Source organism: Pseudomonas sp. S2_E02 (assembly GCF_054668355.1).
The window spans coordinates 285560-400902 of sequence record NZ_CP162761.1; the positions used below are offsets into that span (position 1 = coordinate 285560).

A 115343-nucleotide genomic window follows, 5' to 3' on the forward strand; every position below is an offset into this window, starting at 1 on the left:
TTTCGGCCCCTTCGCCTTCCACCTGCGCCAACGGCTGATACTCGACGGAGATCGGCCTTTACGCATGGGCGGTCGTGCGCTGGACATTTTGCAGGTGCTGGTCGAGCGTGCCGGGCGAGTGGTCAGGAAGGAGCAATTGATTGCCCTGGTTTGGCCAACGTCGGTGGTCGAGGAGATCAACCTGCGCGTGCACATCGCCGCGCTCAGGCGCGCCTTGGGTGACGGCGAAAACGGTCAGCGCTACATCGTTAACGTGCCGCAATGCGGTTACAGTTTTATCGCCCCGGTGCGTTGCGACAGCGTCGCGCAAGTGGTCTTTGAGGGGCTGCGAACGCCCGAGCATAATCTGCCGGCGCGACTGACCCCGGTCGCCGGGCGCGACTCGCTGGTCGGCGGGCTGGTGCGGCAAATGCCGCTGTGTCGGCTGATGACCGTCACGGGGGCGGCTGGTGTGGGTAAATCCACTGTCGCGTTGCGGGTCGCGGAACTGCTGTTGCAGTACTACAGAGACGGCGTGTGGCAGATCGATCTGAGCTTGATCGACGACGACACACCGCTGCTCGATCAGGTGCTACGCACTCTTGAAAGCGATTTGCCCGGACTGTCCACTCGCCATGCGTTGCTGCTGCTGGATAACTGTGACCACCGTCTCGGCGCTTGCCGGGCAGCAGTTGAAACGTTGCTCGAGGCCGCTCCCCGCCTGTCGGTTCTCGCCACCAGCCGCGAGGCCTTGCAGGTCGGTCTGGAAACCCTTCAGGGCGTGCCACCGCTGACCCTGCCGAAACGTTCCGCAGGCGATTGCATCACTGAAGCCATGGGCCATTCTGCGGTGCAGTTATTTGTCAGCCGCGCTCGCGCACGACAGCATGATTTCTGCTTGCGTGAACAGGATGTCAAAGCCGTCCTGGAGATCTGTCGCCAACTCGACGGTTTGCCGCTGGCGATCGAACTGGCGGCGGCGCAGATCGATGCCTTGGCATTGGTCGGCTTACAGGCGCAAATGAGCAATGGTCTGCAAGTGCTCAGCCATGGCCGGCGCACCGCGGTACCGCGGCATCAATCGATGCAGGCGGCACTCGACTGGAGCTATCAACGCTTGAGCGAGCAGGAACAACGCGCGCTACAGCGGTTATCGGTGTTCAAAATGGCGTTTACCCTGGAGGCGGCGCTGGCGGTGATCAGTTGCCCGCAACTCGCGTCGTCGCGGCTTGCCGCGATCATTGAAGGCCTGGCGTGCAAGTCATTGCTGGTGGCGGAGCGGGGCGGCAGCACAGGCCGATACCGAATGCTCCACACCACTCGCTGCTATGCGCGCAAGCAACTGGAGCGTTGCGGTGAAGGGATTGATCTTGAGCGCCGGCATACGCTCTATATCAACCGGATACGCCGGGCCTCAGGCGTGCCTGTGCTCGCGTAAATCGTCGATCAGCAGGCGCACGTTGCGCAAATCCGGAGTCGCGTAGCCCTCGGTGAAGCGCTGATAGATCGGCGTGAGCAAATCCAGCGCCTCTTGGCAGCGCGATTGGCGCTGCCAGAGTTGCGCCAGTGAGGTGGCACTGCGCAGTTCCCATGCGAGCGCACCTTGGCTGCGGGCGATGGTCAGCGATTGTTGCAGGAGTGCTTCGGCTTCCTTGAGGGTCTCTTCGCGAGCAAGCTCGCTCTCACATGGGTTCCGAGTACACCCAAAATCCCTGTGGGAGCGAGCTTGCTCGCGAAGGGCCCCGTCCAGGCAATCCGGATCGTCTTTCAATAACGCAGCAGCCCGAGCCCGCAAAATCTCCGCCGTGCTCCATCCCGCATCACCACTCAGCGCTCGCTCAAACAGTGCGTCATCCACAAAGCGGTCATCCAGCGTCACCATGATTTCCCGAATCAGCCCACTGCTGTTCTTCGGCACGGGCGTGCTGGTTTGCGTGTCGATCACCTGCGCGTAATGTCGCGCCCACGTGTTGAACAGCAGCACCGAATGCTTCTGCGATTGTTCCAGCAGCAGTTGCAACAGCGCCCGGGCGTTCTGCTGATCGCCGTTGTAATGAGCGATCAGGCAACTGGCCAGTGCCAGGGTGTAACAAATCGAGGTGCCATGGTCGATCTGCACGGCAATATCCAGGGCCAGTCGCGCCGAATGCCACGCTTGCTCCGGCAATCCCTGCATCCATAGCACCCGCGCCAGCACCGTCAGCGACGCGACGCTCTGGTCGTATTGCACGCCAAAACCGTGGGTGAAGCGGTTGACGTGGCCGCTGTGTGCCATGCGCTGCAGCACCTGCTCGGCATGAATGCGCGCCTGCGGCTGGTCGCCGGCATAGTGCAGGGCCAGCACGCGTAAACGGTGGGTGCTCAATGACAACAACGGGTCGCCGTGCACGCCGAGGCGATCGAAGTGCTCACTCTGCGCCAGCGCCATGCGGTAGTGCCCGCAACTGAGGTTGACCGCCATGTGTCCGGACACCGCGCGCAATTGCCCGGCGACGTCGTCGTGTTCGAGGGCCAACTGCCGAGCCTCGACGAACGCCTGGATGGTTTCCGGGGTGCCTCCCCACGTGTGATAACAGGCACTGCCGAGGGCCAGTTTCAGGGAGATTTTCAGACGCGGGCAGGGGGCACCGAGTTCATCGAGCAGGCTCAGCGCCCGCCGCACATAGCCGCCATACTCCTTGAGCAGCGACAACTCTTGCCACAGGGGCGCCGACGCTGCTGTCAGGCGAATCCCCAGACTATCCGGGCCGACACCGTTCAGGCTCCAGTCCAGCGCCGCGCGCAGGTCTTCCAGCCCTCGGGCGTAACGCTCGATCCACAAAGCCGTCGGCGTCATTTCCCAATCGCTTTGCGCCTGTTGCATCAATGCCAGGCAGCGTTCGGCGTGGCGTTCGCGGGTTTCTTCGCATTCGGCGGCGTGCTCGAGTTTTTCCAGTGCATAGCGGCGGGTCGTGTCGAGCAGACGATAGAACACCTCTTCGTCACCGACTTCGACGCTGAGCAGGGATTTCGCCACCAGTTGGGTGATCGATACACACACCACACCCGGATCGATCTGTTGGCCGACGATGACGGCCGCCGCCGACTCCAGGGTAAACCCTCCGCAAAACACGCTCAGACGACGCAGGCAGGTTTGTTCGCACCGGTCGAGCAGGTTGAAGCTCCAGTCCAGCGTGGCGCGCAGGGTGAGATGGCGCTCAAGACTGCTTTGATTACCCGCTGCCAGCGGTGGCAAACGGCCCTGTAGCTGGCTCAGCAAACCTTCCAGGCCCAGTTCGGCGACCTGCGCTGCCGCCAGCTCCAGCGCCAGAGGAATACCGTCGAGTCGGTGGCAGATTTCGATTGCTTGCGGCAACTGCGCATCGCTCAGTTCAAAGCTTTCCTGCGCGGCCGTGGCCCGTTCGATGAACAGTTGCAGCGCCGAATAATCCAGCGCTTGCTGACGATTCAATGTCGCGTTCATCAATGGGTATTCGAGCGAATCGAGACGCTGCACGAATTCGCCTTCCGCCCGCAGGCTCTCGCGGCTGGTGGCGAGGATATGCACCTTCGGCGCGCCGCGCAGAATGCTTTCGCTGAGCATCGCGACGGCATCGATCAGGTGTTCGCAGTTGTCGAGCAATAACAGCATCTGTCGCTGTTGCAGGCCATTGACCAGCGCCGCCAGCGGATCGCCTTCGGGGAGTGCCAGATCGAGCAGGGCGGCCAGGTGTGAGCAAATCAGCCGCGGATCGTTGAGCGGTGCCAGGTCCACCAGCCGAATACCGTCGCGGTAATGCCCGATCAACTGCTCGGCCACGCGCAAGGCCACCGTGGTCTTGCCGATCCCGCCGGGGCCGACCAGGGTGATGCAGCGTTGGCGCGGCAACTGCGTCATCAAGCTGTCGACCAGCGCTTGGCGGCCGAGCATCCGCGTGCGCCGCAAGGGCAAATTGTGCCGACCGCCAGCATCGCCCACAGGACGCTCCTCCATGGATTGCGGTAGAACCGGGGCGACGAAACTGTAACCGCGTTGCGCCACGGTGATGATGTAACGCTGGCCGGCCTGACCGTCACCGAGGGCTTTGCGCAGTGCCGCCATGTGCACCCGCAGGTTGATGTCCTCGACCACGCTGTCCGGCCAGACCCCGGCCATCAGTTGCTGCTTGCTCACCACTTCGCCGGCATGGGCCAGCAGAATCAGGAGGATGTCCATCGCCCGTCGGCCCAGGCGCAATGGCTGCTCGCCTTCGAGCACCAGGCGTTGGCCGGGATGAATCCGATAGGGGCCAAAACCGAGGGCCTGATTCGGGGAAAGACTCAACAGCTCACTCCTGCGGTGCTGCGGCGGACAGAGCGGAGTAGGGCCGGGCGCGTGCGCAGGCCTTCTATTCCGGGGTGTCCCGGCATAATCCTCAGGTTTGAGCGTCAGTGCAACGGGTGCCGCGATCAAAACATGGCGGGTTGTGAACGCTGGGCTTTGGGTTCACGCATGATCTGGCAGCGCCAGGCAAACGGATTAATGCCCTCGCTGCGGGTAAACATATGGCAGAAATGCGCCTGATCGCAGAACCCGCATTCCAGGCTGATTTGCGTCAGGCTCAGGTCGGTGTGCTGGATCAGCAGCTTGGCTCGCGCGAGACGCTGGGTGCGAATCCAGTCCTGCGGCGACACCCCGGTGCTGCATTTGAATGCGCGGGAAAAATGGCTGCGTGACAGTGAGCAGGCGCGGGCCAGTTCGGTCACTTCCAGGCTTTCGCCGAGGCGTTCGAGGATCAGTTGTTTGACCTGTCGTTCGCGTTGCGGACTGAGTCCGCCGACCCCGGTCTTGCGTGGTTCGTTGGCAGGGGCAAGGGCGACGCTGTGCTGTAAGTGAGCCATGGCCAAAGTCCGTGTTGATGGGGAATGCACGGTCGGCGCATCCCCTCAGGTCAAAAAAACAACGCTGCGCAGAGGATTTCATTGTTGGCCGAGGGCGGGAGACTGACGAGTTAATCGTTGTTAATTCCAGCGCATTGGCCTGAACTCAGCACATCCCTGCAAGTCTGCGCCCCGCGGTTTGCGGCACGATGACTGCAAGCGTGGCGAACCGAGGGGGCGCCGCAATCGGCAGGTCCAAGGGGAATCAAATGAAAGGCATCTTTAACGCAGCGACGGCGCTGACGTGCGCGCTGGTGATTTCCGGTGCCATGGCTCAGGCACCACAGCAGGGCACTCAGGCGCCGGGCTATTTCCGCCTGGCCGTGGGGGATTACGAGGTCACCGCGTTGTTCGATGGCTACAACGACCTGTCGCCCAAGCTGTTGCAGGGCATGAGTCAGAGTCAGATCCGCGCACTGCTGGCACGCCGTTCGATTGAAACCCCGGGTGTCCAGACGGCGTTCAATGCCTTTCTGGTCAACACCGGCAAGCAACTGATTCTGGTCGACAGTGGCGCCGGGCAATGCATCGGCGCCACCGCCGGGCAGCTCGTGGCGAATATGCAGGCGGCCGGCTACCGGCCAGAGCAGGTCGATACGGTTTTGCTGACGCACCTGCACCTTGATCATGTCTGTGGTCTGGTCGATGCCCAGAAACAACCGTTGTTCAGCCATGCCACGGTGTATGCCGCCAAGGCTGAAGCGGATTACTGGCTCGATCCGGCCGCGCTGGCCAAAGCTCCGGCCGGCGCCCGAGAGTTTTTCAAGATTGCCCAGGACTCAACCGCGCCCTACGTCGCCGCCGGGCGTTTCAAGACCTTCGCCGCGGGCCAGTCGCCGTTGCCGGGGTTAGTCGAAGCGACACTGGAAGCCGGACATACGCCGGGCAGCACCACCTACCGGTTCACCTCGCAGACTCAGAGCATCGTCTTCATGGGGGATCTGGTGCATAACCTCGCTGTGCAGTTTGAGCATCCGGAAGTGTCGATCGGCTTTGACGTCAACAGTGCGCAAGCGATCAACGCGCGTCAGGCGGTCTTCAGCGCGGCGGTCGCCAGCAAGACGTGGGTGACGGCGGCGCACCTGCCGTTCCCGGGCATCGGTCACATTACCGCGCAGGGCAAACATTTTCAGTGGGTGCCCGTGGAATACGGTCCGTACAAGCGCGCGGCCAAGGTGCCGTTAATCGAGTAAAGTGCGCAGCGCCCACCCGCAAAAGCAGCTGACACCGAAAAGGAAAACATGCCCATGAACCGTAACGATCTGCGTCGAGTTGACATGAACCTGCTGGTGATTTTCGAAGCGCTGATGTTCGAAAAGAACCTGACCCGCGTCGCCGAAAAGCTGTTCATGGGGCAACCGGCCGTCAGCGCTGCGTTGGGGCGTTTGCGTGATCTGTTCGACGATCCGTTACTGCTGCGCAACGGTCGCGGCATGGAGCCGACCGCGCGGGCGCTGGCGATTCTCAAAGAGCTGCAACCGGCGATGGACGTCATCTCTGGTGCGGTCAGCCGGGCCAAGGAGTTCGAACCGGCGAGCAGTTGCGACGTGTTCCGCATCGGTTTGTCGGACGACGCCGAGTTTGGTCTGTTTCCGCCGCTGTTACGTCAGCTTCAGCAAGAGGCGCCGGGGATTGTCGTGGTCGTGCGCCGCGCCAATTACTTGTTGATGCCGGCACTGTTGGCCTCTGGGGAAATCTCAGTGGGCGTCAGCTACACCACCGATCTGCCGGCCAACGCCAAGCGCAAGACATTGCGCGACATTCCCTGCAAAGTCCTGCGCGGCGACGACCGTCCCGGGCCGCTGACCCTCGACGAATACTGCGAGCGCCCGCACGCGATGGTGTCGTTCTCCGGCGACCTGAGCGGCAATATCGACATGGACCTGGCCAAGGTCGGTCGTACCCGCCGCGTGGTGTTGGGCGTGCCGCAATTCAGCGGCCTGCGCGCCTTGCTCGCCGGCACCGAGATGATCGCCACTGTGCCGGATTACGCCGCCTGCGCGTTGGTGGAAGGGTGTGCGCTGCGCGCCGAAGATCCACCGTTTCCGATCGATGCGGCGCAATTGTCGATGGCCTGGAGCGGGGTGCATGACAACGATCCGGCGGAGAAATGGCTGCGCTCGCGGATCAGTCAGTTCATGGCGGCGCCGCTGAATATCCCGGCTAGCTGAATCCCTACGCCAATCTCAAATACAGCACTGATCCCTGTGGGAGCGAGCTTGCTCGCGAAGGCGTCGTATCAGTCGATAAATATTTCGAATGACACACCGCTTTCGCGAGCAAGCTCGCTCCCACATTGGGACGGCGTGATCCCTGAGTTGTTGGTGGTTTAAACATCGCCGTTTAAGCAACACCATCAGACACTCTTTCAGGCTACGCAACCTTGCGCCTTTGCCTACAGCTACGCCAGAATCCGCCGGCTTGTGCGCTTGCGGTCGGGTCTCTATCGTTTGGTGGTCGCTGAAAACTCAGCGATCGGGTTTAGCGACTCGGACCAAAAAAAGTGCATCAGCGCTCCATACTTCGTAGCAGGCTATCGTCTGCACTTCGCTATGGCGGCTGTATGCGGGAGACCTTCGGGTCTACCGGGTTGCCTTTTACCGGTTCGCTAACCTGCATACGGTCGCCACCTCGACCACTACCTCCTTCCACCCGGCTCCACGCCACCGCCACGCAGAACTCGCGGAACCGCCGACACCAAAGCCGAAGAACTGCTGACTGACGCCAGCGAAACACTTGCATCGGCCAAAACCATCGCCCAGGACGTCGCCCACCTGTTGCCCGCGCCGCAGCGTCGGGCGTTGTTGGGGATTGCGCAGTTGATCATGCTCGGTGAACTGGCGGTGAATCGGGTGCTGGATAACCTCGAACCACCGGCCTGAACCCATTCCCTGTGGGAGCGAGCTTGCTCGCGAAGGCGTCGGGTCAGTTATAAATACTTTGAATGGCACGCCGCTTTCGCGAGCAAGCTCGCTCCCACAGGGATTTGCGGTGCTCCAAGAATTTTGGAATGTCGCAGAACTGAGCACATCTATCCAATTTCCTCCCGACCATCATTGGCATGATTCCAGTCAATGACATTTCAAGGGTCGGGTCATGAATGCCTCAACAGATGAACAGGCACGCGACATCGGTTTGCTGTTCCTGCGCGTCAGCGGCGGGTTGTTTCTGCTCTGGGTCCACGGCTTGCCCAAGCTGCTCGACTTCACTGCGCAACTGCAACTGATCGAAGACCCGTTCCACCTCGGATCTCACCTCACGTTGATTCTGGCGATCTTCGCCGAAGTCCTCTGTCCACTACTGATCGTCGCCGGGGTGCTGGCGCGATTGGCGTGCTTGCCTATTCTCTTTGTGCTGCTGGTGGCACTGCTGGTCGTGCATCCGCAATGGAGTGTGGCCGAAGGGCAGTTCGGCTGGTTGCTGTTGATCCTGTTTACCACTGTGTTGATCGCCGGGCCGGGACGGCTGGTGATTCCTGTTCGTTTGCCCGGAGTGCTGCGTTATGCCTGAAGTCCTCGATCCACAAACGCCGGGGGCCGATGAGACGGTCACGCTGATCATCAAGCACCGGGTCAAGGCCGGTTTCGAGTCAGCGTATGAGGCCTGGCTGCGCAATATCGTCCGCGTCGCGAGCCAGCGTGAAGGCCATTTGGGCGTGGACGTGGTGCGCGGCAAGCGCGGGCGTCTCGATTTCTACACTTGCGTGCTGCGTTTCAGCTCCACTGAAGCGATGCAGGGGTGGCTGGAGTCGCCGCAGCGTCAGGCACTGGTCGCCGAAGCGGCGCCGATGCTGGCTGACGGCGATCAGACTGAAGTCGCGCCGATCAAGGAGTTCTGGTTTACACCACTGGCCGATGCCGCTTCGCCGCCGCCGCGCTGGAAGCAAGCGGTCGTCACGCTGCTGGTGATTCTGCCGCACACCTTGCTCGTGCCGCTGATCTGGGGACCGCTGCTGGCACTGCATCCGATTCTTTCCAACTACGTGGTGGCCACGTTCCTGATCACCCTGACCATCGTTCTGTCGGTGGTGTACGTGGTGATGCCGCCGGTCACCCGTTTGTTTACGCCGTGGCTCGAAGCCAGCCAAGCCCATGAACACCTCGATTCCCAAGAGACCTCGCCACGCTGAGCGCGCGGGGTTTGCTCCTTTTCACTTTGCTTGAGGAACTGCGATGAGCGCCGATCTGATTTTATTCAATGGCCAGTTTCATACCGTAGACCGCACCAAACCGCTGGCCAGTGCCGTGGCGATCACCGACGGCCGCTTCGTGGTCGTTGGCAACGACAACCAGGCCATGGCCCTGCGCGGGCCGAACACGCAAGTGGTCGATATGCATGGCCGCTGCGTCATTCCCGGCCTCAACGACTCGCACTTGCACTTGATCCGTGGCGGTTTGAACTACAACCTCGAACTGCGCTGGGAAGGCGTGCCGTCGCTGGCCGACGCGCTGCGCATGCTCAAGGATCAGGCCGATCGCACACCGACGCCACAATGGGTGCGCGTGGTCGGTGGCTGGAATGAATTCCAGTTTGCTGAAAAACGCATGCCGACCCTCGAAGAAATCAACCAGGCCGCGCCGGACACACCAGTGTTCATCCTGCACCTGTATGACCGTGCGCTACTCAATCGCGCCGCCCTGCGCGTGGCCGGCTACACCCGCGATACGCCGAACCCGCCGGGTGGCGAGATCGTTCGCGATGCCAACGGCAACCCGACCGGCATGCTGGTCGCGCGGCCTAACGCGATGATCCTCTACTCGACGCTGGCCAAGGGGCCGAAGCTGCCGCTGGAATATCAGGTCAACTCGACCCGCCAGTTCATGCGCGAACTCAATCGCCTCGGCCTGACCAGTGCGATCGATGCCGGCGGTGGTTTCCAGAACTACCCGGACGATTATCAGGTGATCGAGCAACTGGCCAAAGACGACCAGTTGACCGTGCGCATCGCCTACAACCTGTTCACCCAGAAACCGAAAGAAGAGCTGAGCGATTTCCAGAACTGGACCGGCAGCGTCAAGTTGCATCAGGGCGATGACTTCCTGCGCCACAACGGCGCCGGGGAAATGCTGGTGTTCTCGGCAGCCGATTTCGAAGACTTCCTCGAACCACGCCCCGATCTGCCGCAGACAATGGAGGAGGAGCTGGAGCCGGTGGTGCGCCACTTGGTCGAGCAGCGCTGGCCGTTCCGTTTGCACGCGACCTACAACGAGTCGATCAGCCGCATGCTCGACGTGTTCGAGAAGGTCAATCGCGACATTCCGTTCAACGGTCTGCCGTGGTTCTTCGACCACGCTGAAACCATCACCCCGCAAAACATCGAACGGGTGAAAGCACTGGGCGGCGGCATTGCGATTCAGGATCGCATGGCGTTCCAGGGCGAATACTTTGTCGACCGCTACGGCAAGCAAGCCGCCGAAGCGACGCCACCGATCAAGCGCATGCTCGCCGAAGGCGTACCGGTCGGCGCCGGCACCGACGCCACGCGGGTGTCCAGCTACAACCCGTGGACGTCGCTGTACTGGATGGTCAGCGGTCGCACCGTCGGCGGTCTGGCCTTGTACGAAGAAGGTTTGCCGCGCGCCACCGCGCTGGAACTGTTCACCCACGGCAGCGCCTGGTTCTCCTCGGAGCAGGGCAAGAAGGGCCAGATCAAGGTCGGCCAACTGGCGGATCTGGCGGCGCTGAGCGCGGACTTCTTCCATGTCGAGGAAGAAGCGATCAAGTGGATCGAATCGGTCATGACCGTGGTCGGCGGCAAGATTGTCTACGCGGCCGGCGACTTCGAAGACCTCGGCCCACGCTCGATTCCAGTGCTGCCGGACTGGTCGCCGGTGGTCAAAGTCCCGGGCCACTGGCGGCCAAATTCGCCATTGCAGGCGCAGGTTCACCAGTGCAGCGGGCCGTGTGCAGTGCACACCCACAGCCATGAAAAGGCGCGGATGTCGAACGCACCGGTCAGCGATTTCGCCGGTTTCTGGGGCGCGTTTGGCTGTTCCTGCTTCGCTTTCTGATTTTCCCTGAAGCGCCGGCCATCCGGTCGGCGCTTCACGCTTCATCCATCCATCCGTCCATCAGGAGTTTTCCCATGAGCGTTCCTTACACACGTCTGAACAAAGATGACGCGGTTGTATTGCTGGTCGATCACCAGACCGGTCTGATCTCGCTGGTCCAGGATTTCACTCCGAACGAATTCAAGAACAACGTGCTGGCGCTAGGCGACATCGCCAAGTTCTTCAAGCTGCCGACCATCCTCACCACCAGTTTCGATGCCGGCCCCAACGGCCCGATCGTGCCTGAGCTGCGCGAGCAGTTCCCGGATGCGCCATTCATTCAGCGCCCGGGCCAGATCAATGCGTGGGACAACGAAGATTTCGTCAAAGCGATCAAGGCCACCGGTCGCAAGCAACTGATCATCGCCGGTGTGGTGACGGACGTTTGCGTGGCGTTCCCGACCCTGTCGGCGATTGCTGAAGGCTACGAAGTGTTTGTGGTGACTGACTCGTCCGGCACCTTCAACACCACCGTGCAGCAGGCGGCGTGGGCGCGGATGTCGGCGGCGGGTGCCCACCTGCTGAACTGGTTCTCGGTGGCGTGCGAGCTGCAGGGTGACTGGCGCAACGACATGGAAGGTTTGGCGCATTTGCTGTCGGAGCGTCTGCCTAACTATCGCAATTTGATCAACAGCTATACCAAGTTCACTGCCAAGTAATCGGCTGATCTTGAAGAACCCCTCATCGGAACGCCGCCCGCCTAACCCTCTCCCGGAGGGAGAGGGGACTGACCGAGGGGTTCTTGCGAGGTACACCGACCTGCGAAACCGAGCCGAACTCAGGTCTTGAAATGCCCGGAGATCGACTCCTTTCGTGGTACGTCGACCTGCAATACCGAGTCGAACTTCAATCTTGAAATACATGGAGATCGGCTCCCTTTCCCCCTGGCCCCCCTGGGGGAGAGGGCTGGGGTGAGGGGGTAGGCTCTTGATCTTGATCTTGCCGCTTCAACGCTTCTGCAACCAACCGAGAAACCCACCTTTCCTCACCGCCACCGGTTTAGTCATCAACGCGAGGCGACTGTTCTGCTGACGCACCGCCTGCAATTTATTCAACGCCTGACCCACCTCCGTGCGGTGCTCCATGCAATGACGGGTGAGGCTCTTGTCGAGTCGATAAATGATGCTCGACGTCAACGCCGTGAACGTCGCCTGCGACGGCGTATCCGCCAGAATGCTCTGTTCACCCATGACCTCACTCGGCCCCATCCGCCCAGCCTCGACCTGGCTGTCGCCGTCCGGCACCGTCGCACTGACCACCCCGGTGGCAATCACGAACAGACTGTCCGGAACCTCGTCCAGATCCAGCACCACCTGGCCCGCCGTGTACTGCTGGGCAATCATCGATTCCGCCAGACGATCGCGCTCATCACTGCTCAGCGAGCGGAAGATTTTCACTTCATCGAGCAACGCACGGGCGCGGGTCGAGGGTTCGATCACGCCATCCGGATGCCGCGAAATCCCTGCCGCTTCCAGATGCCGGTGGGCGAGGTCGAACAGTTGATTGCGTACTTCGCTTTTCTTGCCGAGCTCGGCGATGAACCCGCTGGCGACGTACTCCGACATGGTTTCGCCGGCCTCTTTCAGCACGGCTTTCGGCGCTGGCGTCAGCAACAGCGAACTGCTGCCCTGCAAAGTGCGATCAAGCGCATCGAGTACCCGCCGCGGGCGGATGTGATTCGGCACCTGAATGCTGATCGACACGCCATGCATGTTGTTCGGGCGGCTGAGATTGACGATCTTCGCCTTGGCCGCGACCGAGTTCGGCACCACCGCCATGGTCCCGGCGCTGGTCAGCAAGTGCGTGGCGCGCCAGTCGATGTCGAAGACCTTGCCTTCGACGCCGTCGATCACCACGAAATCATCCACCTGATACGGCTTGGTGGTGTTGAGCACGATCCCGGAAAACACATCGGCCAAGGTGCTTTGCAGCGCCAGACCGACAACGATGGCCACCACGCCCGAGGTTGCCAGCAGTCCTTTTACCGGCAATTCCAACACGTAACCGGCTGCGGCGACGGTGGCGACCAGAAACACCAGGGCGCCGATCACGTCCTGCAGCAAACGACCGCTGTGGCCGATGCGGCGCATCAGCGCCAGGCCGATGACTTCGGTCAGCACCCGCGCGGCGTACAGCCACCAGAGAATTCCCAGTGCCGTCGCACCCAGTTGCGCCACGCGGTCATCGGTGAATTGTGGTGCTTGCAACGGACTGACGCCGGCGTTGATCACCAGCGCCGTGAACGCCAGAAACAACACCAGGCGCACTCCGACTCTCGGGGCGCGATGGGTGAAGGGCGAGAAGTGCCAGAGCACCGCGTCGAGCAGCAGCAGGGCAGCGCTCCAGGACAGCAGGTGAGTGTAGAAAAAGGTCATGGCCGATGCTCCGCAGTGTCTGCCAATCAAAAGATCGCAGCCTGCGGCAGCGCCTACAGAAGAACGTATTCCAATGTAGGCGCTGCCGCAGGCTGCGATCTTTTGCTGTTAAGGATTCAGATGAGTTTTCAGTTCAGCCGCCGCCTGACGCACCGCCGCTTTCACTTCCGCAATCTGACTCAGCGGATTGAGCAAACCAAAGTCATGAATCATTCCGTTGTAACGCACCGAGGTCACCGCTACACCCGCCGCATCCAGGTGCCGCGCATAGCCTTCGCCTTCGTCACGCAGCACATCGAACTCGGCAGTCTGCACCAGTGCCGCAGGCAAGCCCTTGAGCTGTTCGGCGCTGGCATTCAGCGGCGAGGCATGGATCTGCGCACGCTCGGCCGGGTTGGTGGTGTAGTTGTCCCAGAACCACTGCATCATGCCTTTGGTGAGGAAGTGGCCCTCAGCAAATTGCTGGTACGAACCGTCGTCGAACTGCGCGTTGGTCACCGGCCACATCAGCAGTTGGAAGCGCAGCGCCGGGGCTTTCTGCTCCTTGGCCATCAACGCCACGACCGCCGCCATGTTGCCGCCGACGCTGTTGCCGGCCACGGCCAGGCGCTTACCGTCGACACCGATCTCCTTGCCGTGCTCAGCCACCCATTTCGTCGCGGCGTAGGCCTGGTTGATCGCGGTCGGGTACTGGGCTTCCGGCGACGGCGTGTAGTCGACGTACACCGCAACCGCGCCAGAACCCACCACCAAGTCACGAATCAAGCGTTGGTGGGTCGGGAAATCGCCGAGCACCCAGCCGCCACCGTGGAAGAACATGAACACCGGCAACTCGCCTTTGACTTTGGCCGGCCGCACCACTTTCAGGTTGAGGGTCTGGCCATCGACCTTGATCGCTTTGTCACTGACTTCAACACCGGACAAGTCCACCTTCACCGAAGCCTGCGCGCCGGTCAGCACCGCACGGGCGTCTTTCGGGCTCAGTTGCTCCAGCGGTTTGCCACCACCGGCGGCGAGGGCGTTGAGGAAGGCTTGGGTGTTGTGTTCGACACCGCTGGTTTCGGCGGCGAAAGCGTTGCCGATGGACAGGGCGAGGAGGGAAGCGGTGAGGGTTTTCTTGACGATGTTCATGGTGGAAATCCTTTTGAATGTTTTTGATTTTTTATGCCTGGGTTGCGGGCTGCTGTGGCGCTGGGCTTCAGGGCCTCAGCAACACCGTGAGCACAGATTAATGGGCTGCTCAAAAGTGAAAAAGCGGCTATAAAGCGTTTAACTGTCTACCAGAGAGTGACAATGAACCCGTTCGAAGACATGCGTATTTTTTGCCAGGTCATGGACTCCGGCAGCTTCACCTCTGCGGCCGATCAACTGGGCCTGTCCAAGCAGTTCGTCAGCCGACGCTTGATGCAGTTGGAAGAGCGTCTCGGCGTGCGGTTGTTGAACCGCTCGACTCGGCGTCTGGACGTGACGCCGCTGGGGCAGAGTTATTACGAGTCGGCGTTGCGCCTGTTGGGTGAAGTCGAGCAAGTGGAGCAGGGCATCGCCGGGCAAACCGCCGAACCACGCGGGACGATTCGCTTGAGCGCGCCGCTGTCGTTTGCCGTGGCACATCTGGGCTGTCTGCTGCCGCTGTTCTTGCAGCGCTATCGTGAGGTTACGGTAGAGGTCGATCTGAGTGATCGGCCGGTGGATTTGCTCGGTGAGGGCTACGATCTGGCGCTGCGCATTGGCGTGCTCGAAGACTCGACGCTGATTGCCCGGCGCATCGCGTCGATCGAACGCGTGTACTGCGCCAGCCCGGCATACCTCGCCGAGCGCGGCACACCGCTCAAGCCTGAAGACCTGCACAGCCATGACTGCCTGCCTTATGGCCATGGGCGTTCGGTGCAATGGCGCTTTAACGCGGGGCAGGGTAAGCCGTTGTTGGTGAATGTCACCGGGCGCATGCGCGTTAACAACGGCGAGTTGCTCAGGGATGCCGCAGTGCAGGGGATGGGCATTACCTATTTGCCGACGTTCATTGTCGGCGCGGCGCTGAAGGATGGCCGGTTGGTGCCGGTGCTGGATGACTTGCGCCCCGAGCCGCTGACGTTATCGGCGGTGTATCCGCAGCATCGTCAGGCCTCAAGGCCGGTGCAGGCGCTGGTCGAGTTTTTGCGTGAACGCCTGAACGAGAGCCACGTCGACCTCTGATTTATACGCAGATCAAACTGTAGGAGTGAGCCTGCTCGCGATGGCGGTGTGTCAGTTAAAACATCATTGGCTGACCCTCAGCATTCGCGAGCAAGCTCGCTCCCACATTTGATAAAGGTCGTCTGTGAAATCTGCGCACGCCACAAAACCCTGTAGAAGTGAGCCTGCTCGCGATAGCGTTCTGTCTGTCACAGTTTCAGTGTCTGAACAACCGCTATCCGAGCAGGCTCATTCCTACAATTGATGGTGTTTGTCTGTGAAATCTGCGCACGCCACAAAACCCTGTGGGAGCGAGCCTGCTCGCGAAAGCGTTTCGTCTGTCACAGCTTCAGTGTCTGAATGACCGCTATCGCGAGCAGGCTCACTCCTACAATTGATGGTGGTTGTCTGTGAAATCTGCGCACGCCACAAAACCCTGTGGGAGCGAGCTTGCTCGCGAAAGCGGTGTGTCAGTTAAAACATCATTGGCTGACCCTCAGCATTCGCGAGCAAGCTCGCTCCCACAGTTGATAAAGGTCGTCTGCGTAATCTGTAAACGCCGCAAAACCCTGTAGGAGTGAGCCTGCTCGCGATAGCGTTCTGTCTGTCACAGCTTCAGTGTTTGAATGACTGCTATCGCGAGCAGGCTCACTCCTACAATTGATGGTGGTTGTCTGCGTAATCTGCGTATGCCACAAAACCCTGTGGGAGCGAGCTTGCTCGCGAAAACGGTGTGTCAGGCAAAACATCATTGGCTGACCCACAGCATTCGCGAGCAGGCTCGCTCCCACAGGTTTTGCGGTGTGTCTAATGATCAGTTGGCGCGCTTGTCATCGCCCGGCTCGCCGCCGACATGTACGCCGCGATCATCGCCGGCTTCAGCCGCAGCGTGGACGCCACGATCATCACCGACTTCACCAGCGCGGTGGACCCCGTGGTCATCGCCGACTTCACCGGCGCGGTGGACGCCATGATCATCTCCCGCTTCAGCATGGGCGCCGTTGCGGCCGGATGAGGCGCTGTCGCCCGAGTGTCCCGAGCCGTGGTCGCTGCCGCTGTGGCCACTGTTGCCACCGCCACCGCCACCACCACTGCCACTGTTGCCGCCACCGCCGTGACTGCCTCCGCCGCCACTTCCGCCCCCACCATTTCCACCGCTGCCACCACCGTTGCCACCGTGACCGCCCCCGCCCCCGCCACTTCCTCCACCTCCGCCTCCACTTCCGCCGCCCCCTCCGCTACCGCCACCACTCCCACCATCCTTGGCATGAGCACTGGATACCCCGGACAAACTGTCCGGAATCAGCACCGTAGACGCTGACAGAACTGCGCCGATGGCCATTGCGAGCACGAGCTTTTGAATGTGCATATCGTTCTCCGTCTTTGTGGTTTTGTTGGGAACGTAAAAGTGCATTGTTGCAGGGACCGGACCCGTTCCCAGGGGTCAGTGAATACTCGAAGCCAGTTCGAAAATCGGGATGTACATCAGGATCACAATGACCCCGATCAGCAGGCCGATGAAGGTCATCAGCAGCGGCTCGAACAATTTAACGAACCACTCCAGCCAGCGGCTGATTTCCTCGTCGTAGAAGTCGGCGCTGCGTTCCATCATCTGCCCGAGGTTGCCGGACTGTTCGCCGGCGCGCAGTAGGCGCAGGGACACCGGTGTCACCAGGTGATTGAGCTCCAGCGCGGTGGACAATGACTGCCCCTCGCGCACCCGCTCGCAGGCCTGATCCAGGCGCACCCGCGAGGCAACGGTGAGCAAGCCACGCACCATGCTCATGGCGGTCACCAGCGGAATTCCGCCTTGCAGCAGAATCCCCAGCGAACGATAAAACCGCGCCAGCTCATACATGAAAATCCGTTGATGCACGGCTGGCAGTTTCTCCACCAGCCGATCCAGCCCACGGCGAAACGCCGGTTGCTTCTGCAGGACGGCGAGGGCAATGACCAGCGCCGCCAGCCCGCCAAAAAACTCAGCCTGATGCGCATGCAAAAACATGCCGCTGCTCATCAGCACCTGCGACAGCCACGGCAGGTTATTGCCCAAGCCTTCAAACACCAGACTGAAGCGTGGCACCACGTAACCCATCAAGAACAACACCACGCCACCACCGACGATCAGCAGCAGCATTGGGTAGATCGAGGCACTGATGATCTTCTGCCGTACCTCGTCCATGCGCTGCCGGTAACTGACGTAACGGCCCAATGCATCGCCGACCGCGCCGGTCTTCTCGCTGGACTGTACCAGCGCCACGTACAGCGGCGGGAACACCGCCGACAACTGGCCCAACGCCTGCGAGAAGGATTTGCCCTCATAAAGCAGGCGCACCAGCTCACTCAAGGTTTTCCGGGCAGCGGGGGCGGTTTCTTTTTCGGCGAGGCTTTCCAGCGCATCGATCAACGGTAGGCCGGCATTGAGCAGGGTGGTCAATTCCTGGCTGAATAACACCAGGTTGAAGGTCTCGCGCTGGCGCAGTTTCAGTGAGCGCCAATGCTTTTCGGCGTGCGAGCTGAGCACACGCAAGCCCTGATCCTCGGCGATCCGCCGTGCGTCGCTGTCACCCGCCGCTTCGACGCTCAAGGACACCACGCCCGCCTTGCCGACCGCTTTCAAATGAAATCGCATGGGCCGCGCTCCGTTTACTGCCAGTTGGTCACTTCAGCGTTTTCACCTTCACCGCCGGGCTGGCCGTCCTTGCCCATCGAGAGCAAGTCGTACTCGCTGTTTTCGCCGGGATAGCGGTAGGTGTAATTACGTCCCCACGGATCCTGCGGGAGCTTTTTCTGCAAGTACGGGCCGGTCCATTTCGCTTCGTCACTCGGTGCAGTGACCAAGGCCTGCAAGCCCTGTTCGGTGGACGGGTAGTGGCCGACTTCCAGTCGATAGATATCCAGCGCTTTGCTCAGCCCTTCGATCTGCGCCTTGGCCACTTTCACTTCCGAGCGACCGAGTTGGGCGAAGTATTTCGGCGCGACGATCCCGGCCAACAGGCCGAGTACCACCAGCACCACGAGCAATTCGAGCAGGGTAAAACCGCGTTGGCCACGCGGACGAAATTGCAGCTTCATGATGACCTCCCGTAAGTGGCAGCCGTGTCGCCTGAAGGGCCTATGCAATTGCCATGCTCAGCCTCACTGAAAACCGGCTGATTGGCTGAAGCCCTTGTAAATCGGGCATTTCAAGAGTCGGCACAGTGCTTGCGTATGGCTCAAACGTGATCGGCCATTGGGGCATTTCCCCCAATTTATCGGGGTCGATCCGGGGAGGCCCGACATGAAATTTCTCGCCAGCGGATTGCTCGGATGTGTGCTGCTCAGCGGCGCCGCGCAAGCCGACGTATTCATCTCCGTGGACGCCAAGGGCAGCTATGTCCTGTCCAACGTTCACCGGCCCGGACGCACCTACGAACGGGTGATCCACGAGGCTGAAATGCCTGTGGCCAGCCTCGATCAACAGCCACAAATGATCGCCAACCAGCCCTACGCGGAACTGGTCTCGGCAGCCGCCAAAGTCAATCAATTACCCGAAGCGCTGCTGCACGCGGTGATCAACGCCGAATCCCACTACAACCCCGGTGCGACCTCAGCCAAAGGCGCAGGCGGACTCATGCAGTTGATGCCCGACACCGCGCGCGAACTCGGTGTGACCGACGTCTACGACCCCAAGGCCAACATCCAGGGCGGGGCGAAATATCTCAAACGCCTGATGACCTTGTTCGACAACGACATTGCTCTCGCCGTGGCGGCCTACAACGCCGGGCCCGACGCGGTGCTCAGCCGTGGCCGGGTGATTCCGCCGTTCGCCGAAACCCAGCGTTATGTACCGAACGTATTGCGTCAGTACCGGCGTCTGCAGGGCCTGGCCATGGATGCGCCGTTGTGACCCAACCCGGTTTTCCCCACATTCGGGGGCAAACCGCAGAGGCCCGAAAAGTGGGGAAAACCGGTGGGGAATATCCCCCGGATCCTCAAATGGTTGCGGTAACTGATTGAACGGTAATGAAATTTTTTGTGGCACGCGGATTGCTCCGAGGCATTTGTCGAGAAGTGTTCCCAAGAGCACCCACTACGAGGTTACTGATCATGGTTGGCATTCATCACGCTCCGTCTCTGTTGAATTGGCTGGTGATTCTGGCCTCGATGCTCAGCGTCGAGCTGGCCGGTGCAGCCGTGCGTTGCGAGCGCAACCTGGTGGCCAACGTCGTCGCCTTCGATCAACCACTGATGTTCAACCGCCTCGGTGCGCAGAACATCAACGGCATGATGTTCGCCCTGCGCCGCGACGTGGTCGATGAACATGAGCAGTCGCTGGCTTACGGCGGCGCCGCAGTGCCGGGCAAAGTCTCGCTGCGTCCGGACAAGCGCCCTCGGCCATTGGTATTGCGTGTGGCCGCCGGCGATTGCCTGACGATCAATCTGCAGAACCTGCTCGACTATCAGGCCAACCCGAACAAGCACTTTGAAAACCAGGGCGAAGAAGAGGGCGCGGAAAACGCCAACGGCGCCGAAGCCTTCAAAGTCGATGAGCAGGTGGCGGATCGTCACGTCGGTTTCCAGGTCAACGGCCTGCAAGCGGTGAACAGCATTGATGACATCTCTTCGTTCACCGGGCGTAACGCCAACAGCCTGGTGCCACCGGGGGCGAGCCGCTCCTACACGCTGTACGCCGAACGCGAGGGCGCGTTTGCCGTCAGCAGCCGAGGCGCGACGTTTGGTGGCGAGGGCGCGGCCGGCAACGTTGCCAATGGTCTGTTCGGCCAGGTCGTCGTGCTGCCCAAGGGCGGTCGCACTTATCGCAATACCCTCACCGAAGAAGAAATGCGCCTGGCCACCACCGGCCGCGCACCCACCGGCCAACCGATCGTCGATTACCAGGCGCGCTACCCGCAGCGCGAACCGTGGTTGCGCGAAGGCAAGGCCGGTACGCCGATCATCGGCATGGTCGACGGCAATGAAATCATCTCCAGCGAAAGCGATGCGATTGTCATGGGCAGCAACGCCGACGGCAGTTTCCCATCCAGCACCTACCCGCTGGAGTCGATGGGCAAACGCAACCCGGCGATTCCCAATCGCCTCGAAGCGTTCCGCGATTTCGCTTCGCAATTCCAGGACGAAACCGCCGCCACCCAAGCGTTCCCAGCGTACTGGGCCGACCCGGTGATGGCCCATGTGCTGGAGCCGACCCGCGACTCGTTCATGATCAACTACGGCTCCGGCGGCATGGGCGCCGAAGTGGTCGCCAACCGCTTGGGCGTGGGGCCGATGCACGACTGCCTGTCGTGCGCTTACGAAGAGTTCTTCCTCAGCTCGCACACCGTCGGCGATGTAGCGATGCTGGTGGATGTGCCGGCCAACACCGGGCTGGAGAACATCGCCCCCGGCCAGACACCGCGCGCCGATCAGATCGGGGTGAAAGCCACCATGGCCCTGTATCCGTCGGAGCCGTCGAACGTCAACCACAGCTACATCGGTGACTTCGTCAAATTCCGCAACACCCACAATGGCCACGAGCAGCACATCTTCCACCTGCACGGCCATCAGTGGCTGTTCAATCCCAACGACGACAACTCCGATTACGTCGACGCCCAGGGTATCGGCCCGGGTGCCGGTTATACCTATGAAATTGCCAACGGTGGCTCGGGCAACCGCAACCGCGTGGCCGGTGATGCGATCTATCACTGCCATTTCTATCCGCACTTCGCCCAAGGCATGTGGGCCATGTGGCGGGTGCACGACGTGTTCGAAGAAGGCACGCGACTCGATGTTTCGCAGCAGGGCGCCGACGGCTATCACAGCGAACCGTTTGCCTTGCGCAGTGGCAAACCGGCGGCGGGTGCACGGGCCTTGCCCGATGGCGAAATCGTCGCCGGTACGCCGATTCCGGCCATCGTGCCGCTTCCAGGCAAAGCCATGGCGCCAATGCCGGGCAAAGTCGTGGTCGTGCCGAAGATCGGCGAAACCCTGGTCGCCGGCAATGATGACGACGATGACGAAGAAGAGGGCGATGACGACGGTGAGCACCATGGCGGCAATGCCGCTGGTCAAGCCATCGGTTCGCTGGCGCTGGTCGATCGCAGCGAAGCCAATCGCAATGCCGACGGCAGCCTGAAAAACCCTGGCTATCCGTTCTGGATCGGCGGCATGGAAAGCTCGGTCGGCCAACGTCCGCCAACGCCGCCGCTGGACATGCTCGACGCGGCCACCGCGCAGTCTTTGAAGGCCAGCGGCAAGGCACTGTGGGCCAATCTCGACCCGGCGCAGTCCGGCGGTTGGAATGGCGGCTTGCAGCGTCACGCACTGGATGGCGTCGCGGCCGGTGGCGAAGCGCACACCGTGACCACTTCGCTGGACTTCTCCAAGGAAGTCAGCCGTGCCAAGCCGATTTACCTGCCGGAAGAAGGCACCGAAGTCGAACAAGCGGCGATGGCCTTCCACGCGAAGAAAGATCACCCAAGCTATGCCTTGCTGCCCGGTAATCAAGTGGTCGCCAAGGCGTTCCGCACCAACGGTGCCTTGCCGATGGCCGGAGCGCCGTACTACGAGCCGTGCATGGACGATCGGCAAAAACGCCTGACCAGCAACGCCGGCAGCGGCGAGTTCGCCAGCGGTGAGCGCATCGACGGTATGTCCTTTGTCGGCGCCTCGAGCTTCACCGCCGACCGGCCACGGATCTACAAAGCCGCCAACATTCAGTTCGACGCGGTGTACAACAAAGTCGGTTATCACTTTCCGCAGGCGCGCATTCTCGCGCTGTGGGAAGACGCCTGGCCGGTGATCACCAAGCAACGTCCACCAGAGCCGCTGGTGATGCGCATGAACTCTTTCGATTGCGTGCAATACCAGCAAACCAACCTGGTCCCGGCCACCTATGAGATGGACGACTATCAGGTGCGCACGCCGACCGACGTAATCGGCCAGCACATTCACTTGCCGAAGTGGGATCTGACCTCGGCGGACGGCTCCTCCAACGGCTGGAACTACGAGGACGGCGTGCTCTCACCCGGCGCCGTGCAGGAACGCATTCATGCGATCCGCGAGTTCAACCAGTGCGCCGGCACCGATCCACGTGACGGCACCCAGGCCTGCCCGATAGCCAGGAACCACCCATTCTTCGGCCAGTATGGTCGCGCCGACTGGCTGGGTGCGCGCACGGCGATGCAGCGCTGGTTCGTCGATCCGGTGGTCAACGCCAAAGGCGTCGATCGCGGCCTCGGCACCATCTTCACCCACGACCACTTAGGCCCATCGACGCATCAGCAGATTGGACTGTACGCGACTGTGCTTGCCGAGCCGGCCGGTTCCACCTGGTTCCACGCCGAAACCGGCGAGCCGTTGTACAGCGGCGCGCGCCAGGATGGTGGGCCGACCTCATGGCAGGCGGTGATCAACACCGGCGACCTCGATGGCGACGGCAAGAACGACAGCTTCCGCGAGTTCTTCCTCGAATACAGCGACTTCCAGCACGCCTATGAAGCTGGCGTTTACGTCGGTGCCGGCCCTAACGGTGTGCCGAATGCGCAGGCGTTCCCGGCCACCGCCGACAGCTTCCGTTACGCGATCAACCCGCCAGTGCGCAACAACGCCAGCAACTTGCTAGAAGGCGTGCTGGAAGTGCAGGGCGGTCAGGTGCCGGGCTGCCCGAGCCGGCCATGTCCGCAGGCGATCTCGGTGGATGATCCGGGCATGTTCGTCGTCAACTATCGCAACGAACCGCTGGCCCTGCGCGTGTACGACCCGAACAAGGTCGGCCCGGATGGCAAACGCGGCATGCAGGCTGACGGCCTCGGCGGTGATCTGTCGTTCGCCATGCAAAGCCGTACCGACCGCGCCATTCCGGCGATGAATCTGGCGCCGAATCTGCTCACTTCGGCGACCGGACCCACCGGCGGTACCACGCTGTTTCCACCGCACATCAACAAGGGCGGCGCCGAGCCGGGCGATCCGTTCACGCCGATGCTGCGCACCTATACCGGCGACAACGTGCGGTTGCGGGTGCATGCCGGCGGCCATGAGGAAGAGCACAACGTCACCCTGCACGGTGTGAAATGGCTGCAGAGCGGTTCCGGTTTCGGCAACAGCTCCAACTCCGGCTGGCGCGCGTCGCAGATGATCGGCATCTCCGAGCAGATGGGCTTCATTGCGCCGGTGTCGATGCTCTCCAGTTCGGCGGCGACCACGGGTGATTATCTGTACTCGATGGACGCTTCGATCGAAGGCTACTGGAGCGGTATCTGGGGCGTGATGCGCAACTACACCGCCAAACGCGCCGACCTGTTCGCCATCCCCAACAACCCGAATCCGGCGGGCATGCGTAACACCGTGGCGTTCGAGGGCAGTTGCCCGCGCTATGGCGCCAACCCTAACGGCATTGGCACCCGGCCTACGGTGCAGCGCAACTATGAAGTGGTCGCGGCGCTGGCCAATGACATCCTCGGCAATGCGCTGGGCCTGACCATCGGCGATCCCGAAGGGCTTGGTCAGCATGTCGGCGGGCCGCTCAATCCAGCGGGCGGCACCCTGGTGCTGAACTCGCGCACGGTGAGCATTCCGCAGGTCACGGTGACCGATCCGGAGGATGGCGAAACCATCACCATCGGCGGGCAGAGCGGGCCGCTGCATGACCCGACCGCGATTCTCTATGTGCGTAAATCCGATCTCGATCCGGTGAGTGGCAAGCTGAAACCCGGCATTCCGGTCGAGCCGTTGGTGCTGCGTGCAGCCGCGGGGGATTGCATCAACATCACGCTGGAAAACCGTCTGCCGAGCGTGATGCCGGACCTGACCCAAACTGCGGTGATGCAAGGCATGGTCAAGCGTGATCGCAACAGTGGTCTGGGCTCGACCACCTTCAGCAATAACCTGATGCGGCCGTCCAGCCATGTCGGCCTGCACGCGCAGTTGCTGGCGTACGACATCACCAAATCCGACGGCGCCAATGTCGGCGCCAACCCGATTCAGACCGTGCCACCGCGTGTCGGCAACAGCGGCGCGTACCCGACCCGTACCTATCAGTACTACGCCGGGCACCTGGAGCGTGAAGGCAAACCGGTAACTCAACTGGGCCGCAGCGTCGACAACATCAACGCCACGGCGGTGGAGTTCGGCGGCTTGAACATCACCCCGGCGGACGTGATCAAGCAACCGCAAAAAGGCCTCGGTGGTGCGATGAGCATCCTGCCGATCGGCGCGACCTGGGTCGACGATGCGCGCAAGGTCAACGCCACGGTCACCGCGCCTGGGCAAACCAGCTACCGCGACTTTGCGATGGTCTGGCACAAGGCGTTGAACACCCGTTGGGCCAATGGCCGGCCAGTGGAAGGGATTGCTGCTGAGGGTTTCGGCGTGCCGACCGATCCGCAGGACAACTCGAGCATGGCGATCAACTACAAGACCGAACCGCTGTGGTACCGCTTCGGCCTCGCCCCGGATGCACCGTTCGGGCATGCCGATGGCGCGGGTTATGGCGACATGACCAACGCGCACATGGCCTACAGCAATGCGCTGGTGGGTGGCGATCCGCAGACGCCGGTGTTGTATGCCAAACCGGGGCAACCGTTCCGCACGCATATTTTGATGCCGAGCGGTGGCAGTCGCGGCACCACGTTCCAGCTCGACGGGCACGTCTGGTCAGTGAACCCGTTCCAGGCCGAGAAGAGCGATGTCGGTGGCTATCCGATGGGCTCGCCGGGCGTCGGCTCAGTGCGCTTCGGCTACAACCCGATGTCGATGTACATCGGCGCCCACGAAAGCGTCCTGCCGGCCGCGCACTTCAGCTTCATGATCCCGAGCGCTGGTGGCAGCAATGCGATCCCGGGGGATTATCTGTTCCGCGATTACGCCGCCTACGGCAACACCTCCGGGTTATGGGGCTTGCTGCGGGTAACCAACGAACCGGAACCGGCGCCGCAGGGGCAGTAGCAGAGCGGCAATGCCCCGGTGGATGCAAATCCCTGTGGGAGCGAGCCTGCTCGCGAAGAGGGCGGCACATGCAACAGGTGTGTTGGCTGACAGACCGCTTTCGCGAGCAAGCTCGCTCCCACAGGGGACAGTGGTTGGCTGTGAGGAAGTGGATGTACGCAAATCCCTTGTGGGAGCGAGCTTGCTCGCGAATGGGGGCAACTCGGTTTGTGAGGGTGAGGCTGAAGACGCTTTCGCGAGCAGGCTCGCTCCCACATGGGGGGCGGTGTTTTGCCAGGTGAAGAGGTAGGGGAGAGTTAGATGAACAGGATCATCAACATCATCGGTATTTGCACGCTGGCCATGGCCGGTGCGTTGCTGACGCTGAGTGAGATTGCGCTGGCACAAACCGGTGCGGGTCAGACGCTGAACCGCGACGGCGTGGCGGTGGATTTCAACCTCAAGCCATTGGCCGCTGACGGCAAACTGCGTGAAGGTGAATTCGCCGATGTGCAGTTTCGGGTCACTGACAGCGCCTCCGGCCAGCCGTTGTCCGGGGTAGCGCCGGGGGCCTGGGTCGATCCGCAAACCCTCGCCGCCGATCAGGCCCAGGGCCGCGGCCAGAGCTGCAAGGCCCGGGTCGGGGTGTTTCTCAAATCCAACATCGGTGCGCGGCCGTTGCTCGACCTCAACAGCTATTTCCTGCTGGTGATGAACCGCGACGCGAGCATCGCTGTGGTCGATCCGTCGGTGTCGGTCGGCGGCATCACCAGCACGCTCGCGCGAATCGAACTCAAGCAACCGCCGATGGACTGGGTCACGCCCAAAGACAACAAACGCGTGTTCGTTTCCATGCCGACGGCCGGCGAAGTGGCCGTCATCGACAGCGAACAATTCAAGGTTCTCGATTCGATTAAAGCCGGCAGCCAACCGGTGCGCCTGGCGCTGCAACCGGATGAACGTCTGCTCTGGGTCGGCAACAACGCCAGCAAAGCCGAAGACTCCGGCGTCACAGTGATCGACAGCCAAAGCCTCAAACCCCTCAAATACTTGCAGACCGGGCGCGGCCACCACGAACTCAGCTTCAGCAAGGACAGCCGCTTCGCCTTCGTCAGCAACCGTGACGACGGCACCGTCAGCGTGGTCGACATCGCCAGCCTGAACATCGTCGAGCAAATCAAAACCGGCTCGCATCCGTTATCAGTTGCCTATTCGCCATTGTCCGGCGCGGTGTATGTGGCCGATGGCAACGACGGCACCGTGACCGTGATCGACGCCAACACGCACGCCATCCGCCGGGTGATCAAACTGCAACAAGGCCTCGGCCCCATGGGTTTCAGCGCCGACGGCCGCTTCGGCGTGGTGCTCAACACCGTGGAAAACCGCGCCAGCATCATCGACGCCGCGACCAACGGCGCCATTCACGACCTCGACGTCAGCGCCGAACCCTACCAGGTGGTGTTCACCCAGGCCTACGCCTACATCCGCGGACTCGCTTCACCGAAAGTCACCATGATCAACCTGTCTTCTTTAGGCGAAGGCCGCCAGCCGATCAGCCAGAGTTTCGAAGCCGGCCCGCAAGCGCCGCGTCTGGCTGGGGATTTGCCGCTGGCCTCAAGCCTGGCGGTGTCGCGCGACGACAACGCGGTGTTCGTGGTCAACCCGGTCGACAACACCACCTACTTCTACGCCGAAGGCATGAACGCGCCGATGTCCGGCTACCCCAACCGTGGCCAGATCGCCCGCGCCGCCATGGTCATCGATCGCAGCTTGCGCGAAATCTCGCCGGGACTGTACAGCGCGCGGGTGAAGCTGCCGGCGGCGGGGCGCTTTGACGTGGCGTTCCTGCTCAATCAACCGAACATCATTCACTGCTTTACCGCGCAGATCGAAACCAATGGCGCCCTGGTAAAACACTTCGGCGCACCGAAAGTCGAGTTCCTCCTCGACAAGACTGCCGTGGCGCTCAACGACCCCTACGTCGTGCGTTTCCGCATCGTGCAGGGCAAAGACAAAACCCAGCGCAGCGGCGTGAAAGACGTGCAATTGCGCTACTACCTCGCGCCCACCTCGCATCCCCGCGAAGTGGCGGCGCTGGAAGTCGCCGACGGCGTGTACGAAGCGCCGATCACCCTCGACCGCAGCGGCGCTTGGTATCTGCATGTGCGTGCGGCCTCTTTGGGCGCCGGTTTCGATGACAAGACCTTTGCCAGTGTTCGGGTAGCCCCCGGCCAGGCCCGTTGAAGAGGAGTTTCGACATGAACCGATTTGCATCCACTGGCCTGCTGACCCTGTGCCTGTTGAGCCTCGGCATCCAACAAGCCCAGGCCCATTCGGCGGACGAACACGCCGGGCACAACGCCCCGGCCAGCAATACCCAGGAACACGCCCAGGTGAAGTTCGCTAACGTGCCACTGCTTGATCAGAACGGCAAAACCGTACGCCTGGAACAAGACCTGGTGCAGGGCAAAATCGTCGTCATGAGCTTCATCTACACCAGTTGCACCACGGTGTGTCCGGTGGTCTCGTCGATCATGGGCAAGGTGCAGAAACAGCTTGGTGCGCGGGTCGGCAACGAAGTGCAACTGGTGTCGATCAGCATCGACCCGCAGCGCGACGACCCGAAACGCCTGCAGGATTATGCGCGCACCTTCCAGCGCGGGCCGGGCTGGAGCTGGTTGACCGGCTCGCCACAGTCGATCAATGAAACCCTCAAGGGCCTCGGCAGTTTCAGTGGCGATCTGAAGAGTCATCAACCGCTGATCCTCGTCGGCGACGGCGACAGCCGCCACTGGATGCGCTACTACGGCTTCACTGATCCGGCGCTGCTGGCCAAGGAAGTGGAAAAACTCAGCGGCCTGCGCACCCACGCCAAACACACCGCCATCGCCATGGAGCAGCAACCATGAGAACGCTCGACTGGATCGCCCTGACCGTGTGCTTCTGGATTCTCGGTAACGTCGCGTTCGCTCACGAGGGCCACGTCTCTGAGCCGCAAACCGCTGTGGCCGCCGCCCCGGCCAAAGGCACTCACGATGCGAAAACCTGGTTCACCGACACGCCGTTGCAGGATCAGAACGGCGACACCTTGCGCTTCTACAGCGATGCGCTGCAAAACCGCATCGTCCTGCTTAACGTGATCTTCACCAGTTGCAATGACGCGTGTCCGCTGATCACGCAAAAGCTCAAGGAAGTTCGCGAGCTGCTGGGTGACAAGGCGCAGGACATCACCTTCATTTCCCTTACCAGTGACCCGCTGCGCGACACGCCGGCGGTGCTCAAGGCTTACACCTTGAAGCAGGGTTCCGATGACCCTCATTGGCTTTTTCTTACTGGCGACAAAGCGCAGATGGACCTGGTATTGAGCCGCATCGGCCAGATCGTGCCGACGCCCGAGCAGCATTCCACGCAGTTGATCGTCGGCGATGTCGCGAATAAACGCTGGAGCAAGATCCGTCCCGACGCACCTGCCGCCGCCATTGCCCAGCGCTTGCAGTTGCTGATAATGCCCGTGGCCGGCCGCTGAGTCCGCGCCATGAAACGCTACCGCGTCCTCGCCATGGTCCTGCTCGCCGGCGTCAGCCTTGGCACGAGCGCTGCGCCGCTGACACCCGAAGAGGCGGCGGGAAAACGCTTGTACCGCCAAGGCTTGTCGGCCAGTGGCGAAGCGATCATGGCGCGGGTCGGCGCGGCGGATGTGTTGCTGCCGGCGACCAGCCTGCCGTGCGCCAATTGCCATGGCGCCGATGGCCTCGGCCGACCTGAAGGTGGCGTGCGTCCCCCCGAATTGAACTGGGCGCGACTGACCAGCACCTACGGCCAGCAACAGGTCAACGGCCGCAGCTATCCGGCCTACAGCGAAAGCACGCTGGCCACGGCCATTGAGCAGGGCCGCGACCCCGGCCACAACCGTCTCGACCCGAGCATGCCGCGCTTTCTGCTGTCGATGAAGGATCAGCGCAACCTCACCGCATACCTCAAGCGCCTCGCCGATGAGCGTGATCCCGGCCTCGATGCCGAGACCTTGCACCTTGGCACCTTGCTGCCCAGCCAAGGGCCGCTGGCCGAGGAGGGCATGACCGTTGCGGCGGTGCTCAACGGCAGTGTCGCGCGGATCAATCAGGCCGGTGGCATTCACGGCCGGCAGTTGCGCTTGACGGTGATCGATCCCGGCCCGGACCGCGCCAGTGCCGAGCAAGCCTTGCAGCAGTTGATCGAGCAGGAGCAGGTGTTCGCCCTGATCGCACCGCTGGCCCCGGCTCTCGACAGCGAACTGGGGACACGCCTGGAACAGGCCGGTATGCCGCTGATCGGGCCGATGTCGATCCTCGGCACCCTGCAGGCCAGTCCGCAGATATTCGAGCCATTGCCAGGGCTGCGTGAGCAGTTGATCGCGCTGGTCGATTACGCCACGGCCAGTTTGCGCGTGCTGCAAGGGCCGACACTGATTGCTTATCCCGATGACCCGATCCAGACGCAAGCCGCGCAAAACCTCGGCCAGTACTTGCAGGATCACGGCTGGCAGAAAGTCCATCTGCAAGCCTACGACCCGGCGGCGGATGCGCTGCCGCTGGGTTCGCGTTCGGTGTTTTATCTGGGCACTGGCGGCGGCTTCAGTCGTCTGGCGACGCGGCTGCAAAGCGCCGGGCAAGTGCCTTACCTGTTTGCCGCCTCTAGTCAGGTGGCGGGTGATCTGCTGCAAGTCCCGGACGGATTCACCCGACGGGTGTTTCTTGCCTATCCGTTCGTGCCCAGCGACTGGACCCAGGCTGGGCGCATGGCCCTGACGTTACTGCGTGAAGGCCAAGGCCTCGGCGCCCAGCACGCGGTGCTGCAAGTCGGCGCCTACGCCTCGATGCTGCTGCTCAGCGAGGGCATGAAACAGGCTGGCCGCGACGCCAGCCGCGAGAAACTGGTGGCGGCGCTGGAAGGCCTGCACGACTTCGACACCGGCCTGACCCCGCGCCTGAGTTTCGGTCCCGGTCGACGGCTGGGCTTGAGCGGCGCGCATGTGGTTACCGTGGATTTGCCCGATCAACGTTTCTATCTGGTCGCACCCTATAAACCGATGGTTGCCAGCCCCTGAACGGAGGGCCCGATCATGAAACTCACAACGCTGATCTTGCTGCTGACTTGCTGGCTGCCGCTGGCGTGGGCGAATAACGAGCCGGCCGTGGCACGGGTCAACGGCACGGAGATTTCCGGGTTTCGCTTCGAGCGCTTCTTCGCCGAATACCTGGAAGATCAGGGCCGCGCGGTGACGAGTATTCGCAGCCCCACGGCCTACAAGGAACTGCGCCAGGCCGCGTTGCAAATGCTGATCGACAAAGAATTGCTGTGGCAGGAATCGCAGAAACGTGGCCGGCAGATCGACGAGCAAGCGCTGCGTCAGCAGATCGAGCAAACCCGCATGGCCATCGGCGGCGCGGAAAAATTCGTCCGGCGCTTGCAGGACGCCGGTTTCGATGAGGCCTCCTTCACCGAGTACACCCGCCGCGAACTGGCGGCGCAGCAGATGTTCGCCGAACTGATCCGCGCCAATACCTTGCAACCCCGGCACCTGTTGATTCGCGTGCCCGCGCAAGCCGATGCAGCCACAGTGGCTCAAGCGCGTCTACGCTTGATGCAAATGCGCGCCTCGATTGTCAGCGGGGCGAGTTTTGCCAGCCAACCACTGCGTTCACCGTTTGGCTGGCATGTGATTTATTTGCCGAACCACTTGGAGGCCGCCGATGTCCCAGATTTACAGGGGCTGGATACAGTCAGGGCAGAGCTCGCCCGACAGCAACAGACCCAGGCTCGTCGTCAGGTGCTCGCGCAATTACGGGTGCAGAACAGGATCGAACGAATTGACGACGACTGAAGGTTCCCCCCAATAGTGGGGAATGGCTTCGATGCCCATTCAGGTGCTTCCCCGTTTCTGGGGAACGGGGTACCAGGACGAGCGGGCATTGTCATTAAATTCAAGGACATGAACAGATAAAATTACCGGCGCTCAGCCTGGCATGAAGTGTGCGTTACCCCTGGTAAGGCGCACTCTCAGGGCGGGGTCATCGGACCTGCTGTTTCAAGGAGTCGACCTTGGTTAACAAAGTACTGGTTGTCGAAGACGAACAGCTGCTTGCACAGAACCTTCAGGATTATCTGTCGGCGCAAGGGCTGGACGTCGCGATTGCACATGACGGAGCGACGGCTATCGGTTTGGCCGGAACCTTTGCCCCCGACGTGCTGGTGTTCGATTACCGCTTGCCTGATATGGAAGGCTTTGAGGTGCTCGACGCGGTCCGCCAGAACAGGACGTGCCATTTTGTGCTGATAACGGGTCACCCGACCGCTGAAGTCTGTGAGCGGGCGCGGCAACTGGGGGTCAGCCACATCCTGTTCAAACCGTTTCCCTTGGCGGAACTGGCGCGGGCGGTCTGCGACCTTCTGGGCATCAAGCGCGAAGCGAAACCCGGTGCGAGCCCTTCCGAGGGGTTTGTCGAACGACGCCAGAGCAGGACCGAGAGCTTCCCGTTGCAGTTGTACGATGGCAGTTGGGTGTTGGCGGATCGGCGACGACAGTTGCACGCCATGGCACCGGACGACGATCAAATGCTCACCGGGGAGTAATGGCGCGAACAGACGTTCCGGCACTTGCCGCCAAGGTTTGCCGCGCCGACAGGGCTCTAAGCCCCGGTTGGAGAGCAAGCCATGGAACGTCTGTCCGTTGTCGTCGAACCGCTGTTGGCCACAAGTGCCCGCGCGCGCTTTCCCAGTGAATACTTTTCCAGCGAGCAGTTGTCCCAGGCCCGGGCGCGGGCCGCCACCTCCGGCGAACGCGTCCTAGAAGCCCTCGCCGTACTCTGTGAACTGGCGCCGATGCCGTTCATTCACACCCTCGGCGCCACCCTGCATTACCCGGTGCTCGACACGGACAGCCTGTTTGCCGCGACGCCGGTGTTCGACCGGGTCACCCTCGCACAATGCCTGAAACGTGAATTCATCCTGCTGCGCCACAGCGACGAAGTCATCGGCGTATTTGCCGACCCCTTCGACCCGGCGCGGCTGGCCTGGATCGACGATTGCCTGCACGGCGCGCCGCTGTATCTGGTGCACGCCGATGACCTCAAGGCCTATCTGGCCCGCCACGAAGAAAGCTTTCATGCCGTCGAATCGCTGAACGCTCAGGGCGACACTCACCACGAAATCGACACCCTGCAAAGCCTGTCGCTGACCAGCATCAGCGAAGACGCCAGCAGCGTGGTGAAACTGGTCAACTCGACCCTCTACGACGCGCTGAAAATGCACGCCAGCGACATCCACCTCGGCACCACCGGCCACGGTCTGGTGATCAAGTACCGCATCGACGGCGTGCTCAACAACATCAGCAAAGTCCAGGGCAACGAATTCGCCGAGCAGGTGATTTCGCGGGTCAAGGTCATGGCCGAACTGGACATCGGCGAAAAACGCGTGCCGCAAGACGGTCGCTTCAAGATCGGCATCAGTGGCCGCCAGATCGACTTTCGCGTGTCGATCATGCCGAGCATCTTCGGCGAAGACGCGGTGCTGCGGGTGCTCGACAAACAGGATCTGGCCGACAAGGTCTGCGGCGTGCAATTGCAGGCGTTGGGCTTTGAAGACGAAACACTGCGCCAGTTGCGCCGCCTCGCCGCCGAGCCCTACGGCATGGTGCTGGTGACTGGCCCGACCGGCAGCGGCAAAACCACCACGCTGTACGCGATGATCACCGAGATCAACCACGGCGTGGACAAGATCATTACCATCGAAGACCCGGTTGAATATCAATTGCCGGGGGTGCTGCAAATCCCGGTCAACGAGAAAAAAGGCCTGACCTTCGCCCGTGGCCTGCGCTCGATCCTGCGCCACGACCCGGACAAAATCATGGTCGGTGAGATCCGCGACCCCGACACCGCGCAGATCGCCGTTCAGTCGGCGCTCACCGGCCACCTGGTGTTCACCACCATCCACGCCAACAACGTCTTCGACGTGATTGGCCGCTTCACGCAAATGGAAATCGACCCCTACAGCCTGGTCTCGGCGCTCAACGCGATTCTCGCCCAGCGCCTGATCCGGCTGGTGTGCGCCAGTTGCAGCGCGCCGGTCAATCCAAGCGATGAAGAACTGCGCGCCTCGGGCCTCGATCCGCAGAAAGTCGACCACTACCACTTCGTCCACGGCAAGGGCTGCGGACACTGCCGGGGCAGCGGTTATCGCGGGCGCACGGCGATTGCCGAACTGCTGCACCTCGACGACGAACTGCGCCAGATGATCGTCGAGCGCCAACCGATCACCCAAATCAAAGCCCTGGCCTGTGCCCGTGGTTTGCGCCTGCTGCGCGAATCGGCGCTGGAGTTGGTGGAACAAGGTCGCACCACGCTGGAGGAGATCAATCGTGTCACATTTATCTCGTGAGCGTTTTGTCGCCGTGCTCGGCGCCAGCGGTGTTGGCCTCGGCCAGCGGCGTGGCAGCGACACCCTGTGGCTGGGCAGCGTCGGTTACATCGACGAAGGCTTCCAGAGCTACGCGGTGGCGCTGGACACCCTCGATCGCCTGCTCGGTGAACACGCCCGCGCCGGTGCCGAATTGAGCGTGGTCATCTCCGGGCATTTCAGCCGCTTCTGCCTGGTGCCATGGAGCGCGCAGATCAGCAGCCCGGAAGAACTGCGCGGCTTCGCCCAACTGTGTTTCGAAGACCTGTTCGGTGCGCCAACCCAACCGTGGAGTCTGGTGTTGTCCGCCGAACCGGCCGGTTACGACCGCATCGCCAGCGCCTTGCCGCAAGACTTGCTCGAACGCCTGCGCACGCTGGTCAGTGGTCGCGGTTTGCGCCTGCGCTCGGTGCAGCCGTACCTGATGGCGGCGTTCAACCGCTTCGACAAAAGTCTCGATGCCGGCGACTTCCTCTTCGTCGTCGCCGAGCCGCAGCGCAGCGTGTTGTTGCTGGCGAGGGAAGGGCGCTGGGCTGGCGTGCGTTCGGTGGGCGGCAGCGACAGCGATGCCGCGTTGAATGCCCTGATCGGTCGCGAACGGCAGTTGCAAGCCTCGACCAGCGAACGCGCCTTCAATGTATATCTGCATGCGCCGGCGCGGCTCGATGCGCATCCGGACGTGGCGGGGGTGCAACTGCGCACCCTTGAAGACGACGCGATGACCGTGCGTGACGGCTTGTACGTCATGTCCCGGGCGGTGGCCTGACATGCGCGCGCTTAATCTCGATTTTCAGCCACGGCCACGTTCCGGCCCGTTGGGCTGGAGCCTGCTCGGCGGCGGCGTGCTGCTGGCGCTGCTGTGCTTCGGCGTCCAACAGCACCTCGACGCGCACACCGAACAGCAACAAGGTCATCTGCAAACCACGCAGCGTCAGCTCACCGGTGACAGCGGCGCCAAGTCCACCCTGAGCCCGGCGCAAATCCGCGAGCAAGCGGCGAACCTCGCCGAAATGCGCAAGGTCTCGCAACAACTGCGCCGGCCGTGGGAACGCCTGTTCGCCATGCTCGAAGCCATGCCGCGCGATGACGTCGCGCTGCTGAGCCTGACCCCGGATGCCCGTAAAGGCCAGGTCCGCATCAGCGCTGAAGCGCGGGATCTGCAAGCGATGCTCGATTTCCACAAACGACTGGAAGCCAGCGACGAGCTGTCCGACGTGTCGCTGCTGAGCCACGAAATTGTCGTCAAATCGCCGGAACAACCGGTGCAATTCAACCTGTCGGCGACCTGGGAGATGGGCGATGCGAATCCCTAGACTGATCGTCCACGAATACCTGCAAGGCCTCGGCATTCCGGGCCTGGCCGGGTTGGCGCTGCTGCTGGTCGCCGTGGCTTGGGCACTCGGTGGCTTGCTGCCGGGCTGGCAATCGTTGCAGCACTTGAGCCAGCAGACTCAGGAAGCCAGCGCGTACCTGGCCAAGGTTGAAGACGGCAGCATCGCGCCGCCGGTGGTGCCGCAGCGTCAGCTCGACGACTTCCGCAACAAACTGCCGGCGCAGCCGCAAGCCACGGTCGCCATCGACCGCATTTACGCCCTCGCAGCCCAGGAGCACATTACCCTGGCGCGCGGTGAGTACGCCCTCGGTGTCGACCCGAAAACCCATCTGGCGCGCTATCAGATCCTCTTGCCAGTGCGCGGCAGCTACCCGCAACTGCGCCGCTTCGTGCACGCCTTGCTCGGTCAGTTGCCGGCGGTGGTGGTGGAAGACCTCGAGTTGCAACGCAAGAAGATTGGCGACACCGACCTCAATGGCCGGATCCGTATGACCCTTTACCTGTCGAGGTCGTGATGAATACCAAGCGCGTGACAGGTTGGTTAGCGTTCTTCGGCGTAGCGGCGGCGCTGGCGTGGTTGCCGGCGTATTTCTCGCCGAGCGAAGACGCCGATTCCAGCGAAGTAGCGGTCGCCACACCGGGGAAAACCCGGGGCGCGCTGCCGGCCAGCACCGCCAAGGCCAAAGACGCGCCGATCAGGGACCTGAGCCCGGCCGGCGATCTGTTCGCGGCGAAATCCTGGAAGGCCGCGCCGACCCTGGCCACGGTCACCGAACAAGCGATCAACCCGGCCACAGTGGTGCAAGCCCCGAGCCTGCCACCGGTGCCGTTTCAGTTCGTCGGTCGGCTGCATGACCGCAGCGACCTGCAAGTGTTTTTGCAGAACGGCGAAAAGATCTACGTCGTGCGCAACGGGGATGTGATCGACGACACCTGGAAGATCACCGGCATTTCCGATCTGGAATTGAGCCTGGTTTACCTGCCTTTGCATTTGTCGCAGACCTTGTCTGTGGGGAGTACGCAATGAACCGTTCCCGTTTGCTGATGAGCCTGGGCCTGTGTGCCGGGCTGGCCGCGTGCAGCACTGCGCAGGTGGCCAACAAGGAAGCCGCCGACCTGATTGAACAGGGTCAGTACGAGGCGGGGCTGGCGCGGATCGAAGAAGGCCTGCGTGAAAACCCTCGCGACACCGAATTGCACCTGCTGCTCAACACCGGCCGGGCCAAGGCGATCACGGCGTTGCTGACGGCCGGCGACACCGACCGCGCGCGTCGCGATTTCACCTCGGCGCGCACCGCTTACATGCGCGTGCTGACCATCGAGCCGAACAACCGCCGCGCCCAGGATGCCCTGAAGCAGATGGAGTACCTGCGCAGCATGGACGAAAAACTCGAGCTGGCCCGTGGCGATCTGCGTCGCGGCGACATCTACGGCGCTGATCGTCAGGTCAAACAGATCCTCGAACTCGACCCGGCCAATGAAGGTGCGTTGGAGCTGCAAGGCAACATTCGCCTGGTGCAGAGCCGCAACGTGATTGCTTATCCGCAACTGCGCACCAAGCTCGATCGTCCGGTGACTCTGGAATTTCGTGACGCCAACCTGAAGACCATTTTCGAAGTGCTGTCGCAGGTCGCCGGACTGAATTTCATCTTCGACAAAGACCTGCGCCCGGACATGAAAGCGACGATCTTCGTGCGTGACGTGCGCATCGAAGACGCCGTGACCTTGCTGCTGCAACAGAACCAGTTGCACCAGAAAGTGGTGAACGAAAACACCTTGCTGATCTACCCCGATTCGCCGCAGAAAGTGAAGGATTACCAGGAACTGGTGATGCGCACCTTCTACCTGACCAGCATCGACGCCAACACCGCGCTGAACATGGTGAAAACCATGCTCAAGACCCGCGACGTGTTTGTCGACGAACGCCTCAATACCCTGACCATGCGCGACACCGAAGATGCCGTGCGCATGGCCGAGAAACTCCTGCAATCGCAAGACCAGTCCAACCCGGAAGTGGTGCTCGAAGTGGAGGTGATGGAAGTCGCCACCCAGCGCATTCTCGACCTTGGCCTGCAATGGCCGAGCACCTTCGGCGTGGTCAACTCCGATGGTTCGCCGGTCACGCTGCTCGGGCAACTCAAAGGCATCAACTCCGACCGCATCTCCATCGGCCCGTCGCCGCAAGCCAAGATCAACGCGCAGGACAACGACATCAACACCCTCGCCAGCCCGGTGATTCGCGTCAGCAACCGTGAGCAGGCGCGCATCCACATCGGCCAGCGTGTGCCGATCATCAGCGCCACCTCGGTGCCGTCGACACAGGGGCCGGTGATCACCGAAAGCGTGACCTATCTGGATGTCGGTCTGAAGCTCGAAGTGACCCCCACCGTACACCTGAACAACGAAGTGGCGATCAAGATCGCCCTGGAAGTGAGTAATGCCACGCCGCTGGAGCCGACCCGCCAAGGCACGATCCCGGTGCAGGTCGATACCCGCAACGCGCAGACCTCGCTGCGTCTGCACGACGGCGAAACGCAGATCCTCGCCGGGCTGGTGCGCAACGACCACGGCGCCACCGGCAACAAGATTCCCGGCCTCGGTGACATTCCCGGACTCGGCCGCTTGTTCGGCAGCAACAAAGACACCATCGGCAAATCCGAACTGGTGCTGTCGATCACCCCACGGATCGTGCGCAACCTGCCGTACCAGAGCCCGTCGGACATGGAGTTCTCCACCGGTACCGAAACCAGCATGCACATCCAGGCCCCGGATCGTTCGCAGAGTTACGTGATGCCATCGCCTGCCGCGCAGCCGCGTGCCGTCGGTGAATCGGCCGTGGCGACCACCCGCGTCACTGTCGAGAAGCCTTGATCATGAACGCCTCCCAACGCGGTTTCACCCTGATCGAAGTCGTGGTGACGCTGGCCTTGATCGGCCTGTTGGCGAGCATGGCCGCGCCGCTGACCGAGACCCTGGTGCGGCGTGGCAAGGAGCAGGAATTGCGCAACGCGCTGTACCAGATTCGCGATGCCATCGACGCCTACAAACGCGCCTTCGATGCCGGTTACATCGAGAAGTCGCTGAACAGCAGCGGCTACCCGCCGAACCTGAAAGTGCTGGTCGAAGGCGTGCGCGATGTGCGCAGCGCCAAAGGTGCCAAGTTCTACTTTTTACGCCGCATCCCGCGCGATCCGCTGGTGCCGGCGAAACGGGATGACGAAGGGGGTTGGGGCGTGCGCGCCTACGACAGTTCGGCTCAGAACCCGCGCGATGGCGAGGACGTCTTTGACGTCTACTCCCACGCCCGGGGCAAGGGCCTCAACGGCATCGCCTATCGCGAGTGGTGAACCTCATGCGCCGGGAAAAAGGTTTTACCTTGCTGGAGCTGATGGTGGTGATGGCGATCATCGCCACGCTGATGACCATCGCGCTGCCGCGCTACTTCAACAGCCTCGAAGCGTCGAAGGAAACCACCTTGCGCCAGAGCCTGTCGGCGATGCGCGAGGCGCTGGATCACTTTTACGGCGACACCGGGCGGTATCCGGATTCCATCGAGCAACTGATCGAACAACGTTACCTGCGCAACGCACCACTCGATCCGATCACCGAACGCAAAGACCAGTGGGTGCTGATCGCGCCACCGGACGGCGTCGCCGGTGGTGTGGCCGACATCAAAAGCGGTGCTACCGGGAGGGCGCGTGATGGCAGCCAGTATTCCGAGTGGTAACCGTGCGCAGCAGGGTGGTTTCACTTACCTGGGCGTGCTGTTTCTGATTGTGGTGATGGGCATGGGCCTGGCCAGTGCCGGCGAGTTGTGGTCGACCGCTTCGCGCCGCGACCGTGAACGCCAGTTGCTCTGGGTCGGCACTCAGTACGCCCAGGCGCTGCGCAGCTACTACCGCAGTTCGCCGGGGTTGGCGCAGTACCCGAAAGAGTTGGTCGATCTGCTCGACGATCAGCGTTTTCCAGAAGCGAAACATCATTTGCGTCAGCTTTATCCAGATCCGATCGGTCAGGGTGAATGGGCCGTACAACGCGGTTTCGATGGACGCATCACCGGCCTCAACAGCCCGTCGACCGAGCTGCCGTTGAAGCAGGCGGGCTTCCCGTCGCAGTGGTCGGATTTCGAAGGCATGCAGCGTTATTCGGACTGGCAGTTCGTGGCTGAAAAAGCCTTTCTTGAGGGCACTGGCACTAGTAGCGGGGGCCCGGCCAAAGGCCAGTCAAATTTGCCGCAGGCGTTGCAGCCATGACTCGCCAATGGTGGTGCGCGCTGATCCTCACCGCTGTGGCGTGCTGCGCCCACGCCGGTGAAGAAGACGAAATGATGGGCTTCATCGTCGACGACACGATCTCGCACATCGGCCACGACTTTTACTACTCGTTCAGTGAACGCCTGCGCGACACCAGCCCGATGGATTTCAACCTGGTGGTGCGCGAGCGCCCCGACGCGCGCTGGGGCAGCCTGGTGACCGTGGAATATCAGCAACGCCTGGTTTATCGGCGCTTCCTGCCGCCGAACACCGTGGAACTGAAGGACGAGGCCTACGCGGCCGCCGACTGGGTTCGACGCCAGGTTGTCCAGCGCAAGCTGGAGGCTCTGTTGCAGGACACCACCGACCTTGAGAAGGACGAATTATGAACAGCACAACGTTCTCACGGCGCAGCGGATTCTGGATCTCGGGGTTGTTGATCGGGCTCGCCAGCGTTGCGGCTGTCCAGGCCACTGAACTGGTCTACACGCCGGTCAACCCGTCGTTCGGCGGCAACCCGCTCAACGGCACCTGGCTGCTCAACAACGCGCAGGCGCAAAACGATTACGACGACCCTGATCTCAAGAGCCGTTCGACCGTGGCCGGCACCTCGGCGCTGGAGCGCTTCACCAGTCAATTGCAATCGCGGCTGCTAGGGCAGTTGCTGGACAACATCTCCACCGGCAACACGGGGAGCCTGTCCACCGACTCTTTTATCGTCAACGTCATCGACGACTCCGGGGCACTGAGCATTGAAGTGACCGATCGAGCGACCGGTGAGGTTTCGGAAATTCAGGTGAACGGCCTCAACCCATGACGGGCTGACGGTTCCGGGGAGTGATGGACATGAAAAAATTAATCGCGCTAGGGCTGCTGTTGGCGACATTACAAGGGTGCAGTCTGCGTGAGCCGATGTCGGCCGAGCAGGACACCGAAACCCCGACCCTGACTCCAAGGGCTTCGACTTATTACGACTTGCTGAAGATGCCGCGGCCCAAGGGGCGATTGATGGCGGTGGTGTACGGGTTCCGTGACCAAACCGGGCAGTACAAGCCGACGCCGGCGAGTTCGTTTTCCACCAGCGTGACTCAGGGTGCGGCGTCGATGTTGATGGACGCGATGCAGGCCAGTGGCTGGTTTGTGGTGCTGGAAAGGGAAGGGCTGCAGAACCTGTTGACCGAGCGCAAGATTATTCGCGCGTCGCAGAAGAAGCCGAATACGCCGGTGAATATTCAGGGTGAGCTGCCACCGTTGCAGGCGGCGAACATGATGCTCGAGGGTGGGATCATCGCTTATGACACTAACGTGCGTAGCGGTGGGGAAGGGGCGCGGTATCTGGGGATTGATTTGCAGCGTGAGTATCGGGTGGATCAGGTGACCGTGAATTTGCGCGCGGTGGATGTGCGCAGCGGGCAGGTGTTGGCGAATGTGATGACCAGCAAGACGATTTATTCGGTGGCGCGTAGCGCGGGGATTTTCAAGTTTATCGAGTTCAAGAAGTTGCTTGAGGCTGAGGTCGGGTATACGACGAATGAGCCGGCGCAATTGTGTGTGTTGTCGGCGATTGAGGCGGCGGTGGGGCATATGGTGGCGCAGGGGATTGAGAGGCATTTGTGGCAGGTGGCGGGGGACGCTTCTGTGCCTGGGCAGGATGATGTGTTGAATCGGTATTTGACTCAGAACAAGGTTGATCCTGAGGCGGAGTGAGCTGTTGGATCTTTGAGCTTGGCGGCCTGACAGCCGACCAGGCTCTCTCGGTCGAAACCGGTTTAAACCTGTAGGAGTGAGCCTGCTCGCGATAGCTATCTCACAGACACAGTTGCCATTGCGGATGTACCCAAATCCTTGTGGGAGCTGGCTTGCCAGCGATGGCGGCCTTACAGCCGACCAACCTCTGGCAGATGTACCCAGTTCCAACTGTGGGAGCGAGCTTGCTCGCGAAGGCTTTCTGTCAGGCGGTGGGGTTCTTTCTGATTGAGTACATATCCATTCCTGCGGCAATGGCCACCTAGGGTTTCGCCCTTACGGCGACTCACTTTTTTTCAAACGCCAAAAAAAGTAAGCAAAAAACGCTTGCTCCTACGTACGGCCCGCTCGCTGGGGCTCGGGGTTCCTTCGCTCCGGGATCGATCCGGGCGCAGCGCCTACGGTTTGCTTCGCTGCACCTCCTCTCGCTGTGTTTGGCTGCGCCAAACGGTCGCTGCGCTCCCACCCCCGGATCAATCCCTCCACTCAGCCTTCCGACGTCGCCCGTGGATCAAGATCAAGAGCAGGCGAGCTGACACTCGGCCTATTGAGTGGTGGGAAGCACTGCGGGCTTTTGATCTTCGTAGGAGCCGAGCTTGCTCGCGAAGGCGGCCTGAAAGCCGACCAATCTCTGTCGGAATACACTGAACCAAACTGTGGCTTTCCCAGAGTCACGATTGGGCTTTTTCGGAGGGGTGACGTTAGAATGCCATCACTTTCGCAATTCAAAAGGAATGAATAAGTGCTGATATTGTTCGGGCTGGTGTTTGTGCTGACTGTCGTGTTTGCCGTTTATGGGGTGGTTGGCCTGATAGCGCCGAAGGTATACAGGAACAAAAAAACCGGCAACGTTCCCGGCCGGTTGAGCAGTTTTCTGACGGGGATAATCCTGACGTCGCTGTCCTTCGCTCTTCTGACCTATCTCTCTACCCAGATTCAGCATGCCGGTAGATCTGAGGTGGTGTCCGCCAGCGCCAACCGCAACGCTGCACCTTCAGCGACCTCGTTGGGGCTGACCGCTTCCGAATTCCATGACGCGTTCAACGCTGCCATTGGCCGATACAATAAAAATTATAAAATCGCCGACTTTGAAGTTCGGACAGGCGGAGCCCAGCCGACGTTTTTGTATCAATTGAGCAAGGATCTGCTGATGCAGGGAACCATTGATACGAATGATGCCAACGTAGATGGCGTGACCCTGATGGTTTTTTCGCCGAGCGGCAGCGAGGAAGAACAACGGCAGATATTGACTGTTTTGCTTGCGACGACTGAGGCGCTCAACCCCGACATCCCGGTGGAGGAAAACAAGAAAATCGTCATGGACGTGTTCCATGAGTCTATTGTGAATTTCAACTCCAAGGTGGGCGTCCAGCGGATAGTCGGCGACCTGACTTACTCATCGATCACGCTTGAATACACGGGATTGTGGTTCGTTATCACAAAGAGCAACAAGAGCTGAGTGTTCACCAGCACATAAACATCCGCGACCTCTTCATCAGGAAGTCGCGGGTTACCCATATCCAATTCCCCGCTATCGCAAAGCGTTTGCCTGGCACCGCCCATCCTTTCTGAATGCATCCAATCGGTGTGGGTTTTGATTTTGCTTTTCTGTCGCAGCTGCGGTGCGACGATTCGACTTGCCAGCGATGGCGGCCTGACAGGCAACAAATCTCTTCCATCTGCACTCAGTTCCCCTGTGGGAGCGAGCTTGCTCGCGAAGGCTTTCTGTCAGGCGGTGGGGTTCTTTCTGATTGAGTACATATCCATTCCTGCGGCAATGGCCACCTAGGGTTTCGCCCTTACGGCGACTCACTTTTTTTCAAACGCCGGAATGCCGGCCCAGCAAAAAGTAAGCAAAAAACGCTTGCTCCTACGTGCGGCCCGCTCGCTGGGGCTCGGGGTTCCTTCGCTCCGGGACCGATCCGGGCGCAGCGCCTACGGTTTGCTTCGCTGCACCTCCTCTCGCTGTGTTTGGCTGCGCCAAACGGTCGCTGCGCTCCCACGCCCGGATCAATCCCGGAACGAAGCCTTCCGACGTCGCCCGTGGATCAAGATCAAAAGCTGCAGCCGAGCTAACGCTCATCCTGTTGAGTGGTGAGAAGCACGGCGTGCTTGGCTTTTGATCTTCGTAGGAGCTGAGCTTGCTCGCGAAGGCGGCCTGACAGCCACCCAATCTCTTGCTGACAGCACGCGATTCAATTGTAGGAGTGAGCCTGCTCGCGATAGCTATCTCTCAGACACCAGTAGCTATTGCGGATGTACCCAAATCCTTGTGGGAGCTGGCTTGCCAGCGATGGCGATCTATGAGCCGACCAATTCCCGCCGGTTGCTCTCATTCACTGTAGGAGCTGCCGAAGGCTGCGATCTTTTGACTCTGATTTTTTAAGATGAATATCAAAATCAAGATCAAAAGATCGCAGCCTTCGGCAGCTCCTACACATGCGTATTTCAATTCGGGATGTTTAAAGGATGTTTCGATTTTGCGGAACCTTCCCACAAGGTTTTCAGGTTGTCCGTCGGACGTCTGGTCTCTAGCCTGTATTCGTCGCTGCCAATTCAGCGACCGGGCGTGGAAACCCGAGTAACTACAGAGCGCACAAGCGCCATTCATAACGTATCCTTGCGCACCTTCACTGTGTGCACTTTGTTATGGCGGCTGTGCGTGGGAGACCTTGTGTCTGCCGGGTTGCCTCTGTCCCGGGTTTCCAACCTGCGTACAGCTGCCACCTATTCGCTTGGAAACCGAATGGGGGGCCAGCTATAACCGTCATACAGGGTAAATAATCATGAAAAAACCAACACCCAACCCCCCAGAATCAGACACCAACACCACATCCCCCTACGCCTCCGTCGACAGCAAAAAACTCCACGAAGCCGCCGACCGTGCCCTCGACTTCTACCTCAACCCCACACCTCACATCATGTCCAGCACCAACGAGCCGGAACCCATGTACCTCGCCAACCCCAGGTACAACACCGAATCCCTGCTGGCCAACGCCAGCGAAACCCTAGGCTCGGCCAGCGAAATGCTGATCAACTTCGCCGCCTCGCTGGAAACTTCACAACGCAAGACAGCATTGGGCATCGCTCAAGTCGTCATGCTGGGCGAACTGGCGGTGAATCAAGCGCTGGATCACGTCGAGTTGAAGGATGGCTGATTGATCGTTCCCACGCGCAGCAAAGGAATGCCGCCCCTGACGCTCTGCGTCAAATTCGCAAGTTGGAACGCGGAGCGTCCCGAGAGGCATTCCCACGCAGAGCGTGGGAACGATCAATAACAGAGATTGCGTTTTTACCCTCAGTCCGGAGGCACCATGGATCCCCTGTTTTCCACAACCATTGCAGAGTTCGAAAGCGAAGAGCAGGCCGCCAGCTACGACCGCTGGTTCCGTGCCAAAGTCCAGAAATCGCTCGAAGACCCGCGCCCCAGCATTCCGAATGAGCAGGTAATGGCAGATATGAAGGCGTTGATGGCCGAGCTACGGATCAAACATGAGGCTCGTGAGGCTTTGCGCGAAGAAGCCACGACGCCCCACATTGATCGTTCCCAGCTCTGCACGGAAACGATCAAAACTTGAGACCTCGATCACGTAGAACTGCACGCTTAAGCGCCCTCGCCGTACGCTGGAACTCTTTTTACAGAAAATGACTGCAGGTTCTTAGAAAGAAACACAGGTTCCAAAGTAAACCTCGTCATTGATCATGTAATTGAATGGCTTTTTTTCACCATCCACAAACTCCATTACATTCAGGGCAGTGACGAGTGTCCCAGGAAATTTTTGAGAGGCTGTAATTGCAGAGACAACCTTGAAGGAGTTTTCAGAGCTTCCGGGATCGATAACCTTTGGTTTTGAGTTCAATGAGTTTTTCAGGGTGCCGATGGTTACTCCTGAGGCTCGATCAACAGTGAATTGTCGACCTACGAAGACTTTGTTGAGTAGTTCGTAAGTAGATCCGACATCACCTGTGGCCTGCGAAACCCGCTCTATCGTGCAGATATAATCATCCGTATCAGTTCCGGCGTTAGCGTTGCTGCTCAGTGAAAATAGGAGCAATGGACAGAATAGGGTGAGTAGAGGCGCTCTCATCTTTGCTCCTTAATATTTGGTTTGACGAGAATAGATCACCCAACCATTCCCCGTTTCCTTTTGAAAAGTAGCTGCACAACATTATCTGTTCCCAATAAAAAACCGCGCTCCTGAAGGCAGCGCGGTTTTTTTTGTTGATGAATGGCTAGAAAGAATCGCGTCTCGGATACTCCTGACGCGCATGCAGAACGTTCACGATTTCGATCCGATCTGTCACTCGATAAATGATCAGATAGCTGGAATTTACGACGATCTCCCGAGTGCCGGTGATCCGGCCTGATCGATAGAGATAGGGATGATCAGGAAGATAAGCTATGGCCTTTCCAACTGCCTTTAAGATCTCCTTGGCTGCCCCAACATTCCTTTCGACTATGTATTCGAGCACTGTTACCAGTTTCGCCCGCGCTTCGGGCCTCCACTCAATCGGCCTCGAAACCATTGTCTTTTGCCTTGATCAAGGCATGTATCTCGGCCATTACTTGTTCATGCGAAAGATTCGGGCGCGGATCATCGAGAGACGCTTGTACTTCCGCCCTGAACCAGCGGTCATAGCTCGCAGCCTGTTCTTCAGGATCAAGATCCGAGACGACTGGGCACAGCGGGTCAATCATCTTTGGGTCGATCATGGCACCTCCGGGATCAATGCCTGGAAGTCTATTCGGTAAGGGGAATTTTGTCGTGGTTGTCTGGATGAGTTGCACGTCGGTCGAGCTCCGTAGGGTTCAGGTTGTCCCGAAAAATCCTAGTCCCTGCGCTTCCGACGGCCAACCGCTAGACGTGGTAGGAAAACGTGCAGCTTTTCCATAAACCATTCATTTTTCTGTAGGACGTGGCGCGTCTGGGCTTTAAACAACGCGTGTCGTTGATCGGTCCTACGGACACAAAAAAACCGCGACCCCCCTCACCAGAGAATCGCGGCCCATCAACACCCAACCCCTACTGCTGCAACACCGTCGCCTGGTTAGCCGACCCAAACTGCTGAATATTCGCCGTCTGCGTAACCCCACTCTGATCGACATTGGCAATGTTCCCCGTGCCGCCCTGGGTCACGTACGCCACGTTCATCGTGTCCGCCTGTTTCACCGTGATCATGTTGTCACTGCCATACAACTGCGCGGTATACGCCTGGTTGCCAGACCCGGACTGATCAAACTCAGCACTGTTGCCGGTGCCATTCGAAGAACCCTGCACCAGGTTGCCCGTGCCGCGCTGATCCGAGATCAAAATGTTGTCGCTGCCGTTCTGATCAAAATACAGCTCGTTATACGACTCCGCCTGACTGACCGTGGTCTTGTTGCCAGCCCCGGTCTGGTGCGTGGTCATCACATGGCCGACGCCATCCTGAGTGAAGCTGGCGATGTTGCCATTGCCCGCCTGGGTGACGGTAGCACGCTGGTTACTGCCGAACTGTCCACCCGATTGCGGGCCTTTCCAGTTGCTGGCGTAGACCTTGTTGTCATTGCCCACAGAGGTGGCGCTGAGCGTGTGGCCGTCGCCGCTCTGATAGGTGTAGTGGACGTTGCCATTGCCGACTTGATACAGCGCCAGTGTCGAGTTGACCGATTCGAATTGGTCGGCGTAGATCGCGTTGCTGTTGCCGACCTGGGTGACGGCGGCGCTGTTGTTTTCGCCGAAGCTTTGGTCGACCACGGTTTCGTTGCTGTCGCCGTATTGGTTGACGGTGGCCTGACTGGCGAGTTGCGCGTCCTGCCAGATTTCGCTGCCGTTGAGGTTGCCGAACTGGTTGATGGTGATGTTGCCGCCGGTGCCGTTGCGCTGGTCGCCGTAGGCGTAGTTGCTTTCGCCGGCCTGGTTGATGCCGATCTGGCCGCCGTTATGAGTGACCTGTTCGGCGGTGCCGTAGTTGGCGGTGCCGTATTGGGTGATCACTGAACTGTTGCCGCTGCCTTCATAGAGTTGTTCGATGTTGGCTTCGTTGCTGTCGCCGAACTGGAAGGTTTTGCCTTCGCTGCCGTTCTGCGAATCCTGATAGATGAACGAGAAGTTGCCCGTGCCTTGCTGCTGTTGCAGCGCGCTGTTCGGTGAGCCGAAGCCCAACGACTGGCTGGCGTGGGCGGTGTTGAAGGCGCCGACTTGTTGCTGGGTGATGGTGGCGTTGTCTTCGTAAAGTTGTTCGGCGTAACCGGCGTTGTAGTCGCCGACCGCGTCCTGGGTGATCACGCTGCTGGCGTGGTCTTGCACGGCGGCGGCGTCGTTGCCCTGGCCCAGTTGGGTCTGGGTGGCGGTGCTGAACGGTGCCTGGGTCTGTTTCACGTCGGCGATGTTGGCGGTACCGACCTGGCTTTGGTTGGACAGGCTGTCGTCGGCCATCGCCTGGGCACTGATCATGACCAGGAGGGCGGCGGTGAGGGGCGTCAGTTTGAACATGATGATCTCTCCGATGATTTGCAGTGCTTAGCGATATTGCTTGACCGAAACGCTCATGCCGTTGCCCGACTGGGTCACGGCGCTTTGCAGCCCCGCGCCGGCCTGCTCGATGCTGGCGTCGTTGTTGTTGCCGTTTTGCGAAATCTGCGCGCGGTTGTGGCTGCCGTTCTGAGTGATCGAGGCGGCGTTGCCGGAACCGTTCTGGTTGATCAGCGCCATCAGGTCGCTGCCCTGTTGCAGGATGTACGCTTCCTGATTGCTGCCCGACTGCACGATCTGCCCGAGCAGCGACTGACCGTTCTGTTGCAGCAGGGCGACGTTGGCCTGGCCGAGCTGGTCGATCAGGGCTTGCTGACCCACCGGTGGGGGCAGTTCGCCGAGGTCGCTGCTGGTCGGGGCCAGGTCGTCGTTGTCCATCAGGTCGTCGGCGCGCACGCCCGCAGTGCTGCACAGCAGGAGCAGGCAAAGCAGGGCGGCGGTCGGCGTGTTCATGGCTCACATCCTGTCAGGCGTTAACCGGTTCGAAGTCGGCCCCAGCCACCCGCGAGTGGCTGGGGATCTGGCTTACAGCGTGGTCACCGAGACCGTGCGCACGGTGCCCTGGGACGAGCGGATCGTCGCGGTCGGGTTGGCCGATGGCACTACCGTCGTGTTGTTCAGCGTCAGCCGCCAGCGTCCGGTGACCGGTACGGTGGTGGTGCCGAGGGTGACCAGCCCGGTCGGGGTGGTGACCTGCACGGTGATGGTGTTGCCGGTGGTCACTGACGAGGTGCCGGTGAAGTCCCAGTTGAAGCGCCCGCCCGAGCGTGCCTGCACCGTGGAAGCGGTGACGGTGAAGGTTTCCGCTGCTGGCCGTGGCGACACTTGCACCGTGACCGTGGCCGGCGTCGACAGGGCGCCGAAGCTGTCCCGGGCGATGTAGGTGAAGGTCGTGGTGAACGCCGTGGTGACGGTGGCCGGTGGGGTGTAGGTGATTACCGTGCCGTCAGTGCTGACCGTGCCACGGCCGGCGGCCGGTTGGGTCAGGCTGGCGACGCCCAGCGGCACGTTGCCTTCCGGATCGGTGTCGTTGGCAAGCACGTTGATCGGGATCGCTACACCGAGGGTGGCGACGCTGTCGGCGACGGCGGTCGGTGCCCGGTTTGGCGCGACGGTAATCGTCACGGTGGCCGGGTTGGCCGAGGCCAGGCCTTTGGCGTCCTGCGCTTTGTAGGTGAAGGTCGTGGTCAGTGGCGTGTTGACCACGGCTGGCGGCGTGTAGACCACGGCGGCGGTGCCGCTGAGGGCGACGGTGCCTTGGCCGGCCGCCGGTTGGGTCAGCGCGGTGATGCCCAGTGGGTTGTTGCCGTCGGGATCGCTGTCGTTGGTCAACAGGCTGAGGGTGATCGGCACGCCGAAACTGGTGCTGCCGGTGTCGGCGTTAGCGATCGGTGCCTGGTTTTCGCCGGTGTCCGGTGCGGTGCCGACTACGACGACTGCTTCAGTGTCACTGCCACCAGCGGCGGATTTCACCGTCACGGTGGCCGGTGGCTGAGTCAGGTCGGCGACGGTGATGCGCTGCAAGGTGCCGGACTTCGATAGACGTCCGTAACCTTGCGCAACCATGTCCGGGATCGCTACTTCATCGGTCGATGTCGCTTCGATCAACAAGGTTTTGTTGGACCAGTTGTAGCGCGCAGTCTGCACTTTCACCACGTCGGTGAGCTTGCTCGACACCGATGTCGGGCGTGTGGTCCCGGCCGGGTTGGTCGCGGTCACGACGATGACTGACGGCAGGGTGCCGTTGCCCAGGCGCTGACCGAAGAACAAACCGGTATTGTCACCGGTCAGGCTGGTCTGGCAAGGCGTTGGCGGTGGGCCGGGCAGCAGCGCCACGGTTTCGCGGAAGCACAGGGTCGAGCTGCTGTCAGCCTTGGCGAACACTTCGGCACGCACACCGGCCGAGGTGCGGCGATAGGTGGCGCGGTCGAGTTCGACAGCGGTTTGCTGACGGTTGTCGAGCACTTTGCCGGCGACGGTAAACAGGCTGGTTTGAATCGTACCCGCAGCGGATGGCCCGACGATGCGTACGAAGTTGGTGTCGAATGGGCTGCCGGTCACGGCCTCGGTGAGGTTCGGATCACCGACGAAAGTTTCGACACCGCCGCTGTCAGGATTCACTTCGGTGTAAGGGCCGTTGACGCTGCGCAGGAACGGGCCAATGGCACCGGTCAATGCGCCGCTGAAGTTGCCCGGCGCGCCGATGCCGATGTCCTTGGTGATGTTGATCGCACGGCGCCCGGGGGTGGTGACGTTGACCGTTTCGACGCCATACGGGTGGGTGATGGTGTATGTGCCGGCTACGGGAACGTTCACCCGGATGCGAATTCGCGCGAAAGCTATTTGATCGCCGTCCACCGGATTACCGGAGGAAAACGCTGCTTCTATCCCCGCGACATAAGCGTCCATGCCATAGCCCGCGCCGTTGTTGGGAATAGTGGTTTCGGCGAGAAACCAGAAGGCTTCCGGCGGCCAGTTGTCGGGGAACACCATCGGCAGGCTGTCATCGAAGATGCCCGGTTCCGGCAGCAGAGTGCACATGTAGGCCGGTGGCGTGCTGACCGCTACTCGCGAGCTGGCGGCGCGCGACTGGCAGAGCTCCATCGACAGCAGATTGTTGTCCTGGTACCACATCGGGAATTTCCCGGTGGCAAAAGTGTAGGGGCCGGGGTCGACGGCGGCGAGTTGCGCATAGGCACTGCCGGTCAGCGAGAGAGCGAGCCCGAGCGCGTTGAGCGCAAAGCGTGGCCACTTGTTCATGATGCCTCCTGATGCGGATCTGGGCATGTGAGCGTTCATTGCACGATGACCACTTCTTCGGTGTCGCTGCCGCCGTTGGACGACGTCACGCGCACCTTGGCTGGCGGTATCGGCGAGATCCCGGTGGCCAGACTTTTCAGCGCGCCGTCGCCGCTCAGCGCACCGATGGCGGCGCCGCTGCCGGAGGTGGCGGTGAGTACGGGTGGCGAGGTTTCGTCACTGGTCGAGGCCACCACGGTGAGTTGTCCGGAGCTCAGGCTGTATTGCGCGCTCTGGATCACTACCAGGTCGGTCAGGGTCATGGGCAGGGTGGTCGGCGTGCTGCTGGCGATGGCCAGGTGGTTGTCGGCGGTCACTTGCAGGACGCTCGGGACGGTCGGGTTGGCCGACGATTGCGCATACCAGGCACCGGTGGAGTTGGCTTCGGTCATGTTCAGCACCGGGGTGAAACTGGTCACGGCGACGGTGCCGGGCGCTGGTGGTGCGAGGACGAACACGTCTTGCTGGGCGACCGGTGCGCTGGTCCCCGCCTTGCGTGAGTAAGTGCTGCGCTGGGTAATCATTGGTGTGGGTCGAACTACCGTCGACAACTTGCCGGAGACGGCAAATGTCGTCGTCCGCAGATCCAGACCATTGGGGCCTTCGATGCGGATGAAGTTGGTGTTGAACGGGCTGCCGGTCACGGCTTCTTCAAGGTTCGGATCACCGACAAACTGTTCTGCCGAGCCAGTCACCGGGTTGGTTTCGGTGTAGGGCCCGTTGAGACTGCGCAGGAACGGTCCGACGTCACCCTTGAGCGCGCCGTCGTAGGTTTTCGGTGTGCCGATGCCGATGTCGCGGGTCATGTTGATCGCGCGGCGGCCGGGCGTGTCGATGTTGAACACTTCGACGCCATACGGGTGGGTGATGACGTAGGTGCCGGCCGTAGGAATATCGACCCGGATGCGGATCCGCGCGAAGCTGATCTGATCGCCTTCCGCCGGGTCACCGCCACTGAACGCGGCTTCGATCGCCGAACCGTAGGAGAGGTTGATGCCGCGCGCGGCGTCGACAATCGTGCCGTCAGCGGTGAACCAGAACGCCTCGTCGGGGAAGTTGCTGGGGAAGGCCAGCGGTTGAGCGTCATCGAATATGCCGGGGGCCGGCAGCAGCGAGCACATGTACGAAGGCGCGCCGGGTGTGCTCGGCACGCGTGAGCTGAGTGCTTTGGACAGGCACAGATCCAGGGTGCGACCGTGGGTGTCCTGATACCAACTGGCGAAACCGCCAGTGGCCACCGTGTACGGACCCGGGTCAACAGCAAACAAAGCGGCCTGGGCTATGCCCTGGGCCAACGCGCTCACGACCAGGACAGTCGCGGTTTTGGACAGTAAAGGGTGCATGAGTTAATCCCTCTATCGAAGTACCTGCCCCTTGGGGATGGGTCAGTTGCACAGGGCCTGTACACCTTCCATGCCAAGGTGTGGTGGATGGGCGGGAGAGGGCCGGGGTAGAGGGCTTGACGCGCAGAAGGGTCAGGTTTTTGGCCAGCGGGGAAAGGGCGTCATTCCCCAGGATTGGGGACGGTGGGGATGAACACTCATGGCCTGCCGAACACAGATCCTTGTAGGAGTGAGCCTGCTCGCGATAGCGGACTTCCTGTGACGAAAATGTCGATTGATCTGCCGCCTTCGCGAGCAAGCTCGCTCCCACAGGGATTTGTGGTGGTTTGGGCGGTCTTATCGGGTCGATATCCCCGCATCCGGGCAAACCCCCACCCGTGGGCTATAACCCTATAGGACGTATCGGGAAGTCGCCGCCATGAACATGCAGTCGAAATCGCTTCCGGTTGAGGAGGGCACGCTACGCTTGGGTTCGCGCAAGCAACCGTTCAACCTGCTGCGCTGGTTTTCGCTGATCAGCATGGCCGTGATCGGCACCGTGGCCATCGCACTGGGCGCGGTTTCAACGCGTTTCGTGATCGAAGAAAGCGTGCAGCGCGATGCCTTGCTCACCGCGCAGTTCATTCAGGCCATCGCGTCCGCCGAAGTGCGGCACGTGTCGATTCCCAACATCCGCACGATGGGCGAGTTGCTCGATCCACGTCAGGACAAGGATTTTCCCGATGTCGACCCGCAGGCCCGGGCAGGTGCGCGCGGTGAATTTCTCGACCACATCGAACACCTGCCGGACGTGATTCTCGCCAACATTTACGCGCCGGACCGCCAGGTGATCTGGTCGACCAATCCAGCGCTCATCGGCACCAGCATCCATGCCGACGAAGACCTTGATCGCTCCTTTAACGAAAAGATTCCGGTGTCGGCCAGTTACCACGACGTCGACAAGGCCCGGGAAGAGCAGAAGTTCGTCATCCCGCCGGATTACATCTTTATCGAGAACTACATTCCGCTGTTCGACGCCGAGGGCAAGAACGTTACGGCGATGGTCGAGATCTACAAGGAACCCAAGGATTTGATCACGCGCATGGAGCGCGGGCTGGCCCTGATCTGGCTAGCCACTGCGCTCGGCGGCGGGCTGATTTACCTGGGCCTGTACTGGATCGTCCGGCGCGCGGCGATTCTGCTCGCCGCCCAGCAAAAACAACTGATCGCCAATGAAACCTTTGTTGCCCTCGGCGAGATGTCCTCCGCTGTTGCGCATAGCCTGCGCAACCCGTTGGCGACGATCCGTTCCAGTGCAGAACTGGCGCTGGAGTTCGATGCCGGCCCGGCAGAAAAGAACATCAAGGACATCATCGGCCAGGTCGACCGCATGTCGAAATGGGTGCGCGAGTTGCTGCAGTCCCTGCGTCCGCTCAACGATGACCCGGAACCGGTGAACCTGGTAGCGGCGCTGCACGAAAGCCTTGTCGCTTTTGAACAGCAGATCGCCAAGGCCGGCGTGCAGGTGGTGTTTCATCCGCAACACACGCCGATGGTGCTCAGCCAACCGGTACAACTGACGCAGATCCTCAACAGCCTGCTGGCCAACGCGCTGGAGGCGATGGACAAGGGCGGCACATTGACTGTCAGCCTCGAACCGAGTGATGACCGTGGCGTGTGCGTGGTGCTCAGTGACACGGGTAAAGGCATGAACGAAGAACAACGGACCATGGCGTTCCGGCCGTTTTTTACCACCAAGTCTGGCGGCCTCGGGGTCGGTCTGGTGCTGGTCAAACGCATCATGGAGCGCTTCGGCGGCGGCGTGACCCTCGACAGCCGCGAAGGTGAGGGCACCTCGGTTCGATTGGCATTCCAATTAGTCCAATGACGGGCCTATTCCATTTCGCGGACTGCCGAAGACTGCGATCTATCGACTGATCGTTCCCTCGCTCTGCGTGGGAATGCAGCCGGGGACGCTCTGCGTCCCATGGAACGCGGAGCGTCCCTTGAGGCATTCCCACGCAGAGCGTGGGAACGATCAACACTTCCACCGCTGCAGAATTTCACGGGCCAAAAATTTATGAACTTCCCCCATCACTGGGTGTCAAGCCCCGGTCACCGGGGAGTGGGGAAACCCGCAGACCTTCCAAGTCCCTGTTACAACTGGAAATAATTTCTTGGCGCACTAGTTGCAAAACACCATCACCCCTTCCTTGATGAGGCGGCTGGTGATGGACAGAACAACGCGCAACCCAAGCAATACCTTTCTGCTGACGCCTCTGAGTGTCTTTCTGATGTTGACCCTCGGCACCGTGGCCGGCGTTCGCGCCAGTCCGATCGATGACGAACGACAGCCAGAAACCTCCGACCCGTCGGCGTACTACGACGAGCCGGCAGACGAACCGACGGCGCTCAACGCCATCCTGACCATGCCCGAGGCCAACGAAGACTCCTTCGATTTGCCCGACGGCGTCAAAGGCACCCGTGCCTCGACACGCACGGAGAACGTCCTGCCGCCGTCCGTGCAGACCAGTTTCAACTACCCCACCAACGGCAAGCCGAGCCCGCTCTATGGCGCGCAGCCGTTCACCCAGCAGTTGACCCTGTTCGAAGAGTTCGGCCCGGAAAAACTCGACCCGACCACCCCGGCCGCGCCATTGCCGTTTCCGCCCGCTGCGATCGGCCCGGCACCGGCTCAGGACCCGAACAACGTCGCCCGCAGCGCGCCACCCGGCACCGCCCTTGATGCGTTTTTGCGCCAACCGGGGCTGACGCCGTTTCCCAGCCAGTTCTCTAACGTGGTCGACCGCAACCCGTGGCAGGCGCAGATCGAAGTGTTCCTCAATCGCCACATCGGCTCGTCCGCTGAAGGCCGGCCACCAGGAAAAGGCTGGGCACACCAGCGCTGGAACGAGTTCTACCCGCAAGTCGCCTATAAAACCGCGCAGACCGGCGCGCGCCTCAATGGAGGCCTGCGTGACAGCGTGCAAATGCACCATTACGCGGTGGGCGAATTCGGCCCCGGTGGCCTGTACCACAACGTCGCGGGTGTACCGCTGACTGACGGTACTGCGAAAGGCGTCGACCCGCGTTTCCACCCGGCCATGCCGGTGCAGAACCACAACGCAGTGTGGACCTTCGACGGCACGCTGCCGCCGAAACTGTTGATGGTGCGTTACGGCCAACCGGTGATGATGCGTCACTACAACGGCTTGCCGATCGATCCGTCGGCCAACCGTGGTTTCGGTCTGCACACCATCAGCACCCACGAGCACAACGGTCACGCGCCGGCAGAAAGCGACGGTTATGCCAACGCGTTCTTCTTTCCGGGGCAGTTCTATGACTATCGCTGGCCGATCCAGCTTGCCGGTTACGACAGCATCAACACCAAGGCTGAAGACCCGCGCGCCGCGTTCCCGTGCGCACCGGGTGAAACCCTGTGGGTCAACGACCTCGCACCGGCGAAAAAGACCTGTGACAACGGCACCATCAAGATCCGGGGCGACTGGCGCGAGACCATGAGCACCCACTGGTTCCATGACCACATGCTCGATTTCACCGCGCAGAACGTCTACAAGGGCAACGCGGCGATGATGAACTACTACAGCGCGCTGGATCGCGGCAACGAGTCGGTGAACGACGGCGTCAACCTGCGATTCCCCAGTGGCAGCGCCTTGCCATGGGGTAACCGTGACTACGATGTCAATCTGGTGTTCGCCGACAAGGCGTGGGATCAGGAAGGCCAGTTGTGGTTCAACCCGTTCAACACCGACGGCTTCCTCGGTGATCAGGTGCTGGTCAACTGGCAGTGGAAACCGGCCCTCGACGTGCGTGCGCGCAGTTATCGCTTCCGCATCCTCAATGGCTCGGTGTCGCGCTACTTCAAACTGGCGTTGGTGCGGGAAATCAAAGGCAGCGGCGGCGAGTTCCAAGGGCCGAAAAACTCCGGCGTGACCTACAGCCGCGTGCCGTTCCACATGATCGCCAACGACGGCAACATCATGGAGCACAGCGTGCCGTTCGACGGCAGCATGGACCTCGACGCCGATGGCGATAAACAGAACCACAACGCGATCCTGCCGACCCAGGGCATCGCCGAGCGCTTCGATATCATCGTCAACTTCTCGAAAAACGGCATCAAGCCGGGGGACAAGCTGTTTTTCGTCAACCTGCAGGCCCACGACGACGGCAAGGGACCCAAAGAGGTCATTCCGTTGGGCGACATCCTGTCGGAAAAATACCTGGCAGTGATCAAGCAGACCAGCAAAGGCCCGCAATGGGACAGAGGCGATCCGGCGGTGGGCAAGGTCTTGCAGCTCAACGTCAAGGCTTACACCGGTCAGGATCTGGCGATGAACCCGGCAGCCTACGAACCGGCGAAACCGGGCAAGGCGGAAGGGCTGGTGATGATCCCGTTGAAGCTCCATCGCGACAACGCCGCCGACAAAGCCGTGCTGGCCAAGGCTCGCCACCGCACCTTCACCTTCGGCCGTTCCGACGGCACCGATGAAGCGCCCTGGACGGTCAAGACTGACGGCGGGTTCGGCTTCCACATGGACCCACGCCGACTCAATGCCTCGACCCAATTGTCCAGTGGCCCGACCGATGCCGGTGTCACCGGGTTCGGTACGCTGGAGGTGTGGAAGATCAAGGCTGGCGGCACGGGCTGGAGCCATCCGGTGCACGTGCACTTCGAGGAGGGCATTATTCTCAGTCGCGGCGGCAAGGCACCGCCGGAATGGGAAAAATGGGCGCGCAAAGATGTCTATCGGATTGGTTCTGAAGCGGATGGTCTGGACAACGTCGAGATGGCGATCAACTTCCGCGAGTTCGCCGGGACCTACATGGAGCACTGCCACAACACTCAGCATGAGGACAACTCGATGCTGCTGCGTTGGGACCTGGAGAAACCCGGTCAGCTGCAACTGATGCCAACCCCACTGCCAAGCTGGGACGGTGTGCGCTACGTCAACTCGGCCGCGCTGCCTACCTTCCGCAGCGGCGACGGTATGGGCCCACAAGTGGTGATCAAGCCATGAACCGTCGCCACGGTGACAGCCAACCCGTGCATACCCCGCGCTCCCGGGCGCTGGGCATGCACCTGGTGCTGATGCTGGTGGTCTGTGTGCTCGCCAGCCGTGTGCTGCTGGCGCACCAGGCCAGCGTCGGCGAGCCACCAGCGGCGAGCGAATCCGCCACCCCGTGGGGTGGCGACTATTTCCCCAACACCTTGCTGACCGATCAGGACGGTCAGCAGGTGCATTTCTTCGATGACCTGATCAAAGACAAAGTGGTGGTGATCAACTTCATCTTCACTTCGTGCAGCGATTCCTGCCCCTTGGAAACCGCGCGCCTGCGCCAGGTGCAAAAACTGCTCGGTGATCGGGTCGGCCAGGACATCTTTTTCTACTCGATCAGCATCGATCCGCTCAGTGATACGCCCGAAGTGCTCAAGGCCTATTCGCAGCGCTTCAAAGTCGGCCCCGGCTGGAGGTTTCTCACCGGCGAGTTCGAAGACGTCACCGACCTGCGCAAAAAACTCGGGCTGTTTATCGAAGGCGTCGACAACGGCCGCAACAAGGACCACAACCTCAGCCTGATCGTCGGTAACCAGACCACCGGGCGCTGGATGAAAGCTTCGCCGTTCGAAAACCCGTGGATCCTCGCCGATCAACTGGCCAACACCTTGCAGAACTGGAAGCAGCCGAGCATCGAAGAAAGCTACGCCAATGCCCCGGACATTCGTCCGCCGAGCAATGGCGAAGAACTGTTCCGCACCCGCTGCGCCTCCTGCCACAGCCTCGGCCCAATGGATGGCCAGGGCCTTGGCATGCGCAGCATCGGCCCTGACCTGATCGGCGTGACCCGTCACCGTGATCCGAAGTGGCTGAATCGCTGGATCCGCGAGCCGGATCGCCTGCTCGCGGAAAAAGACCCGATTGCCTTGCAACTCTACGAACAATTCGAGCGAATCCCGATGCCCAACCTGCGCCTTGACGAGGCATCTGCGCAGTCGATCATCGATTTCCTCCGTGATGAAACCGAGCGTCAACAACCGTCCACCCCGGCCGTGGCCGACGGTGCATTGACGCCAGTAAAACCGGGCGATTCAGCCGCGACGGTGAGTCAGATGCGGTAGCGGCGAAATAGCATCATTGAACCGTGTGTCGCGGTCAGAGCCACCTACACTGATGGCAGTAACTGGCTCGATACAAAACCTCCAGGGCACTCCCATGCAGCGACTGGAAGCACAACAAACACCTGCGCCGGACACCCCGGCGGCAATGGGCAAGAGCTGGCGCGAACAGTTCAATCTGCTGCGCTGGTTCTCGCTCGCGAGTTTTTTCATCATTGCCGCCGTGGCGGTGGGCCTTGGCTATATCTCCACGCGCTTCATCGTCACTGAAAGCGTTGAGCGCGATGCGTTGCTGACGGCGCAATTCGTTCAGGCCATCGGCGCAGCGGAAATACGCCACGCCGGTATCACCCCGGCGCGCACCATGGGCGAAATGCTCGACCCGCGCCAGGACGACAACTTTCCCGATGTCGATCCCGTTGCCCATGCAGCCGCCCGCGCCGAGTTCCTCGACCATGTCCAACACCTGCCCGACGTTCTCCTGGCCACGGTGTACGCGCTGGATCGTACGGTGATCTGGTCGACCAATCCGGAACTGATCGGGGTCAAGTTCGAGGATGACGACGAACTCGACGAATCGTTCGAGATGAAAGTCGCGGTGTCTTCCAGTTATCACAAGATCGACGATGAGAAACCCGAGCAGCAGTTACTGCGCGAGCCGAAGTATTTGTTCATCGAGAACTACATCCCGATGTTCAACGCCGACAAAAGCAAAGTCGTCGCCATGGTCGAGATCTACAAGGAACCGGCGGATCTGGTCGACCGCATCGACCGTGGATTCGCCTCGATCTGGGCGGCGACCTGTTTCGGTGGTGCGGCGATCTTTCTCGCGTTGTTCTGGATCGTCCGCCGCGCGGCGAAACTGCTGCAGAGCCAGCAGCAACAGTTGATCAGCAATGAGACCTTTGTCGCCCTCGGCGAGATGTCTTCGGCGGTGGCGCACAGTCTGCGTAATCCGCTGGCGACCATTCGCTCCAGCGCCGAACTGGCCCAGGAAATCGCCAGCCCCGGTGCGCAGCGCAACATCGGCGACATCATCAGCCAGGTCGATCGCATGTCGCGCTGGGTGCGCGAGTTGCTGGTGTCGCTGCGGCCGATGAACGACGACGGCGAGGCGGTGGACCTGGTGATGGCGGTCGAAGACACCGTTGGCGCCTTCGAAGCATTGATCAAACGCTGCAACGTCGAAGTGCGCTTCACTGCGCAGAATTGCGCGCCGGTCGTCAGCCAGAAGGTGCTGCTCACGCAAATCCTCAATAGCCTGTTTGCCAACGCCCTGGAAGCGATGCCCAAGGGCGGTGTGCTCAGCGTCGAATTCGAATCGCCGCAGCCCGACCGCGTGCGCCTGACCGTGAGCGACACCGGCAAGGGCATGAGCGCGCAGCAGCAACTGTTGGTGTTCAAACCGTTTTTCACCACCAAACAGGGCGGCCTCGGGGTTGGTCTGGCGTTGGTCAAAAGAATCATGGAGCGTTTTGAAGGTTCGGTCGTGCTGACCAGCCGCGAGCAGGAGGGAACCCGCGTCAGTCTCAACTTCAAAGTGGCATCGGGAGGGGAATATGGAACACAGCATTCTGCTGGTCGAGGATGACGAACTGCTGGCCGAGAATATTCAGACCTACCTGGAGCGCAAGGACTTCGAGGTGACCGTCTGCCATTCGGCCGAAGACGCGTTGGCGCAACTGGAAACCTTCATGCCCGACATTGTGCTGACCGACAACTCGCTGCCGGGCATGAGCGGTCACGACCTGATCCAGAAGCTGCGCATCAGCGCGCCGGATCTCAAAGTGATCATGATGACCGGTTACGGCAACGTCGAAGATGCGGTGGTGGCGATGAAGGAGGGCGCCTTTCATTACGTCACCAAACCGGTGGCTTTACCGGAGCTGAAACTGCTGCTCGACAAGGCTCTGGCCACCGAACGAATGGAGCGCACGCTGTCGTTCTATCAGGAGCGCGAGGCGCAGAAATCCGGGGTGCAGGCGCTGATTGGTGATTCGGCGCCGATGCAGTACCTGAAAAATACCATCGGCCAGTTGCTCGACGCCGAGCGACGCATGGCCAACACCGATCTACCGCCGGTTTTGGTGGAAGGCGAGACCGGCACCGGCAAAGAGTTGGTGGCCCGCGCGTTGCACTTCGACGGTCCGCGTAGCAAAGGGCCGTTCATTGAATTCAACTGCGCGTCGATTCCATCGAATCTGGTCGAGTCGGAGCTGTTCGGCCATGAGAAAGGTGCGTTCACCGACGCCAAGGATCGTCGCGTTGGTCTGGTGGAAGCCGCGGATGGTGGCACGCTGTTTCTGGATGAGATTGGCGAGATGGATCTGCTCTTGCAGGCGAAGATTTTGAAGTTGCTGGAGGACCGCACCATTCGCCGGGTCGGTTCGGTGAAGGAGCGCAAGGTCAATCTGCGGGTGATCAGTGCGACCAACTGCAATCTTGAACAGATGGTGCAGCAGGGCAAATTCCGCCGCGATCTGTTTTTCCGCCTGCGGATCATTTCGATCAAAGTGCCACGCCTGTATGCCCGGGGCGACGATATTCTGTTGCTGGCGCGGCACTTTCTCGCCAGCCACGGCAAACGCTATGGCAAACCGAATCTGCATTTCAGTCAGCAGGCCGAAGAGCTGCTGCTCAGTTACACCTGGCCGGGCAACGTGCGCGAGCTGCGCAACATGCTCGAGCAGACCGTGTTGCTGGCGCCGAGCGACACCATCGCTGCGCATCAGCTCAACGTGTGCATGAGCCTGGTCGACGAGCCGCCGCTGCATATTCATGAAGCACCGATGCACTACGAACCACGGCCGGCGAGCAACACCGAGTCGATGAACCTGCCGGAAGTCGAGCGCGACATGGTGCGCAAAATGCTCGACAAGACCGACTGGAACGTCACCAAATCCGCGCGCCTGCTGGGCCTGAGCCGCGACATGCTGCGCTACCGCATCGAAAAACTCGGCCTCGCCCGCCCGGATAAACGGCAGTGGTAACCCAGGCACACCGCATTTCCCCTGTAGGAGTGAGCCTGCTCGCGATAGCGGTGTGTCAGTCGACCTCTTTATTGCTGACACACCGCTATCGCGAGCAGGCTCACTCCTACAAGGGATCGGTGGTGCCGCAGATGTTGTGAGCAACCCGGATCAATGCTGCTGCCGACTCAAACACTCCAGCAAACAACCCGGATCCAGCACCTCGTCATTCACATAAATCCCGCGCTCGGCATCGTACGTGCGGATAAACACCCGCACCGTCGCGTCCGCCACAGTCGGCAGTTGTGAATCGTAGAACTCATGGTCACCCGGGATCACTACAAAATCCTGCGGCGCCGTATCGTCGTAAGGCTTAAGCGGTGTGGAACTCAGTGAATACGGGGCAGGGTGGGCGAAGGGCTGGTTGGGCCCGTAATAATTGAAATTGCTGTCCAGCGCTTGCGCCTGAGTGGCAGCGAGCAGACAGCCGGTCAACAACAGCCGATCGAGCATATGCATGGCGGCACCTGCGAGTGCGGTTTTCCCCAAGGCTATTAACTATAGCTGCCCGACATTCAAACAACCGGGTGATTGATCACATGCTCCGGTTGTGCGCAGGCCTTGAGCACATAGCCGATTGCGCGAAGAAACTCTTCGTTATCCCCATTTGCAAGAACCTGGGACAGGTATTCGCTGATGGCTTCGTCACTGTCCAGCAGTGCTATCACGTCGAAATTCGTCAAAGTCTGGCTCATGGTTAAGCCTCCTTAGCCATTTTTGTGCGCGTCGGATGACTGCGCTTTGTGAGGGTATCCACGTGAGCAGAGTTGAATAGTCAGCCGTGTCCTTTATCTGTTTTGATAATTCGCCGACATTTGTAGGCCAGAACACCCTGATATGTAGGAGTTGCCGCAGGAATTGGCTTACAAGTTTGCAACAACCGCAATTGCCGGGCTGATCTAGACTCGGATCCGCTCAATCACGAGCATCGTCCGGAGTGCGCCATGGAAGTGCCCAACAATAAAACCGCCATCGAAAGCAATCGACAGGCGTGGAACGATTCCGCCCGCCATCACCAGGATTCGCCTGATTGGCAGGCCTTGCTCGGCGAAGTCGCACAGGCGGATTTCTCTTGCCTCGATGAGACCCTGAGCGGGTTGCTGGAGGTCGATGGCAAGGATGTGATTCAACTGGGCTGCAACAATGGCCGTGAGAGTCTCTCGCTGTTTGCGCTTGGTGCCAGAAGCGTGGTCGGCGTCGATCAATCGGCGGCGTTTCTAGAACAGGCCCGCGAGCTGAACAAGCGTTCACCGCACAAAGCCGAGTTCATCGAAAGCGATATCCATCATTTGCCAGCGTCCTTGCACAATCGCTTCGATGTGGCGCTGATCACCATCGGTGTTTTGAACTGGATGCCGGACATCGGCGAGTTTTTCCGCCATGTCGCTTCAACGCTGAAACCGGGCGGGAAACTGGTGATCTACGAAACCCATCCGTTCCTGGAAATGGTCGACCCGGATGCGGAAGATCCTTATCGCCTCGCCAGTTCGTACTTCCGCGCCGAACCGTTTGTGCAGGAAGAACCGATTGTCTATGTCGGCAAGGTTGAGCAGCAGGCGGCGAAGTCGTATTGGTTTGTGCACACGCTGGGGGCGATTTTCGGTGGTGCCATCGGGGCAGGGCTGAATATTGCGCACTTCAGGGAGTATGCGCATTCGAATCGGGAAGAGGTGTATGACCGGTATCTGAATCGAGAGGCGCAGATGCCGATGTGTTTTACCTTGGTCGCCAGCAAGGCCTGAAAATAATCAGCGCGGCTACCGGCCTCATCGCGAGCAGGCTCACTCCTACAGGGGAATGCATTTCAAATGTAGGAGTGAGCCTGCTCGCGATGACGGCATCACTGCCGCTGAATATTTCAGAGTTGAATCAAGCCTGCGCCGCCGCACTCACCACCGGCCGCCCCGGTTTGCGCAGCGGTTCCAGACGCGAACCCTCATACCGCGTTTCGCGGAAAAACTTCCAGCGCCCGAACAGGCAGTAAACGTGCATCACGCGGCCCTGCTCGTGGTAACCCATGCGCAGATGCAGCTTCAGCGCCGGAATATTGTGCGTCTCGCAAACATCCACCACCTTGTCGCAACCCTGCGCGGCCATCGCCTCCCACAGCGCCACCTGCACGTCCACCGACAGGCTGCTGCCGAAATACGCACGGGTCATCTCACCACCGAATTCAAAGAACTCGCCGGGCTTCACCGGGAAGGTGCAGCCATAATAGTGACGGTCGTGATAATCACGAATGCTGCCCCAGATAAACGCGACGGCGTGGTCATCCTTATCGAGGTACATGTGCCCGGTGTGACCCTCGGCCGCCAGTTCCGCCATGGTGCCTACCCGGTCACCAAAATGCTTGGTGAACGCGATGGCATTCTGCGGCGTGATATCGACTTTGCGCAGTCCGTCGTAAGGCCGCAGCTTGTGCGGCGGTACCGGGCTGACCAGGTCACGCTCCATCCACAACAGTTCCCAATGGAAGAACACGTAGCGTTTCCACAACGTGCCGAACGTGCGGCCGAAGCCTTTTTGCCGGATGCGCTCTTGTAGTTTTTCGATCACGCTCATGATGCCCTCCGTGGCCGCAGCCCGGGTGTGGTGGATGGTGCTTTTGTGGGTATAGATCACGCTGGCCAGTTAATTTCAAAGGGCCACTTTGGAAAGTATTTCAACGTGTGTAACTCAATCGAGTGCCGTCGCCCCGCGTAGAAAATTCTTGTTCAGATCGCTATAGGAAACCCGCGCAACGCCCGTCAGCCGCTGCTCTAGCACAAGGCTCAATGACTCGTTCGGGTTGAGATAGGCGTCACCGAAATCGGCGCCGAGTTGCGTCGGGTGGGCGACGATTTCCAGCACGCCGTCGGTCGGCGCGTTGCCGTTGCGCAGGTCGATCGGCGTGCACACATAGTCGGCGGTAACGCCGGCCAGACTCTGCAAACGCCAATTGAGCAATCCCTTGAACACACGTTTGGGCAAATTGAGGTTCTGCCCCAGGTTGCGCGCCAGCCGAATCGGTACACCTTGATGCGCGGCAAACCGCGCGACGATCTCGCCGATCGGCCAGATGTTGTGCACGTGCTGGTGAGAATCGATGTGGCTGGGACGCATGCCGTGATCGACGCAGCGCTGCCACTGCGCCTGCAATTCTGCGCGTACCGCCTCGCGATCCTCGCGGCCCAACCAGAAACTGTGGCGCGGCAGGCTGAGGTCAAACACGCCGAAGTCATCGCAAAAGGTGCGACGCGCCAGAATCCCCAGGCTCAGTGGTCGTCCGTAAGTCAGGTTGAAGTGCAGCCCGACCCGACCTTGCAACGTCGGATGCCGCGCCATGGCACACGCCGCTTCGAACGCCGGCATGTTGGCCATGGCGGTGGCAGAACTGATGACCCCAGCCTGAAACGCGGCGAAGATCACCGAATTTTCGTTCGGACTAAGGCCGAAATCGTCAGCGTTGACTATGACTTGGCGAGGCATGTTCGCCCTCCGTGGTGATCGCGACAGGTTTCGGTGTGGGTTTCGCAGGCTCGGTACGACGGGCGCGCCAGGCTTGTACGTGCGGTTTGAGGCGATGCCACAGGCGCAGGCCCAGGCCGAGCACCAGACCACTCGGCCGCCAGGAATAAAAACTCCAGCGCCAGTGCTCCAGTTGTCCGGTCATGCGTTCGTGCAGTTGATGACTGGAGTTTTCCAGGCTGACCCGCGAGGCGTCGATCCAGCGCCAGTTGTCGTCCAGCCCCCAGCGAATCCATTCCTCCAGCAACACCCGGCCGCTGCCCAGATCGGCGTATTGCGGCAGGAAGGCGAGGTTGTAATCGTAGAGCCGTCCTTGCTCCAGCAGACCGAGGCGATAACTGATGCAGTGGCCATTCAGTTCCAGCGTCACCACCCGCACCAGGCCCTGGCCGGCGAGGGCGGTGAAGGCGCGCTCGATCAGTTGGCGGCTGCGTTCGCTGGCGAAAATCCCCACGCCTTCGTCGCCTTTCCAGCTCACCGCTTCGACGTCGCTGATAACCTTTAACAGCGGGCCCATGCTCAACGCATCGGGCACGATGCGCCGCACTTCGGCACCGCACGCGGCGATCCGCTTGCGTGCCCGCCGCAGCTTGTAGCGCGGGTCGCCGGAGACTTCCTGATGATCGGCCTCGCTGATCAGATGCACCGGCACCCGACAACTCAGGCGTCGTTCAGCGGTGGAACTGCGCGCCATCCATTCGGTCAGCGCACTTTCCTCACCCGCAGGTTCGGACAACTCATTGAGTTGCAGCAACGCGTGGGGCAGCCGTTGGCGAATCAACAGCAAGGCCTTGCGCATGTCTTCATGGCCAAGCAAAGACAACAGCGCTAAACGATCGGCCAGTGGATACCCCAAGTGATGCACGACCCGGAACGGCAGGCCGGCAAAGCGCTCGCGACTCGCCACCAATGGCAGGCACAGACGCAATTCGTCCGCTTCCCACCTCAGCAGAATGTGCAAACGCTCATCCGCGCCAAGGGCCTGCTCGGCCGCGCACAACCAACCGAGGTGGTTGAACGGCGTGTGATCCGTCACCCGCAGGCGCAGCGCTTCATACGCTGCTTCCGGGAAATCGGCGGCGCACAGCGAAGTGCGCCATTCGAATCGCGTCACCATAGACTCAGGCCGCCGTGGCTGTTACGGGTGGACGGGAAGGTTTGCGCAGCGCATCCAGACGCGAACCGCTGTAGCGGCTTTCGCGGTAGAAACGCCAGCGACCGAACAAGGTGTACACATTCATGATGCGGTTCTGCTCGGTATAGCCCATGCGCAAGTGCAGCTTGAGCGCCGGGATGTTGTGGAATTCGCAGACGTCGACAACCTTGTCGCAACCCTGTGCAGCCATGGCTTTCCACAGCTCCAGTTGCAGATCCACCGACAACTCGCTGCCCCAGTAGGCGCGGGTCAGTTCACCGCCGAACTCGAAGAACTCGCCGGGTTTCACCGGAAACATGCAACCGTAATAGTGCCGGTCGAAATAGTCCCGCGAACTGCCCCAGATAAACGCCACGGCATCGCCCTGATCGTCCAGGTGCATGTGCCCGGTGTGACCTTCTTTGGCCAGCTCCGCCATGGTGCCGACGCGGTCGCCGAAGTAGCGCGCGAAGGCGCTGGCGTTGTCCGCCGTGATCTTCACCACCCGCAGCGGCGGGTACGGTTTGAGGTTGTGCGGCGGCACCGGGCTGACCAGATCGCGCTCCATCCACAGCAGTTCCTGATGGGAAAAGATGTAGTGTTTCCACGCTTTTTTGGCGGTAGCAGTGAGTCCTTTCTGCCGCAGGTGTTCAGTCAGTTTGCTTAGCATGTTCATGGTTTTGGCTCCTGATGACGAGGCATCGCGCGGCCACAGGCCTGCGCGGCTGAACATCAACGGACGGTTCATGAAGCGCTCCAGCCGAGGGCGAACAGGGTTTGCCCCGGCAGCTCGAAACGCACACGCCCGTCCTGGCAGGTAAACGGCGCGTCACGACTGCGATTGTCAGCACCGAAGTAGCGCAGGGCGCCGTTGTTCAGCGGACACTTGGCGCCGGCCAGGTCTACACGTTGCAGCCGAGTGCCTTTATTTACCCCAAGCAAGCCGCGCTGATCGTCGCCGGCCATCGCCAGCACATCGACTTCAAAGGCATCGTTTTCCAGCCACAGCACCTGATGCAGCCAGTGTTGGGCTATGAATTGCTGGGCCAGGCCTACCGGCTTCAGCTCGAAGTGTTGTTCATCGGCCGAGACACGCAGCATGCCCTTGGGGTACTGCGGCTCATCGGCGGCCTGGAACCAGTTGAGCATCGTCAACAAGCCATCCTGCGACGCGTTGATCACCACCGACGCCCACCACAGCGAGGTGTAGTGGGTTTCCTGATCATAAGGGCTGAGGCTGGAGCCGCTGGACAGATTGGTCTGGTCGAGCAACAAGGCTTTGCGCGGCTGGCCTTTGCCATCGAGGCCAACCAATTCGGCCGCGCGGCGCACGCTGTCGCGATAGACGCGTGTGGCGAGCAGGTCGCGGATCATCCATTCGTGCCACGCCAGTGCGTCAACCTGATCGCCGGATTCGCTGAGCAGACGCCGCGCCCAATCGATGCCGCGCTTGTCCGCAGCGTTATTGGCAAACGGCCCGTTGACCAGCCGCGAACTGGCCGGCATGGCGATGCGCACGCCGGCCTTGGCATTGGCCGGATCGCTGCGCACCTGCCGCGCCATGCTGGTGAAAATCGCCTGATACTGCGCGTAACTGGAATAGTTGAGGTTCGGCTCATCGGCAAAACCGATGTAGTGGGTGCCCTTGCCACCCAGCGCTCGGGTGCTGGCTAACCACGCATCAAGCCCGCCGTTGCTTTGCACATCGGCGCGCAAGTCAGCCTGGCGCTGACTGCCGGCGAGCAAGGTGATGTCCTGCCTGATGCCGAAACGCTCCTGATACACCTGACGGAACGCGTCTTCGAACTGCGGATTCTTCGCCGTCACGTCGACAAAACTGTAGTAACTCGCCGCCGTCGGTTTCAGCGCATCGAGCGCGGCATGACTGGCGGGTGGCGGCATCAAGTAGGGCAGAGCGATGCCCAGATCCGGCGTGCGCCCGAGCACTTTGTCGTGCAAGACCAGATGCGTCTGACCGGCGTCTTCACGCAGCGCTTTCAGTTGCTGCGGGTTCTGCGCGAACAGGTTGGCCGTGCCATCCAGCCAGAACGCTGCTTTGCCGCTGCCTTGCAGACGCAGACGCCAGACTTGCTCGCGCTCGCTGACGGGCAGGGCAACCTGATCGAACTGCCAGTAGGCGCGATACGGTTTCAATGCCAGCGTCAGTTGCTGCTCAGCGCCGACCCGCTGTGCCTGCAACCCGCTGACACCTCCGTGAAACTTGCCCGCCAGCACCGCGTGTTCACCTGGCGCAACCTTGAAATACAACTCGTCGCCGTTGCGGGTGTCGACGCTGAAATGCACTTTCGCCGGGGCGAACAGCGCGACCGTGTGCTCGTCATGTTCGACGCGGTAATTGCGGAAGCTGTAGCCGGGAATTTCCAGCCGATAACTCGCCGCGCCGGGCAGCAGCGGCCAGCTCTGACTGCCACGAATTTCACTGGCCTTTATAAAACGATCACCTGCCAGTTTGCCCTGGCCATCGAGCAAATACAGATGCTCTTCATTGGCATCGGCCTGCCACGCCGGCGTCCAGCGCACGGTCAGCGTGTCCGGACGATCGGTTTGCAGATACAGGCTGCCGTCACGAATCTCGGCCCAGCGCATCGACGCCGCGAAGGCGTCCAGCGACAGGCCGAGACCGAACAGCAAGACCAGGCCTTTCATGCGGTTTTGCGCCGTTGCAGCATCAGCCACATCGGTGTGACGTCGCGCGGCAGAATGATCAGGGTTTGCCAGAACGGCACGTCGCTCAAACGGCAGTAAAGCACCAGCATTGCCACGGTCACCGCCAGGTAGGCAATCGACGAAGCCGCCGCCGCGCCGACGATGCCGTAAGCCGGAATCAGCACCAGATTCAGCGCCAGATTGAGCAGGGCACCGAGGCCCATCAGCAACGACACCGTGCCGGGACGATTCTTGCCCAACAGGTCCAGGCGCAGAATGCTCGCGTAGCACAGGCCCAACAGCCCCGGCAGCAAGGCGAGCAGCGCCGGATACGCCGGTTGGTACGCCGTACCAAACAAGGTGACGATCAGCCATTCGCCAATCACTGCCATGGTCAGGCACGCGCCGAGCATCACCGTGGCGGTCAGGCGCAGGGCCAGCGGCGTGACCTTGTCCATGCCTTCGTCTTGCTGCAGCAGGCGTTTCATCAGTGGCGTGGTGACTGCTTCCGGAACGATCAGCAGCAGTTCGGCGGCGGCGCTGGCCATAGCGTAGTGGCCGAGGGCGGTGCTGCCGAGCAGGGCGCCGATGAACAGGTAATCCGAACGCAGGATCACTTGCTGGAACAACAGATCCGGATGGCTGCGCGCGCTGTAGCGCAGCAGTTCGTTCTGGCTGGCGCGGTCCCATTGCAGTTGCAACGGTTGTGCGCGTTTGAGCCAGACCCAACCGACCAGCACTACCAGACTGATGCCGGCCAGCCAACTGATCAGCGCCGCTTCCAGGGCCGCGCTTTGCCACATCCAGAACAGCGCGAGAAACAGCAACAGCGGTGCCAGCGACTCGACCAGGCGCAAGGCATTGAACGCGACCACGCCACCGGAGGCGTTGTGCAACGTCAGCAAACCGCTTTTCAGCACGGTCAGCGGCACTGCCAGCAACAACAGCCAAGCGAGCAAACCGAGCTGCATCGTCACATCCAGCTCGGTGCCAAACTCACGCACCAGGGCCACCACCAGCAAGGTCAGCAACGCCGCGAGCAAACAGCCGAACACCAACACCTGACTCAGCAACAAACCCATCGGCCGCTGCTTGGCGGCCTGATAACCCACCGCCGAATTCAAGCCGCCACTGGTGGCGGCGCTGATCAGATCCGGCAGGGTGCTGAGCAACGCAAACAGCCCGCGCTCGCTCGGCCCGAGAATCCGCGCCAGCAGCACATTGCGCAGCAAACGCAGGGCGATCATCGCCAGTTTGGTGCCCATGCTCAGCGCCAAATGTTTGAGGTAATTGCTTCGGCTCATGGCCGCGCCCCGCGAAAAATCCGCCACGACAGCAACTCCGGATTACGCGCGGTGCGCTGACTGACACCGAAGCGCGGCAGGTTCAGCGGATCGCCTTCGCCGCGATAAATGCCGGTGCCGGTGCCCAGCGCAAACGGGTAATCGTGACGGGCAATCTGTTGGCGCACGCGTTCATCATTGTCGCCATTGGGGTAGCAATACACCGGCAGCGCACGATTGCAGCCGTTGTGCAGGGCGTCACGGCTGCGGCTGATTTCTTCGCTCAGGCGCACATCGTCGAGACCGGTGAGGATCGCGTGACTGGCGCCGTGCGGACCGAAACGCACCAGCCCGGACGCCTCCAGTGCGCGCACCTGATGCCAGTCCAGCGCTTGCGGTTGCGACTCCTGCGGGCATTCATCGGTCAGCCGTTCCAGCTCCTGCGAGTCAATCGATTTCAACCCTTGCAGGTAATGGAGCAATGCCAGGCTGCGACGGTCGACGTCGATGTCATCCAGCAGCACCGGCAACGGGTGATGCATGGCATGCAGGCATTCGATCAAATGCATCCGCGCCTTGTCGCCATGGCTGCCCCACAGGGTTTCGCCGAGGCTTTCCCACCAGAAGCGCTGACGGCTGCCGATGAAATCGGTGGAGAGAAAAATGCTCGCCGGCACCTGATGTTTTTGCAGCAGCGGGAAGGCGTTAACCGCGTTGTCGCGCCAGCCGTCATCGAAGGTCAATGCCACCCGTGGGCGTTCGGTACGCAGTGAGTTGGGCTGAAGGATTTCCATCAGCGGCACGCAATCGAAATGCTTGCGCAGCCACATCAGCAAATGCTCGAAGGCTTTCGGCCCTACGCAGAGTTCGTTGCGGTGCGGCAGGTCGGCGGCACGGTCGTTCGACAACACCCGGTGCAGCATCAGAATCACCCCGGCGCCCTGCAATTGGTTGCGGCCCATGGACGAGTTGAGATAGAGCCAGCCACTGGTGCGTTTGAGTAATTGTTTGATCGCCATGGCTTCGGTCCTCTTAACGGTTCTGTTCCGGATTCCACTGGGCATACCGCTGACCGCGCAGGAACTGCCACAGGCCAAGACTCATCCCGGCGAGCGTGACCAGCAAAAACGCGGCGAGGCGGAAGGGTTTCGGCAAGCGGTGTTGCGAATCCAGCAAACCGGCAATCGCCACGGCATAGCCGAACAGTTGCGCGATCAGGGCCAGGCGATAGAAACCGTGGTCTTCCCACAGCCAGAAGTTGCTCAGCAGCAGCGGCAGCAACAGGATCGGTGCGAGACGGCGGATCAGTTTGTGGCTGATCAGCGCGATCGAATACAGGCCATATTTCAGCGGATTGAGCAGTTCGCGGCGTTGGGCCAGGCTTTGCAGACCACCGACGGTGACGCGCTGACGGCGGCGGAATTGCTTGTTGGCCTCATCGACACCGTGATCGATCACTTGCGCTTCCGGCACATAGACGATGCGTTTGTGCGCGACCGGCGCGCAGGTGCTGATAAAGAAATCGTCGTTGACCTCGGCCGGCACGTTCTGGAACAACTCGCGGCGCAGGGCGAGCAGGGCGCCGTCGGCAGAGACCATGCACCCGGTGCGATTCTCGACCCGGCGCAGCCAGCCTTCGTAATGCCGATAGAGGCTGTCACCCACGCTCAAACCGCCGCCGGTGACCGGAATCACCATGTGCCCGGCACAACCGCCGACATTCGGATCACTCAGTGGCGCGAGCAAATACCCAAGGGTTTCGCGCGACCATTGATTGTCGGCGTCAGTGAACACCAGAATGTCGCCGGTGCTGAGGGCCACGCCGGCATTCAACGTCGCCGCTTTGCCTTGGCGCGGTAGATCGAGGACGGTGATGCGCGGATCAACGATCTTGTGTGCGCAGGCCACGGTGTCATCGGTCGAACCGTCACTGGCGAGAATGATCTGCAGCGAGGCCGGCTGGTAATCCTGCGCCAGCAAGGTGCGCAACTTGTGTTCGATGTGCCGCGCCTCGTTGTGCGCGGCAATCACGATGCTGACGCTCAATGGCGGCGCCGGCGTGTGACGCCAGGCCGGGAACAGCGGCGCCAGAATCGTCAGCAGCAGCGGGTAGCCCACATAGGCGTAGACCGGCAGCACCAGGCACATCCAGAAAATGAACTCAGCCACGGGCAGGCCTCCTGGCGTTCCAATGACACAGACTCAAAATGAACGCGGCACCGGCCAGGTGCAGACGCACCCAGTGCAGGCCCCACAGTTGCAGGGTCAGACCGATATTGCGGTGTTTGAAACTCTGACGCAGGCTGAGCACCAGTCCCGGTATCAGTGTCAGCGTGACCATGACGATCGCGTGATGCGGAAAGCCGTCGAACAGCGCCGAAATCGCCAGAAAGTCCAGCAACCACACCAGCAGCGACAGCACCGGAAAGCGCAACAGGCGCAGGCTGAAGCCATGGGTGCGCAGCAGTTGCAGGTGACTGCCCTGACGCCACAACTCCTTGCCCATCCATTCGCGCCAGTTCATTTCGTAACCCCAATGCAGGGCGACGTTGTCATTGATCGACAGCAGCCGCGCACCCTGTTCGTGCAGGCGCAGGGTGAATTCCTTGTCTTCGCCGGTGCGCAGGCTTTCGTTGAAACCGCCGACCTTGTCGAACCAGCCCCGGCGCATCAGCAGGTTTGAGCTGGGCAGCCAGTCAACGACGTGGGACGCCTGCGACGACGCGCGCGCGGTGCGGCGTTGCCAGGCGGTGGCGTACCACGGCGCTTCGGCGGGGGTGTGCAGATCAAGGCCGAAGACATCGGCCTGGCCGCTGGCCTCAATGTCGAACAACGGCTTGAGCCAACTCTCCGGCATTTCAATGTCAGCGTCGATGAAGGCCAGCCATTCACCCGTGGCGATGGCCGTGCCGCGATTGCGCAGGGCGCCGATCAACAAACCCGGCTGCACCAGCACCTGCGCGCCGAACTGGCGGGCGATGTGTGGTCCCTGATCGGTCGAGCCGTTGTCGACCACGATCAACTCGCACTCGACATTGGCCGCATGGGCAGCTTTTTGCGCGGCAAGCAAGGTGCGGCCAATGTGCCGCGCCTCGTTGAACATCGGGATGACGATGCTGATGCGGATCATGCCTTTGCCTCCGTGCTCAGGGGCGCCTGCTCGGCTTTCAGGCGCAGGACGCTGGTCATGGCGAGCATGATCCACACGTATTTCTGGTTCGGTGCGCTGAGGAACATCAGGAACAAGGTCAGCGACAGGAAGCTCACACCGAGGTGGGTCATCATGTCGGCCTGATGCCATTCGCGGCGCAACATCCACGCGGCGCGTGCGCGAATCAGGTTGTACAGACCGAGGCCGAGCATGCCGACGAACAACAGCCCGGCGGGAATCCCCAGTTCGCTGAAGATTTCCAGGTAGGTGTTGTGCGCACGACGATAGAGGTCGCCGATTTTGCGGTTAGCCGAAAACGCCTTGGCGTAACCCGTGGTCGCGTAATGCAGCGGGAAGGTGCCGGGACCGGAGCCGAGCAGCGGGTTCTCGCGGATCATCTGGCTGCCAACCACGATGTACGAAGCGCGGCGGCCGAGGGATTCGTCCTGAGCCTTGGAACCGGCGCTGAGAATACTCAGGGACTGGATGCGCGCCATATAACCGGCGGGCATTGCGTAGATCGCCAGCGGAATCACGATCGCTGCGCCAAGCATGGCGAAGCCCAGATGCCGAGGGCGAATCCGTGTCAGTTGGGTGCGGTAATGCCAGCAGCCGATCAGCAGGCTCAAGGCCAAGACCACCAGACCCGAGCGCGATTCGGTTTTGGTCATGCCGCCCAACAGCATCAGGCAGCAACCGCCCCAGAACAACCGGTGCAGCAGGTTCGGGCTGCGGATCACCAGTAACAGCCCCAGCGGAATCGCAAAGGCGATCAGCAGGGCGAACGCGTTGGGGTCTTCGAGCAGTCCGGCGGCGCGACCCTGATCCTGAAATTTGGTCGAGAACATTGCCATCGCACAGGTGGTGCTGACGGCGAGGGTGACGAGCCGGGCGAACAGATCGAGGTTCAGCTCGCGGCCGATCAACAGGGTGATGACAAACAGAATCAGACCGACGCTGAGCTCGCGCAGGTGGCCGAGCGACATGCCCAGGTCATCGGTGTTGAGCAAACTCAGAAAGTACAGCACCAGAAACCAGATCAGGAAGCGCCAGATATTGCTGCGCAGGCGCTCCGAGGGAATTTGGTGCAACGCCAGTTGCAGCATCAGGATCACCGCCAGTGAAGCACCGATCAGCTTGCTGCCCGAGAACGACGTGTCCTTGAAAAAGCCCTCGAACGGCACCAGTGCAGCAATGCCGAGCAGGCCCCAGGTCGGTTTGCGGTACAGCAGCGCAAAGCCCACCAGGCCCAGCACCGCCCCCGGCGCCAGAAACGGATAAGGGCTGGCCAGCAAACCGATGCAGACCAGACCGAGCAGACTGACGATCGAGAGCGGGAAAATCATGCGCGTGCCTCCCGTGCCGTGCGGATGTACAGCTGCGACCAGCGCTCAGCGAGCGCCTTGAGGTCGTAGCGATCCTGTTGTGTGCGTTTTGCGTTGTCGCGCAGTTGCCGGGCCAGCTTCGGCTCGCTCAGCAACGTGTCGAGCTGACGGGCGAGGGCGGCGCAGTCGGCCGGTGTGGCGAGTAAGCCGTTGTGCCGGTGTTCGAGCACATCGGGAATGCCGCCGACGCCGAACGCCACCACCGGTACCCCGGCCTGCATGGCTTCAAGCAAAATCATTGGTGTGCCTTCGGTGCGCGAGCTGATCACCAGCGCATCGAGTTGCCGCCACCACGGTTGCATGGCGATCTGATAACCGGGCAAACGAATGCGTTGCTGCAAACCGGCGTTGTCGATCCGCGTCTGCAACACTTCGCGTTCCGGGCCGTCACCGAGCATCACCGCATCCAGTTGTGGATGCTGGTGACACAGCGGAATCAGCGCATCAAGAAACAGATCCGGGCCTTTCTCGCTGCTCAAGCGGCCGACGTAACCGACCAGCCAGCGCTGCCGATCCGCGTCAGGCACCAGCGCCGCAGCGGCTGGCAAACCATTGGGGATCACCTGCAATTTCTCCGCGCGGACGCTGGCCTGACGGTGCAGCGCGGCGATACTTTCCGCCACGCAGACCACCCGATCCACCGACGCGGTTCGGCACAGTTGCAGACTTAGCCAGGTGTAGAACTTCTGCTTGCGACTGCGCGGTGTGAAGCCGTGCTGGGTGATCACCAACGGCAGGCGCAACAGGGTTGCGCCGACCCAACCGAACAACAGCCCTTTGAAGTTGTGCGTATTGATCAGCGGTTTTTCACTGCGGCGCTGACGCAGATACTGCAGCAATTCTCCCAGCCCGGCACAGCCGCGACAGTCGACCCCGGCCGTGCGAAAGCGCGCGATCAGTTCTGGCGGCGCGTCGAGGAACAGCACCTGATGCTGACCCGGCGTCGCCAGACAATGATCCAGCAACATGCGCTCGGCGCCATAGAAGCCGCCGCTGCTGAGCAAATGAATGATCGGCAGCGCGGCAGTCGGGGAGGATGCGGTGCTCAATTGCGCACCCAGTGCAGGAAGCTTGGCACCGTCCAGTTCTTGTGCGGATTGCTCGGCAGCGCGTTCTGGTCGTTGATCACCAACAGCACCGGCAAACCCAGTTCGTGGCTGATTTGCGCCGGGTGTTTGAAGCGGTGATCGAAGAACTCACGCACGTAGACCAGGGCAATCGCCAGCAACAACCCGGTGAACAAACCGAATGGAATGATCAGGCCCGGTTTCGGGAACGCTGCTTCGGTCGGTTCGAACGGCGGGCTGAGCACCCGGGCGTTGGACAGATCGTCGTTGAGCGCGCCGGTGGTGCTGCTTTCGGCGAAACGTTGGGCGTAAGTCGAGAAGGCGGCGTGCAGCGCATCGATTTCGGTGTCCATCTGCCGCAGCTTGCTTTGCGTCTGCTGCAACTCGTGGATGCGGTTCTTGAACTCGGCGATGCGCGCGGTTTTCTGATCGATCACTTGCTTGACCACCGCCAGATCGTTGGTGCGCTCCTGGATGCGGTTGCTCACCACTTTGAGGAACTGGCCACGGGTGCGAGCAATCTGCTCGCGGGTCAGCAGCATCGGTTCACTGCCGGGCTGGAACACCGCCAGGTCATTCATGTAGCGGCTGACCTGGGTGGTCAGTTGCTCGCCCATCTGTTTGATTTCCCGATCTTCGAACGCCACGTTGTCGACGGTGGTGGTGAAGGTGTAGGGGAAGGTGTAGTCGTTGAGCTTGTTGTTGCTGGCCGCAGCCAACGCGGTTTTCAGATATTCGAGCCAGCGCTGGCTCTGCAACAGGCGATCCTGATACAGGTTCAGGGCTTGCTCTTCGGTGTTGATCGCGTTGAGGCGGAAGGTGATTTCTTCCTTCGGATCCGACGAGCCGACACTTTCCAGCAAGGCTTGGCGATTGCCTTCCAGGCCGTCGAGGCGCACCTGGTAGAGATGCTTTTTCGACTCATAGAAGGACTGCGGCAAGTCGATCGACTGCAAGGCCTGACGGCTGAACAGATAGTTCTGCAGCAAGGCTGAAACAAACGTCGTGCCCTGATGCGGATCGGGGAAGCTGTAGATGATCGAGATCACGTTGGAGCCGGGCAGGGTCTCGATTTTCAGGCTATCGATGGCTTGCTGGGTGAAGGCGTCGAGCGCGGTGTCACGCACCGGATCGGTGTCCAGCCCGAGCACATTGCGCAGCGGATTGATCACGTATTGGCGCAGCGGTGAAGTGACGTAGCGCTTGAACGGCTCGGCCACCAGTTTGCTGAAAATGCCCGGCGAAGGCGTGTATTCGCCCTTGTCGCGCAGTTCGCTGATGGTCTGACGGATCAGCGCCGGCGAGCGGAGGATATTGCTCTCGGTTTCCATGTCCGCCAGCGACGGCGGAATAAACGTGGCGTTGTCCACCGTGAGTGACGTGGTGGCGTCACCCTGGGAGAGTTTTTTCGACTGCACGATCACCTGCGCGGTGATATCGAAGCTCTGTTTGAGCACCAGCGGCAGGAGCAGGGCGATGACTGCAAAGATCAGGAAGACCCGTTTCACCAGTTGTTTGTTGGCGAAGAAGATCCTGAAGAACTCATGCAGGTAGTTTTCCTTTGGATTCATGTCGGTCACCTGAGAGTCAGTTGTTGTTGCTGCCTTTGTTGTCGACGCGGTAGCCGAAGCTGAACCCGACGCCCTGGAACAGCACCACATCGGCCAGTTGGCGAGCGAGTTCGCCGGCGCTGGCCAGTTTGGTTTTTGGCACGAACAGCATGTCGTCCGGTTGCAGGTAAGCGATTTGCGAGGCATCGCCGGACAAGGCTTTTTCGACGTCGTAATGCACCGCCTGCACCTGATTGCCATTGCGCCGCATGATCACCACCGAATCCAGGCGCGCCTTGACGTTAGTGCCACGGGCCAGGGTCAGTGCTTCAAGCACCGACACCGGCCGGCGGATCGGGTAGGAACCTGGTTGACCGACTTCGCCCAGCACATAGATTTCGTTGCCGGCGGTGGATTTCAGCAGCACGTCCACGGTCATCCGGCCCGGCAGTTGCGCGTATTTCTGGTTGAGGAAGGTTTCCAGTTGATTGACGGTCATGCCTTGCAGCGGCACGGCGCCGATTTCCGGGAAACTCGCGTAGCCGTCAGTGCCGACGGTGATCTCGCGGCTCATACCGGTGGCCGGGTGGTTCAGCGCGCTTTTCAGGTTCTGCTCATTGGTCAGCGGGCTGATGATTTGCACGGTCAGCTGATTGCGGTTGGGCTGGAACAGTTGCTTGCGCTGATAGGCGCGCTGGATTTCTTCACGGGCCTGATCGCTGGTCAGCCCGGCGATTTTCACCGAGGTGTTGGCGCCCGGCAGTTCGATGGTGCCGTCGGGCAGCACCAGTTGATTGCCGTTGAGCTGGCTGGCAGCGGTGAAGTTCAGGCCGATCTGATCACCCGACTGCACACGGTAGGCGTCCGAGCCGCTGGTGCTGATATGGAAGATCACGTCGAGCACGTCCTGCGGGCGCAGGGTCTGCTCGATCTTCGGCATATCGGTCGCCTGGGCGTTGGCCGGGGTGGCGGTGAGGATATTCACCGGCATGTTCTGGGTTTCGGAGGTGCTCGAGCAGCCTGCAAGCGGCAGCATCAGCAGCACAAGAATCTTGGCGTTCATGGCGTCATCCTTCGCGTTCGCTTAGAGGTTTTTGTAAAGCCATTTGGGCATGTAGTACTTTCGCCGGTTGAACACGCTACCGACCACTTTGGCTCCGGCCTGAGTCAGGCGTTGCACGGCGGCCTGGGCGGCTTCCCAGCGGGTGTCTTCTGCGCGCACGACAAACACCACACCGTCGACCTGAGTGCTGATGACCAGCGTGTCGGCAGCGGAATACACCGCGTCGCCGTCGATCACCACGAAGCGGTACTGGCTGCCCAATTGATCGAGCAACGGGCTCAGGCGCTCGGCGGTCAGGTGTTCCATGGTGCGGATCGGCCGGCCATTGGGCAGCACGTGGAAGGGCAGGCTCGACACCTGCACCACGCAGTCCTGCAACAGCGGCGGGTTGTCCGGGTTGAACAGCAAGTCGCGCAGGCCGCGCTCCTTGCTCAGGTTCAGCTGCTGCGTGAGGTTGCTCGCCGACTGGCTGGCATCGACCAGCAGCACCTGGCCGCTGCTCATTTGCGCCAGTTGGCTGGCCAGCGCCAAGGCACTGGTGGTGGTGCCGGCGCCGGGATTTGCGGCGGTCAGGAACAGGATCCGCAGGTCGAGATCCAGCACGGTCGAGGTCAGGTTCGATTCGCTGGGGTTGGCAATGCTCAGGCTTTTGTTGGTTGAACCGTCCATTAGCTTGCTCCGTGGCCGCTGAATACTTTGAAGGGGGTTTTCAACAGAATCTTCAGATCAAGCAAAAGGCTCTGCTCGGCGATGTAGCTGAGGTCCAACTCAACGCGCTGGTCGAAGTCGATATTGCTGCGTCCGGAGATCTGCCACAGGCCGGTCATGCCGGGGTAGATCGCCAGACGGGCGAGGTGATTGTCCTTGTAGCGGTAAGCGTTGAACGAGGTCGGGCGAGGGCCGACCAAGCGCATGTCACCGGTCACCACGTTGATCAGGTTCGGCAGTTCATCGAGGCTGGTGCGCCGCAGAAAACCGCCGATGCGGGTGATGCGCGGATCGTGGTCGATTTTGAAATCGATGGCGTCGGCACCGTGCTTGTTGAGGTGGCGCAGCGATTCTTTCAATTCTTCGGCGTTGGCGACCATGGTGCGGAATTTGTACATGCCGAACTTGCGGCCGCGGTAACCGGTACGCTTTTGCACGAACATCACCGGCCCTGGGCTGCTGAACTTGATGACCAGTGCCAGACCCAGCAGCAGTGGCGAGATCAGCACCAGAATCATTAGCGCACCGAGGCAGGCGACCACGCGATTGGTGCGTGACAGTTGCCATGGGCGACCGCCGTCGCGGCCAGTGAACCAGCCGCGACCCTGGCGATGGATTGCCGCGTCGAGACGCATTCGGTGCTCGGGGTCAACGCGCTTGTCACGGCGCATTTCCTGGATCGGCACACCTTTCTCATGTCCAGTCATGGAGTCCTCCGCATTAATTCAGCCGCGAGCGGCGCGTGGGCGATAGGCAGTGGGGTAGTAGTCGCGGAACCAGGCGATGAATCGCCCAAGCCCCTCATCCAGCTCGATCCGGGGCTGAAACCCGGTGGCTTGGGCCAGGTCGCTGGCCTCGGCGCAAGTGTTGAGCACGTCGCCCGGTTGCAGCGGCAGCAGCTCGACAATGGCTTTCTGGCCGAGATGTTTTTCCAGCAGCGCCAAATAGGTTTTCAGCTCGACCGGGTGCTGCCCGCCGATGTTGAACAGCCGCCACGGCGCCATGCTGCTGGCCGGGTCGGGCAGCTCGCGATCCCAGTGCGGGTCGGCGTGCGGAGGGCATTCGGTGAGGCGGGCGATGCTTTCGATGATGTCGTCGATGTAGGTGAAATCGCGCTGGTGCTCGCCATAGTTGAACAGCTTCAGTGGCTCGCCTTCGCTGATCGCCCGGGCAAACTGGATCGGCGACATGTCCGGCCGGCCCCAAGGCCCGTACACGGTGAAAAAGCGCAGGCCGGTGCAGGGAATGCCAAACAGATGGCTGTAACTGTGCGCCATCAGCTCGTTGGCTTTCTTGGTCGCGGCGTACAGCGACAGCGGGTGATTGACGCCGTCTTTCACAGAGTAGGGCGTGTGCTGATTGGCGCCGTACACCGAGCTCGATGACGCGTAGATCAGGTGTTCGACCGGGTGATGCCGGCAGCTCTCGAGAATATTCAGGAAACCGTTGAGGTTGCTGTCCAGATACGCCTTGGGATTGTCCAGCGAGTAACGCACCCCGGCTTGCGCGGCGAGGTGAATCACCACTTGCGGCCGTTCGCGGACAAACAGCGCGTCAATGGCCGAGGCGTCGGCCAGGTCAACCGTGACGAGCTGGAAATCGCCGGCCTGCTCACGCACCCACTGCACGCGGTCGTGCTTGAGTTGCGGGTCATAGTAGGCGTTGAAATTGTCCAGACCGACCACTGAATGCCCGTCGCGCAGCAGCCGCAACACGCAATGGGCACCAATGAAACCGGCCGCACCGGTGACCAGCACCTTCATGGCCGTAGCCCTTCGGGGGCAATGTGGCGCAGGCCGATGCCGCTGTAATGCAAACCGGCGGCAGCCACTTGTTCCGGGTTGTACAGGTTGCGGCCGTCGATGATCACCTTCGAACGGAGCTTTTCGGCGAGCAACTCGAAATCGACCACGCGGAAGTTTTTCCACTCGGTGCAGATCACCAGTGCGTCGGCGTCTTCCAGGGTGTCGTCGCGGGTGGCGCACAGGTGCAGGTCGTTGCGGTAGCCGTAGAGGCGCCGGCATTCGGACATCGCTTCCGGATCATAGGCTTGCACGCTGGCGCCTTCGGCCCACAGCGCATCCATCAAGTAGCGGCTGGGGGCTTCGCGCATGTCATCGGTGTTGGGTTTGAATGCCAAGCCCCAGATCGCGATGGATTTGCCGGCAAGGCCTTGCGGGAATTGCGCTTTCAGTTTGCTGAAGAGTATGTGCCGCTGCAGGTCGTTGACGTCGGTGACGCTGCGCAGCAGTTTCAACGGCATGCCGTTGTGTTCAGCGGTGTGCAGCAGGGCGCGCAGGTCTTTGGGAAAGCATGAGCCACCGAAGCCGCAGCCCGGATAGATGAAGTGGTAACCGATGCGCGGGTCAGAACCGATGCCTTTGCGCACCGCTTCGATGTCGGCACCGAGCAGTTCAGTGAGGTTGGCCAGTTCGTTCATGAAACTGATGCGCGTGGCGAGCATGGCGTTGGCGGCGTACTTGGTCAGCTCGGCGCTGCGGTTGTCCATGAACATCAGTTTTTCGTGGTTGCGGCAGAACGGCGCGTACAGCTCGCTCATTTGCTCGCGAGCTACGTCGTCACGGGTGCCGACGATGATCCGGTCCGGGCGCATGCAGTCGGCGAGGGCGCTGCCTTCCTTGAGAAATTCAGGGTTGGAGACCACCCGTACGGTCAGACCTGCCTTGTCGCGGCGCTGCAATTCGCTGTTGGCGGTGGCCAGCACCTGATCGGCCGTGCCGACCGGTACCGTGGATTTGATGATCAACGTGCGATCGGCCTCCATGTGCGAAGCGATTTGCCGGGCGACGTTGAGCACGTGGCTGAGGTCGGCAGAACCGTCCTCATCGGCCGGGGTGCCGACGGCGATGAAGATCAGTTCGGCATGCTCGACCGCATCGCTGGCCTGGGTGCTGAACAGCAGACGGCCGGCCTTGATGTTCTCTTCAAGAGTACTGGACAAACCTGGCTCGCTAATTGGCGGCACCGCTTGTTGCAGTTGTTTAATCTTGTTTGGGTCAATATCCACGCATAAAACGCGATGACCGACATCTGCAAGTGCGGCGGCTTGTATTAATCCAACATAGCCCGTGCCAAATACGCTCACGTCCATCTGCGCACCCTCGATAGAGCGAAAAGAAGAAGTTCGGAAGAAGACTGTAAATGGGGTATAGCGCAGGGTTTGCAAAGCGTGTCAGCAAAATGACATGTTGCATCTGTATAACACTTGAGCATTTTTTGGCGATTGGCCATCAAGTCATTGCTGCGATTGAGTTTGTTGGTTTTTTGCAGATTTGTTCAGATTCAAAATAAGCGATAAACGGTCGTAAGCCTTTAATTTAAAGGCTTCTGGGGTTTGATGTGTGTCAGATTTGAGTCATCGGTTTTTTGACGCTTTTTACAAAAGGCAGTCAATTCTTGCGCTTTGATGGCCGGGTGCTAGTGTCAGATTCTGATTGACAAGCTTTTGACTCTCCGCCGTTTTGCAAGACCGGTATCGCCATGTTCAGATATGCGAAAGAATTGCTTTTAATTATTTATTTTCTGCTTTATGTCGAATATTACATAGAGCGGTTAAATGCTATCGGCCTCGGTTTTGCTGTACTTCTTTTTGGCGCGATGTTTTTGGCGCTAACTTTAGCGTTATATCTAACGGCCTATATACGGCAGAGTCTCATCCGGCATGCATTCGCATTGGTGATGTTCGCCTCCGCAGTGTTTTTCGATGTCTACACCCGGGTCACGGCGGATTACCTGAGCTACAGCAGCTTCGTCTCGCTGGTGTATTCCGGCGGCTTCATCCAGGAAGCGGCGTACCAGTATCGAGACGCGATCCTGCACGGCGCCCTCAGCGGTTTGTTGTTGCTGTTCGGCATCGGTCTGAGGCCTCGCCACGGCCTGGCGATTCCCAACGCGTTACGTGTGGCGGCGCCGCTGTGCGGCGTGTTGCTGCTCAGTGCGGTGCTGTTCTTGCGTGCGGGCGAGGGCGCGCGGGGTTTGCCGATCATGTACACGCCGCTGGCCTACCTGAACCTGTTTGCCTATGAAGCCCTGCACAGCACCGTCGGCCCGCGCGAACCAGTGACACTGACGCGCACCTCGCCAGCCGTCGGTCACGATATCGTGCTGATCATCGATGAAAGCATCTCCGGCAATTATCTGGACATCAACGCGCCGTTCGGGGTGCACAGCAACCTCAAGCAGGCGCATCCCGGTGTCGACATCTTCAATTATGGTTACGCCGCGTCCATCGCCAATTGCAGCGCCGACACCAACGTGACCCTGCGTTACGGCGGCACCCGCGCTGACTACATGCGCATCAACAGCACACTGCCGTCGATCTGGCAGTACGCGAAAAAGGCCGGGCTGCGCACGGTATACATCGATGCCCAGCGCACGGCTGGCAATCTGCAGAACCTGATGACTGATACCGAGAAGAAGGACATCGACCAGTTTGTGCAATTCGACCAGACCAGCGTGCGCGATCGCGACATGGCGGCGGCAGCGAAGCTCATCGAATTGCTCAACGACGACCAGTCAGAGTTGGTGGTGATCAATAAGGTCGGCGCGCACTTTCCGGTGCATGACAAATACCCGGATGCGTTCATGGCCTACCGCCCGACCTTACCGCGCGGGCAGTTCACCGAGGTGGCCGATACCGGCGAACGCACCGGTTTCAACGGCCAGCCAGACGATTGGGTGCTGTACCGCAACGCCTACAAGAACACTGTGTTGTGGAATGTCGGCGAATTCTTTGCGCGGGTGTTCGCCCAGGGCAATCTGAACAATGCATTGCTGATCTACACCTCTGATCATGGTCAGGATTTACACGAGCGCGGTAATCCGGGCCTGAACACCCATTGCGGTGGCGATCCGGTGGAGGAGGAAGGGCTGGTGCCGCTGGTGGTGATTCAGGGCAGCGATCTGAAGACACTGGACTGGTCGGCACAACTGGCGGCGAACAAGGATCGCTCCAGCCACTACAACATCTTCCCGACGCTGTTGCAGTTGATGGGTTATGACCTGGCGGGGATCGAGGCTGTTTATGGCAAGCCACTGAGTGTCGCGACGGCGGATGAATTTACCTTCAACTACCGCTTCAATGCACGGTTGGGTGCCAAGCCTGAGTGGAAGCACATTGATCTGGGCAGCATTGTCACGCCGTCGCAGGCGCCGACGAGTGTGGCGGCGGGGCAGTAAGTTTGAGTTGGCTGGGCTGACGCTTTCGCGAGCAGGCTCGCTCCCACATTTGAAATGCGATCAACCTGTGGGAGCGAGCTTGCTCGCGAAGGGGCCGGTCAATTCAACGCTGAGTTCAAGTCGGTCATCGCCATCCGCTATCCTTGCCCCACACTGACCGATCAGGTGGCGGCATGCTTCGTGTTGAAAACGTCTTCAAAAGCTATCTCACCCCGCAAGGCCCATTGCCGGTGCTGCAAGGCGTCGACCTGACGCTGGAGTCCGGCAGCAGCCTGGCATTGATGGGCGAATCCGGCAGTGGCAAAAGCACCTTGCTGCACTTGGTGGCCGGTCTCGACAAAGTCGACAGCGGCAGCATTCGCAGCGGCGAGCATCGTCTTGAGGCGATGAACGAAGCGCAACTGGCGAACTGGCGGCGGACGGAAATCGGTCTGGTGTTCCAGCAGTTCAACCTGATCGGCAGTTTGCGCGTCGAGGACAATCTGGCCTTTCAGGCGCGTCTGGCCGGGCGCCATGAACCGCGTTGGCAGGCGCATCTGGTGCAGCGTCTGGGCCTGGGCGATTTGCTCAAGCGTTATCCCGAGCAACTTTCCGGTGGCCAACAGCAGCGGGTCGCCTTGGGGCGGGCATTGGCCTCGCAGCCGAAATTGCTGCTGGCCGATGAGCCCACCGGTAGCCTCGACGAAGCCACCAGCGACGAAGTCCTGCGGCTGTTGCTGGAATTGCTCGATGACACGCCCACTACATTGTTGATGGTCACTCACAGTCAGCGGGTTGCGGCGCGATTGGCGCAGCGAGTGGAGTTGTCCAACGGACGGCTGACGTGATCGTTTTCCGTCAGACCCTGCGCGCGCTGCTCAGCCATTGGCGGCGTCATCCGGTGCAGTTCTTCAGCGTGCTCACCGGCTTGTGGCTGGCGACCAGTCTGCTCACTGGCGTCGAGGCGCTGAACAGTCAGGCGCGTGACAGCTATGCACGGGCCAGCCAGTTGATTGGCGGCGAACCCCAGGCCAGTCTCAGTACGCCGAACGGCGCGACGTTCGCACAGCAATGGTTCGTGGACCTGCGTCGACAGGGCTGGCCGGTGTCTCCGCTGTTGCAAGGGCGGTTGTTGCTCAAGGGCCATGAAGATCAGCGCCTGCAACTGATGGGCATCGAGCCGGTGTCATTGCCGGCCGATTCCGCAGTGGCCGGGCAGGCGCTGCCGATTGAGCGTGTCGTCGAGTTCTTCATGCCCCCCGGCACTACCTGGATTTCTCCGGAAACCTTGCAGGCGCTTGATCTGCGTGAAGGCGACACACCACAAACGGCTAATGGGCTGCGCTTGCCACCGTTGCTCGCGCAGAAGGACATGGCGCCCGGCCTGTTGCTGGTGGACATCGGCGTCGCGCAAACGCTGCTGGAACAACCCGGACAATTGTCACGGTTATTGCTGCCGAAGGATTTCCACGGCGAGTTGCCCGCCGTGTTCAAAGGTCAGTTGCAGCTCAAAAGCAGCGGCGAGGAAAACAATCTGACGCGACTGACCGAGAGCTTTCACCTGAATCTCGATGCGTTAGGGTTTTTGTCATTCGTGGTGGGCTTGTTCATCGTCCACGCCGCGATTGGCCTGGCTCTTGAGCAACGACGCGGTCTGCTGCGTACGTTACGCGCCTGCGGGGTCAGCGCGCGGATGTTGATCGTGTGTCTGATCGTCGAACTGGGTGTGCTGGCGCTGATCGGCGGATTGTTCGGTGTGATCAGCGGTTATTGGTTGGCGAGTGTCTTGCTGCCGGACGTCGCCGCCAGCTTGCGCGGTTTGTATGGCGCGGAAGTGGCGGGGCAGTTGCGCCTCAGTCCGTGGTGGTGGTTCAGCGGCATCGGCTTGAGCCTGCTCGGCGCGTTGCTCGCCGGGTCCAACAGTCTGCTGCGCGCCGCCCGTTTGCCGTTGTTGGCCGTGGCGGATCCGCAAGCCTGGCATCAGCAATATGCGCGTTGGCTGCGCCGACAAGGCTGGCTGGCGGCAGTGCTCGGTTTGCTGGCCTTGGTGGCGTTGATCTGGGGTGACAGTCTGGCCAGCGGTTTTGTCCTGATGGCCGGGTTGCTGATCGGCGCCGCGTTGGCTTTGCCGGTGTTGCTCAGCGCGTTGTTGAATCAGTTGCTCGGGCGCAGTCGCTCGGTGCTGGGGCAGTGGTTTCTCGCCGATTGTCGTCAGCAATTGCCGGCACTGAGCCTGGCGCTGATGGCGTTGCTTTTGGCGCTCGCCGCCAACATCGGTGCCGGCAGCATGACCGCCGGTTTTCGCCAGACCTTCGATGACTGGCTCGAACAACGCCTGAGCGCCGAGCTGTATATCAACCCGAGCAATCCGGCACAGTCGCGGGAAATGTACAGCTGGCTAAAGCAGCAGCCGAACATCGCGGCGATTCTGCCCAACTGGCAGGTCGCGGTGACGCTGCAGGGCTGGCCGGCCGAAGTGTTCGGCGTCATCGATCACGCTCATTATCGTCAGCACTGGCCGCTGCTCGATGCCGTTGGCGGCGATCCGTGGGCGCATCTCGCGACGGATGATGCGGTGATGCTCAATGAGCAAATCGCCCGGCGCCTGAAATTGCACGTGGGTGAACACGTGGCGATTCCGACACCCAATGGCCCATGGTCGCCGCGCATCGTTGGCATCTACGCCGACTACGGCAATCCCAAGGGGCATTTGCTGGTCAACATCAACCACCTGTTGCGCGGCTGGCCGCAACTGACGCCGAACCGTTTCAATCTGCGCATCGAACCGCAGAACATCCCGGGATTTTTAGCTGCATTGCAGACGCGTTTTCAACTCGATGACAGTCGCATCGTTGATCAGGCGCGGCTCAAGGGCTGGTCGGTGCAAGTCTTCGAACGGACCTTTGCGGCGACGGCGGCGTTGAACAGTTTGACCCTGGCGGTGGCGGGTGTGGCGCTGTTCATCAGCCTGCTGACGCAAAGCCAGAGTCGCCTCGGACAACTCGCACCGCTGTGGGCGTTGGGCGTAACGCGGCGGCAATTGATGCTGCTCAATCTTGGTCAGACCTGGCTGTTGGCGGTGCTGACGCTGGTGTTAGCGTTGCCGCTGGGGATCGCGCTGGCGTGGTGCCTGGATGCGGTGATCAACGTTCAGGCGTTTGGTTGGCGGTTGCCGTTGCGGATATTCCCATGGCAATTGCTGCAACTGATGGGACTGGCGTTACTGGCGACATTGCTGGCGTCGGCATGGCCGCTGTACTCGTTGTACCGCACGCAACCGGCGGACCTGTTGAGGACGTTTGCCCATGAAGATTAACCGCTTTGTGCTCCTGGTTTTGCTGCTGCTCGGCGGTTGCGATCAATCGGCGCCGGAGCAGAAGGGCTTCGCCGGGATGGGCAATCAGGCGTTGGCGTTTACGCCGGTGGTGCCGGGGCGGGTGTTCAGTTTTCCCGCAGATCACGGGGCGCATGACGGCTTTCGCATTGAGTGGTGGTACGTCACCGCCAATCTCAAGGATCAGCAGGGCAATGAATTCGGCGTGCAGTGGACCTTGTTTCGCAGCGCTTTGAAACCTGTGGCGGAGACGGCAGGGTGGGGCAATCAAACGATCTGGCTGGGGCATGCGGCGGTGACGTCGAGCACGGTACATCACGCTGCCGAACGTTATGCGCGAGGCGGGGTGGGGCAGGCGGGTGTGCAACTGGCGCCGTTCGAGGCGTGGATCGATGATTGGCGGTTCGCCAGTCAGGCGCAGGATCCCCTGAGCGACCTGCAACTCAGTGCTCGCGACAAGGATTTCGCCTATCAACTGCACCTCACGTCCAGCCGTCCGCTGGTGCTGCAGGGCGACAAGGGCTTCAGCCAGAAATCCGAAGAAGGTCAGGCGTCGTATTACTACAGTCAGCCATTTTTTCAGGCCAGCCGCACGTTGCAGATTGACGGCCAGACCTACACCGTCAGCGGCCCGGCATGGCTCGATCGCGAATGGAGCAGCCAGCCGCTGACCGCCAATCAAACCGGTTGGGACTGGTTTTCCCTGCACCTGGACAGTGGTGAACACGTGATGCTGTACCGCATGCGCCAGAAGGACGGCGCGCCGTATCTCACCGGCACGTGGATTGCTGCCGACGGTCAGACGCAAACCCTCAGTAGCTCGCAGATCCGGCTCACCCCGCAAACCACGGCCAAGGTCGCCGGCCGGGCGATGCCGGTGAAATGGTCGATCAGCATCCCCGACAAACACCTCGACATCAGCCTCGACGCGCTCAACCCCAATGCCTGGATGAACCTGCGCATCCCCTATTGGGAAGGCCCGGTGCACATCAGCGGCAGCCATCCCGGCCAGGGCTATCTGGAAATGACCGGGTACTGACAGCGCCTCGTAAAAACTGCGAGTTGTAACGGGCGCAGAATCCGGATCTGACCGAAATCAAAATGTGGAAGCGAGCCTGCTCGCGAAAGCGCCCGCCCAGACACCACAGAGAAATTGGCTGGAACTCCGCTACTTCTCAACCCCTCTACCGAATATCTCTCACACCTTTGCGAAACGCCGTCGAGGACTTCCCCATGAGCGACGACCTGCAACCCCCAGACATGACCACCTGGCAGCGCCTGTTCGACGACCAGACCTACTGGCAGCAATCCCCCGACGCGCATTACTTCGATCTGCAACGCATCGCCGACGACCTGCTCGGCCAAGGCGCCATCGACCTGGAGCAATGGCAGCTTCTGCGCGCCAAGGCCGACGATCTGCACAAGGACTCACCGGCGATCAACGTCGCCCGTGAACTCGACGACCCCAAAGCCTGAGGACAACCCCATGAAAACCATCACCCAAGGCGAACACCCCGACGAACCCCGGCCACCGGGCGAAACCGAACGCGACAACGACGCCCTGCGGCCCACCGACCCGAAACAGCGTGAAAACAATGGCAAAGGCACGCCCAGTGGCGAATCCACCGCGCAGGACACCGCCAAGCAACAAACCTCGCCGTCACAAACCAAAGCCAAGCCCTGAACTGCGTCTATGCTCAGTGGCACGCTCGTCGCCGAAGCCAATTCGGCGCAGGGCGCTGCCATTCATCACAGGGAAAGTATTGATTATGAAGCTCGACGCACTGGCCAAGGCCATCACCCTCGCAACCGTACTGTCCGCCACCAGCTTCGGCGCCTTCGCTGCCGATATTCCGCTCTCCGCTTCCATCGAGGCGGATAAGGTCACCACCAAAGTGATCTCCGTCGATGCCGCCAACCATCAAGTTGTGCTGGAAGGTGCCGAAGGCAAGCCGGTTCACGTTCAGCTCAGCGACAAGGCGAAAAACCTCGACAATCTCGAGGCCGGCGATCAGGTCACCATCCAGGTGCAGCGTTCTGTCGCCGCTTACCTCGACACCGATGTGGATAAAGGTCTGCCTGGCACCACCGAACGTACCGGTGAGTTGCGTAAGGCTCCGGGCAGCGATAAACCCGGCGGCGAGGCGTATCGTCAGGTTCAGGTGCAGTTGAAAATCACCAAAATTGATTTGAAAACAAATCAGGTGACCCTGCAAAACCCGCAAGGTCAATCGAAAGTTCTTGACGTGAAACAGCCTGAAATTCAAGCCAAGCTGAAAAATCTGAAAGAAGGGCAGAGCGTTATTGTCACTTACACCGATATCTTAAAAGTGACCAGTCAACACGAAAGTTGAGCTTTAACTCTACAGGGTGACTGCTCTTGTACAGTTTTTGTATGAGAGTAGTCATACTATTAGTGTGGTTTGACCTCATTGAAAGTTTCATGAAAGGAATCGCCGATAAATATCTATTAACGTTTCCGTACATAAATTTCATATTCAAGAATGAGGACATAAGCGCCAACTTCTATTAAAATCCTACCCGTTCGCCCAGTGTCAGGGCTCTTTACCGGTGCATGGATTGCCAGGCCATTACACTGGGCGAACACCTCTTCGGAATGAATGTATACAATTTCAGCAAACAAAAAGGGCGACTTTATAGTCGCCCTTTTTGTTTGCTGTGAATTAGACCGAGGTGTGCGCTTCAGTTGTGTCTAGCTGCCCCTTGAAAGCGCTTCAGCGTGGCCTGATACATTTTTGTCCTGCGGTGATTTACCCCGTAGGTGCCCGCCGCCGCTACGGTTCCTGACTGAATGTGATCCAGATAGCTGAAAATCTTGCGCGGTGACAGGAACTTGATGCCATAGCCCAGGCTGCTCATTTGATCTTGCAGCGCATAACCGGGCACCTGCTCATCCATGCAGAAGTGCAGGCCCAGGGACTTCATCAGACGGACATTCCACAATGTGCAGAAACTTTTCAGATGAGTTTCTTTGTAGGGTCTTGGCATTTTCGAACGCAGACCCAGACGCACTTTCGCTTTACGAGCATAGTGCTTGCAGAAACGCGAAGTTAACCGCCAAGTGTCACGAACAACCCCGCGATTGAGTTGTTCTACACAACCGACTGCGGCCATATCCGGTTTTTTCGTGCATTCACGCATCATCATCGCAAACACTTCCTTGTCGTAGACAAAGGTGTCGGTGTGCAACAGAAACAAATAATCGGTGTCGACTTTTTCCAGTGCCAGATCCAACGCCTTGCCGTGCGCAATATGGCCGATTTCCTTGCCCGGGGAAGGCCGTTCAATCAAGTTGATCCAGTCGAGCGAACGCAAGTAATCGAGACTGGCATCCGCCGAATCGTTGTCCACCACCCACACCGGAATGCGCTGCTCCTGGACGTGCTCACGCAAAAGCTCGAGGCACATTCGGGTGATGTCCGGGGTTTTGTAATTTACCAAGACAAGGCTGAAATTCGACGCTGGCTGGGCTGGTAAATCAAACGCGTTCATGTCGGAAGGACTCATCTGCGATTCAAGGACAACAGGGTTTCGTTGCCGCGATCGTAGCGAGGCAACCTTAGTCGAACCTTAATTTGCGGATGTGACGGTAGATGTATGCCGAAGAGAGGCTGCTGGTCTAATGAAATGCATGGGGTGCTGCCGGTCATAAGCGGATAAAATGCGCGCCCCTCTCACGGTTCAAGGAAGAAACGGCGCACGCCGTTGTGTCACGGATGAAACCTCTTTCCCTCTACCACCCGGCCTTGTACTGGCTGCGCGTGTGGCAAAAAAGACTGTTCCGCCAGATCGCCTGGCACTGTTCCAGCAAACGCTACGCACGCCCCGTCGCCGCAGCCGAGCGTCTGCCATATCGCTACCTCAAACACACCTCGAAACTCATCCGCAAACTCGGCAACTCCGACCTCGCCCTGCAACACAACAAAGTCATCAACCTCAAACTCGCCATCGCCGCCATCGACAGCGTCATCATCGCCCCCGGCGAACACTTCTCCTTCTGCCGCCTCGTCGGCCGCCCGACGTTGAAGCGCGGCTACGTTGAAGGCATGGAACTGTCTTTCGGCGAGGCACGACGCGGGGTAGGGGGTGGCATTTGCCAGCTGAGCAACCTGATCCACTGGATGGCCATTCATTCACCGCTGGTGGTGGTCGAACGCTCCAACCACAGCTTCGACCCGTTTCCGGACGAAGGGCGGGTGCTGCCGTTTGGATCCGGGGCGGCGATTTTCTACAACTACGTTGATCTGGTGTTGCACAACCCAACGGATCGTCACTTTCAGTTGAAGTTGAACGTCGGCGAGACACAACTCGAAGGGGAGTTGCTGTGTGATCGGGTGAGGGAATATCGCTATCACGTGTTTCAAGAGGCGCATCGGTTTGTGCGGGAGGGCAGCAGGGTGTTTCGCGAGAATGAGATTTGGCGGGAAGTGCGGGAGAAGGGGCAGGTTGGGGAATTGGTGGAGCGGGTGAGGTTGTATCGGAATCGGGTGGTGGTTAAGTATGACGTGGCAGATGAGTTGATCGGGTAGGGCGCGTGAAAGCACTTCGCTGACGATGGCGCCCTTCGATCAGTTTCTGAAATACAACTCATCCAGCTGGCGTCTGCGTATCGAGAGGTACTCCTCCCATACCTTGGGGAAGTGCTCATCTTTGGTTAGAGGAAAAGTCAGATAAATGTACTTTCCAACAACGCTGATGTATTGCCTCGCGCGTTTGAAGGCCGGCTGCTCGTAAGCTGCGACGCTTTCATCGTAGGCGTCATGGTAGTGATAGATGCTTACCCGATGGGGAGCGATCATGCATCGCGAAAAATCGATCACCCAGCAGCTATCAACGGCTGTACTCAAATAACCGTAAACACCATCAGTAGATAGACGCAGGCATGAATTTGCCTGGGTGCCGTCGTCATCGTTGACCAGAATGATCTGATCCGCGAAGTAATGAATATTCCTGCCGTCCGGCCCTTGCAGAGACAAGCTCCAACCTTCGGCTCCCATACGGAATTCACCGTTGTTATCAAAGGTTGCTGTCCATCCATTGGCTAAAGTGATCTGATGTTTATTCATGAGGACTGGTCAAGTATTGATCGTGCGGTGGTGTGAGGTAGTCGCATTAAATACTGCTCAAAGGTGTTCGAGGTCAATTAGACAGCCTTTGAGTTTTAATCGCTGGATCTCATCATTGAATTTGTATTTTGGCAGGAGTTCGTTTTTTATGTCGTACTGCTGTCTAAGGAGACGGAATAATTTCCCTATGGTTTTTTTGCTGTTTTCGTCAAGGCTCTCAACCAAGTCGTAATTATTGTCCGACAGAAGTGCGATTTTGTTTTTAAGGGTGTAGTAAGCGCTTATGTTTGAAAGCAATCCTTCTGCATCTGAATAATCTTCTTTTAAGTGTTCTGCATAATTCTCAAATATAGTTGTCAGCAGGTGTTGTGCTGATTGTTGATGTTTTAAAACTCCGCACATTTCCTGCCAGTTGCTAACGAAGAGATGGTCTCCCCAGTCGGAGCCGCGGGCAAAATATTTCTCATTGCCTTTAAAGAAATCAGATGTTTCATGAAGTTCTAAAGCTGTTTCAAAGGTGGTTTTCATAGAAGCTTTTTCCAATCATCAAAATTTTCAATGACGCTGCGGAGAAAAGGGGGGGTATTTTCAGTTTGTAGAAAATAAATCTTTCACATTTTTTGTCCTGTTTTTTTTGCGTTTTTATTTTTTCTTCTATTTGTATTTCATGCTTCGATCATGAATGATTCAATCTGCTTGATGAATTAAATCTTGCTTTTAGTTCTGAATTCACTGAGAAAAACTTCGGAGTTTTTAACCGGTTTTCCTTTGTGATCATATTCGATTTTTAAGAAGTCAATTACAAACTCTCCGTCGGGGTCTCCCTCTGGTTCTACTCTAGAATCGAAGCAGTGCCCAGTACTACGCCTTACGCCCCCTAACAGTACTGAGCAGGTGAACCAGTCGTTAGTTTTTGGGGTTAACTCAATCTCAAAAAAGTTGTTGATTGTTATTGTCCAGCCGCTTGGCACTCGAATTGGTTGAAGTTCGTACTTTAGTTTGGGTCTCATTTTACATTGCCCATGTATTTTTTAACTTGTTCAGGTGAGGCTGGAAAGCTGTGTATGACAGGTTCGCCAGCTTTTGAAAGTTTAATCCTAACCCAGTTTGTTAGCTCGCCATTATTGTAGCCAACGGGGGTTTCTGATCTATAAAACATATATCTTGTGTTGTTAAGGGGCAGGCCACTATAAATAGCGATAAATAGGAGGGTTTCTAGAGGGCAGATTATAGATACAAAAAAGAAACCGTGGTCTGTCGCCGTTTTCTCGTGGTCTGTCCCCGTCTTACGGAGGCAGCGAAGACTGGGGGAAGATTGAAGAAAGCTCTGCGCGATGAGGTGCATCATCAGCCGCAGAACCTGTAGTGGATTTGTGGGGAATCAACAGGGTTTTCCCCCGATTGCGACCGATTATGGCTTTTAGGGTTTCCAGAATTTAATTTCTTCCAGGTGGCGCTCTATATCATCCATGTCATCATCTCCAAGTGTTGAGTCAAAGTTCTTGCTGATGATTTTCCTTACTTTGGCAAGGCGCTGAGTAACCTTTTCATTATCAATAAAGTCAGTGGTGGCCTTCCGGTAATCTTCGACGGGTTTATCCGCGTAGTAGCTTCCCATTTTGTGTAGTGAAATTAGGATGAACTCGATGTCTGCTAGAACTTCGAGTGCATCCTTCCCATTAAGAACTATCTGTTTGTTTTTTTCTAGCATCATTTTCGCCGGTTGAATGTTGGATTCTCTAGCTTCACATTTCCTTTGATCGTAAGCTCCATTGTGCCGTATCTAGGGTTTTTTACCCATTCAAGTTGAGAGTCCGGCACGTCCGTTTCAATGTGGTCTCTGCCGCGTCCTCTGCCAATTTGATACTTATCTTCAGTGTCTAGTTGGCTCAATGGCTTTTTGTTGGCAGTCTCCACGTAGACACGATTGTTATCCTGAGCTTGGATTGTTATTCAGGGACAGACCACTATAAATAGCGAGGAAGGGGTGAGTTTCTAGAGGGTAGATTATAGATACAAAAAAGAAACCGTGGTCTGTCCCCGTTCACGCCGTTGTCTTGCGTAATGTCAAAGGTTGTTTATTGTTTGGGAGAGTTCGGTGTGTTTGATTTTCTTGATTTTTAGATTTTCAAGTAGTGATGTGATTTTGTTTAGGGTTTCTGCTGGCGCTATAAGTTGTAAGGTTGAATGAGTGTAGCTTTCTAAAAATCGAGCGATAAGCGTCTCTTTGTCAATGGTCATAAAATCAAAAACGCTTTTTGAAGTGACAGCCTTGTCGCCTTTACTTAGTTGTTCCCATAGGAGGTATTTATCTGGTTCGATTTTTTTAGAATTAGAAAAGTATTTCTGTATTGTGTTAGTTCGTCTGGCCTAAGTTTGTTTTCAAGAGTGTCAGTCGGGTCTAAGTAAGAGTATATTTTTGTATTTTCATTTTTCTTTATTGCTCCATTAGCGCCTAGAGTAGATTCAATGTCCTTGCGTAGACGAATCTCCTGTTTTTTTTGATCTTCCAGGGAGTAGCCAACAGTCCGCCACTTTATAGTTGTAGGCCATTCCTGCGCCAGAGAATGGCTGATTTTTTCCCAATTTGACCAGATGTCCTGCAAAGACGCCGAGATAAGTGTAAAACTCACAAAGTCAGGAGAAAGCGTGTACTCGGGTTGCTCGCAAAGCTTAACTCCTGACTCGCATATGTAAAAAGTTCTCATGATTATTCTTTCTTAAAGTAATTAATCAGGGACGGACCACGTTTAAAGTGCGAAACGGAAAAATATAGACTGTCTCCTATTGCGTGGAGCTCGCAAGTGAAAAGGTTGCTCATATATCGTTTTTGATCTTATTCTGTATCAATGAGTTTTTTGTATCGGTTGAATATAGTTATGCAGGTTTGATCTTCGTTAACTAGGTTTTCATAAAAGCTGTCGTCTTCAGCCCACTCTTGAAAAACAAATTGAGTTTTGTTTTTATTGTTGTGAGTCTCCTTGGATTTCAAAATCCAGTGAGATGAAAGTTTCTTGTCGGAGATCTCAAAAAATCCAGGGCAAACGGTTTCGGATATTCGTCATAGGTTTCTGCGCAAATGTAAAGCCAAGGGCAGTTATCCCAAAGCTCAATGCCATAAACTACATATTCTTTTCCAATTTCGATTTTCAGTTCATCGTCGCCAATTGAAATGTAGCGCTTTAGTCTTGATGCTGTTTCTGTCGAGAAGTTTTCGCCTATCTTGTTTGTTTTGCATGTGACTTTCACTTTTTGTCTCCGGGTGGAACGCTTGGATCGGTACCCCATAGAAAATAAATCTGTCCCTTTTTTTAGTCTTTTTTTATGGAAAAAAAACGTAATGTCCCTGGTCACGTTTACGCGCTAGGGCTTCTATTTTTAAATATTTGTTAGGTGAAGTGAAAAATCTTTTTGGCTGTTCAGGGTAGATATGGACTGTCCCCACTTACCATTGCTCTATTGTTTGTATACTCGATAACCCGCATCAAAATCGCTAACGGTGTGCATATTGCTGTAGGTTGTGTCGAATATTCCCTGGATTGGAGGTTGGACACGATTTGCTTGTAAATTTAAGAGTTTTACTGAGTTTTGGAGTTCTTCGTATGTTGCTATATAAGTATGGTTCGAAGGGCTGAACTCGATAGTTACTTTTTTTGGTGAGATTATGGCAAGATTGATCAACAGCTGTGGTGTTGAGAATGATCTCCCTCCGACGTCGTAGATTCTATCGTCGTTCGCTAATTTGGGACCGTAAGACTCGTGCGTCAAGTAACCTTTATCTTGGTTTAATAGGCGTATTAGTTTTTCATGACCCTTCATCTTCTCAAATGTAATGATTGCTTTCTTGAGTATTAGGAAGCCGTCCTCGTCCATGTTGTCTAGGAATTTTGAATTCTGAAGTTTTATTGAAGAGACTATTGGTTCGTCTATTAGGTTAAGAACGACATTAAAAATTTCGAGTTGAAAGCTATTATGAATGTTTTCAGTAGGAGGGATATTTATATAGGATATGACTCCGCCGGCATTGTCGAAATCGATAGCGCCAAAGGATTTTGTAATGTCAATTAAAAATTTCATTTTGCTCTCTCGATTATAAATCGGTCAAGTTGTTTTGATTCTATTTGGCTGCTGTCAATGGTTTTATAACCTTTCGGTTCGGCTTTTGTTTGCGAGACTATTCTTCGATAAAAGAGGGGCATGTTTATTTTCGGTTTGTAGAAGATAAATTTGTCCCACTTTTTATTTTTTCTTAAATTGCGCCATCATTGTTGTAGGCTTTGATGTTGCTTATAAATATTCCACTGGCGTTGCACGTGATATTGCATAGAGAGTTGATTGTCGCCTTTGTTTCGAATTCATTGTTGTTTTTGTTGATTTTTAGTTCTAGTGGGCCGCAGAGGTTGAAGTTTTTAACCTCTAATGTTGTTGCATTGTTAATGATCAGGTCAAAGGAAAACTCATTATATTCATTTTTTATCCACTTATCTGGGTAGCTGTTGTCTTTCAGGCGGCTGAATAGTTTTAAAGTTATCGCATTGTCTCTAAGTATGGCGTGGGAGATGTTTAAGTCCGTTGGCGCGTAGCCATTGTTTTTTGTCTGAAATGTAGTTTGTCCACATTTTATTTTTCACTCGAAAACATAATGGGTGGAAACACTTTTAAGGTGGAAAGTTCTATTGCGGTCAGCATAATTGTACATGGACAGACCACGTTAAATAGCGAGAAAGAGGAGAGTTTCCAAAGGGCTATAGATACAAAAAAAGAAACCGTGGTCAGTCCCGTGTTCTACGCCTCTCCGGATCTGTGTTGCGCCGTAGGGATGAGCTGCAAAATCCCTTCACGATAGGCGTCATGATGCCAAGCAGAAAAGGGGACATTTTTACAGTGGGTTCCGTCTAAAGAATTAGAGTGTGTCGATGAAAAAGTTACTGTTGATGCTGAAGAACTTCACGTCTACGATCCATTTGGGGCTGTGTCCTTGGTTTGTCGGGGTGTGTTCGCAACTATCACCGTAGACCAAGACCAGCCCTTCTTCATTTTTTGCTTTCAGCTCAAGTGGTTAGCTATTAAGTAAGTGCCATTCAAATCTGTCACCTTTTTAGTTCGTGCCCTATTTAGCCCATCAGGAAAGCAGACGCGTGGCCTGCCCCGGCTTGATTGGGAATGATGATTAAGAAGATGATTCGCTAAAATCAATTTCTCCTTCGCTACTAATGCAGCCGATGAAGCTTAGGCTTTCCGAGAAGAAGTAAGTATGTTGAGGGATGTCCGCGAAAATCGCTAGAGCGCATTCTAAATTTGCTGTGCTTATTTTGTATGCTTTATCTGTAAGAGAGTCGCCAATGAATACAATCTCGGAAGCGTTGAGGGTCGTTATTCTTTTTGAAATGTCAATAAAAGCTTGGTTGGCCTCTTTTTTTACGTAATTCATGCTGTTGGGGAGGGCGTTCCAAGCTATTTTAGATCCACTAAATGGAAACTTTTTATTGATGCTAGATACAAAGCTATCATGTACTTCGGGTTTCAATTTTTCGAAAGTAATGTTGGAGTTTGATAGGTCTTTTTCAAGCTCGTCGTCGAAATAACTCATTTTTTAAATGCCCTGAGTAGTTTTAATACTGTTTTTTCACTTGCGTTGAAGAGGTAATGTGGAGCAGGTTTTTTTCCTGACCAGACGTTTATGTGAGCGCCACTTCTTTCATCGTATTCTATTCGGTAACCAGTCTTTCCATCAGCAGTTTGCATACCTACGTTCTTTCCTGCGTTTGTACCAAACTTGCCAATCGTTGGCTTCTCAGCCTTGAATCCATTGCTTTCAAGCCACTCAAGTGCTTTATTGCGAGCTTGCTCGAAGTGTTCGAACTCTAATGTTTCTCCCACTTCAGGAGGTGCTGTCTTCTGCGGAGGTTTTTTTGGGGTAGAGCCGTTTGTTTGCTTGCAAACCAGCCCTAAGGGGTCTATCCAGCCCGTGGGATTTGGCACGTACTGGTAGTTGTTCAAGCCACCCGCAAGCCTGATCGGATCTGACGTTAGAAAACGTCCAGTGCTCGGATTGTAGTAGCGATGCCGGTTGTAGTGTAGGCCTGTCTCCGTATCGAAGTACTGTCCCTGGAAGCGCAGCGGATTATCGATTCCGCTGACGTCCAGTGCAACAAGGTTGCCGTAGGCGCGGTATTTGGCCGACCACATGATCTCGCCGCTGTAATCAGTGAGTTCCTGCGGCGTGCCGAGATGGTCGAGTTGGTAGTAGAACGGCGTGGCTTTGCGCGGGCCTTCTCCGTCGAGCATAGCCAGCGGGCGGAAGCTGCCGGGCTCGTAAATGTAGCTGCGATAATGATTGTCGGCGCTTTCTGCGATCAGACGTTCGCCTTGCCACAGAAATTCGGTGGTATGGCCGTCTACGGATTTTTCGATTCGGCGGCCGAAGGCGTCGTACTTGTAGCTGGCGTTGCTGCCGCCGGGCAGGCTAACGCCGATGAGGCGGTGCTGGCAGTCGTAGCGGTATTCGGTGACCAGTTTCTGGCCGGCGCCACGGCGTTCGCGAATGAGGTTGCCATAGGCATCGTAGTCATAGTGGCGGTCGCCCTGCATGAGCAGGCGGTTGCCTTTGACGTTGGCGAGGTTTGCCGTACCTTCGTTATTCTGACCCAGTAGGTTGCCCGCCGGGTCGTGGGCGAAGCTTTCCGGTGTGGCGCCGCGTACGCTGATCAGGCGATCGAGTGGATCGTAGTGATAGCTACGGCTACCTTTGCGGCTGTCGTCGATACCGGCAAGGTTGCCGTTGGCGTCATAGTTGTAACGGCGCTGGAGCAGATTCTTGTCTCGCTGACCGACGGTGTGTGCTTGCAGGCGGCCCTGTTCGTCGTACTGGTATTGGCTGAGCAACAGGCCTTGTTGGCGTTGTTGCTCGCGACCGGCGCTGAATTGATGCGAAGTCAGGCGTGACCCATTGAGGTCAATGCTGCTCAGACGTCCGCCGGACAGGTGACGGTAATCGAGCGTACTGCCATCCGGCAGGCGGCAGTGATTCAATTGGCCGACGGTATCGTACTCATAGCGCGTCGTACCCCAGCCTTGGTGCTCGGTGATCAAGCGGTCCTGCACGTCGTATTCGTAAGCAAGTGGCCAGTTACCGTCGTCGACGTTGACAAGGCGACCTAGAGCGTCGTAGCTGTAGTGGATTTCCTCGCCGTCGGGCAAGGTCTTCACCAACAGACGACCGGAGGCATCGCGCTGGTACTCGCTGACCAGTTCACTGCCGTCATCGCCGAACTCGGTTTTCTTTAGCAACTGACCGTTGAGGTCGTACTCATACGCGGTGCGGCGACCGTCAAAACCAGTTTCCTGCTGGATCAGGCCATTCGAGTAGTAGTCGAGTTGGTAGCGTTCGCCGCGCTCGTTCTCGATCTCGGTGAGGTTGAGTTGCGAGTTTTCGTAGCGATAACGCAGTTGGCTGCCGTCAGGATTAATGCGGCGGCTGACCAGATCCAGGTTGTCGGCGTACTCGTACCGAGTGATGCGTCCGAGCTCGTCGCGTTCGGCGGTGACCCGGCCATACGGGTTATAGGTGAAAGCACGGGTGGCGCCGCCGGGCAGGGTGACTTGGGTCAGACGATCAGCAGCGTCCCATTGGTAATGAGTGATCGCGCCAAATTCGTCCCGCCGGGTGATTTGCCGGCCCAAGGCGTCGTAGCGATATTTGCGCTGACCACCATCCGGCAGACGCTCTTCGAGCAATTGACCGAGGTTGTTCCAACCCAGTTGATGGCGGCTGCCGTCGGGGTGAAGAATTTCCAGCAATCTGCCCTGAAGGTCATAGCTGTAGTGGGTTTCGTTACCGTTCGGGTCGGTTTGTTGGGTGATGTCGCCCTGACGGTTGCGTTCATATTTCCAGCGCGCCTCGCCCCGCTGTACATCGATGAGTTGGCCGTTGAAATAGTTATAACGGGTCGGAACACCTTCCGGCGGTATGACCGCGATCAAGCGCCCGGCCTCGCTGTATTGGTATTCGGTGATGGCGCCCATCGGGTCCGTTACGGCGATCAGACGACCTTCATCATCATAGGCGTTCTGCGTTTCACCGCCATCGGGTGCGGTCTCGCTGACCAGACGGGCGTTTTCGTCATGCACATAGACCAGTTCACTGCCGTCGGCGTTGTAAACGGTCACCGAGCCTTTATCGTCCCACTCGTATCGCGCTTCCATCTGCGAATAGTTGGCCCAGTGACGGACGCAACGGGAAAGCTTGCCTTCTCGCTCCCACTCCCAGAAGAAACTTGCTCCACCGGCCATCTGTCGCTCAAGGATGACGTGCTGGCCGTTGTAGCGGTAATGCTCGGTTTCACCTGCTGCGTTTGTCGAAGAAACGAGCTGATTGCGTGCATTGTATTTGTAAGTGACGAGCGTCTGAATGGTCAGCCATGGGTCTTGGCGTTCACCACGTTCGTTGTACTCTTGGCGTTGTTGCTGTTGAGCGACGGACGTAATGTGACGGTCGTCGTAACGCAGGAGCAAAGCGCGACCTGCGCCGTTGTCGATACGCTGGATACGGCCAACAAGGTCATAACTGATTTGCAACCGATTTTCATAGGCGTCGCTGATCGTTGTCAGGCGCCCGGCTCGGAAGTGGTAGAAGCGTGTTTTTGGCCCGGCTTGGGTCAGAACCAGTTCGCCGGGAGCATTGCCCAGATAAATCGCTGCTTTCGCCAGACTATTGGTGATGGCGGGACGCTGCCCGGTTGGCATCGGGAATCGGGTCTGGCGGTTCTCATTGTCTGTCCACAGAACGCCCTCATCGTCGAGCTGTAAACGATGGGACAGCGAATGACTCCAGCCGTGTCCGAGTCGGCTGTCGATTTCGACTGCACTGCTGCGATAGAGACGTGACCACTCGAAAGGCAGCAAACCGTCCAGTTTACCATCTGTCAATGTGAGCAATTCTTCACCGGTCACCATCGACACGGGGTCGCCACCAGAGCATGTATCGTCAACACACTGTGCGGGTTTGTCGGCCGGGTTTTTCGATTGATCTGGCGCGTTGTCGACGTGTTCTACCTGTTCGACACGCGAGGCGGGCTCATCTTTTTTACGTGCTTGAATCTGCGCATCGGACTCCACTTTTCCGCCGCTGACCGGTGGCTTGTTTTTCGGTGCTGTCGCGGTTTCGGCAGGTTTGGGGGCCGCAATCTGCACATCCGCTTTACGTGCCGGATTGAATTTCGAATCGCCATTAAGCAACAAAGGTTTCGACGCTTCGGTGTGCGGCGTGGCCTTGGATTTGCTGACTTTCATCAGCATGCCGGTGAAGTCTTCGATCAGTTTTATGACCTTGCCGCTGCTTTGCACACCTTTGATCGCCTTCGTCCCCACGCGAACGGCCAAGCCGAGGCCACCCGTCAAGACCACACCGACCAAGATGTTCAGCAAGAACTCCGTGCTCATTTGCGCCAGCACTTCCGTGCAGGTCTGTGGCGGCAACATCTGTATCCACGCCACGATGGCAGCGACATAGATCCACATTAGTGGCTCATCGCTGGCGATCAGAAGGGCAGTCTGGATAGCCTCTGCCGAGGCGTCATAAATCTTCTTGATCTGCTCCTCAGTAAAGAAGTTTTTAAGCTTCTCGTAGTTTTCCCGAGGGTGGGCGACGAGGTCGTAGAGGCTCTTGATATCGCCCCACAAACCCATGATCGCCTTCATGAAGCCTTCCCACGCGGCTTCCAGCTCCTGCAGGGCACGGCCGCCCAGTGATGCATCAGTGTGTGCCTGCCAAAGCGGCAAGAAACTTGTGCTCCACTCGGTTTGCAGCCAACCGCCGAGCTCACCGATCACACCTTGGTAGGAGTTGAACAGACTATCGATCTGAGCGGGCGTAGGATTAGGGAAGAACGTAATCTTGTATTGCTGATTGGGTGTAAGCCCGGAAACTTCCAGAATGCCGGTCGAGTCGATGGTTTTGTTGATGGTTGGACCGACTTCGTTCTTGCCAATAAAGCGGCCATCTACCACTGGTGTCAGACGGACCGGTGTATTACCGATCGGTACAAAACGTGCGGATTCGAAGCTGTGCACCAGTACGAGCTTGCCGTTCGCCGGGCAGTTGGCATAAAGGGTGTTTTCCTTTTTGCTGTCCTTGTCTGCCGTGCCGACTTCGTCCCCGACCTTGAACTGCTGCTCGGCGTCCAGAATGCCGCCATACCAGGCTTCGGCATGCTCACGGTAGTCTTTCAGACATTTCTTGAAGTCGGCAATGATTGCCTGAGCATCAGGTTGTTTTGCCGTGAGGCCACCAACGATCCCACCCATCAAAACGCTCATACAACCACCTCATTTTCCAGATGGGCTTTCAGCAGCCCGGCAAAATTTTCTTCCGTGAGCGGCGTGCGCTTTACGAAACGCGCCACTTTTTGTTTCAGATTTGATTCGGGGAACGAGAAGTACAGATCGGCATGTTCGTCCAACAGCCACTGCATCATGTTGCCGATGACGGTCGAAGGATTTTCCGCCATCAATTCATCCAGTAAATCCTTCGGCACCTCCCACCACGGCCAATCTTTCACCTTCGGCACAACCCGCGTCCCAACCTCCAGCGACTGCCCATTAATCAGATACCGCTCAAACATCGGCAGCACTTCCCCAGCCTTCTCCCCCAATCCATGCAGAATCGGATAGATATGCCGTCCATCCCAAAACCGGAAAAACACCTCGGTCCCGTCCGGCATCTTCACCTGCGTCAGACTGCGCAGATGCTCGAACACTTCATTCGGTTCGGAACGCGACACCGCCAGCCAGCCCCAATCGAGGGCATCGGTTTCAGCGATCCACGGCAGGAACGCGGAATTGGCTTTGAGTTCGGTGACATACGGCATCACCGGTTGCCAAGTGGAGTAGGGCGTGCCGCCCCAGATCGGGATGAGCTGGGCGGTGGGTTCGGTGAGATACAGGTTTTTCAGCGCGTCGGAATCACTCGCCGCACTAATAATCAAATACAAACGCTCACCAGTCTGCAGCGGCTGTTGTGCCAGCCAATCCTTGGGCGTAATTCGATCAGATGGCACAGGCACCTGCCTTGCATTTTTCGCATTCTTCGCAGAATGGCGCGTTACGTTTGAGGGTGTTGATCTGGGCCGGGGTCAGGACCTGGCCGGCCTTGTCGGCATCGGCCTGTTTCAGCACGCCGGGCATCAGCGGGGCGGCGCCGGTGCCGCTGCCGGGGCTGCCGCCGGAGTTCATGTTGATCACCGGGCCGCTCATGGTCACGCCGCCGGCGTCGATCTTGATGAAGCTGCCACCACCGATCAGGGTCAGCTCTGCGCCGGCTTCCATCACCACTTTCATGCCGCTGCTGAGGTGGATTTCCTGGCCGGCGTCGATGAACTGGCCGGTGCCGATCTTGATGTGCTGATTGACGCCGACGGTCAGGTGGTCGTTGGCGCGGGCTTCGACTTTGCGGTCGGCGTAGACGGTGTGGTGTTCTTCGGCCTTGAATTCGCTGTAGCTGTTTTGCTCGACCGTGTCGTGGCGTTCGTTGCCGACGCGGATTTTCTGGTCGTGCTCGATGTTTTCGTCCCAATCGCGCTGGGCGTGCAGGTAGATCTGTTCCTGGCCTTTCTTGTCTTCGATGCGCAGCTCGTTGTAGCCGCCACCGCCCATCGAGCTGAGGGTCTTGAAGGTGCTGCGGGTCTTGTTCGCCGGCAGTGGATAGGGGACGGTGTTTTCCTTGTGGTACAGGCAGCCGCTGATCAACGGTTGATCGGGGTCGCCTTCAAGGAAGGTGACCAGCACTTCCATGCCGATGCGTGGGATGGCGATGCCGCCGTACTGGGCGCCGGCCCAGGCGCTGGAGACGCGCAGCCAGCAGCTGGTTTTGTCGTCGGCTTCGCCTTCGCGGTCCCAGTGGAACTGGACTTTGACGCGGCCGTATTCGTCGCAGTGGATCTCTTCACCTTTCGGGCCAGTGACCACGGCGCTCTGGCTGCCGAGGATGCGCGGTTTCGGGTGGCGCAGGGGCGGGCGGTTCGGCACGTCCCACGGGGTGGCCTGAAAGCGGTTGCGGTAGCCCTGGTGGAAATCGTCTTTGAGTGCGGTGGTGTCGCTGGTCACCGACTCTTCGAGGACCTGCGGCTGCTTGCCTTCGTGGTGGACTTCGGTGAGCAGCCAGAGGTCATTCCATTTGGCTTTCGGGTGCGCGGTCAGGGCGAGGAAGTGGCCGCTGACCAGCAACGGCTGATCGCTCTTGCCTTCAGCCAGCTTGAAATCGCTGCGATGACGTTCGAGGGCGCGTTTGGCCAGGTGTTTGCCGCGCTCGCGGTCGATGAAACGACCCGGATAATCGTAGTCTTCGAGGTCGGGCAGGGCGTCGCCACGGTTTTCGCTTTCGAGGGTGAGGCGTGGTTTTTCGAAATCGTAATCGCGGCGGGTGGTGCGGCTGGTACGGGTTTCCAGACGCAGGTCGAAGCGCTTGATCACCGGGTCGCTGGCGACCATGCCGGAGTCTTGCTGATAGGCCACAGGCTTGAGTTTCGGGAACACCGTCTGGTCATCGCCGAATACCAGTTTGTGCGCCGTCGCCGTGTGCTCGAAGTGGTAATGAATACCTTCTTCCTCGCACAGACGCTGGATGAAATGCAGGTCCGATTCATCGTATTGCACGCAGTAGACGCGCTCGGGATAGATCGAACCGGTCTTGAATTCGTAAGCGTTGCTTTGAATGCCGTGCTCTTCGAGGACCTGGCCGATGATTTTCGGCACCGTGAGGTTCTGGAAGATGCGCTGGTTGATGCGGTGCGCGAGGTAGGACAATTGCGGACGCAGGGTCACCGAGTAACGGGTCAGGCGTTTGCCCGAATCACCTTGCGCGGCGCGGTAGATCTGGCCATGAATGCCGCTGCCGTCGGGCGACAGTTGCAGGAAGGCTGGTTTGTGCAGCAGGGTTTCGAGGTCCAGCGACGGCTGCTCACTGACCAGCTCCACCTCGAACACAAAAGGCTGGCTGATGGCTTCGCGACCTTGCAGGGTGAATACCTGAAAGTCAGCAGAAAGACCTTCGATGGTCAGGGCAAAGTGAGTTTCATTGGCCGGCGCGAACATCCCTTGTTCCTCGTGCTGTACAGCGGCGTGAGTCGACGACCGCAAAACGGCTCAACTTACGCGAAATTCTGGAGGGCGAAAACAACATCGACCAGCAGAGCTGGCCGATGCTTGTAACGATCAGCCGTAATTAAACGACTGGAGCACGCCAGTCATCGGAACCCGAAGTACCGGATACTTCGTGGGTCCAGGTGATTTTACGGTAGGTGAACTGCACTTCTTCCAGGTGGGTGAAGTGCGAGTTGCCTGGATCCTGGCAGTTGTGCATTTTGTTGTTGATGGCGACGATGATCGCGTCTTCCAGTTTGGTGGTGTAGTAGTGCTCTTGGGTACCTTGAGCAGAAGTACGGAACCACTGGATAACGATCTCGCTCATGCGCTCGCCGGAGGTCAGAGCGGCTTGCAGCAGTGGCGAAGCCTTGTCGTAGACCTTGGTGATCACAACTGGCTTGTGAACGCGCTGACCGGTTGGCTGACCGGATTGTGGGTCACGCGGGATGATCACGTCGTGGCTGAAAGCCTGAACCATAACCTGGTCTTCGTGGCCTTCCTGGTAGGTGTTGCCTACGGAGTCAGCGGTGAAAGCGCCTGCAGTGATCAGGCCTTGTTTTTCGCCGGTAACCGACATGTACGCTGGTGTTGCCATGGGGTGCTCTCCTTGCGGAATAATTTAAGGTGCCCGGGAGGCGAAATCGCCCGGTGGGTGCCTGACTGTTATCAAGGAGCGTGCCAACAATTGTGCGGGCCATGCGGGCCGGGGTGTTTGTCTGATTTTTCAGGCGCTTGTGCGAAATAAAGCGCGCGCCGAATGCAAAAGTGCGCAAGAAGTTGCGCAGTACTGCGCAACTTCTTGCGCACTTGGCTGCAGGCCTTGTACGACGTGGCTCTCAGCGGTTTTATCAGGCTTTTTTGCAAAACAAGTGCGCAACTTCTTGCGCACAATGGCCAGGTGCCTTCATTTGGTCGAGGCGGCTGCTTCAAGATTTTCAGATCAAAAGATCGCAAGTTGTGTCAGACAATCATCAATCGAACGCTGCTGCGTCGCCGCATACAACCGCAACTCATCAATGGTCGCGCGCCCCAGCGCCTGCTCGAAGGCCTGCCGATTGGAATGCTCGCCATAATGCGCCTGCGCCGCATCGCCAAGGTTCGACTGAAAAATCCCCGCTGCGCTCACCGGCAGGAAATCTTCGTACACCAACGGTTCCGCTTTCACATAACCATCGCGCAACAAGTCCTCCAGAGACGACTGCCCAAGCCCTCCAGCAGCCAGTCCTTTTTCCGTAGCGAAATAGCGAAAGTACGCCAGCTCTTGTTCACGCATACCCTCGACACTGTCAGGAAATTCGCCAAAGTGCTGAGCCATCAGCGCGTTGTAGCGTGCGGCGTTGGCTTCGTTGGGGAAGTCGCCGAGTTCATCGCGTGCGGCATTCAGCAAGCGGTCATACAGCGCCCGGCCTTTGGGCGTAAGTGCCGCGCCGCGCTGTTCGATCTCGCCGAAACGCGCGCTGTGGCTGCCACGGCTCTGGTTTTGATCGGTGAAGGCGATCGGCTCGTCCAGCGCCTTGAAACTGGTCTGGCGCAGCAGGATCGGGCACTGCCGGCGCGGCGGGCCTTCGATCACGGCTTTCGGGGTGATGCCATGGGCTGGCATCTGTTCCTGGACGCGGTCGATGTCCAGCGTGCGCGGCGTCAGGTGATTGATGTGCGGGCCTTTGAACGCCACGACGTCGGCGATCAAGCGATGTTGCGCGCTCAACGTCTGATATTGCGCAGCAGTCACCGTAGCGCTGTGATGCCAGCGAAAAGTTTCCAGTGCCTGCAGGACGAATGCCTCGGCCTCGCTTTCATTCAAACCACCTGCGGTTTCAGCTTGCGCGATCAGGCGCAACGCCTCCGAGGTAAAGATCGAACGCTTGGCCAATACCGATTCTGCAAAGGCGCGCAGTTGCGCATCCTCAATCAACTCCAGGCGCAACAACGACGTGAACACCCGAAACGGGCTGACTTGCAGCGCCTCTTCATGCACCGCGCGAAACGCCGTGGAGTGCACCGGTACGCCCGCCGGAGTCAGGTCGTAATAACCCACCGGTTGCATGCCCATCACTGCAAACAGACGGGCGAGGGTGGCCAGTTCCGTCGCAGTACCAACGCGGATGGCGCCATGGCGCTCCATATCCAGCCGCTGAATTTCGCCGGTGCTGTCGAGCTGCCGGGCGATGTCTGGCTGACGTGCAAGCACCTCGCGGTTGGTTTGCTCCACCAGCTCCATCAGTGCACCGTACAGCGGCACTTCTTCGCGGTACATGTCGGACATCGCTTTGGAGAAGCGTTGGCGGATCAGGTCGGGGCTGACGAACGGCTGCACGGTCATGAAAAAAATTCCTGCCACGGTCACGGAATGGATGAGGGAAAAGATCGCAGCCTTCTCGCACGCGGGCAAACGAAGAATCCTACGAACTTCATTCTGCCAACGACTGATCCACCAGTTCGATCCAGTGCATCACGCGCGTGCGCCCGGCGCTGCCCAGATGGCTCTGACAGCCGACGTTGGAGGTAACTATCAGCTCAGGGCGGCCACTCTCCAGAGCGTTGAGGCGGTTGTCGCGCAGTTGCCGCGCCAGCAGCGGTTGCGTCAGCGAATACGTGCCTGCCGAACCGCAGCACAAATGGCCGTCGGGCACGGCGGTGAGATTGAAACCGAGGCGTGTCAGCACGGCTTCCACCGCGCCGCCCAGTTTCAACGCATGCTGCAGGGTGCACGGGCAATGCACGGCAATCCGCCGCTCGCTCGCCGCGCAGACTTTTTCCAGCGGTTCCCGATCGAGTATCTGCACCAGATCCAGCGTCCGCTCGCTGATTTCCCTGGCCTTGGCCGCATACACCGGATCGTCTTCCAGCAAATGCCCGTAATCCTTGATGAATGCGCCGCAACCGCTGGCGGTCTGCACGATCGCTTCGGCGCCGTTTTGTAGGTGCGGCCACCAGGCATCGATGTTCTGCCGCGCGCGGTCGAGGCCTTTGGCTTGCGCGTCGAGGTGATAGTCCAGCGCGCCGCAACACCCGGCCTCGGCCACTGGGGTGACACTGATGCCCAAGCGATCCAGCACCCGCGCCGTGGCGTCATTGGTATTTGGCGATAACCCCGGCTGTACGCAGCCTTCAAGCAACAACACCTGCCGGGCATGGCGCGGGGCGGGGCGCATACCGGAAAACGGCAGATGCTGTGGCAGTTTGCTTTCCAGCATTCGCGGCAACAGCGGACGAAACGTCGTGCCCACCCGCAACAAGCCTTTGAACAACCCAGGATTCGGCGCCAATGCGCGCAACCCCTCACGCAACAGACGTTGCGCCGCCGGACGCGGCACCGCGTGATCGACCACCGCGCGGCCGATGTCGAGCAGGTTGTGATAGTCGACGCCGGACGGGCAGGTGGTTTCGCAGTTACGGCACGACAGGCAGCGATCCAGATGCAGTTGTGTCTGCGCCGTCGCGGGTGCGCCTTCGAGCACTTGCTTGATCAGGTAGATGCGCCCGCGCGGGCCATCGAGTTCATCACCGAGCAATTGATAGGTCGGACAGGTCGCGTTGCAAAAACCACAGTGCACGCAGGTGCGCAGAATCTTTTCTGCCTCGGCGGCGCGGGGCAGTTGTCGCGATTGTTCGCTGAGGGTGGTTTGCATGGCTAGAACTCCGCGTACATGCGCCCGGGGTTGAACAGCCCCTGCGGGTCGAGTTGCGCCTTGAGTTGTTGGTGATAGCGCAGCAGTGTCCAGGCCAGCGGCTGGAACGGTGAAATGCTGGCGCCGTGGGTAAAGCAGGTGGCATGGCCGCCGAGTTCCTGAGCGAGGATATGAATGTGCTCAACGTCGGATTTTAGCCAGCGTTGCGCGCCGGCCCAGTCAATCAGTTGCTCGCCGGGCAGATCCAGTGGCCCGAGATTGTTCGGCAAAGACAAGCGCCACAGCGGCAGACCTTCGTTGAAAAAACCTAGACGCTGCTCATTCAGATCTCGCCAGAACCCTGAGTCCAGCGGCTCACCCCCGAGGCGTTGATGCGCCGCCGTCACCGAACCTTCGCCGCCCTCAAGACGCAAATACAGGCTCTGGCCATCGTGGCACGCGGCGCTGATCGGCAACGGTTGCTGACCCCATTCGGCAAGCTTCGCCAGCGCCCGCGCGCATTCCATGTCGAGGCGAATGCTCAGGCACTGGCGCGGTTTCGGCAGGACTTTCAGCGACACTTCGGTGAGCACGCCGAGGCAGCCGTAACTGCCGGCCATCAACCGCGACAGGTCATAACCGGCGACGTTCTTCATCACTTCGCCGCCGAAACGCAGGTGCTGACCGAGGCCGGTGATGACTCGGGTGCCGAGGACGAAGTCGCGCACTGAGCCAGACCACGGCCGTCGTGGCCCGGACAACCCGGTGGCGATCATGCCGCCGACGGTGGCGCCTTCACTGAATGCCGGCGGTTCGCACGGCAGCATTTGTCCGGCGGCATCCAGTGCCGCCAGCAACTCGGACAACGGCGTGCCGGCGCGCGCGGTGATCACCAGTTCGGTCGGTTCATAACGGACGATGCCGCAGTGGGCGCGGGTATCGAGCACTTCACCGGCTACTTCGCGGCCGAGAAAGGCTTTGCTGTTGCCGCCCTGAATCTTCAACGGAGTGGCGTTGGCCCGCGCTTCGTTGACCTGATCAAGCAAGGCGCCGGCGGCATCGACGTCAGCCATTAGAAACGCTCCAGTTCGGGGAACGGCAATTGCCCGGCGTGAATGTGCATGGCACCGAATTCGGCGCAGCGGTGCAGGGTCGGAATGTTCTTGCCGGGATTGAGTAGGCCTTGTGGGTCGAACGCGGCTTTTACTGCGTGAAACAGACTCAGTTCGTCGTTGTTGAACTGCGCGCACATCTGGTTGATTTTCTCGCGGCCGACGCCGTGTTCGCCAGTGATGCTGCCGCCGACCTGCACGCACAGTTCGAGGATCTTGCCGCCCAAGGCTTCGGCGCGGTGCAGTTCGCCGGGTTGATTGGCGTCGAACAGGATCAGCGGGTGCATATTGCCGTCGCCGGCATGGAATACGTTGGCCACGCGCAATCCGTATTCTTCGCTGAGGCGGGCGATGCCTTGCAAAACCCCGGGCAATTCGCGGCGCGGGATGGTGCCGTCCATGCAGTAATAGTCCGGTGACAAACGACCGATGGCCGGAAAGGCATTTTTGCGCCCGGCCCAGAAACGCACGCGCTCGGCTTCGTCGCGGGCCTGACGCACTTCGGTGGCGCCGGCCGCGGTCATGACCTCGCGCACCCGTTGGCAATCATCGTGGACATCGGCTTCGACACCATCGAGTTCGCACAGCAGAATCGCCTCGGCGTCGACCGGGTAACCGGCGTGGATGAAATCTTCGGCGGCGCGAATGGCGAGGTTGTCCATCATCTCCAGACCGCCGGGAATAATCCCCGCCGCGATGATTTCGGCGACGGCGCGGCCGGCCTTTTCCACTGAATCGAAACTGGCCAGCAGGACTTTCGCGACCTGCGGTTTGGGCAGCAGTTTGACCGTGACTTCGGTGATGATCCCCAGCAAACCTTCGGAGCCGGTGAACAGCGCGAGCAAATCGAAACCCGCTGAATCGAGGGCGTCCGAACCGAGGGTCAGGCGTTCGCCTTCGATGGTCAGCACTTCGATTTTCAGCAGGTTGTGCACGGTCAAACCGTACTTGAGGCAATGCACACCGCCGGCATTTTCGGCGACGTTGCCGCCGATCGAACAGGCGATCTGCGAGGATGGATCCGGCGCGTAATACAGGCCGAAGGGCGCCGCTGCCTGGGAGATCGCCAGATTGCGCACCCCCGGCTGAACCCGCGCGGTGCGCGCGGCCGGGTCGATGTGCAGGATGTTGTTGAAGCGCGCCATCACCAGCAGCAAGCCTTGCTCCAGCGGCAAGGCGCCGCCGGACAACCCGGTGCCGGCACCACGGGCAACCACCGGGACGTTTTTTTCATGGCAGAGTTTGAGCAGGATTTGCACTTGCTCAAGTCGTCGGGGCAGGGCGACCAGCATCGGTGTGGTGCGGTAGGCGGAGAGACCGTCGCATTCGTAGGGTTTGAGTTCTTCCTCGCGCCACAGAATATCCAGATCAGGCAGCGCTTGCTGCAATGCCTTGAGGAATTCGGCCTTGTTCACCTGCGGCAACGGACCGTCGAGGCGCTCGTCATAAAGAATGTTCATCTCGACCTACCGATTTCTCGCGTGATCGTTCCCACGCTCTGCGTGGGAACGCCTCTAGGGACGCTCCGCGTCCAGTGACGCGGAGCGTCACGGGCTGCATTCCCACGCAGAGCGTGGGAACGATCAGGGGCAGGGGCAGAGTGCATTGTCATCTTTGGCTCCCCAAAAACTCGCGATACAGGCGCGCAGTATTCCCCGGCTGTTCAACCATCGGCATGTGCCCGACGTGATCCCAGACATCCACACGCAAATTGGCGATGCCCTTGCTCCACACCGGCACGCTGCTGACGTCGATCAGCCGATCCTTGCGCCCCCAGAGCAACAGCGCCGGGCACTTGATGTCGGCCAGTTTCGGCTCCATCGGCGGGCTGGCGCGAAAATCGCGGAAGATCTCTTCCAGTTCATCGCGTTGTTGTTCGTAGCGCTGGGCGATGGCGTCCAACACGAGGTTCGGCACCCACGGCGGCGATTCCATGGTCATCGCGTAAAACTGGCGAAACTCTTCCCGGGAATTGATCAGAAACGGGTTATGCCCGCGCGCCAGATGGCGCTCCATGTCGCTGGCCTCGGGTGCGGTGACGCCCGCCGGGTCGATCAGTGCCACCGAAGCGATGCGGTCGGGATAAGTCGCCGCCATCCACGCGGCGATGTAGCCGCCCATCGAATTGCCGATCACATGGACTTTCTCCACGCCGCAAACGTCGAGCAACTGGATCATGCGCTTGGCCTGCAGCGGAATGTCGTAGCCGCCGCCCGCCTTGAAGCCGGTTTCACCGTGGCCGGCGAGGTCCGGGATGATTACCCGATACTGGCGCACAAAGTGCCGGGAAAAGCGCAGCCACAGGTTCTTGTCGCCGCTGTAACCATGCAGCATCAGAATCGCGCTGGCCGCTTCATACGGCCCGCCCTGCCAAGTCGAGACGGTCATCTCGGCGATCGGCACTTCGATCTTGTGCAATTTGTACAACTTGGCCTCGATGGCCATGTTCAGGTCGTACAGCCAATGACCGACCGCCGGATAACTCAACCAGCTCCAGGCCACGAAAACCGCGAGGGCGACAAACAGCAAAAGCATCGACGTCTTCCTTTTACGTGTTCAGGACAGAATGTGGTCGGCCGGTTTCAGCGCTCGGGTCAAGCGGTGGTAGCTGAAACTGAAGCCGGGAAACATCGCGATCACATGACCGCTCTTGCTTTGATACCAACTGTGGCAGCCGCCGGACTTCCAGACCGTGCGCTCCATCTCCCGATGAATCATCTCAGTGTAGGTACGTTCCGCTTCACGGCGCACTTCGATGCTGCGCAGACCCTTCGCCTGCACGGTACGAATGCAGTCAAGGATGTAGTTCATCTGCGATTCGATGATGAACAGCGCCGAGGTGTGCCCAATGCCGGTGTTCGGGCCGGTGACGATAAACAGGTTGGGAAAGTCCGGCAGACTGGTGCCCAGATAGGCGCGCGGGTATTGCGCCCAGACCTCTCTGAGTTGCACGGCGTTTTTTCCGCTGACCGGGTAGGAAATCACCCCGTCGGTGGCGTCGTAACCGGTCGACCAGACGATCAGATCAACATCGATGTGCTGACCGTCCTCGGTGTTGATCCCGGTTTCGTCGATGGACGCAATGCCTTGCTCGCGGGTATGCAAGGTGACGTTGGCGCGACTCAGCGCCGGGTAATAGGTGCTGGACACCAGCACCCGTTTGCAGCCGATGGTGAAGTCCGGGGTGAGTTTTTCTTGCAGCGCCGGGTCTGGCACCTGGCGTTTGAGGAAGCGCAGGGCGTGCTGCTGGACCATGTGAATCGCCGCTTTCGAGTATTTGAACGCGATGACGCGGGTTTCGAATTGCCAGTAAATCAGCCAGCGCAACAGTTTGTAGGCGGGTTTCAGGCCGAGTAGCCAGCGTTGCAGCGGCCCGAACTGCCGATCGGCGCGGGGCAGCACCCAATGCGGCGTGCGCTGAAACACGTGCAATTGCTCGACATGCGGCGCAATCGCCGGAATCACCTGCACCGCACTGGCACCGCTGCCGACGATGGCCACGCGTTTAGCGCGGTAGTCGTAGCTGTGATCCCAGTTGTTCGTATGAAACGTCTTGCCTTGAAAGCGATCCTGGCCGGGAAAGTGTGGGATGACCGGTTGGCTCAATGGTCCGGTGGCATTGATCAGGAACTGCGCATAAAAGGTGCCTTTGCTGGCGGTGTGCACAGCCCAGCGTTTTTCTGTGTCGTCCCATTCGACGCGCTCGACATTGGCCTCCAGCTCCACGCGCTTACGCAAACCGAACTGCTCGATGACATGCTCGGTGTAGCGCTGCAGTTCGGCCTGTCCGGCGAACATCTGCGACCAGCGGTACGGCGCGAACGACAGCGAATACAGCGGCGACGGCACGTCCACCGCCGCGCCGGGGTAGGTGTTCTGGCACCAGGTGCCGCCAAAGAAGTCCCGTCGCTCCAGCAGGCGAAAATCGTCGATCCCGGCCTTGAGCAGGTTGACCGCAGCACATTGACCGCCAAAACCGCTGCCGATGATCAACACGTGATAGGTGTGCATGGGTCTCCTTCTTATAGTTTTTTTTCCATTTTGCTCCTTTCATGTATAGCCAAATATTTGCCCTGTGTGCGGTCCTGATGTCGCGCTATTCAGCCCGCTGGCCGGTGATGGCTATTTAACGTCGCCCTGTTAGACTTCCAGCACATCCGTCCTGCGGTGTGCGTGATCGAGGTCCTTATGGGAAATACCGGAGGAAAGGGACTTTCATTGGCCAGGAGGCTTTATACGTCGCGCATCCTCGGGTTGATTCTGGGGCTCGTGTGCGTGAGCGTGTCGATGTACTCGCTCGATCCGCCGCTGTGGGTCTGGGCACTGATGTTCTTCAACGGCCTGGTCTGGCCGCATCTGGCGTTTCAATGGGCGCGCCGCGCCCGGGTTCCTTACCACGCTGAACACCGCAATCTGTTGATTGACGCTTTTTTCGGCGGCTTTTGGCTTGCCGCCATGCATTTCAATCCGCTGCCCACTGCCACGACCATTTCGATGATGGCAATGAACAACGTCGCAATCGGTGGTTCACGTTTTCTATTGGCAGGCTCTGCGGCGCAGTTGCTCGGGGTCGGCGTCGGGCTGGTGGTGTTTGCTCCGGCATTCATTCCGCAAACTACGCCTGCACAAATGTACGCCTGTTTCCCGTTACTGCTGCTGTACCCCTTGGCGCTGGGCTGGATCTGCTTTCGTCAGGCCTACACGCTTGGCTTGCATAAACGCGAATTGCTCGCCTTGAGCCGCACCGACAGCCTGACCGGGCTGCTCAATCATGGCGCCTGGAAGGATCAACTGGAGATCGCTTTTCAGCGCTGCAAGCGGCAGAAGCAGGGTGCGGCGATTGCGCTGATCGACATCGATCACTTCAAGGCGATCAACGACACCTACGGCCATGTCGCGGGCGACATCGTGTTGCGCCAGTTGAGCAAGTTACTTAAACAAAACCTGCGGGCGACGGACGTTGCCGGGCGTTATGGCGGTGATGAGTTCTGCGTGATTTTGCCGGATCTGCCGCTGTTCAACGCCGCGCAAGCCATGGAGGCGTTGCGTGAGCGCTTCGCGATTCTGGGTTATGAGCAGAATCCGGCGTTGAAGGTCAGCTTGAGCATCGGCCTGGCGGCGTACGATCCGGCGCATGCCGACGCAACACGCTGGCTCAATGATGCCGATCAGGCGTTGTACGAAGCCAAGGCCAGCGGGCGTAACCGGGTGATCTGCAATTGCGATGACAAGTCCCGGCAGACGTTACTGGATTCGGTTTGACCGCTACACCGTAGATCCCCTGTGGGAGTGAGCTTGCTCGCGAAGGCGTCCTGCCAGGCTGTATCAATGTTGACTGATCCACCGCTTTCGCGAGCAAGCTCGCTCCCACAGGGGTTGTGTGTTGTCGGTTAGATCAGTGTCGCATTCGGTGTAGAGCCT

The 115343-nt window shown here is 59.4% G+C and carries 97 protein-coding genes and 2 pseudogenes (1 of these 99 cut by a window edge); 47 read left to right on the forward strand and 52 right to left on the reverse strand.

Features of this window, described 5'->3' with window-relative positions; translation table 11 throughout:
• A protein-coding gene (locus AB4O01_RS01180; RefSeq protein ID WP_099758568.1) for an ATP-binding protein crosses the window boundary here: on the forward strand, nucleotides 1–1417 show its 3' portion. The gene continues 41 nt to the left of window position 1, outside the view; 1417 of the gene's 1458 nt are visible here — the last part of the coding sequence; the start codon falls outside the window, past its left edge; the stop codon is at nucleotides 1415–1417.
• On the opposite strand, the gene AB4O01_RS01185 is transcribed toward AB4O01_RS01180, so the two are convergent.
• On the reverse strand, nucleotides 1394–4282 hold the full coding sequence (locus AB4O01_RS01185) for an ATP-binding protein (protein WP_460090367.1): 2889 nt from the start codon (nucleotides 4280–4282) through the stop codon (nucleotides 1394–1396). The genes AB4O01_RS01180 and AB4O01_RS01185 overlap by 24 nt on opposite strands.
• 125 nt (nucleotides 4283–4407) lie before the next feature.
• On the reverse strand, nucleotides 4408–4839 hold the full coding sequence (locus AB4O01_RS01190; protein ID WP_093439325.1) for a helix-turn-helix domain-containing protein: 432 nt from the start codon (nucleotides 4837–4839) through the stop codon (nucleotides 4408–4410).
• 248 nt (nucleotides 4840–5087) lie between these two features.
• Here AB4O01_RS01190 and AB4O01_RS01195 point away from each other — a divergent pair, with 248 nt between their 5' ends.
• The 7 genes and pseudogenes from AB4O01_RS01195 to ycaC all read left to right on the forward strand — a co-directional run bounded on the left by AB4O01_RS01195 (nucleotide 5088) and on the right by ycaC (nucleotide 11587).
• The gene (locus AB4O01_RS01195) at nucleotides 5088–6071 is read left to right on the forward strand and encodes an MBL fold metallo-hydrolase (protein ID WP_093439322.1); all 984 of its coding nucleotides are present in this window, start codon (nucleotides 5088–5090) and stop codon (nucleotides 6069–6071) included.
• Between the two features lie 54 nt (nucleotides 6072–6125).
• Nucleotides 6126–7049 carry a LysR family transcriptional regulator gene (locus tag AB4O01_RS01200; protein WP_093439319.1) on the forward strand — a complete coding sequence of 308 codons (924 nt, stop codon included), beginning with the start codon at nucleotides 6126–6128 and terminating at the stop codon, nucleotides 7047–7049.
• A gap of 444 nt (nucleotides 7050–7493) precedes the next feature.
• Nucleotides 7494–7760 (forward strand): annotated as a pseudogene (locus AB4O01_RS01205) (DUF6124 family protein); the annotation flags it as partial.
• 214 nt (nucleotides 7761–7974) lie between these two features.
• The gene (locus AB4O01_RS01210; protein ID WP_460090371.1) at nucleotides 7975–8388 is read left to right on the forward strand and encodes a DoxX family protein; all 414 of its coding nucleotides are present in this window, start codon (nucleotides 7975–7977) and stop codon (nucleotides 8386–8388) included.
• Entirely contained in the window at nucleotides 8381–9007 is a 627-nt protein-coding gene (locus AB4O01_RS01215) for an antibiotic biosynthesis monooxygenase (RefSeq protein WP_093439313.1), read from the forward strand. The genes AB4O01_RS01210 and AB4O01_RS01215 overlap by 8 nt, the downstream gene beginning before the upstream one ends.
• 43 nt (nucleotides 9008–9050) lie before the next feature.
• On the forward strand, nucleotides 9051–10889 hold the full coding sequence (locus AB4O01_RS01220) for an amidohydrolase (RefSeq protein WP_099758574.1): 1839 nt from the start codon (nucleotides 9051–9053) through the stop codon (nucleotides 10887–10889).
• Nucleotides 10890–10963: 74 nt separating this feature from the next.
• Nucleotides 10964–11587: an isochorismate family cysteine hydrolase YcaC gene (gene ycaC, locus AB4O01_RS01225; protein WP_007913541.1), complete on the forward strand. Its 624-nt coding sequence runs from the start codon at nucleotides 10964–10966 to the stop codon at nucleotides 11585–11587.
• Nucleotides 11588–11875: 288 nt separating this feature from the next.
• Here ycaC and AB4O01_RS01230 read toward each other — a convergent pair whose 3' ends face one another.
• The gene (locus AB4O01_RS01230; RefSeq protein WP_460090372.1) at nucleotides 11876–13303 is read right to left on the reverse strand and encodes a mechanosensitive ion channel domain-containing protein; all 1428 of its coding nucleotides are present in this window, start codon (nucleotides 13301–13303) and stop codon (nucleotides 11876–11878) included.
• 108 nt (nucleotides 13304–13411) lie between these two features.
• Nucleotides 13412–14434 (reverse strand): alpha/beta hydrolase, encoded by a 1023-nt coding sequence (locus AB4O01_RS01235; RefSeq protein ID WP_460090373.1) that lies wholly within the window; start codon nucleotides 14432–14434, stop codon nucleotides 13412–13414.
• A gap of 162 nt (nucleotides 14435–14596) precedes the next feature.
• Here AB4O01_RS01235 and AB4O01_RS01240 point away from each other — a divergent pair, with 162 nt between their 5' ends.
• Entirely contained in the window at nucleotides 14597–15496 is a 900-nt protein-coding gene (locus AB4O01_RS01240; RefSeq protein ID WP_460090375.1) for a LysR family transcriptional regulator, read from the forward strand.
• Nucleotides 15497–16289: 793 nt separating this feature from the next.
• On the opposite strand, the gene AB4O01_RS01245 is transcribed toward AB4O01_RS01240, so the two are convergent.
• The 3 genes from AB4O01_RS01245 to gspG all read right to left on the reverse strand — a co-directional run bounded on the left by AB4O01_RS01245 (nucleotide 16290) and on the right by gspG (nucleotide 18550).
• Nucleotides 16290–16844: a hypothetical protein gene (locus tag AB4O01_RS01245; RefSeq protein WP_460090376.1), complete on the reverse strand. Its 555-nt coding sequence runs from the start codon at nucleotides 16842–16844 to the stop codon at nucleotides 16290–16292.
• A 75-nt stretch (nucleotides 16845–16919) separates the two neighbouring features.
• Nucleotides 16920–18107 carry a type II secretion system F family protein gene (locus AB4O01_RS01250; RefSeq protein ID WP_460090377.1) on the reverse strand — a complete coding sequence of 396 codons (1188 nt, stop codon included), beginning with the start codon at nucleotides 18105–18107 and terminating at the stop codon, nucleotides 16920–16922.
• A 14-nt stretch (nucleotides 18108–18121) separates the two neighbouring features.
• Nucleotides 18122–18550: a type II secretion system major pseudopilin GspG gene (gene gspG, locus AB4O01_RS01255; protein ID WP_064120121.1), complete on the reverse strand. Its 429-nt coding sequence runs from the start codon at nucleotides 18548–18550 to the stop codon at nucleotides 18122–18124.
• A 205-nt stretch (nucleotides 18551–18755) separates the two neighbouring features.
• Between gspG and AB4O01_RS01260 the strand changes: the two genes are divergently transcribed.
• From AB4O01_RS01260 to relB (AB4O01_RS01370), 23 genes are all read left to right on the forward strand, one after another.
• Entirely contained in the window at nucleotides 18756–19364 is a 609-nt protein-coding gene (locus tag AB4O01_RS01260) for a lytic transglycosylase domain-containing protein (protein ID WP_093439292.1), read from the forward strand.
• 200 nt (nucleotides 19365–19564) lie between these two features.
• Nucleotides 19565–25399: a manganese-oxidizing multicopper oxidase MnxG gene (gene mnxG / locus AB4O01_RS01265; protein ID WP_460090378.1), complete on the forward strand. Its 5835-nt coding sequence runs from the start codon at nucleotides 19565–19567 to the stop codon at nucleotides 25397–25399.
• Between the two features lie 300 nt (nucleotides 25400–25699).
• Entirely contained in the window at nucleotides 25700–27622 is a 1923-nt protein-coding gene (locus AB4O01_RS01270) for a YncE family protein (RefSeq protein WP_460090380.1), read from the forward strand.
• A 14-nt stretch (nucleotides 27623–27636) separates the two neighbouring features.
• Nucleotides 27637–28287 (forward strand): SCO family protein, encoded by a 651-nt coding sequence (locus AB4O01_RS01275; protein WP_460090382.1) that lies wholly within the window; start codon nucleotides 27637–27639, stop codon nucleotides 28285–28287.
• The gene (locus AB4O01_RS01280; protein WP_460090384.1) at nucleotides 28284–28904 is read left to right on the forward strand and encodes an SCO family protein; all 621 of its coding nucleotides are present in this window, start codon (nucleotides 28284–28286) and stop codon (nucleotides 28902–28904) included. The genes AB4O01_RS01275 and AB4O01_RS01280 overlap by 4 nt, the downstream gene beginning before the upstream one ends.
• A gap of 9 nt (nucleotides 28905–28913) precedes the next feature.
• Nucleotides 28914–30464: an ABC transporter substrate-binding protein gene (locus tag AB4O01_RS01285; RefSeq protein ID WP_460090385.1), complete on the forward strand. Its 1551-nt coding sequence runs from the start codon at nucleotides 28914–28916 to the stop codon at nucleotides 30462–30464.
• Nucleotides 30465–30479: 15 nt separating this feature from the next.
• Nucleotides 30480–31241 carry a peptidylprolyl isomerase gene (locus AB4O01_RS01290; protein ID WP_460090386.1) on the forward strand — a complete coding sequence of 254 codons (762 nt, stop codon included), beginning with the start codon at nucleotides 30480–30482 and terminating at the stop codon, nucleotides 31239–31241.
• A 218-nt stretch (nucleotides 31242–31459) separates the two neighbouring features.
• Nucleotides 31460–31990 carry a response regulator gene (locus AB4O01_RS01295; RefSeq protein ID WP_093439267.1) on the forward strand — a complete coding sequence of 177 codons (531 nt, stop codon included), beginning with the start codon at nucleotides 31460–31462 and terminating at the stop codon, nucleotides 31988–31990.
• A gap of 81 nt (nucleotides 31991–32071) precedes the next feature.
• A complete protein-coding gene (locus AB4O01_RS01300; RefSeq protein ID WP_460090387.1) occupies nucleotides 32072–33793 on the forward strand; it encodes a GspE/PulE family protein in 1722 nt (573 codons plus the stop codon).
• Nucleotides 33774–34577, forward strand: coding sequence for a hypothetical protein (locus AB4O01_RS01305; protein ID WP_460090389.1), 804 nt, complete (start codon nucleotides 33774–33776; stop codon nucleotides 34575–34577). The genes AB4O01_RS01300 and AB4O01_RS01305 overlap by 20 nt, the downstream gene beginning before the upstream one ends.
• Nucleotide 34578: 1 nt before the next feature.
• Entirely contained in the window at nucleotides 34579–35124 is a 546-nt protein-coding gene (locus tag AB4O01_RS01310) for a PilN domain-containing protein (RefSeq protein WP_034152599.1), read from the forward strand.
• The gene (locus AB4O01_RS01315; protein WP_093439253.1) at nucleotides 35111–35659 is read left to right on the forward strand and encodes a GspMb/PilO family protein; all 549 of its coding nucleotides are present in this window, start codon (nucleotides 35111–35113) and stop codon (nucleotides 35657–35659) included. Before AB4O01_RS01310 ends, AB4O01_RS01315 begins: the two co-directional genes overlap by 14 nt.
• A complete protein-coding gene (locus tag AB4O01_RS01320; protein WP_116255325.1) occupies nucleotides 35659–36171 on the forward strand; it encodes a hypothetical protein in 513 nt (170 codons plus the stop codon). Before AB4O01_RS01315 ends, AB4O01_RS01320 begins: the two co-directional genes overlap by 1 nt.
• The gene (locus AB4O01_RS01325; protein WP_093439246.1) at nucleotides 36168–38015 is read left to right on the forward strand and encodes a secretin N-terminal domain-containing protein; all 1848 of its coding nucleotides are present in this window, start codon (nucleotides 36168–36170) and stop codon (nucleotides 38013–38015) included. Before AB4O01_RS01320 ends, AB4O01_RS01325 begins: the two co-directional genes overlap by 4 nt.
• Nucleotides 38016–38017: 2 nt before the next feature.
• Entirely contained in the window at nucleotides 38018–38491 is a 474-nt protein-coding gene (locus AB4O01_RS01330; protein WP_016987878.1) for a type II secretion system protein, read from the forward strand.
• Between the two features lie 5 nt (nucleotides 38492–38496).
• Nucleotides 38497–38871 (forward strand): type II secretion system protein, encoded by a 375-nt coding sequence (locus tag AB4O01_RS01335; protein ID WP_007919395.1) that lies wholly within the window; start codon nucleotides 38497–38499, stop codon nucleotides 38869–38871.
• Nucleotides 38846–39397: a type II secretion system protein gene (locus tag AB4O01_RS01340; RefSeq protein WP_093439240.1), complete on the forward strand. Its 552-nt coding sequence runs from the start codon at nucleotides 38846–38848 to the stop codon at nucleotides 39395–39397. Before AB4O01_RS01335 ends, AB4O01_RS01340 begins: the two co-directional genes overlap by 26 nt.
• Nucleotides 39394–39786: a curli production assembly/transport protein CsgE gene (gene csgE, locus AB4O01_RS01345; RefSeq protein ID WP_093439237.1), complete on the forward strand. Its 393-nt coding sequence runs from the start codon at nucleotides 39394–39396 to the stop codon at nucleotides 39784–39786. Before AB4O01_RS01340 ends, csgE begins: the two co-directional genes overlap by 4 nt.
• Nucleotides 39783–40214, forward strand: a complete 432-nt coding sequence (locus AB4O01_RS01350; RefSeq protein ID WP_093439234.1) for a curli assembly protein CsgF — start codon at nucleotides 39783–39785, stop codon at nucleotides 40212–40214. Before csgE ends, AB4O01_RS01350 begins: the two co-directional genes overlap by 4 nt.
• Nucleotides 40215–40243: 29 nt before the next feature.
• A complete protein-coding gene (locus AB4O01_RS01355; RefSeq protein WP_186624638.1) occupies nucleotides 40244–41104 on the forward strand; it encodes a CsgG/HfaB family protein in 861 nt (286 codons plus the stop codon).
• 781 nt (nucleotides 41105–41885) lie between these two features.
• Complete coding sequence (locus AB4O01_RS01360) at nucleotides 41886–42602, forward strand: hypothetical protein (RefSeq protein WP_108227334.1); 717 nt, start codon at nucleotides 41886–41888, stop codon at nucleotides 42600–42602.
• Nucleotides 42603–43929: 1327 nt separating this feature from the next.
• Nucleotides 43930–44301 (forward strand): DUF6124 family protein, encoded by a 372-nt coding sequence (locus AB4O01_RS01365; RefSeq protein WP_093439225.1) that lies wholly within the window; start codon nucleotides 43930–43932, stop codon nucleotides 44299–44301.
• Between the two features lie 156 nt (nucleotides 44302–44457).
• Nucleotides 44458–44721: a type II toxin-antitoxin system RelB family antitoxin gene (gene relB / locus AB4O01_RS01370; RefSeq protein ID WP_460090391.1), complete on the forward strand. Its 264-nt coding sequence runs from the start codon at nucleotides 44458–44460 to the stop codon at nucleotides 44719–44721.
• Between the two features lie 81 nt (nucleotides 44722–44802).
• Here relB (AB4O01_RS01370) and AB4O01_RS01375 read toward each other — a convergent pair whose 3' ends face one another.
• The 7 genes from AB4O01_RS01375 to AB4O01_RS01405 form a co-directional block, all read right to left on the reverse strand.
• On the reverse strand, nucleotides 44803–45231 hold the full coding sequence (locus tag AB4O01_RS01375; protein ID WP_460090393.1) for a hypothetical protein: 429 nt from the start codon (nucleotides 45229–45231) through the stop codon (nucleotides 44803–44805).
• Between the two features lie 145 nt (nucleotides 45232–45376).
• On the reverse strand, nucleotides 45377–45670 hold the full coding sequence (locus tag AB4O01_RS01380) for a type II toxin-antitoxin system RelE/ParE family toxin (protein ID WP_081265248.1): 294 nt from the start codon (nucleotides 45668–45670) through the stop codon (nucleotides 45377–45379).
• Nucleotides 45651–45857: a type II toxin-antitoxin system RelB family antitoxin gene (relB, locus tag AB4O01_RS01385; RefSeq protein WP_159815041.1), complete on the reverse strand. Its 207-nt coding sequence runs from the start codon at nucleotides 45855–45857 to the stop codon at nucleotides 45651–45653. The genes AB4O01_RS01380 and relB (AB4O01_RS01385) overlap by 20 nt, the downstream gene beginning before the upstream one ends.
• A gap of 310 nt (nucleotides 45858–46167) precedes the next feature.
• Entirely contained in the window at nucleotides 46168–47619 is a 1452-nt protein-coding gene (locus AB4O01_RS01390; RefSeq protein ID WP_460090395.1) for a curlin, read from the reverse strand.
• Between the two features lie 27 nt (nucleotides 47620–47646).
• Nucleotides 47647–48111: a curlin gene (locus tag AB4O01_RS01395; protein WP_008077339.1), complete on the reverse strand. Its 465-nt coding sequence runs from the start codon at nucleotides 48109–48111 to the stop codon at nucleotides 47647–47649.
• A 72-nt stretch (nucleotides 48112–48183) separates the two neighbouring features.
• Nucleotides 48184–50418 carry an Ig-like domain-containing protein gene (locus AB4O01_RS01400; protein ID WP_099758593.1) on the reverse strand — a complete coding sequence of 745 codons (2235 nt, stop codon included), beginning with the start codon at nucleotides 50416–50418 and terminating at the stop codon, nucleotides 48184–48186.
• A gap of 35 nt (nucleotides 50419–50453) precedes the next feature.
• Nucleotides 50454–51800 carry a hypothetical protein gene (locus AB4O01_RS01405; RefSeq protein WP_093439210.1) on the reverse strand — a complete coding sequence of 449 codons (1347 nt, stop codon included), beginning with the start codon at nucleotides 51798–51800 and terminating at the stop codon, nucleotides 50454–50456.
• 418 nt (nucleotides 51801–52218) lie between these two features.
• Between AB4O01_RS01405 and AB4O01_RS01410 the strand changes: the two genes are divergently transcribed.
• The 5 genes from AB4O01_RS01410 to AB4O01_RS01430 all read left to right on the forward strand — a co-directional run bounded on the left by AB4O01_RS01410 (nucleotide 52219) and on the right by AB4O01_RS01430 (nucleotide 60905).
• Complete coding sequence (locus AB4O01_RS01410; protein WP_427119513.1) at nucleotides 52219–53667, forward strand: sensor histidine kinase; 1449 nt, start codon at nucleotides 52219–52221, stop codon at nucleotides 53665–53667.
• A gap of 343 nt (nucleotides 53668–54010) precedes the next feature.
• On the forward strand, nucleotides 54011–56818 hold the full coding sequence (locus tag AB4O01_RS01415) for a multicopper oxidase domain-containing protein (RefSeq protein ID WP_460090398.1): 2808 nt from the start codon (nucleotides 54011–54013) through the stop codon (nucleotides 56816–56818).
• Nucleotides 56815–57918, forward strand: a complete 1104-nt coding sequence (locus AB4O01_RS01420) for an SCO family protein (protein ID WP_460090400.1) — start codon at nucleotides 56815–56817, stop codon at nucleotides 57916–57918. The genes AB4O01_RS01415 and AB4O01_RS01420 overlap by 4 nt, the downstream gene beginning before the upstream one ends.
• A gap of 94 nt (nucleotides 57919–58012) precedes the next feature.
• A complete protein-coding gene (locus AB4O01_RS01425; RefSeq protein ID WP_099758597.1) occupies nucleotides 58013–59506 on the forward strand; it encodes a sensor histidine kinase in 1494 nt (497 codons plus the stop codon).
• Nucleotides 59475–60905: a sigma-54-dependent transcriptional regulator gene (locus tag AB4O01_RS01430; protein ID WP_099758598.1), complete on the forward strand. Its 1431-nt coding sequence runs from the start codon at nucleotides 59475–59477 to the stop codon at nucleotides 60903–60905. Before AB4O01_RS01425 ends, AB4O01_RS01430 begins: the two co-directional genes overlap by 32 nt.
• 150 nt (nucleotides 60906–61055) lie before the next feature.
• Here AB4O01_RS01430 and AB4O01_RS01435 read toward each other — a convergent pair whose 3' ends face one another.
• Nucleotides 61056–61403 (reverse strand): hypothetical protein, encoded by a 348-nt coding sequence (locus tag AB4O01_RS01435; RefSeq protein ID WP_460090402.1) that lies wholly within the window; start codon nucleotides 61401–61403, stop codon nucleotides 61056–61058.
• A 98-nt stretch (nucleotides 61404–61501) separates the two neighbouring features.
• Nucleotides 61502–61639: pseudogene (locus AB4O01_RS01440) on the reverse strand (helix-turn-helix domain-containing transcriptional regulator); the annotation flags it as partial.
• Nucleotides 61640–61888: 249 nt separating this feature from the next.
• Between AB4O01_RS01440 and AB4O01_RS01445 the strand changes: the two are divergent.
• Nucleotides 61889–62686 carry a class I SAM-dependent methyltransferase gene (locus AB4O01_RS01445; RefSeq protein WP_460090404.1) on the forward strand — a complete coding sequence of 266 codons (798 nt, stop codon included), beginning with the start codon at nucleotides 61889–61891 and terminating at the stop codon, nucleotides 62684–62686.
• Between the two features lie 127 nt (nucleotides 62687–62813).
• On the opposite strand, the gene AB4O01_RS01450 is transcribed toward AB4O01_RS01445, so the two are convergent.
• From AB4O01_RS01450 to AB4O01_RS01530, 17 genes are all read right to left on the reverse strand, one after another.
• A complete protein-coding gene (locus tag AB4O01_RS01450) occupies nucleotides 62814–63506 on the reverse strand; it encodes a GNAT family N-acetyltransferase (protein ID WP_093439495.1) in 693 nt (230 codons plus the stop codon).
• Between the two features lie 114 nt (nucleotides 63507–63620).
• Complete coding sequence (locus AB4O01_RS01455; protein WP_460090405.1) at nucleotides 63621–64412, reverse strand: ChbG/HpnK family deacetylase; 792 nt, start codon at nucleotides 64410–64412, stop codon at nucleotides 63621–63623.
• A complete protein-coding gene (locus tag AB4O01_RS01460) occupies nucleotides 64384–65568 on the reverse strand; it encodes a GNAT family N-acetyltransferase (protein WP_460090407.1) in 1185 nt (394 codons plus the stop codon). Before AB4O01_RS01460 ends, AB4O01_RS01455 begins: the two co-directional genes overlap by 29 nt.
• 4 nt (nucleotides 65569–65572) lie before the next feature.
• Nucleotides 65573–66262 (reverse strand): GNAT family N-acetyltransferase, encoded by a 690-nt coding sequence (locus tag AB4O01_RS01465; RefSeq protein ID WP_099759405.1) that lies wholly within the window; start codon nucleotides 66260–66262, stop codon nucleotides 65573–65575.
• 68 nt (nucleotides 66263–66330) lie between these two features.
• Nucleotides 66331–68253: a hypothetical protein gene (locus AB4O01_RS01470; protein WP_460090408.1), complete on the reverse strand. Its 1923-nt coding sequence runs from the start codon at nucleotides 68251–68253 to the stop codon at nucleotides 66331–66333.
• Nucleotides 68250–69557 (reverse strand): lipopolysaccharide biosynthesis protein, encoded by a 1308-nt coding sequence (locus AB4O01_RS01475; protein WP_460090410.1) that lies wholly within the window; start codon nucleotides 69555–69557, stop codon nucleotides 68250–68252. Before AB4O01_RS01475 ends, AB4O01_RS01470 begins: the two co-directional genes overlap by 4 nt.
• Nucleotides 69554–70555, reverse strand: coding sequence for a polysaccharide deacetylase family protein (locus AB4O01_RS01480; protein ID WP_186624626.1), 1002 nt, complete (start codon nucleotides 70553–70555; stop codon nucleotides 69554–69556). Before AB4O01_RS01480 ends, AB4O01_RS01475 begins: the two co-directional genes overlap by 4 nt.
• Nucleotides 70556–70568: 13 nt before the next feature.
• Nucleotides 70569–71705 (reverse strand): glycosyltransferase, encoded by a 1137-nt coding sequence (locus AB4O01_RS01485; protein WP_257358158.1) that lies wholly within the window; start codon nucleotides 71703–71705, stop codon nucleotides 70569–70571.
• The gene (locus AB4O01_RS01490; RefSeq protein ID WP_460090412.1) at nucleotides 71698–72666 is read right to left on the reverse strand and encodes a glycosyltransferase; all 969 of its coding nucleotides are present in this window, start codon (nucleotides 72664–72666) and stop codon (nucleotides 71698–71700) included. The genes AB4O01_RS01485 and AB4O01_RS01490 overlap by 8 nt, the downstream gene beginning before the upstream one ends.
• Nucleotides 72663–74033, reverse strand: a complete 1371-nt coding sequence (locus tag AB4O01_RS01495; protein WP_093439168.1) for an O-antigen ligase family protein — start codon at nucleotides 74031–74033, stop codon at nucleotides 72663–72665. The genes AB4O01_RS01490 and AB4O01_RS01495 overlap by 4 nt, the downstream gene beginning before the upstream one ends.
• Nucleotides 74030–75121, reverse strand: a complete 1092-nt coding sequence (locus AB4O01_RS01500) for a glycosyltransferase family 4 protein (protein WP_186624622.1) — start codon at nucleotides 75119–75121, stop codon at nucleotides 74030–74032. Before AB4O01_RS01500 ends, AB4O01_RS01495 begins: the two co-directional genes overlap by 4 nt.
• Nucleotides 75118–76710 carry a GumC family protein gene (locus AB4O01_RS01505; protein ID WP_460090414.1) on the reverse strand — a complete coding sequence of 531 codons (1593 nt, stop codon included), beginning with the start codon at nucleotides 76708–76710 and terminating at the stop codon, nucleotides 75118–75120. The genes AB4O01_RS01500 and AB4O01_RS01505 overlap by 4 nt, the downstream gene beginning before the upstream one ends.
• Nucleotides 76711–76726: 16 nt before the next feature.
• Nucleotides 76727–77752: a polysaccharide biosynthesis/export family protein gene (locus AB4O01_RS01510; RefSeq protein ID WP_093439157.1), complete on the reverse strand. Its 1026-nt coding sequence runs from the start codon at nucleotides 77750–77752 to the stop codon at nucleotides 76727–76729.
• Nucleotides 77753–77773: 21 nt separating this feature from the next.
• The gene (locus AB4O01_RS01515; protein WP_093439152.1) at nucleotides 77774–78421 is read right to left on the reverse strand and encodes a CpsD/CapB family tyrosine-protein kinase; all 648 of its coding nucleotides are present in this window, start codon (nucleotides 78419–78421) and stop codon (nucleotides 77774–77776) included.
• A complete protein-coding gene (locus AB4O01_RS01520; protein ID WP_093439148.1) occupies nucleotides 78421–79167 on the reverse strand; it encodes a sugar transferase in 747 nt (248 codons plus the stop codon). The genes AB4O01_RS01515 and AB4O01_RS01520 overlap by 1 nt, the downstream gene beginning before the upstream one ends.
• 18 nt (nucleotides 79168–79185) lie before the next feature.
• Entirely contained in the window at nucleotides 79186–80223 is a 1038-nt protein-coding gene (locus tag AB4O01_RS01525; protein ID WP_093439143.1) for an NAD-dependent epimerase, read from the reverse strand.
• Nucleotides 80220–81572, reverse strand: coding sequence for a UDP-glucose dehydrogenase family protein (locus AB4O01_RS01530; protein WP_116255338.1), 1353 nt, complete (start codon nucleotides 81570–81572; stop codon nucleotides 80220–80222). The genes AB4O01_RS01525 and AB4O01_RS01530 overlap by 4 nt, the downstream gene beginning before the upstream one ends.
• Nucleotides 81573–81961: 389 nt before the next feature.
• Here AB4O01_RS01530 and AB4O01_RS01535 point away from each other — a divergent pair, with 389 nt between their 5' ends.
• From AB4O01_RS01535 to AB4O01_RS01565, 7 genes are all read left to right on the forward strand, one after another.
• Nucleotides 81962–83659 carry a sulfatase-like hydrolase/transferase gene (locus AB4O01_RS01535; RefSeq protein WP_460090416.1) on the forward strand — a complete coding sequence of 566 codons (1698 nt, stop codon included), beginning with the start codon at nucleotides 81962–81964 and terminating at the stop codon, nucleotides 83657–83659.
• A gap of 173 nt (nucleotides 83660–83832) precedes the next feature.
• Nucleotides 83833–84486 carry an ABC transporter ATP-binding protein gene (locus AB4O01_RS01540; protein ID WP_460090417.1) on the forward strand — a complete coding sequence of 218 codons (654 nt, stop codon included), beginning with the start codon at nucleotides 83833–83835 and terminating at the stop codon, nucleotides 84484–84486.
• Nucleotides 84483–86954 (forward strand): ABC transporter permease, encoded by a 2472-nt coding sequence (locus AB4O01_RS01545; RefSeq protein ID WP_460090419.1) that lies wholly within the window; start codon nucleotides 84483–84485, stop codon nucleotides 86952–86954. Before AB4O01_RS01540 ends, AB4O01_RS01545 begins: the two co-directional genes overlap by 4 nt.
• On the forward strand, nucleotides 86944–88011 hold the full coding sequence (locus tag AB4O01_RS01550) for a lipocalin-like domain-containing protein (RefSeq protein ID WP_460090421.1): 1068 nt from the start codon (nucleotides 86944–86946) through the stop codon (nucleotides 88009–88011). Before AB4O01_RS01545 ends, AB4O01_RS01550 begins: the two co-directional genes overlap by 11 nt.
• Nucleotides 88012–88205: 194 nt before the next feature.
• Nucleotides 88206–88448, forward strand: coding sequence for a hypothetical protein (locus AB4O01_RS01555; RefSeq protein ID WP_186624615.1), 243 nt, complete (start codon nucleotides 88206–88208; stop codon nucleotides 88446–88448).
• Nucleotides 88449–88458: 10 nt separating this feature from the next.
• Nucleotides 88459–88656, forward strand: coding sequence for a hypothetical protein (locus AB4O01_RS01560; protein WP_460090423.1), 198 nt, complete (start codon nucleotides 88459–88461; stop codon nucleotides 88654–88656).
• Nucleotides 88657–88741: 85 nt separating this feature from the next.
• Nucleotides 88742–89326, forward strand: coding sequence for a hypothetical protein (locus AB4O01_RS01565; RefSeq protein WP_460090424.1), 585 nt, complete (start codon nucleotides 88742–88744; stop codon nucleotides 89324–89326).
• Between the two features lie 349 nt (nucleotides 89327–89675).
• Here AB4O01_RS01565 and AB4O01_RS01570 read toward each other — a convergent pair whose 3' ends face one another.
• Nucleotides 89676–90485, reverse strand: a complete 810-nt coding sequence (locus AB4O01_RS01570; RefSeq protein ID WP_460090426.1) for a glycosyltransferase family 2 protein — start codon at nucleotides 90483–90485, stop codon at nucleotides 89676–89678.
• A 224-nt stretch (nucleotides 90486–90709) separates the two neighbouring features.
• Here AB4O01_RS01570 and AB4O01_RS01575 point away from each other — a divergent pair, with 224 nt between their 5' ends.
• Nucleotides 90710–91522, forward strand: a complete 813-nt coding sequence (locus AB4O01_RS01575) for a VanW family protein (protein ID WP_460090427.1) — start codon at nucleotides 90710–90712, stop codon at nucleotides 91520–91522.
• A gap of 39 nt (nucleotides 91523–91561) precedes the next feature.
• On the opposite strand, the gene AB4O01_RS01580 is transcribed toward AB4O01_RS01575, so the two are convergent.
• The 18 genes from AB4O01_RS01580 to AB4O01_RS01665 form a co-directional block, all read right to left on the reverse strand.
• On the reverse strand, nucleotides 91562–92059 hold the full coding sequence (locus tag AB4O01_RS01580; protein WP_460090428.1) for a hypothetical protein: 498 nt from the start codon (nucleotides 92057–92059) through the stop codon (nucleotides 91562–91564).
• 57 nt (nucleotides 92060–92116) lie between these two features.
• Entirely contained in the window at nucleotides 92117–92587 is a 471-nt protein-coding gene (locus AB4O01_RS01585; protein WP_460090430.1) for a hypothetical protein, read from the reverse strand.
• 892 nt (nucleotides 92588–93479) lie between these two features.
• Nucleotides 93480–93770 carry a hypothetical protein gene (locus AB4O01_RS01590; RefSeq protein ID WP_150650776.1) on the reverse strand — a complete coding sequence of 97 codons (291 nt, stop codon included), beginning with the start codon at nucleotides 93768–93770 and terminating at the stop codon, nucleotides 93480–93482.
• Nucleotides 93770–93976 carry a hypothetical protein gene (locus AB4O01_RS01595; RefSeq protein ID WP_460090433.1) on the reverse strand — a complete coding sequence of 69 codons (207 nt, stop codon included), beginning with the start codon at nucleotides 93974–93976 and terminating at the stop codon, nucleotides 93770–93772. The genes AB4O01_RS01590 and AB4O01_RS01595 overlap by 1 nt, the downstream gene beginning before the upstream one ends.
• A gap of 368 nt (nucleotides 93977–94344) precedes the next feature.
• Complete coding sequence (locus AB4O01_RS01600; RefSeq protein ID WP_460090434.1) at nucleotides 94345–94767, reverse strand: hypothetical protein; 423 nt, start codon at nucleotides 94765–94767, stop codon at nucleotides 94345–94347.
• A gap of 280 nt (nucleotides 94768–95047) precedes the next feature.
• Entirely contained in the window at nucleotides 95048–95308 is a 261-nt protein-coding gene (locus AB4O01_RS01605; protein WP_460090436.1) for a hypothetical protein, read from the reverse strand.
• Between the two features lie 207 nt (nucleotides 95309–95515).
• On the reverse strand, nucleotides 95516–96136 hold the full coding sequence (locus AB4O01_RS01610) for a hypothetical protein (RefSeq protein ID WP_460090439.1): 621 nt from the start codon (nucleotides 96134–96136) through the stop codon (nucleotides 95516–95518).
• 1093 nt (nucleotides 96137–97229) lie between these two features.
• A complete protein-coding gene (locus AB4O01_RS01615) occupies nucleotides 97230–97649 on the reverse strand; it encodes a hypothetical protein (protein WP_460090441.1) in 420 nt (139 codons plus the stop codon).
• Complete coding sequence (locus AB4O01_RS01620) at nucleotides 97646–102376, reverse strand: RHS repeat-associated core domain-containing protein (protein ID WP_460090442.1); 4731 nt, start codon at nucleotides 102374–102376, stop codon at nucleotides 97646–97648. Before AB4O01_RS01620 ends, AB4O01_RS01615 begins: the two co-directional genes overlap by 4 nt.
• Nucleotides 102373–103116 (reverse strand): DUF4123 domain-containing protein, encoded by a 744-nt coding sequence (locus tag AB4O01_RS01625; RefSeq protein ID WP_460090443.1) that lies wholly within the window; start codon nucleotides 103114–103116, stop codon nucleotides 102373–102375. Before AB4O01_RS01625 ends, AB4O01_RS01620 begins: the two co-directional genes overlap by 4 nt.
• Complete coding sequence (locus tag AB4O01_RS01630; RefSeq protein WP_460090445.1) at nucleotides 103106–105148, reverse strand: type VI secretion system Vgr family protein; 2043 nt, start codon at nucleotides 105146–105148, stop codon at nucleotides 103106–103108. Before AB4O01_RS01630 ends, AB4O01_RS01625 begins: the two co-directional genes overlap by 11 nt.
• A 130-nt stretch (nucleotides 105149–105278) precedes the next feature.
• A complete protein-coding gene (locus AB4O01_RS01635; RefSeq protein ID WP_007919523.1) occupies nucleotides 105279–105794 on the reverse strand; it encodes an Hcp family type VI secretion system effector in 516 nt (171 codons plus the stop codon).
• A gap of 345 nt (nucleotides 105795–106139) precedes the next feature.
• Nucleotides 106140–107522, reverse strand: a complete 1383-nt coding sequence (hglS, locus tag AB4O01_RS01640; protein WP_460090447.1) for a 2-oxoadipate dioxygenase/decarboxylase HglS — start codon at nucleotides 107520–107522, stop codon at nucleotides 106140–106142.
• An 88-nt stretch (nucleotides 107523–107610) separates the two neighbouring features.
• Entirely contained in the window at nucleotides 107611–108831 is a 1221-nt protein-coding gene (glcF, locus tag AB4O01_RS01645; RefSeq protein WP_460090449.1) for a glycolate oxidase subunit GlcF, read from the reverse strand.
• A gap of 2 nt (nucleotides 108832–108833) precedes the next feature.
• Entirely contained in the window at nucleotides 108834–109883 is a 1050-nt protein-coding gene (gene glcE, locus AB4O01_RS01650; protein ID WP_460090452.1) for a glycolate oxidase subunit GlcE, read from the reverse strand.
• Entirely contained in the window at nucleotides 109883–111382 is a 1500-nt protein-coding gene (glcD, locus tag AB4O01_RS01655) for a glycolate oxidase subunit GlcD (RefSeq protein ID WP_460090453.1), read from the reverse strand. Before glcD ends, glcE begins: the two co-directional genes overlap by 1 nt.
• A gap of 148 nt (nucleotides 111383–111530) precedes the next feature.
• Nucleotides 111531–112457, reverse strand: coding sequence for an alpha/beta fold hydrolase (locus AB4O01_RS01660; protein WP_460090455.1), 927 nt, complete (start codon nucleotides 112455–112457; stop codon nucleotides 111531–111533).
• A gap of 21 nt (nucleotides 112458–112478) precedes the next feature.
• On the reverse strand, nucleotides 112479–113933 hold the full coding sequence (locus AB4O01_RS01665; protein ID WP_460090457.1) for a flavin-containing monooxygenase: 1455 nt from the start codon (nucleotides 113931–113933) through the stop codon (nucleotides 112479–112481).
• Nucleotides 113934–114110: 177 nt separating this feature from the next.
• Here AB4O01_RS01665 and AB4O01_RS01670 point away from each other — a divergent pair, with 177 nt between their 5' ends.
• A complete protein-coding gene (locus AB4O01_RS01670) occupies nucleotides 114111–115184 on the forward strand; it encodes a diguanylate cyclase (protein WP_093439052.1) in 1074 nt (357 codons plus the stop codon).
• Nucleotides 115185–115343 lie beyond the last annotated feature (159 nt).

What these genes read in the sequence shown, in the direction of transcription:
- AB4O01_RS01575 (WP_460090427.1), top strand. Translation starts at nt 90,710, where the DNA reads ATGAAACCTCTTTCCCTCTACCACCCGGCCTTGTACTGGCTGCGCGTG.
- AB4O01_RS01530 (WP_116255338.1), bottom strand. Translation starts at nt 81,572, where the DNA reads ATGGACGTGAGCGTATTTGGCACGGGCTATGTTGGATTAATACAAGCC.
- AB4O01_RS01420 (WP_460090400.1), top strand. Translation starts at nt 56,815, where the DNA reads ATGAACCGTCGCCACGGTGACAGCCAACCCGTGCATACCCCGCGCTCC.
- AB4O01_RS01630 (WP_460090445.1), bottom strand. Translation starts at nt 105,148, where the DNA reads ATGTTCGCGCCGGCCAATGAAACTCACTTTGCCCTGACCATCGAAGGT.
- relB (WP_159815041.1), bottom strand. Translation starts at nt 45,857, where the DNA reads ATGATCGACCCAAAGATGATTGACCCGCTGTGCCCAGTCGTCTCGGAT.
- hglS (WP_460090447.1), bottom strand. Translation starts at nt 107,522, where the DNA reads ATGACCGTGCAGCCGTTCGTCAGCCCCGACCTGATCCGCCAACGCTTC.
- AB4O01_RS01210 (WP_460090371.1), top strand. Translation starts at nt 7,975, where the DNA reads ATGAATGCCTCAACAGATGAACAGGCACGCGACATCGGTTTGCTGTTC.
- relB (WP_460090391.1), top strand. Translation starts at nt 44,458, where the DNA reads ATGGATCCCCTGTTTTCCACAACCATTGCAGAGTTCGAAAGCGAAGAG.
- AB4O01_RS01390 (WP_460090395.1), bottom strand. Translation starts at nt 47,619, where the DNA reads ATGTTCAAACTGACGCCCCTCACCGCCGCCCTCCTGGTCATGATCAGT.
- glcF (WP_460090449.1), bottom strand. Translation starts at nt 108,831, where the DNA reads ATGCAAACCACCCTCAGCGAACAATCGCGACAACTGCCCCGCGCCGCC.
- AB4O01_RS01320 (WP_116255325.1), top strand. Translation starts at nt 35,659, where the DNA reads ATGAATACCAAGCGCGTGACAGGTTGGTTAGCGTTCTTCGGCGTAGCG.
- AB4O01_RS01560 (WP_460090423.1), top strand. Translation starts at nt 88,459, where the DNA reads ATGAAAACCATCACCCAAGGCGAACACCCCGACGAACCCCGGCCACCG.
- AB4O01_RS01585 (WP_460090430.1), bottom strand. Translation starts at nt 92,587, where the DNA reads ATGAAAACCACCTTTGAAACAGCTTTAGAACTTCATGAAACATCTGAT.
- AB4O01_RS01405 (WP_093439210.1), bottom strand. Translation starts at nt 51,800, where the DNA reads ATGCACCCTTTACTGTCCAAAACCGCGACTGTCCTGGTCGTGAGCGCG.
- AB4O01_RS01475 (WP_460090410.1), bottom strand. Translation starts at nt 69,557, where the DNA reads ATGAGCCGAAGCAATTACCTCAAACATTTGGCGCTGAGCATGGGCACC.
- AB4O01_RS01540 (WP_460090417.1), top strand. Translation starts at nt 83,833, where the DNA reads ATGCTTCGTGTTGAAAACGTCTTCAAAAGCTATCTCACCCCGCAAGGC.
- AB4O01_RS01470 (WP_460090408.1), bottom strand. Translation starts at nt 68,253, where the DNA reads ATGAAAGGCCTGGTCTTGCTGTTCGGTCTCGGCCTGTCGCTGGACGCC.
- AB4O01_RS01435 (WP_460090402.1), bottom strand. Translation starts at nt 61,403, where the DNA reads ATGCATATGCTCGATCGGCTGTTGTTGACCGGCTGTCTGCTCGCTGCC.
- AB4O01_RS01280 (WP_460090384.1), top strand. Translation starts at nt 28,284, where the DNA reads ATGAGAACGCTCGACTGGATCGCCCTGACCGTGTGCTTCTGGATTCTC.
- AB4O01_RS01490 (WP_460090412.1), bottom strand. Translation starts at nt 72,666, where the DNA reads ATGATCCGCATCAGCATCGTCATCCCGATGTTCAACGAGGCGCGGCAC.
- AB4O01_RS01620 (WP_460090442.1), bottom strand. Translation starts at nt 102,376, where the DNA reads ATGAGCGTTTTGATGGGTGGGATCGTTGGTGGCCTCACGGCAAAACAA.
- AB4O01_RS01505 (WP_460090414.1), bottom strand. Translation starts at nt 76,710, where the DNA reads ATGAATCCAAAGGAAAACTACCTGCATGAGTTCTTCAGGATCTTCTTC.
- AB4O01_RS01610 (WP_460090439.1), bottom strand. Translation starts at nt 96,136, where the DNA reads ATGAAATTTTTAATTGACATTACAAAATCCTTTGGCGCTATCGATTTC.
- AB4O01_RS01480 (WP_186624626.1), bottom strand. Translation starts at nt 70,555, where the DNA reads ATGGCGATCAAACAATTACTCAAACGCACCAGTGGCTGGCTCTATCTC.
- AB4O01_RS01350 (WP_093439234.1), top strand. Translation starts at nt 39,783, where the DNA reads ATGAACAGCACAACGTTCTCACGGCGCAGCGGATTCTGGATCTCGGGG.
- AB4O01_RS01200 (WP_093439319.1), top strand. Translation starts at nt 6,126, where the DNA reads ATGAACCGTAACGATCTGCGTCGAGTTGACATGAACCTGCTGGTGATT.
- glcD (WP_460090453.1), bottom strand. Translation starts at nt 111,382, where the DNA reads ATGAACATTCTTTATGACGAGCGCCTCGACGGTCCGTTGCCGCAGGTG.
- AB4O01_RS01395 (WP_008077339.1), bottom strand. Translation starts at nt 48,111, where the DNA reads ATGAACACGCCGACCGCCGCCCTGCTTTGCCTGCTCCTGCTGTGCAGC.
- AB4O01_RS01555 (WP_186624615.1), top strand. Translation starts at nt 88,206, where the DNA reads ATGAGCGACGACCTGCAACCCCCAGACATGACCACCTGGCAGCGCCTG.
- AB4O01_RS01600 (WP_460090434.1), bottom strand. Translation starts at nt 94,767, where the DNA reads ATGAGAACTTTTTACATATGCGAGTCAGGAGTTAAGCTTTGCGAGCAA.
- AB4O01_RS01315 (WP_093439253.1), top strand. Translation starts at nt 35,111, where the DNA reads ATGCGAATCCCTAGACTGATCGTCCACGAATACCTGCAAGGCCTCGGC.
- AB4O01_RS01285 (WP_460090385.1), top strand. Translation starts at nt 28,914, where the DNA reads ATGAAACGCTACCGCGTCCTCGCCATGGTCCTGCTCGCCGGCGTCAGC.
- AB4O01_RS01355 (WP_186624638.1), top strand. Translation starts at nt 40,244, where the DNA reads ATGAAAAAATTAATCGCGCTAGGGCTGCTGTTGGCGACATTACAAGGG.
- AB4O01_RS01565 (WP_460090424.1), top strand. Translation starts at nt 88,742, where the DNA reads ATGAAGCTCGACGCACTGGCCAAGGCCATCACCCTCGCAACCGTACTG.
- AB4O01_RS01380 (WP_081265248.1), bottom strand. Translation starts at nt 45,670, where the DNA reads ATGGTTTCGAGGCCGATTGAGTGGAGGCCCGAAGCGCGGGCGAAACTG.
- AB4O01_RS01340 (WP_093439240.1), top strand. Translation starts at nt 38,846, where the DNA reads ATGGCAGCCAGTATTCCGAGTGGTAACCGTGCGCAGCAGGGTGGTTTC.
- AB4O01_RS01250 (WP_460090377.1), bottom strand. Translation starts at nt 18,107, where the DNA reads ATGCGATTTCATTTGAAAGCGGTCGGCAAGGCGGGCGTGGTGTCCTTG.
- gspG (WP_064120121.1), bottom strand. Translation starts at nt 18,550, where the DNA reads ATGAAGCTGCAATTTCGTCCGCGTGGCCAACGCGGTTTTACCCTGCTC.
- AB4O01_RS01590 (WP_150650776.1), bottom strand. Translation starts at nt 93,770, where the DNA reads ATGCTAGAAAAAAACAAACAGATAGTTCTTAATGGGAAGGATGCACTC.
- AB4O01_RS01415 (WP_460090398.1), top strand. Translation starts at nt 54,011, where the DNA reads ATGGACAGAACAACGCGCAACCCAAGCAATACCTTTCTGCTGACGCCT.
- AB4O01_RS01260 (WP_093439292.1), top strand. Translation starts at nt 18,756, where the DNA reads ATGAAATTTCTCGCCAGCGGATTGCTCGGATGTGTGCTGCTCAGCGGC.
- AB4O01_RS01275 (WP_460090382.1), top strand. Translation starts at nt 27,637, where the DNA reads ATGAACCGATTTGCATCCACTGGCCTGCTGACCCTGTGCCTGTTGAGC.
- AB4O01_RS01220 (WP_099758574.1), top strand. Translation starts at nt 9,051, where the DNA reads ATGAGCGCCGATCTGATTTTATTCAATGGCCAGTTTCATACCGTAGAC.
- AB4O01_RS01455 (WP_460090405.1), bottom strand. Translation starts at nt 64,412, where the DNA reads ATGCCTCGCCAAGTCATAGTCAACGCTGACGATTTCGGCCTTAGTCCG.
- AB4O01_RS01450 (WP_093439495.1), bottom strand. Translation starts at nt 63,506, where the DNA reads ATGAGCGTGATCGAAAAACTACAAGAGCGCATCCGGCAAAAAGGCTTC.
- AB4O01_RS01300 (WP_460090387.1), top strand. Translation starts at nt 32,072, where the DNA reads ATGGAACGTCTGTCCGTTGTCGTCGAACCGCTGTTGGCCACAAGTGCC.
- AB4O01_RS01510 (WP_093439157.1), bottom strand. Translation starts at nt 77,752, where the DNA reads ATGAACGCCAAGATTCTTGTGCTGCTGATGCTGCCGCTTGCAGGCTGC.
- AB4O01_RS01310 (WP_034152599.1), top strand. Translation starts at nt 34,579, where the DNA reads ATGCGCGCGCTTAATCTCGATTTTCAGCCACGGCCACGTTCCGGCCCG.
- AB4O01_RS01570 (WP_460090426.1), bottom strand. Translation starts at nt 90,485, where the DNA reads ATGAACGCGTTTGATTTACCAGCCCAGCCAGCGTCGAATTTCAGCCTT.
- AB4O01_RS01535 (WP_460090416.1), top strand. Translation starts at nt 81,962, where the DNA reads ATGTTCAGATATGCGAAAGAATTGCTTTTAATTATTTATTTTCTGCTT.
- AB4O01_RS01290 (WP_460090386.1), top strand. Translation starts at nt 30,480, where the DNA reads ATGAAACTCACAACGCTGATCTTGCTGCTGACTTGCTGGCTGCCGCTG.
- AB4O01_RS01365 (WP_093439225.1), top strand. Translation starts at nt 43,930, where the DNA reads ATGAAAAAACCAACACCCAACCCCCCAGAATCAGACACCAACACCACA.
- AB4O01_RS01215 (WP_093439313.1), top strand. Translation starts at nt 8,381, where the DNA reads ATGCCTGAAGTCCTCGATCCACAAACGCCGGGGGCCGATGAGACGGTC.
- AB4O01_RS01665 (WP_460090457.1), bottom strand. Translation starts at nt 113,933, where the DNA reads ATGCACACCTATCACGTGTTGATCATCGGCAGCGGTTTTGGCGGTCAA.
- AB4O01_RS01520 (WP_093439148.1), bottom strand. Translation starts at nt 79,167, where the DNA reads ATGACTGGACATGAGAAAGGTGTGCCGATCCAGGAAATGCGCCGTGAC.
- ycaC (WP_007913541.1), top strand. Translation starts at nt 10,964, where the DNA reads ATGAGCGTTCCTTACACACGTCTGAACAAAGATGACGCGGTTGTATTG.
- AB4O01_RS01235 (WP_460090373.1), bottom strand. Translation starts at nt 14,434, where the DNA reads ATGAACATCGTCAAGAAAACCCTCACCGCTTCCCTCCTCGCCCTGTCC.
- AB4O01_RS01495 (WP_093439168.1), bottom strand. Translation starts at nt 74,033, where the DNA reads ATGATTTTCCCGCTCTCGATCGTCAGTCTGCTCGGTCTGGTCTGCATC.
- AB4O01_RS01580 (WP_460090428.1), bottom strand. Translation starts at nt 92,059, where the DNA reads ATGAATAAACATCAGATCACTTTAGCCAATGGATGGACAGCAACCTTT.
- AB4O01_RS01460 (WP_460090407.1), bottom strand. Translation starts at nt 65,568, where the DNA reads ATGGTGACGCGATTCGAATGGCGCACTTCGCTGTGCGCCGCCGATTTC.
- AB4O01_RS01230 (WP_460090372.1), bottom strand. Translation starts at nt 13,303, where the DNA reads ATGACCTTTTTCTACACTCACCTGCTGTCCTGGAGCGCTGCCCTGCTG.
- AB4O01_RS01325 (WP_093439246.1), top strand. Translation starts at nt 36,168, where the DNA reads ATGAACCGTTCCCGTTTGCTGATGAGCCTGGGCCTGTGTGCCGGGCTG.
- AB4O01_RS01445 (WP_460090404.1), top strand. Translation starts at nt 61,889, where the DNA reads ATGGAAGTGCCCAACAATAAAACCGCCATCGAAAGCAATCGACAGGCG.
- csgE (WP_093439237.1), top strand. Translation starts at nt 39,394, where the DNA reads ATGACTCGCCAATGGTGGTGCGCGCTGATCCTCACCGCTGTGGCGTGC.
- AB4O01_RS01425 (WP_099758597.1), top strand. Translation starts at nt 58,013, where the DNA reads ATGCAGCGACTGGAAGCACAACAAACACCTGCGCCGGACACCCCGGCG.
- AB4O01_RS01635 (WP_007919523.1), bottom strand. Translation starts at nt 105,794, where the DNA reads ATGGCAACACCAGCGTACATGTCGGTTACCGGCGAAAAACAAGGCCTG.
- AB4O01_RS01515 (WP_093439152.1), bottom strand. Translation starts at nt 78,421, where the DNA reads ATGGACGGTTCAACCAACAAAAGCCTGAGCATTGCCAACCCCAGCGAA.
- AB4O01_RS01400 (WP_099758593.1), bottom strand. Translation starts at nt 50,418, where the DNA reads ATGAACAAGTGGCCACGCTTTGCGCTCAACGCGCTCGGGCTCGCTCTC.
- AB4O01_RS01465 (WP_099759405.1), bottom strand. Translation starts at nt 66,262, where the DNA reads ATGAACATGCTAAGCAAACTGACTGAACACCTGCGGCAGAAAGGACTC.
- AB4O01_RS01195 (WP_093439322.1), top strand. Translation starts at nt 5,088, where the DNA reads ATGAAAGGCATCTTTAACGCAGCGACGGCGCTGACGTGCGCGCTGGTG.
- AB4O01_RS01190 (WP_093439325.1), bottom strand. Translation starts at nt 4,839, where the DNA reads ATGGCTCACTTACAGCACAGCGTCGCCCTTGCCCCTGCCAACGAACCA.
- AB4O01_RS01430 (WP_099758598.1), top strand. Translation starts at nt 59,475, where the DNA reads ATGGAACACAGCATTCTGCTGGTCGAGGATGACGAACTGCTGGCCGAG.
- mnxG (WP_460090378.1), top strand. Translation starts at nt 19,565, where the DNA reads ATGGTTGGCATTCATCACGCTCCGTCTCTGTTGAATTGGCTGGTGATT.
- AB4O01_RS01525 (WP_093439143.1), bottom strand. Translation starts at nt 80,223, where the DNA reads ATGAAGGTGCTGGTCACCGGTGCGGCCGGTTTCATTGGTGCCCATTGC.
- AB4O01_RS01335 (WP_007919395.1), top strand. Translation starts at nt 38,497, where the DNA reads ATGCGCCGGGAAAAAGGTTTTACCTTGCTGGAGCTGATGGTGGTGATG.
- AB4O01_RS01375 (WP_460090393.1), bottom strand. Translation starts at nt 45,231, where the DNA reads ATGAGAGCGCCTCTACTCACCCTATTCTGTCCATTGCTCCTATTTTCA.
- AB4O01_RS01660 (WP_460090455.1), bottom strand. Translation starts at nt 112,457, where the DNA reads ATGCTTTTGCTGTTTGTCGCCCTCGCGGTTTTCGTGGCCTGGAGCTGG.
- glcE (WP_460090452.1), bottom strand. Translation starts at nt 109,883, where the DNA reads ATGGCTGACGTCGATGCCGCCGGCGCCTTGCTTGATCAGGTCAACGAA.
- AB4O01_RS01330 (WP_016987878.1), top strand. Translation starts at nt 38,018, where the DNA reads ATGAACGCCTCCCAACGCGGTTTCACCCTGATCGAAGTCGTGGTGACG.
- AB4O01_RS01240 (WP_460090375.1), top strand. Translation starts at nt 14,597, where the DNA reads ATGAACCCGTTCGAAGACATGCGTATTTTTTGCCAGGTCATGGACTCC.
- AB4O01_RS01670 (WP_093439052.1), top strand. Translation starts at nt 114,111, where the DNA reads ATGGGAAATACCGGAGGAAAGGGACTTTCATTGGCCAGGAGGCTTTAT.
- AB4O01_RS01615 (WP_460090441.1), bottom strand. Translation starts at nt 97,649, where the DNA reads ATGAGTTATTTCGACGACGAGCTTGAAAAAGACCTATCAAACTCCAAC.
- AB4O01_RS01245 (WP_460090376.1), bottom strand. Translation starts at nt 16,844, where the DNA reads ATGCACATTCAAAAGCTCGTGCTCGCAATGGCCATCGGCGCAGTTCTG.
- AB4O01_RS01410 (WP_427119513.1), top strand. Translation starts at nt 52,219, where the DNA reads ATGAACATGCAGTCGAAATCGCTTCCGGTTGAGGAGGGCACGCTACGC.
- AB4O01_RS01550 (WP_460090421.1), top strand. Translation starts at nt 86,944, where the DNA reads ATGAAGATTAACCGCTTTGTGCTCCTGGTTTTGCTGCTGCTCGGCGGT.
- AB4O01_RS01270 (WP_460090380.1), top strand. Translation starts at nt 25,700, where the DNA reads ATGAACAGGATCATCAACATCATCGGTATTTGCACGCTGGCCATGGCC.